The following is a 115,343-nucleotide window of genomic DNA, read 5'->3' as shown; positions in this document are numbered from 1 at the left end:
GCGCGCGCCCAATCTCGCCGCCGTCAAGCGTGACAGCGCAGTTGTTGGACATGTTCTGTGCTTTGAAGGGTGCGACCTTCACGCCGCGGCGCGCGAGCAGCCGACACATGCCGGCGACCAGAACCGACTTACCGGCATCTGAGGTGCAGCCGGCAATCAGAGCTGCAGGGGCCTGCACGGGTTAGGCCTCGGGCTTCCAACCAGTTTGGAACTGACCTGGCACGTTCTGCTCATCCGGCAGAGTGAGGATTTCATAGCCGTCGGAGGTCACCAGCACCGTGTGCTCGAACTGGGCGGTGAACTTGAAGTCATCATTCTGCACAGTCCAGCCATTATCCCAGATGTGGTACGGCAGCTCACCAAGGTTAATCATCGGCTCAACAGTCAAGGTCATGCCCGGCTCGAAAATGGTGTCCTGGCTCGGCTCATCGTAGTGGAGAACGATTAAACCATTGTGGAACGTGGTACCGACACCGTGACCGGTGAAGTCCCGAACGGTGTTGTATCCAAAACGCTTAGCGTAAGACTCGATTACGCGGCCGATGACATTAATCTCACGGCCCGGCTTGATGACCTTGATGCCGCGCATGGTGGCGTTGTAAGTGCGCTCCACTAGCTGGAGGTGCTCCTCCGAGACATTGCCCGCGAGGAAAGTCGCGTTGGTGTCACCGTGGACGCCGTTCTTGTATCCGGTGACGTCGACATTGACGATATCGCCGTCTTCAATAACCTGAGTGTCCGGAATACCGTGGCAGACAATCTCATTGAGAGACACACAGCACGACTTCTCGAAACCGCGGTACCCCAGCGTGGACGGGTAGGTGTCGTGATCCAACAGGTACTCGTGCACCACCCGGTCAATCTCATCCGTGGTCACGCCCGGAGTTACGGCCTTGCCGGCCTCCACCAACGCGTTGGCAGCAATGCGAGAGACCTCTCGCATATTTTCAATATCTTCCGGAGTCTGTACCAGCGGCTCGCCGACGCCTTCCTGAACCTCGTCCTTCCAGGCGTACTCCGGCCGTTCAATATGTGCCGGAACAGTGCGAATTGGCGTGGACTTTTGCTGAGTAAGTGGAGAACGCTGAGTCATGGAACATACTCTACCCCTACCCCCGGATTAGCCTTTCGGCCTGTGCCGGTTTCGAAGCCAGAAATGCTCTAGCCCTCGTCTCCTGAACCTTCATCCATATTGGCGAAGAAGGCATCGGTAATCGCCACCGCATGTTCGGATCCACCACCGCCGACGATGAGCGTGGCGAAGGCCAAGTCATCTCGATAGCCAGTGAACCAAGCGTGCGAGCCACCTCCATACTCGGCCTCACCGGTCTTGGCGTAGACCTCACCGCGTCCGGCAATGGCCGAACCGGTACCGGAGGTCACCACCGCCCGCATGAGTGAGCGAACCTCGTTCAAAACCTCAGGTGGAAGTGGCTTCGACGTCTGCGACTGCCACGTTCCCGCGCTTGGCACGAGTGACGGCGTCGGAGTGCGCCCGGCCGCCACCGTCGCGGAAACCAGCGCCATGCCAAACGGGCTGGCCAAGTCATTGCCCTGTCCATAGCCCGCATCGATACGCTCGACTTCATCACTACCGTCAGACACGCTGCCGGTAATAGTGTCGAGGCCCGCGATGTGATAGTTGATTCCGATGCCGAAGTTCTTGGACTCCTCCTTGAACTGCCCTGGTTCCAACTTGTGGGAGATGTTGCCGAACGTGGTGTTGCAAGACCGCGCGAAGGCATCGCTCAGCGAGGTATCCCCGACACCACTTCCGTTGTAGTTGGTGACAATTCGCGGACCGATTTCCATCGAACCTGGGCACGGCACAGTCGATCCCGCATTTAGTCCCTCGTGCTGCACACCTGCAGCGGCAGTGACAATCTTGTACGTCGATCCCGGCGGGAACTGTCCCATCAGCGCAAGGTCACCGTCCTTGTCTGCTTCCGCCGTCTGGGCTACCGCCAGAATCTTGCCCGTAGACGGCTGCACAGCCACCAGCATTGCCTTCGCATCTTGCCGCGTATCGACTGCCTTCTGCGCTGCGTCCTGCACCTTTTTACTAATCGATGCCTGCACCGCCGGGGCTACATCCGGAGACACCTCATAGAGCGTGCCGACGACTGCTCCGCCCTCGTTGGCCGCCACGATCTTCCAGCCATCGGCACCGTGATCACCAGTGTCCACTAGCCTTTCCACACGGCTCATCAAATCAGGCGCAAACCCCGGGTCGGGTCGCACCATCGCTGCTTCATCGTTAACAGAAATTCCGTCAATGTCCGCGAGCTCATCCTTGACTCGCTGCGGCGTGGATGCCGGCAGCACAATCAGTGAAAAGTTACCCTTCCCACCAGCTGCCTGCTCCCCTATAGCGCGCGCGTCAAGCTTCGGACCATCTTCCGGCATTTCATTATTGATGACCGTCGCCGCCCGATTAATCGACGACTGCACATTCTCCGCCCCATCACGATTGAGAATTACCCGGTGCACAGTCCCCGGCTCAAGCAAGGCCGCACCGTCCGAACCAACCACAGACGGACGTGGAGCTGCGATAGTGCGCAATTCTGGGTGCTGATTACGCCCCAGCTGTGGATGCAGGGATGCTGGCGACCAGCGCAACGCCCAATCCCGTTGCCCAGCCTCAGTCTTAGTCAGCGTAAAAGTCGTGTCATATCCCCAGCGTCGCTGGTGCGGTAACTGCCAATTCATGGCAACTTCGGCAGAGGACTGATTCGAACTGGAATCGATACCCGCAATTTCATACTCAAGCCCCTCCGGCTGGAGGCCGTCGGTGGCCGCTTTCAAATCTCCTTCAGCGGAATCCGGATGATCGGTCAGCGCCGCCGCCTTAGCGACATCCCCTCCCGCCAGCGCCCCCAGGAATTCCTCAAGCACCTCGCGCCCGGTGTCAGGCCGCGGCGTACACGCGGCGGATGACAACACCAGACCCGTGATTGCCACAGCCGAGATACTGCGAAGCAGGGGCTTGCGGCGCGAAGTTTGTTCCATGTGGGCTGACGTTAGCACCGCTTTGCTTTACGACGACGCTGGCGCGCCGCAACCTGCTATCAGCGGTTCAGTACAATTGGATTGACCACGTCAGCAGCCATAACCAGAACGCCGAAGACCAGCAAGACTGCGGTAAAGGCCATAGTAATTGGCATGAGTTTGGTGTAATCGGCAGGCCCAAGCGCAGGCTTACCGAACGCCTTGCGAATCAGGTCGCGGATGCGCTCATAAATAACCACGGCGATGTGGCCACCGTCGAGTGGCGGCAACGGCACGAGGTTGAACACGGCCAGGAAATAATTGAGGTTGGCCAGCAACAGGAAGAATGAAGGCCACTGGTTCATCTCCACCAATTCACCACCGGCACGCGACGCGCCGACCACACTCATTGGGCTGGCCGGGTCACGCTGAGCACCAAAGATAGAGGCGACCACGCCGGGAACCTTCTCCGGGATGGAGAGCAGCCCGTTCCAAACCGCCCCGAAAAGGCTGCCTGTGAAGCTGGCCGCACCGCCGATGGCAGTTACTGCGTTGTACTCGTGAAGGATGGTCTCTGGTCGCTGGAAGGCGATACCAATTGCTGGCTGGTCGATGTCCTGCCCGTCGTTAGTCTTGTGCTTGACGACTTCCGGGGTGACCGTGACCGTCTGGGTGCTGCCATTGCGGTCGATGGTCATTTTGATGTCGCCACCTGCAGAGCTACCGATGAGAGACACAGCCTCGGGGTAGGACGTGATCTTGGTGCCATTGATCTTCTCAATCACATCTCCGGCACGTAGCCCTGCGCGCTCTGCAGGACCGGAACCAGTGCAGGGCTCCAGCGTGCCGTCGGCACGCTGTGCCGGCGAGACGCACTGCACCGCCTGAATGCGTGGCGCCATTTCCTTACCCATGTTGGGCAAACCCCACGTCACGGCAATGAAGTAAAGAATGATGAATCCAACGATGAGGTTCATTGCCACCCCACCGAGCATCACGATAATGCGCTGCCACCACGGCTTCTTGTACATGGCGTAGGGTTCTTCGGCAGGAGCGATGGGATCCATTGCTGTCATGCCTGCGATGTCGCAGAATCCGCCAAAGGGAATTGCCTTTATTCCATACTCGGTGTCATGCCCACCTGCCGCAGCGTGATGCCGCTTGAAGGAAAACAGCGTTGGGCCGAAGCCAATGAAGTATCGACGCACTCGCATTCCACACAGGCGAGCTGCGGTGAGATGGCCCCATTCGTGAAGAGCGATTGTCACCGCGATGCCGATTGCGAAGAGTAAAACTCCAAGAAGAAATGTCACGAGTGCTCACCCTACCCCCACTTTGGGCAAACGAGCACACCGGCGAACAGTTTCCGGCCGGGCTGAGTCCCAATTTCAGCAAGTTCTAAGGTATCCTTACACCCGATACTCAAGATTGTCTGAAAATGCGCTCAGTCGCTTTCAGCAAAACCGCAGATAGACTGAAGTGCATATAGAGTGCAATTCGCCGAAAGTGTTAACAGGAGGACTTTCAAGTGAGCAACCACGAGCCAAAGGAAGAGATTTACCGCGGCGTCAGCACCCTCGACGAGCCGTCGGCGAAGTGGGGCTGGCACGGCATTAGCAAGAGCGCTATGCAGAAGGCCGGCTGGATTTCCGTGATCTTCCTGCTGGGCATGACCATTGGTAACCACAAGGGCAACGTCGAGAACTGGTGGCTGGTCGTCATCGCCGCCCTGATCGCTATTGGCCTGCTGCTGCAGTTGTTCGCCCCGCAGGCTTCTCAGGTCCGCACCGTTACCGGTCACAACAAGCCGGAAGGCCACATTGAGCCGGAGTGGGCACGCGACCAGGTTAACGGCACTGGCGTCTACGCTAACCTGACCGACTCTCAGCTGCGCTCCTGGAACCGTCTGCCGGAAGGCCAGAACCAGTAAAGTTAGCCACTTTTGCAGAAAGTCTGGCCTAACAGCTCTATAGCAACAGCTCTATAGCGCTACAGCGCACAAAAAGATCCGCACCGAATTCGGTGCGGATCTTTTGCTATTTGTCGGCTAAACCTCTTCGGCCGCCAGCTGACCACACGCTGCCGCAATCTCGTTGCCACGGGTATCGCGGACCGTGCACGGTACCCCCTGCGCCTGTACGCGGCGGACGAACTCCTCCTGCTGCTTCTTCGGGGAGGCGTCCCACTTCGACCCCGGAGTCGGGTTGAGCGGAATCAGGTTGACGTGGACACGTGAGCCCAGAGCATTGTGGAGCTTCTTACCCAACAAGTCTGCACGCCAATCCTGGTCGTTAATATCGCGAATCAAAGCGTACTCAATAGATACGCGACGGCCTGTCTTGTCTGCGTAGTAGCGAGCTGCATCAAGCACCTCAGCTACTGTAAAGCGATTGTTGATCGGTACCAGCTCATCGCGAAGCTCGTCATCTGGAGTGTGCAGAGACACCGCGAGGGTTACTGACAGGTCCTCGTCGGCAAGCCGTCGGATGTTCGGCGCGAAACCGACTGTAGAGACGGTGACATTGCGCATCGAGATGCCGAATCCCTCCGGCGACGGTCGCGTGATGCGATGGACGGCGGCGAGAACGCGGTTGTAGTTCGCGAGCGGCTCACCCATGCCCATGAATACGATGTTGGTCAGGCGACCGCCCTCGGCTGCCATCGTGGCAGCGGCCTCACGAACTTGGTCGACAATCTCCGCGGTGGAGAGATTACGCTGCAGACCGCCCTGACCCGTCGCACAGAATGGGCATGCCATACCGCAGCCGGCCTGTGAGGAAATACAGAGGGTCGCACGCCCCGGGTACTTCATCAGCACGGATTCCAGCAGCGTACCGTCACCTGCACGCCACAGCGTCTTACGGGTTTCGCCGTCGTCACAGGTGATGTGGCGAACGGGAGTCAACAAAGGTGGGAAGAGACTGTCTTTGACCTTTTGACGGTCTGCTTCCGGCAGATCAGTCATCGTCATAGGGTCAGCCTCAAGCCGACCGTAATAGTGCCGGGCAATCTGATCGGCGCGGAAGGCCGGCAGGCCCAGTTCCTTGACCGCAGCCTTCCGTTCCTCAACATCGAGGTCCGCAAAATGGGTCGCGGGCATGCCGCGACGTGGAGCTTTAAGAACGATTGGAAGTGAAGATGCCATGATGGCACCCATTTTCGCATGTAATGACGGTTTTGGCCTAATGAGCGACTAGGCAGCCGCAACTAAGTGGACCTTTACAAGTGGTACATACCTGCCAAAACGTGTTGAATGATAGGTATGACTAACGCTAATCAACCGAATAACGACAGTCCGCTTTTCGACGATACTCCGTCGTACTCTCCAAATGATTCAGTGGCTCCTGCACCAGAGCAGGACAACCTTCCAGAGCCAGTCGTTGACGCGCCCGCAGAGAAGGACTCCACACCGGAGCCAGCGCCCGCTCCTGGCCGGCGCAAGGTGAAAAAGACTACCGCGGGCTCGATGTGGGTTGGCCTGGTCATCAGTGCAGTTTTGCTGATCGTATTGCTTGTATTCATTCTGCAGAATCAGCAGGAGACCACACTAAACCTGTTCGGCTGGGCCTGGAACTTCCCGGTCGGTGTCGGAATGCTGTTCGCTGCTATCCTCGGCGCCCTCATCACTGCGCTAATCGGTGGCTGGCGAATGTTTGATCTGCGCCGCCAGATTCGTAAGGGCGACAACTAAAGCCCGACTGAACCAGCCAAATTAAACCAGGCTGAAAAGCTGCAATATCAGCCACGTCATCGCGGCTGATGGCAGCATGCCATCCAGGCGGTCCATCAGACCGCCGTGGCCCGGCAATATCGAGGACATATCCTTAATCCCCAGATCGCGTTTGAACTGGGACTCCATCAGGTCACCAAGCGTGGCGGAGATAACCAAGGCAATGCCCAGCACGATGCCCTGCCACCACGGCGCGTGCAACATAAAGATTGCACAGAGCGCTCCAGTAATAGTGGCGAGTACGAGAGAGCCGCCGAACCCTTCCCAGGATTTTTTAGGGCTTACCTTCGGAGCCATCGGATGCTTTCCGAACATGACACCGGCGGCATAGCCTCCGACGTCATTGGAAATCACCCCGATCATGAAGGTCACAATGACCAGACGGGGATCGACTTCCCAGGGATTGTCCATGTGCACCAGCTGCACAGCTAGCGCCGCAAAGAACGGAATCCACATCACCACGAAAACTCCGACTGCGACATCCCGCAGCCAGTTCCGTGGTGCTTCAGCCATCCCGTGCAAAAACAGACGGGTGACTAGTAAAAGCATCAGGGTAACAGTCAGGCCCATGACCAGACCGTCAATCCCCCAGTAGGCGGACAGCCACACCATCAGCTGTCCGCCGAAAATCAGAACCGGGCGAGGGACCTGCCAATCGGACTCGCGGAGCCGCTCGCAGACCTCCCAGGTTGCAAGGCCAACCGCCGCGGCGACCAGAACGGTCCAGGCGAGCGCCCCCAGCAGCAAGCCGATGATGACGACTGCACCAAGTGCTACGCCCACCGTAATTGCAACCGGCAGGTTCCGACCTGCCGAGTTACGCGGCTTAATAAGCCGTAGCTCGTCTAGAACACGTTCCTTATTGGACGCTGGCTTCGACGTTGGCATTGGCGCCTCAAATCCCCTCTCCCGGTTGAATATGAAGGCCTAAACCTCCATCAATTCCGCTTCCTTGCGTTCAACCAAGGAGTCCACCTGCTCGACGTAGTTCTTGGTGACCTGGTCCAGCTCCTTTTCGCCTGCCTGCACCTCGTCCTCGCCAGCATCGCCGTCCTTCTGAATCTTCTTCAGAGTTTCCATGCCCTTACGACGGACATTGCGAATCGCGATCTTGGCGTCTTCGCCCTTCGAACGTGCGACCTTAACCATCTCACGACGACGCTCCTCGGTCAGCTGCGGGATAGTTACGCGCAGGACCTGGCCATCATTAGTCGGGTTCACACCCAGGTCGGAGTTGCGAATCGCGTTTTCGATGTCGCCCATGACGCTCAGCTCATACGGCTTAATCAGCAGCATGCGCGGCTCTGGAACCGAAATGGTAGCCATCTGGGTAATCGGAGTCGGAACACCGTAGTACTCCGCAATAACGCCGTTGAACATCGCCGGGTTCGCACGGCCAGTGCGAATGTGGGTCAGCTCCTCGCGGCAGTGTTCTACGGAGCTACCGTACTTTTCTTCACAGTCAAGCAGGACTTCATCAATCATTGTGTTTTTAACCTCGGGTTTCTACGCGGGTTCTAGATAGTTCTAGAGCGCTCTGTGGAAAGAACGTATTACGAACAAATTTATCAGCTGTGGACGAGAGTACCGATTTGCTCACCGGCTACCGCGCGCGCAATGTTTCCGTCGGTAAGCAGATTAAACACGAGAATCGGCATGTTGTTGTCCATGCACAGGGAGAAGGCGGTGGCATCAGCAACGCGCAGGTCCCGTTCCAGAACCTCACGGTGGGTGATGTCATCGAACAGCTCTGCGTCCGGCACCTCACGTGGGTCGGCCGAGTAGACACCGTCAACGGCCTTTGCCATCAGCAGCACCTCGCAGCCGATCTCCAGGGCGCGCTGGGCGGCGGTGGTGTCGGTGGAGAAGTACGGCATCCCCATACCTGCACCAAAGATGACCACGCGGCCCTTCTCCAGGTGGCGCTTAGCACGCAACGGCAGGTACGGCTCCGAGACCTGTGCCATGTTGATTGCAGTTTGAACGCGGCAGTCCACGCCCTCCTGCTCGAGGAAGTCCTGCAGAGCCAGGCAGTTCATGACCGTGCCCAGCATGCCCATGTAGTCAGAGCGTGCGCGGTCCATGCCGCGCTGCTGAAGCTGTGCGCCACGGAAGAAGTTACCTCCGCCGATGACGACACAGACCTCGACGCCCTTTCGGGAAACTTCCGCAATCTGTCGGGCAACGTTTTGCACCACGTCCGGGTCAACGCCAACCTTGCCGCCACCGAACATCTCACCACCGAGCTTGAGCATCACACGTTTGAAGCCATTGCGCTCGACAGATTCTGCCATGACCATGCACCTTTCTCACACCGTTTAAAAAGTCGCAGACGAGTCTACCCGGTCACGACAGCAAGGCACACTTGACGCTCCGCATTATCGGCTACAGGACAGCAAAATACCCCGCCCGGGTTCCCGAGCGGGGCATTTAAACTAGCTCACAGCTAGAGGCTTATGCACAAATTACAGCGAATTAGTGCTGGCCAACCTCGAAGCGAACGAAACCGGTCAGGGTAACGCCAGCCTCTTCCATGAGCTGCTTAACGGTCTTCTTGCTGTCGGCGACAGACGGCTGCTCCAGCAGAACAACGTCCTTGTAGAAGCCGTTCAGACGACCCTCGACGATCTTGGCGATAGCCTGCTCCGGCTTGCCCTCTTCGCGGGTGATCTTCTCGTAGACAGCGCGCTCTGCCTCGACGCGGTCGGCCGGGACATCCTCGCGGGACAGGTACTGAGCCTTCAGAGCGGCAACCTGCATAGCTGCTGCGTGAGCAGTCTCTGCAGCACCCTCGCCCTCACCGGTGTAAGCAACCAGAACTCCGACAGCTGCCGGCAGGTCTGCTGCACGGCGGTGCAGGTAGACAGCGATGTTGTCGCCCTCGAGAGTAGCGGCGCGACGCAGCTCCAGCTTCTCACCGATCTTTGCGGAGAGCTCCTGGGTAGCGTCAGCTGCGGTCTGACCGTCGAGGTCAGCTGCTGCGAGCTCTTCCGGGGAGTTTGCCTTGACTGCTGCGGCAGCGTCGGCGACCTTGTTGGCGAAGTCGATGAACTCCTGGTTCTTGGCAACGAAGTCGGTCTCGGAGTTGACCTCGACCATGGTGTTACCAGAAACAGCGATCAGGCCCTCGGCGGCGGTGCGCTCTGCACGCTTGCCGACGTCCTTTGCGCCCTTAATACGCAGGATCTCGACAGCCTTGTCGAAATCGCCGTCGGTCTCGACGAGTGCGTCCTTACAAGCCTTCATGCCGGAGCCGGTCAGCTCACGGAGCTTCTTGACGTCAGCAGCAGTGAAATTCGCCATGCTGGGCGTTCCTCCTTGTGGTGGTTAGAACTTGTGGTGGTTAGAAAGTTCAGCTTTACTCAGCGGATGCCGTCTCAGTTGCAGTGGAGCCCTCGGCGTCCATCTCTGCAGCCTGGTCGGTGTTCTCAGCGGCGGACTCGATCGGAGCGTCGCCTGCTGCCTCGCGAGCAGCGTTGGCCTCGCGCTCAGCGCGAGCCTTGCGGCCCTCTTCAACAGCGGTGGAGATGATGCGGGTCAGCACGGAAGCAGCGCGGATTGCGTCGTCGTTGCCCGGGATCGGGAAGTCAACGTCATCCGGGTCGCAGTTGGTGTCCAGGATGGCAACAACCGGAATGCCCAGCTTCTTAGCCTCGGCGACAGCGATGTGCTCCTTGTTGGTGTCAACAATCCACAGTGCGGACGGAACCTTGGACATGTCGCGAATGCCGCCCAGGGTGCGCTCCAGCTTGGTGCGCTCACGGGTCAGCATCAGGATTTCCTTCTTGCCGCGACCCTCGTAGCCGTTCTCAGCAGCGTCCATTGCCTGAAGCTCCTTCAGGCGAGCCAGGCGCTTGGAAACGGTGGCGAAGTTGGTCAGCATACCGCCGAGCCAGCGGTGGTTGACGTATGGCATGTCAACGCGCTCTGCCTCGTTCTGAACGGCTTCCTGAGCCTGCTTCTTGGTACCGACGAACAGGATGTTGCCACCGTGAGCGACAGTCTCCTTGACGAACTCGAAAGCCTCGTCGATGTAGGTCAGGGTCTGCTGCAGGTCAATGATGTAGATGCCATTGCGCTCGGTGAAGATGAAACGCTTCATCTTCGGGTTCCAACGACGGGTCTGGTGACCGAAGTGGACACCTGCATCGAGCAGTTCTCGCATGGATACAACAGCCATGTCATATTCAGGGAAGATCCTCGCGTCCAGCCTGACTAGGGCTGCGGCTGCTTCCCTTCCTTTCTTATCCGATATAGGTGGTTACAGTTCACACACAGGCTTTCCCTGTGCCCTAGCGCTCCCCCGCTGCCTCACACCCGACAGATATCCTTGCCGAGCACCCGTGAACCAGCCGGAATGGGTCGCGCGCGTAGTCTTTGTGCTAATGACCGCCCATTAAGGCAGACACCGCGAGCGTCATCTTATCTGATACATCGCACAGGTCGCAATATCTGACACGCCCTGCTATCCACAGGACAAAAAGTCATCCACAGCTAGAACCGTTTGCAATGCACTGCCGCTTGTCGACGAGTGCAGCGTCCGCCACACTATCGCGCATGACGACCAAGCAGAGTTTCAAGCGCTCGCTAATGCGCACATTAGCGCTATTCGTGCTCGCTGTCGCGCTAACAACACCCCCAAGCCCACCTGCAGCTACCGGCGAGCCAATATCCGCTAGTGCGCATACCTTCCCTGTGCACGGCAAAATACTACGCGACTACGCCCCACCGGAAAAACGCTGGCAGCCTGGACATCGCGGAGTAGACCTGAACGCCTCCCCGGGTCAGCCAATCCGCGCCTCAGCTCCCGGTGTGGTGCATTTCGCCGGTTCAATCGCCGGAATGACGTCCGTGTCAATCATGCACGCCGATGGCATCCGCACAACCTATCAGCCCATAGATACCGCGTTAGAAAAGGGAGACCACGTGGCCGCTGGCCAGGTGATTGGTCATCTTGTGGTCAACGCCAAACATCCCGAACCGGGCCTGCATTGGGGCGCACTGCGCGGCAAAGACTATCTCAACCCACTGGATTTGATACAGCGGAGACCAATCGTGCTCAAGCCTGTACGCAATTAAACAACCCTGCGCGATTAAGCGCGCGGATGTGCCCGCTTGTGTACTTCACGGAGGCGGTCCGCTGAGACGTGGGTATAAATCTGCGTGGTCGCCAGACTCGAATGACCGAGCATCTCCTGCACCACACGCAAGTCAGCGCCACCTTCCACCATGGCTGTGGCCGCAGAGTGCCGGAGCGAATGCGGTGAAACATCAGCCCATTTATGAATCACTCGGCGCGCCTGACGAGGATTCAATCTACCTCCACGCACACCGAGAAAAAGCGCATGTTCGGCCTGTGCGGAAGCATGAAAGCTTCCACGCACCTGGAGCCAGCCTTTGAGTGCCGCCTCCGCTGGTACACCGAAGGGCACGATGCGCTGCTTGTTCCCCTTACCCACTACCGAGATGATGTGGCGGGAAAAGTCCACATCAGAGACGTCGGCCTTGCACAGCTCCTCTACACGCATCCCAGTGGCATACAACAGTTCCACAATGGCCAAGTCGCGAGCCGCAACTGCGCTGTCCTCGGAGGAGACTTTCTCGATTGCCTCCTCAACCCTCTCCGGCGAGAGCACTTCCGGAAGATGCTGATGTTTCTTCGGCGTTGACAGCCGCAGCGACGGATCAGCATCGAGAATTTGCCGAGCTACGAGCCAACTACAGAACTGGCGAATGGACGTCGTTAAGCGAGCCAGCGATGACCGCGCAGCACCCTCCGCATGCTTCGCGCCGAGGTGCGCACGGATGACAGGGGTGGAGAGTTCACTGATGTGGTCCAGGCCGGCGAGGAGGGGGATGAGATCGGCTCGATAGGCACGGACGGTTGCGTCAGAGAGTCTGCGGGAATAAGTCAGCTCATCGAGAAAATCCATGAGCACGGCCTCAATATTGGCGGATAACCCGAGATCCGGCTCAGTCCTGTCGTCGTTATTGGTTGCGCGCTTCACGGTTCTGACCTTAGTAGATGCACACCGCGAGACCTCACCAGACAGCGGAAAAAGGCAGTGACTCCGACTTTCGCCAGAGCCACTGCCCTATTGCCTCACCCATGTCACAAGCCCGTTTCCGTAACAGTTACTTAGGCTTGCCTTGCCTATATTACTGAGCGTACAGAGAATTGCAATACCTAATTCAAGATTTTTTCGAGATTCTCTGCAGAAGGCTTTATTAGCGCCTCACTAACGCTTCTGTTCCTGGCGCAACCACCCACCCTCCACCCGACTGGTCAGCCCCCGTCCCTGCAGCTCCAGCAACAAATGTGTCGTAAGCGCCACGGCCAATCCCGCCTGCGCTGCGACTTCTCCCACCGGCGTTGGCTCCGCAGAATTCAGAGAGTCGTAGACAGCGAGCTCGTTTCGAGAAAGCTTCTGCACCGCCGACTTTTCCCACAACAATTCAAGCTGAGCATCCTCATTCACTGTGCCAACTGACCGATACAGCGACCGCACATTATCGGCACTACACACCAGGACAGCCTCGCCACTGCGGATTAGGTCATGACAGCCAGAGGTAGTTTGCAGCGTCACCGGTCCCGGCACTGCTCCCAAGGGCTTGTTTAGCCTCACTGCCCAGTGCGCTGTGTTGCGCGCCCCTGAACGCCAGCCCGCCTCGACGATTGTGGTTGCTCGCGATAGGGCCGCTACCAGACGATTCCTAGTCAAAAACCGATGCCGCGCAGGTCGCACCCCCAGTGGATACTCCGTAATCAGCGCACCCCGCTCTGCAATCCCGTCGAAGAGTTCTGCATGCGCCCGCGGATAGTCAACCCCTACACCACCGGCTCCGACCACAACCGTAGTGCCGCCAGCGTCGAGCGCAGCTCGATGCGCCGCGGCATCAATACCCAACGCACCACCACTGATGACACTAACCCCCGCATTCGCGAACTGCCCCGCGAATTGGGCCGCCACCTGTGTCCCGTAGCTGCTGGCCATCCGCGTTCCGACAATCGCCACCGCTTCACTGACCACGTCCCGCAAGTCACGGCCACGCACCCACAGCGCAAGTGGTGGTGCATCGGCGCGGTCACGGACTTCGAGCGTCGTAAAGCAGGACAGCAGCTCCCCCGGCCACTCTGGGTGCCCCGGATAAATAAGACGCCACCCCATCGCTGCCGCCAGCTCCAAATCGTGGCCGCTCTGGTCAACGTCGGCTCGCGCCTGCGTCGTATTGAGCAGACCTTCCGGCAGCCCGGCGCGAGCCTTGATCCTCTCTGCTACCTCTACCGGCCCAAACTCCGTCACGAGCCGCACAATCTGCGGATGCGTCGCCTCTACCACACGATTCAGGTAAGCCCACGCGTGAATTTCGTCCATTTCTCCCCCTTGATAATGGTTCGGTTGTATTAGCCGCCCTCGCGGTCATGCAGCTGGCAGGCGCGTTGCACGTGCTCGAAGGTAAACGCGTCTACTCCCCCGAGATCTGCGAGCGTCCACGCCACTGCGATTACTTTGTCCACTCCCCGCTGGGTAATCTCTCCGTTCCTCAACTGGAAGTCCAATAACGCCATCGCTTCTTCGTCTAAGCCCGCGTGACGACGGAGAAGCGAGCGTGGCACACTCGCGTTGGTGACGGCTGCTTCGTCGGCAAGCCCCAGGGCCTGCCACCTATGGCGGGCACGGTCACGTGCGGCCTGTACCCGATCGCGAACGGCCGCGGAGGGCTCATTGTGTGCTTTGTTTTTAATTCCCAGCTTGGCCCCGGCAGGACTGAGCGTGACGTTGAGATCCATGCGATCGCGTAGCGGGCCCGATAATGCGCGACCATGCTTGGCTCGCTCGGTACTAGAACAGGTGCATTCGCTGGCATACGCCGCCCCACACCGACAGGGATTGGTCGCCATGACTAGTTGTGTTCTCGCCGGAAAAGTCACTCGATGGTGCGTACGCAGGTGGACGACCACCCCGTTTTCCATCGGCATCCGCAACGCATCCAATACCGCCGGGCGCATGAGGGTGATTTCGTCCAAGAAGAGCACCCCATGGTGGGCAAGGCTAATCGCGCCGGGCTTGGGCACAGCACCGCCGCCGACTAGCGCTGCCACAGTCGCGCTGTGATGTGGAGCCACAAACGGCGGATGTTGGACAAGAGTGTCCGCAGTATCGAGCGCTCCGGCCACCGAATGCAGCGCGGTGACCTCCAGCTGCTGCCACTTCTGCAATGGCGGCAGAATTGTGGGCAAGCGCTCAGCGAGCATGGACTTCCCAGTTCCCGGAGAACCCTGCATGAACAGATTGTGCCCACCTGCTGCGGCTACCTCGAGGGCGAAGCGCGCCTCAGGTTGGCCATCGACATCGGCCAGGTCTACCGAGAAGGCTTGTTCGCTGGGGTCGTCGTTAAGCGCGGTCGTCAAACCTGAGCCGGTGAGTACCCAGCCCCATAGCTGTGTGAGGTCGGCTGCGGTGCAGACTGCGATGCCGTCGACGAGCGCGGCCTCGGCGGCGTTGGCGGCGGGGACGACAACCCAACGGGCACCGGCCTCGCGGGCGGCAAGGACCTGCGGCAGCACTCCACGCACCGGTCGAATGGAACCGTCGAGCCCAAGTTCGCCAATGAGAACCGTGTGGCGGAGACGACCTCGGGCCTCCATGTCATCGCTGGTTGCGATAAGGATGGCGCAGACGATGGCGAGGTCAAAGCTAGTGCCGTGCTTGCGGATATGCGCCGGCGACAGACTCACCACGACTTTTGTCTTCGGCCAGGGCAACTGCGAGTTAGCAACCGCCGTGCGCACGCGATGTTTGGCTTCTCCGACGGCGGCATCGCCGAGCCCACCGATATACATTCCCGGCAAGCCACGCCCAACATCGGCTTCCACCTGCACAATAGTTCCTTCAATGCCGCTGAGGCTGACTGCAAGAGCTGTACCGACAGTCATCTAGCAGTCCCACATGATCGCGTCGCTGATTGCGGGAATGTACGTAACTGCAACGACTGGAGGACCGGACGAAGGGCTGGACACTGTGACTTCTGCGCAGTCGATAACTACGGACTCTAACCAGTAGGTAGAACTCTCTGACAGCCACTGTGCCGCCGCCTTGCGCAAATGACGAAGCTTGGCTGCTGTGATGGACTCTCTGCCGTCCCCAAACTGACTACTTCGCGAGCTGCGCCGCGTTTTTACCTCCACAAAATGCAGCCTGCCGTCAACATCTTCAGCAATAAGATCGAGCTCATAGCGCCCCACCCGCTCATTCCGAGCAATAACTTCCCACCCCTGGTCCTCCAACATCTCGGCGACGAAATCCTCCCCAAACGCGCCGAGCTGTCTCGTGGTTAGTTCTTCAAAGCTCTGTGTCATAGCCCCCGGTCCCCCTGGTTCCCCGTTGAATTGTGCCTAGGCTGTTTAGTGCCTAGACTTTTGCCGCCTTGGCGGTTCGGAAACACTCTTGCACAGCGGGCATGACAAAGGCCTTCCGATAGATGCTCGGAAGGCCCAAACTGTGGATAATTTTTCGACTGTGGATAACTGTTAGCAGCTAGCTATACCAAGAGATGAAAAGCTATAAAAGCTACGGCAGTCGTAGGTCAGGCTTATCCAGTTCCTCGATATTGACATCCTTGAAAGTGATAACGCGCACGTAGCGGACAAACCGAGCCGGGCGATGGACATCCCACACCCACGCATCCGACATCCGCAGCTCGAAATAGACCTCGTTTTCGCTGTTGTGCGGAATCAGCTCCACAGCATTAGCAAGGTAGAACCTGCGCTCCGTCTCAACAACGTACGAAAACTGACTAACGACATCGCGGAACTCCTTGTACAGGGATAGTTCAACGTCGGCCTCGTAGTTTTCTAGATCTTCTGCGCTCACGACCGCGACGGCTCCTTCGAGTGTTTACATGTTGCTCTTTTTGTACATGTTGGTCTATTCGGGGTGCTCAAGATACTCCGCGTGTGCCAAGCGCACATTGCGGTATGACCACCGATGCTCCGGGGTTGCGCCATGGCGTGAAATCGCTTCCATATGCGATGACGTGCCGTAGCCCTTATGCCCCGCCAGACCATAATCCGGATACTTCTCCGATAGGTCAACCATAATGCGGTCGCGGGTGACTTTGGCTAAGACACTCGCAGCAGCAATACATCGGCAAGCGGAATCACCACCAATCACGGGCAAATAGGGTGCCGTGAAGCCAGACACTTTGAGTGCGTCGGTAAGCACATAGCCAGGACGCTGTCCCAACCCGGCTACCGCGCGGCGCATTCCAGTGACATTCGCGTCCTGAATGCCGAATTGGTCGATGTAGGACGCGGGAATCGTCGTCACGCAAAAAGAGGTGGCGAAGCGTTGGATGAGCGGAAAGAGCCGTTCACGTGCGGCCGGCGTGAGCTTTTTAGAATCGGTGAGCTTATCCAGCTCTGCGATAGGGCGTTCTGGAAGGCAGCAGGCGGCGATAACTATCGGGCCTGCACAGGCGCCGCGACCAGCCTCGTCGACCCCGGCTACAGGTCCAAAGCCGCGCTTTGCCAGCGCGACCTCTATCGTGCGCGACTGCTTCAGCCTCCGCAGTTTCGGCGCCGGCGGCGTGAGCAGACTGTGCTGACTAGTTGTGCTGGATGTCCGGATCATCGACGCCACCGATGCGGTTAAACGGCAGGATGATTGCCTGCACCTTGCCGACGACGTTATCCAGTGGCACAGTACCCTGCAGCTCGTCGCCCATGTGATAGCGAGAGTCCGCGGAGTTGGTGCGGTTATCACCCATGACCCACAGATGCCCCTCCGGCACTGTTACCGGCCCGAAGTACGGGCCACCACACTGCTCTGAGCCAAGATTATCCACCACCGGCTTGTCTGCTGGAGTTTTAATGAAATCCTGGTCTGTCATCTTGCCGTCAACCATGATGCCGGGATCTCCTGGGCGACACTGCACAGTCTGCCCACCCGTGGCAATCACACGCTTGACCAACGCATTTTCATCAGGGGCGACAAGGCCAATCCAGGAACCAACCGTCTGCAGCGAGTTTGCCACCGGGTTAGTAGAACGCTGTGACACGTAGTTACTATTCCAGGACTCCGGGCCATTAAAGACGACAACATCGCCGGGCTTGGGATCTGAGAACTGGTAGGAAACCTTATCCACCCAAATGCGGTCACCGGTGCACCCGACACATCCGTTGAGCGTCGGCTGCATCGACTCGGATGGAATCACGTAGACACGGCCGATAAAGGACTGCACACCAGCACTGATGAGCAGGGCAATCACGATAATGATTGGAATCTCGATGTACCACGGAGTGTGCTTTTCAGGCTCCTCGTCAAGTTTCCGGAAGCCTTTCAAGCCTTCAGTACGGTCTTCTTTTTGGCCGTCAGTCTGTTCGCGAGAATCGTCGTCGGTCATGGGAAAAGACTATACGCGATAGAAAAATCCCCACCGAGCTCAACACTCGATGGGGATTATTTTGCGCCAAAAGACTAGCGGCGCTCCTTGATGCGTGCAGCTTTACCGCGCAGGTTGCGCAGGTAGTACAGCTTCGCACGGCGAACGTCGCCCTTGAAGACAACGCGAATCTCGTCGATGTTCGGGGAGTGCACCGGGAAGGTACGCTCAACAGCGATACCGAAGGATACCTTGCGGACGGTGAAGGTCTCGCGGACGCCGCCGCCCTGACGACGGATAACGACGCCCTTGAAGACCTGAATACGCTCGGTCTTACCCTCGACGATCTTTACGTCGACCTCGACGGTGTCACCAGCGCGGAACTCCGGAATGTCGTCGCGCAGGTATGCTGCATCAACCTTGTCAAGAATGTTCATGGAAACTTATTCCTTTACTTTTTGCATAGACAGAGGACCCTGGCGGCGCTTTCCCACAGAGGGACGCTCGGCCGGTTCATGCCCGAAACAGGTAAAGCTGCCTATAAAGACAACCTGGAAATTATTACACACCCCCTGGTCAGAAACCAAACTCATCCATGTTCGGCGGGTCTTGTGGATCTTGTGGGGCCTGGGGGTCTTGCGGTTTAAGAGTATCGGCGTCTTCTCCCCTGCGCGCATCCTCGACCAGCTTCCGCGATTGCTCTATCAGCTCCTGGCGATACTCGTTGTACTCTGCCAACGCCTGCGCCATTCGCAGTCCCCGTTTGTCAAAGGTGTAGCGTCCGTGCCCGGCGAGCGGCCCATCTTCCAGGCTCACCGCCTTTTTGCCCGTGCTTGACGACGTCCACAGTTCCACCCCACCCCGATCACGTGCAACATTCCACAGACCAGCTGTTTTCATGTTGTGGTGCCGGCGGCAGAGGCAGTGGAGGTTCGGCGTTTCCGTTGCCCCGCCCTCCTCTGGGTGCTCTTTGTCGTACGGCTCAATATGGTCAATGTCGCAGAGCTCCGCGGGTACATCACACCCCGGAAAGCGACACGTTCCGTCCCGACCTTTAACGAAGGCTCTCTGACTTTCGGTTGGGGCGTAGCCCTCCGCGGTTTCGTCGGCAAGCATACGAATATGCGTGACCTTATCAATCCACGCCTGCGTAGCTAACTGCGAGATCCAGCCAACGCCGCCAAGCCAGGCGGTGCGGGGGCGCTCCTCTGTGGCAGGACAGTATAGGTTGAGTACAATTTTTGCCTCGGCGGTGCCGCGGATGAGGTGTGTCAAAGCTTCGACTCGGGTGCAGCCAGCTGAGCTGGAGATGGACTCGAGGGTGGTTTTGAATTCGAGAGCGCGGGTCTTTTCCAGCTCCATAAAAACTTCCGCGAAGTTGTCGCTCTCTTCAAAACCAATACTCTCTCCCACTATTTCGCGTTCTCCTGCAGGAAGCAGCGGATCGACATCACCCGGAAGGTTTTTGGGGCGAAGCTGAGGTTCAATTTCTTCGATAACCCGTTGCAGGAATTTATGTAGGCTGCGAACTCCCCGGAGTGCCTCGCCATGCTTTCGGGGAATGACAAAGCGGGCAATTTCTTCTTCAACAGCTGCACGCACCTCTGGATCGTGGAGCGGCGCTGTCGCGCGAGCAATGGTGATCAGATGCGCAAAGGGCAAATGAGCTCGAGCTTTAATAAAGGCACCCAGCCGGGGCATACGCGCTAACTGAATGCCGACCTCCACATACTCGAGCGCCTTACCGCGGGAAATACCCAACTCGGGTGCGATTTCAGCAATGTATGCATCCACATCAATCTCAAGCGACTTCGGCGTGCAACCGCAAGCTATACCCAGTTCCAGGCGATTGCGTTGGATACCCGCCACCGCCAACTGGTTCGTGGATGACTCGTGGAAAAACTGCGGCGCTTCAGGCAGCAGAGCCGCTTGGTAAACATCGGACGGTTGTTTGGCCGGACTATCTTTTTCAGACATTGTTCCCCCAAAGCCCCAACCCCGCTCAGTGTCGAGGACGAGTGAATACCACTAGCTCAACGCCAAGAAGAGAAGCTCAAGCACTTTGTTCTTGATACCCCCATTCTAGCACGCCCGTTCGATTTTACAACCCCTTTAATAAAACTTTTTCGCTTGTATTTTCGAGTGCGATATTGAGTGTGTTATCAAATGTCACGAGGTGCATCTTCTGGCGAAACTCCGCGCACACTAAGACGGCACGCTACAACCGCTCGCTACAACGTCACGCTGATACAGCACACCAATAACGAACGCCGCCGACCGCCGCTGACCGTTGCTACAAAACACCCGCCCCCAACTGCTAGATTGTCTCCATGCAGCAAATTCCACGCTTTGACCCCTGGATTGTTCGGGGAACAATCATCGCCCCGTGCGTTCTGGCCATTGCACAGCTTCTGTGGGTAATTGCCATTTCCGACCGACTACCGGAGCAATTAGCAACGCATTGGAGCGGTACCGACACTCCCGACGGTTTCATGCCGCCGATTCAAAGCACATTGATTATGGCGATCATCGTCATAGCATGTGCGCAGATCGGTTGGCTCGGCGCCAAGACCAGTACGCCGCTTATCGTACGCAAGCCAATTGCAATAACCAACCTCGCTCTCTGCGGCTTCTTAATCGGCGTTGAATTCGCGATTATCATCCCGCAAATCGGCACGACGGACCCTACGACCGCCCGAATCGGCTGGATCTATGCAATAGCCGGCGTCATCATCGGCCTAGTAGCGGCCCTGCTCGTGACGCGCCGCCTCAAGGACTACTCCTCGCTTACCGACGCCACGGTCACCGAGCCGACATCGCCACAGTTACCCCATCGAGAAGGAGACCCGACTCCCATCGACGTCAGTGTGACCATCTCTAAGGGCGTCAAGATCGCCCTCGCAGTCTGGTGCGTGGTGTCTGTAGCGCTCGCAGTGTTCCTGCCAAGCCTCGGCATTGTTTTTCTGCTGTGCACGCCGCTATTCCTCATCGCATATGAAACCGGCATGACACTAGACACGGACCCGAAGACAGATTCCATTACCGTTTTTAACGGCTGTGGACCGCTGAAGATGAAACACCCCATTGAGCTTCGAACCATCAAATATGCGAAGCCCGCCACTTATAACTGGGCCGACGGTGGCGGTATTGGGCTTCGACTTGGCAATGATGGCCGCATCACCGTGGCGGCACGGTCAGGCGAGGCAGTCAAGATTGAGACCTCGGGGTCCGATTACACCATCGCCGTACCGGATGGAATGGCTGCGGCTGTCGCAGGTGAGATCAACAGCCGCATCGACGCTATGCGCTAATAGGCTATGCGCTAATAAATCAAGCGCTAACAGATCAAGCGCTAAAAGCCTGCCCTGCGCAGCGCGTCGGCCATGGAACCGCCGCCTCCACCGCGGTTGGCTCCACCGCGCTTCTTATTCTGGGAACCACGCTTTCGGCCGCCTCCACGACCATCACGGCGACCGCCGTCACGCTTTGGCTTGGCATCCGAGGCGTCGTCGTCAAGCCTGAGCGATAGACCGATGCGATTGCGTTCGACGTCAACGTCGAGAACCTTCACCTTGACCACCTCGCCCGAGCGGACGACCTCGTGCGGGTCGGAGACGAAACCACGAGCCATGTTGGAGACGTGGACGAGGCCGTCCTGGTGGACTCCGACATCGACGAAGGCGCCGAAGGCCGCGACGTTGGTGACGGTGCCCTCGAGAATCATGCCGGGCTGAAGATCGGAGACCTTCTCCACACCTTCCTTGAAGGTGGCGGTGACGAACTCGGGACGCGGATCGCGGCCGGGCTTGTCCAGCTCGGTCAAGATGTCTTGGACTGTGGGAAGTCCGATACCTGCGGACTCGTCGACGAAGTCTGCAGCACGCACCTTGGACAGGACACGGGAGTTGCCGATGAGCTCCTGGACACTAACGCCGGTCGAAGCGGCGATGGCATCGACGACGCGGTAGGACTCCGGGTGCACGGCGGAGGCATCCAGCGGGTTGTTAGCGCCGTGGATGCGAAGGAAGCCGGCGCACTGCTCGAAGGCCTTCGGGCCAAGACGCGGAACCTTCAGCAGCTCCTTGCGGGAGGTGAAAGCGCCGTTTTCGTCTCGGTAAGCGACGATGTTGTCCGCAACAGTCGAGGACACGCCAGCAACGCGACCGAGCAGCGGTGCGGAAGCGGTGTTGACCTCCACACCGACAGCGTTGACGGCATCCTCGACCACGGCATCGAGAGAGTGCTCGAGCTTGGTCTGGGAAACGTCGTGCTGGTACTGGCCGACACCGATGGACTTCGGATCGATTTTGACGAGTTCAGCAAGCGGGTCCTGCAGGCGGCGGGCAATCGATACGGCACCGCGGAGAGATACATCCATGTCCGGGAACTCAGCTGCTGCCAGGGACGATGCGGAGTAGACGGAAGCACCGGCCTCAGAAACCACCACAGGGGTCGGCTTCTTGCCACCGGCCTGAGCTATCAGGTCAGCGATTTCGCGGGCCAGGGTTTCGGTCTCGCGGGAAGCGGTGCCGTTGCCGATGGCCATGAGCTCCACGCGGTGCGTGGCGCAGAGAGTGGCCAGTTGCTCCTTGGCGCCGGACCAGTCATTGCGCGGCTGGTGCGGGTAGACGATGGCAGTGTCGAGCACCTTGCCAGTGGAGTCGACAACGGCGCACTTAACACCATTGCGGTATCCCGGGTCCAGGCCGAGAGTGGCGCGCTGGCCAGCCGGTGCGGCCAGCAGCAGGTCACGCAGGTTACGGGCGAAGACATCCACGGCTTCGGCCTCGGCGCGCTCCTTCAGTCGAGTGCGGGCATCGAGGGCAGCGGACACCTCCAACTTGGTGCGCCAACCGAAACGAACGGCCTGGTCAATCCACTTGGAGGCACCGCCGTCGGGAAGCTCAAAGGCCTCACGAATCATGTGTTCGTAGGTCTCATCCTCACCCGCATCGATGTTGAGAGTCAGGATGCCCTCGGCCTCACCGCGAAGCACGGCCAGTACACGGTGGCTAGGCATGGTGTCCAGAGGTTCGTTGTGCTCGAAGTAGTCACGGTACTTCGCACCCGCAGTCTCCTTGCCCTCCACCACGGCAGCGGCGGCGGAACCGGAGGACCACACCTGCTCACGGACAGAGCCAACCAAATCAGCATCGGTAGCGAAGCGATCGACCAAGATGGCACGGGCACCGGTCAGAGCGTCCTTCGCATCCTTACCAGCTGCCTCGCCGTACTTAGTGGCTAGAGTCTCGGGGTCCGCGGCGGGGTCGGCCAGTAGCTCCTCCACCAGCGGTTCGTACCCGGCCTCACGTGCAATATCGGCCTTGGTCTTGCGCTTCTTCTTGTACGGCAGGTAGAGATCCTCCAACCGCGCCTTAGTGTCGCAGGCGAGGATGGCGGCCTTCAGGTCGTCGTTAAGCTTTCCCTGCTCTTCGATAGCGGCGAGAATCGTTTGCTTGCGCTCTTCTAGTTCGCGCAGGTAGACGACGCGTTCCTCGATGAAACGCAGCTGTGTGTCATCGAGTCCGCCGGTTACTTCCTTGCGATAGCGGGCGATGAAAGGCACGGTGTTGCCTTCGTCGAGAAGCTTGATAGCGGCGGCGACGGCACTTTCGGCAACGTCCGCACCAGTGGCGGCGAGTTCTCGGGCAATTACTGATGAAATCACCCGGGCAACTTTACTATCGTGGAAGTACCAATTGGCGAACGCCCCGCAGAAGGCTCGCAGTAAACACCGGAAAAGGAGCCCCATGAAGCAGAAACTCTGTGCCGAATACCTGCGCATTTCCGATGAGGAGGCAGCGCGGTTAGTTGAGGTCGCAGCACCTGCGGCGACCAGCGACGGCGGCACGGCGGGGCTTGTTACCGACGGCGCGGAGAAGATTATCCTGCAGCACTTCGTCGACGTTCCGGACGAAGATGCCCTGGACATCGACACGGACTGGGAGTCCCTGCTGCGCACGTTGACCGGCAATCCCATCGACGGCCAGGCACTCGGCGACCCGCTGGCGGAGGCCATCCTCGGCGCCGACCGCGTCTGCCGCAAGCCGCTGTCTGCAGTCATCCGCGCCGATCGCGTCGGCGACGTGCACCAGACGCTGGCAAGCATCGATCTTGCCGCCCGCATCACGGACAATGGTTCGCTTATCGACGAAGCCACTGCGACACAGCGGTACCGCGAACTCGTGGCCTTCTACGAGGAGACTAAGGCAGCGCGTAGCGCCGTGCTCGTGGCCATCTCCTAAGAACTAGCAGCGCAACTGCTAAGCCGATAACTCCGGCAATGAGGCCGCCGATGACATCGGTGAGCCAATGCGCCCCGACCCACACGCGCGACAGAGCCACGGCGCCGATAAGCGCGATGATGGCCAGGTCGAGCAGCTTGCGGGCTGTGCGGCGCAATACGGGGATGGCAAGCTGCATCGCGGCCATACCGCTGGAAGTAACCGCTGCCACATGTGCAGAAGGAAACGCCGCGTCATGTAGGTTGACCAGCGAGAACTCCTCACCCGGTCGGTCGCGGTCCAAAAACCACTTCATGGCATAAGTCACCGCAATCGACGAACCGAATGACGCCGGCAGTAGCAACGCCCACGCACGGAAGCGGAACCACAGGAGTGCCGCAGCAACAAGCGTGACCGGCGCGATGTAAATCGGCCGGATAATCTCGCTCAAAGCCAGCATCAAACTATCGACGCGGCCATCCCGCGCCCCATGCAGGTCACTGACCCAGCCCGCAAACGACTGATCCACGCTCCCCGCCAGCTGCGTCTGAGTGAACCACGCCAGTGCACCTAGGACAGCTAACCAACCAATGACATGCCGGGGTCGCGCAATTCGAGCACGTGCCACTAGCGGTTCTCCTCCGTTACTTCTTCAATGACTTCTTTAATTGCTTCTCGGTCACGGGCGCTGAGGTCGACGTCGGCAAGCAAATCGGGGCGGCGCTCGGCCGTGCGGATTAGTGACTGCTCGCGCCGCCAACGGTCCACCAGCGCGTGATTGCCGCTGAGCAGGACATCCGGCACTTCCAGACCACGCCACTCGCGCGGCTTCGTGTACGACGGCCCTTCGAGCAGACCGTCAGAGAACGAGTCCTCCTCGTGGCTCTTGCGATTACCCAGCACACCAGGGATTAACCGCACGACGGACTCGGCGATCACCAGGACCGCCACTTCCCCGCCGATAAGCACATAGTCGCCAATAGAGACCTCACGTACGCGGTAGCGGTTGGCAGCATCGTCAATAACGCGCTGGTCAATGCCCTCGTAGCGCCCGCACGCGAACACAATGTGCTCCTCGTGTGAGAACTCCTGCGCCATCTGCTGCGTAAACGGCTCGCCCGCCGGGGTCGGGACGATCAGCAGGGGCTTCGCTGAATCTTCTTCGCTTAACGACGGCACTTCCGCTGCAGCATAGGAAGATTCCTCGGCCAAACCCAATTTCTGATCATGGCGGACATTGTCCAAATGTGGCACCGCGGACGTGAGCGACTGCTCCGCTTTCAGCGCCGCTACCTCGTCGAGGGCGGGACCCCAGACATCCGGCTTCATAACCATGCCGGGGCCACCGCCGTAGGGTGAGTCATCCACGGCCTGGTGTACACCTGGCGCCCAGTCGCGCAGGTTGTGTACGCCGACGCTCAAAATGCCCTGCTCAATTGCCTTGCCCAGCAACGCATGACGCAGTGGCTCGAGGTACTCCGGGAAGATTGTGACTACATCGAGACGTAAGCTCACAGCTCCAACAGTCCTTCCGGCGGGGTGATGGTGACAGTAGAATTCTCAAGGTCAACTTCCGGAACGATTTCCTCTACCAGAGGGATGAGTACCTCCCGGGCCCCGTCGTCAAGCGTGACTTCAAGGAGACGATGAGCGGGCGCGCGGACGATAGAAGTGACCTCGCCTATATCGGTGCCGTTATGGACTACGCGCAGGCCTTCAAGTTCAAAGTCATAAAAGTCCTCGTCTTCGAAGACGGGCTCGGCATAAAACTTCATACCCCGATGACGCTCGGCCTCATTGCGGCCCGGAATCTCCTCGAAGCGAATCAGCAAACGCCCCTGGTGCGGGCGTGCCGTTTTCACAGTCAGCTGTTCCTCACGGCCGGCCTGTACACCCAACAGCGTGGCCCCGACTGCGAAACGCCCTTCCGGGTCATCCGTTGTCGCATCGACGACGACTTCCCCGCGCACACCGTGGGGCTTGATCACTCGGCCAATAAGCACCATGTCAGCTACCGACACGCGCACACTCCCTCTCTTATAAAGGCTCTGTAAAACACCCCGCGTAAAGCAAAAAGGCGCCACCCAACACTTCGTCTTGAAGTATAAGGTAGCGCCCGGATTAGCTAAGCGGCGTACTCAGCGTCCTTATTACTCGGCGTCCTCGGAAGCCTCGGACTCAGCAGCCTCAGCCTCGGCAGCCTTTGCGGCCTCCTCAGCTTCCTTAGCTGCTTCCTTGGCCTCGCGGCGCTTAGCGGTGATGGCCTCAGCGGACGGGCCATTGTTGGCCTCTTCCAGAGCCTTGTTGAACAGCTCGAGCTTGGTCGGCTTCGGCTCAGCAACCTTCAGAGTGCCCTCTGCACCCTCGAGGCCCTTGAACTTCTGCCAGTCGCCGGTGACCTTCAGCAGAGCCAGAACCGGCTCGGTCGGCTGTGCACCGACGCCCAGCCAGTACTGAACGCGCTCGGAGTCAATCTTGATGATCGACGGCTCTTCCTTCGGCTGGTAGATGCCCAGGTTCTCAATGACCGCACCGTTGCGACGGGTACGAGCATCAGCAACGACGACGCGGTACTGAGCAGTACGAATCTTACCCAGGCGCTGCAGCTTAATCTTGACTGCCATGAGGAGTTCCTCTTTCTTCTATGTCACTGGACAATACTTATGCATCCGAGCTCACGAGTAATTACTAACGAAGTGCCTCGGACCGGTTTTGCCCTTGGGATATTTACACTGCGCGTGACCACCGGGCGGCCGTGGCCGGATCCGATGAATTCGCAGTCGTGCCTCAGCTGAGGATTCTCATTGAGACAACTCGAGGTATGTTACCAGCAGTTTTTGGAAATTAACAAAACTGCGCACTCGAAACGCTGCATACCCACTAATGCTGAACGTCGTTGACAGTGCGGTAACGTAACATTCTATGAAAACCACCGGCACCCAATATAGGTATGACTTGGACGGACTACGGGGCATTTCGATTGCCCTCGTAGTCCTTTTCCACGTTTACGTCGGCCGCGTTTCCGGTGGTGTGGACGTATTCCTCTTGCTCTCCGGGTTTTTCTTCTTCGGCGCGCAGTACCGCAATGCCATCAACCCCAGGCAGTCCATCAATCCGTGGTGGAGTATCTGGCGGACGCTGCGTCGCCTAATCCCGACACTGGTGCTGGTCCTCTTCGCGACAACCCTGTTTGTCATTTACTTCATTCCATCGCTTCGCACCATCGACATTGCCCAGCAACTCCGCGCCAGCCTGCTCTACTACCAAAATTATGAACTGGCACTCCAGGGCTCGGACTACGCTGCCGCAGAGAGCGAAACTTCCCCACTGCAGCACCTGTGGTCAATGTCGGTGCAGGGCCAGTTTTATCTCGGCTCCATTTTGCTCATCTCCCTACTCGCCTGGATGACGCGCTCACCCCAGATTGTCGGCGCGGTTACCTCACCGGTGGAGGCGAAGCGCACCGACGCTACCGGCGGTAAACTCCGCCGAATCCTCACCCCTTTGCTGGCAGTTATCACTCTCGGCTCGCTTGCCTATGCCTTCTATATGCACTCCGAAAACCAGGGCTGGAACTACTACTCCACTGTCAGCCGCCTCTGGGAGCTCTGCCTCGGCGCACTACTCGGACTGATTCTTGTCCGGGGCTCCATCCCCATGCCCAAGCCACTTCGAGTGCTGTTAGCCAGCATCGGCCTCGCACTGGTAGTCTCCACCGGTTTCATCTTCGACGGCGCCGCACAGTTCCCAGGCCCTTGGACCCTATGGCCCCTCGGTGGTGCTGCGCTGATTATTATCGCCGGCCCTGAGGCGGGCTGGATCTCCAAGTTCCTGGCCAGCCGCCCAATGCGCGAAGTAGGCCAGAGCGCCTACGCGCTCTACCTGTGGCACTGGCCTCTTCTCATCCTGGCCATAAACTACCTCAACCGCGATACTCCGGGGCTGAAACTTGGCACCACAGTGATCGTCGTTTCCTTTATTTTGGCCAAACTCACCAACAAGTATGTCGAGCTGCCGCTGGCTCAATCGACTCGCCGACCGACCCGGACTCAGCCCGTCGTTGGCGATGCAATCCACGCAATGAAGCATCGTCGCCCGGCTCGTCGTCTAGCGGCAGTCGGCACTGTTGTCGTCATTGCGTTGGTCGGCATGTCCAGCCTTGTCAACGTGCAACAGGTGCGCGTCGATCGCGCCTCCGCCACCAGCCTAGATCCAGAGGTCTATCCAGGTGCACTCGCGCTTACCGACGGGTACGAGGTCCCCAAGGCAGCCACAAAGCCGAATACCGATTTCATCACGGACCTTTGGCCGGAACCTGCCCTCGATGGCTGCCTTGCGACAGGCGGTGAGGACGTCGGATACTTCCCGCCGAATCGCCGTTGGCGCGATGAGACCCAGCCGTGTGTCTACGGTGATCCAGATGCTAGTGAATCGATTGTCATCGTCGGCGGCTCGCACATGGAACATTGGTTTGCCCCGATTGATGCCTACGGCAAAAACAACGGGTACCGAGTGGTGGTTCTTCTCCGACAAGGCTGTCCAGCGACCTTAGAACCGATCCACGGAGTCGGCGATATCTGCGTGGCCTGGACTTTCGAGGCTCTGCAGAAAATTGACGAGATTCAGCCAAAGATGGTTTTCACCACTTCAACCAGACCCTTGTTCCAGGCGGACCCACCGCAGCCGGGCGACTACACACCGGATGGTTACGTTTCGTTTTTCGCTGCTCTACAAGAACGCGGAATTGATTTCTTCGCCATCCGCGATAACCCATGGGCGCTACGGGAGGACTTGGACCAATTCTCCCCCAGCGTATGCGAAGAAGCGGAAGAAGACTGCACTATCCACCGCAAAACTGCCCTAAATGCAGAAAATCCCGCTGAGGAGATTCTTGCGAACTTCCCCAACGGGCACAGTCTAGATTTCTCCGACATCTTCTGCGGTCCGACCACCTGCCGTAAAGTTATTGGCAATATCTACGTCTACCGCGACAGCAATCACATCACCGATGAACTAGCGGCCACTTTCAGTCCTGAAATGGACCGCCAGATTCAGAAGGCTCTGCGGGACTAGCTACTTCTAGTCCCCGCTACTTCTTGCCCTGTCCGAAGTCGAGATTGTTGAGGTCAAAGTCCTCCATACCTTCTGGCAGCTGATTACCCATCTGCTTCTGCAGCTTCTGCAGTTCAGCCATGCTAGGCATACCCGGCATGCCCTGCATACCTGGCATTCCAGGCATACCGGGCATTCCGCCACCGCGCATTGCCTTCGGCGGCGTTGGACCACGGTTAGCGCCCTTGCGCTTATTCTTGCCCTTGCCCTTTCGACCACGCTTGGCCTTGCGGTTCGATGGGCGACCACCGCCCATACCAAATCGGCCGGCCATCTGCGCCATCATCTTCCGCGCCTCATTGAAACGCTCGATGAGCTGGTTAACCTCTGAAACGGACACACCGGAACCGTTGGCGATACGACGACGTCGTGAAGCATTCAAAATCTTCGGATTCTCGCGCTCTTCCGGAGTCATACCGCGGATAATCGCCTCGATGCGGTCAAGCTGCTTTTCGTCGACCATTTCCGCGGCCTTGGACATTTCCGCGCCGCCGGGGAGCATCTTGAGGATGTTGCCGATTGGGCCCATCTTGCGGACCATCATCATCTGCTCGAGGAAGTCCTCGAGAGTCAGCTCGCCGGAACCAATCTTCTGGGCGGACTTGGCAGCCTGCTCATGATCGATTTCCTTGGAAGCGACCTCAACCAACGTCTTCAGGTCACCCATGCCCAGGATGCGGCTGGCCATACGGTCTGGGTGGAAGACGTCAAAGTCCTCCAACTTCTCGCCCGTGGAGGCGAACAGAATCGGCTTACCGGTGACCTCACGGATAGACAGTGCAGCGCCACCGCGCGCGTCGCCATCGAGCTTGGTCAGTACAACGCCGGTGAAGTCAACGCCGTCTCGGAAGGCCTTGGCGGTCTCTACCGCATCCTGACCAATCATGGAGTCGATGACAAACAGAACTTCATGCGGGTTGATGGCATCGCGAATGTCGCGAGCCTGCTTCATCAGAACCTCATCGATACCCAGGCGACCTGCGGTATCGATAATCACCACATCGTGGCGATGCTGGCGAGCATAAGCGAGGCCACGGAACGCGGCGTCAACTGGGTTGTCCTCGCTGGTGCCCATTTCATGGGTGGAATCGAGGCTGGTGCCCGGGAACGGTGCGAAGCACGGCACGCCTGCACGCTCAGCGACAATTTCCAGCTGCTGCACCGCACCTGGACGCTGCAGGTCACAGGCGACGAGGACCGGGGTGTGCCCCTGATCCGTGAGGTACCTGGCCAATTTACCGGCCAAGGTGGTCTTACCAGCGCCCTGCAGACCGGCCAGCATGATAACTGTTGGTGGCTGCTTCGACATACTCAGCCGTCGAGTCTCGCCACCGAGGATGTTAATCAGTTCCTCATTGACGACCTCAATAATCTGGTTTGCCGGGTTGACAGTCTGGCTGCCAATAATTTCGTTAGCGCGTTCCTTGATGCGCTTGATGAAGGTACGGACAACCTCGAGGGAGACATCGGCTTCCAGAAGAGCCAGCCGAATCTCGCGGGCGGTGGCGTTAATATCCGCCTCAGTCAGGCGGCCCTTCCCGCCCAGCCCCCGCAGGGCACCCGTCAAACGATCGGAAAGAGACTCAAACAAGTTTCCAGCTCCCCTTTTGCCTTGTTTTTTCTTAACTGTTCTACCGTACCCGCTGGATACTCCATTTGGCACATATCTACAGCTTCGCCTATCGACAACGATTGCAGCCCACCCACCCTAAATGCCCCGATTCGGGTGTAACCAATAGGAAGTAAAAAATAGCAATAGGATGAAGCTCTTTTATTCTCAAGGACGTTAGATTACTGTTCGTTATTTTAACGTGACAATTAAACGAGCCTCCAGATATGAATGCCCTACTGCATAAAGAACGTTTATCCAACCCAGTTACCACCAGCTAGGTAACAGAAAGATAACGCCAGTGGCTAGCTTTTGCTAAGGCCACCCTTAGTAAGAACCTCCCCCGGAATGGTGTAAGCCAAATAGCAAACCGGCGGCATTGCAGCAGGTCAAAGCACGCCACTGCGCACCTGATGTTATTCCTATAACTACCTCCAATACCGTTCATATATCAACCAGTTTATGGTTAATCATGAACCTAGTTAACCGCAGTTGGCCTGGTTTTGTTTTCCGCCGTGCACGATGAGGGATGAACGGCGAAATCATATTCATTGGTCTCTGACCGTTTGACTCCTTGAGAGGTTTTCATGAAGAAGTTCACCACGGCTATCGCCGCCGCTGCCTTCTCCGCGAGCATGATTGCAAGCGCAGGCACCGCTACTGCACAGATTCCGGACTCAATGCCGACCGAGTGCCCCGCCGGCCAGCACTTTGAGAACGTCGGAGGCACTTTCCAGTGCGTCGCAGACCAGCCTGAGCAGGATTCCACTGACGGAATTCCGGCCCCAATGCCGGACAAGTGCCCAGACGGCCAGCACTTTGAGAACGTCGGCGGAACCTTCCAGTGCGTCGCGGACCAGGAGGCCCCTAAGCCCGAAACACCGGGCGACAATGAGTCCCAGCCGGGCGACCTGGGAAACCCAGGCATTTCTGATAAGCAGTGCCCGGAGGGCGAGCACTTCGACATGAGCAAGCCAGTCCCAGGCAACCCGAACGTCTTCGGTGTCTGCGTCAAGGACGAGGCGAAGCCGGACACTGACAAACCAGGCGCGGACAAGCCGGACGCTGACAAGCCAGGCAAGGACGACGAGAAGCCGGGTAAGCCGGGTAAGGACGGCAAAGACGGCAAGGACGGTAAGCCAGGCAAGGACGGCAAGGACGGTAAGGACGGTAAGCCAGGCAAGGACGGTAAGCCGGGCAAGGATAGCAAGGACGGTAAGCCAGGCAAGGACGGTAAGCCGGGCAAGGACGGCAAGGATGTCAAGGTAAACGTTGACATCAAGATCTCTGCTGAGTGCAAGAACGAAAACAAGTGCACGAAGGAAGAGAAGAAGGCCAAGGAAAAGGCCGAGAAGAAGGCTTCCGAGTCCAAGAAGACGACCTCTTCCGAGAATGTAAAGAAGGTTTCGGACTCCAAGAAGTCTGAGCAGAATACCTCGGAGTCCAAGAAGGCTTCTTCGACTCAGAGCACTGGCCTGGCAGCCACCGGCGTTGACGCCACCACCCTGGGCGGAGCCGCTCTGGTTCTCCTTGTCGGCGGTGTCGCCGCTACCCGCATCGCCCGCAAGAACCGCTAAGAAGCTTGGGGTTCTACCCCGGTAACGAAACATAAAATGCTCCTGATGCCTATTTAGCATCGGGAGCATTTTTGTGCGCCATACCTCCGAAAAGTCATAGCTCCTATAGCCCGAAGCATAAAACCTCACAGGCACCGATTTTTTACCGAACCTCTACGCCCCATCCACCTTTCACCACCCGACACAATCAGGTACCACGCTTCGCTAGCGAAGACAGAAAAGCCCCCTACCGAGTCGACAGTGACTGGTTCTATAAACGCCCTACCCACAACGGGTGTACACACTCAGCGTTGTAAATATAAGTTCCCACTTCCCCTTACTGGGGTTTGGACAAGTCAACAATTTCTCTTTACCCCCCCCCTTCCCAAACCCATACCACCAAAGACTGTAATTAGTTATTCGAATCAAAAGTGTGAACAGTGTTCCCCCTTAAGTCCTTTGATTGCAGGGCTTTCCTATAGACATTGTGAGGTTTCCAAATGAAGAAGCTCTCTTCGACCATGGTGGCCGCTGCCGCTTCAGCCGGCATGCTCATCGGCGTTGGCGCCGCCACCGCACAGATTCCTGACCCCGCCCCGTCGGAATGCCCCGCCGGTCAACATTTTGAAAATGTTGGCGGTACTTTCCAGTGTGTAGATGACGCTGCAAATCCGGATCCAGGAGGTTCATCGAACGATGGCATTCCACCGGGCGTTGAGGACACCCAGACCTGTCCCGACGGTTCCCCGCGTGACATGAGTAAGATTGACCCGGCAACCGGGGCTTACGGTGCTTGTGGCACTTCAGATGATTCCGGCCCAACTCCGGAGCCTGATGAAGATGCCCCAGAAAATGACGGAATTCCGCCGGGAGTTGATGACACCGCAACGTGCCCCGACGGTTCCCCGCGTGATATGAGCAAGATCGACCCGGCAACCGGAGTCTACGGCTACTGTCCGACCTCCGATGACGAAACTCCGGGCGACGATGAGAACCCAGGCGATGACGCTCCGGGCGACGATGAAAACCCAGGTGACGAACAGCCCGGGGAGGACGAGAATCCTGGGGAGGAAAAACCAGGCGACAAGCCCGACAACCCTAAGAATGACGGTAAGAAAACCGGGACCAAGAACACTGGGCTAGCAGTCACTGGTGTTCAGGCGACTGCCCTCGGCGGTGCCGCTCTTGCACTCTTGGTCGGTGGCGTGGCAGCTACCCGCCTCGCACGCAAGAATTCTAAGGATTCCTAGCACAACTCTCCGCTAGATTCCTAGCACCTCAACATTAAAGGCCCCGGAGCCCCGCGTATCCTCTACAGAAATCTACGCGGTGGCTCCGAGGCCTTTATTTTTGCCGGGGGCAACGGGCGACGCTGTACTCACCAATCGATGGAAAATTCACTCATCGATGTTAGTTACTATTTGCGGCCGCCGAGCAGTGCGTCTACGAAGCTCTCCGGCTCAAACGGCGCCAGGTGGTCAGCACCTTCACCAAGGCCAACCAACTTCACCGGCACACCGAGCTCGTTTTGCACCTGGAATACAATGCCGCCCTTCGCGGTACCGTCCAGCTTGGTCAGGGCAACGCCGGTGATGTCTACTACATCCCGGAACGTACGAGCTTGCAGTAGACCATTTTGGCCAACCGTCGCGTCCAAAACCAGGATGACTTCGTCAACCTGAGCCTTCTTCTCCACCACGCGCTTAATCTTGTCCAGTTGGTCCATCAGACCGACCTTGGTGTGCAGGCGGCCGGCGGTGTCGATGAGCACCACATCAGCGCCGGACTCGATACCGTGAGCAACTGCCTCAAATGCAATAGAAGCAGGATCGGCGCCTTCAGCGCCGCGAACGGTCTCCGCGCCAACGCGTCGCCCCCAGGTCTCCAGCTGGTCGGCTGCAGCAGCACGGAAGGTATCCGCTGCGCCGAGAACAACACGGTGGCCACCGGCGACCAGTACACGAGCCAGCTTGCCCGTCGTCGTGGTCTTACCTGTGCCGTTGACACCGACTACCAGAATCACTGCGGGCTTGCCCTCGTGCGGAAGTGCGCGGATGGAGCGGTCCATCTCAGGCTTGCACTCCTCAATCAACACCTCACGCAGCAGGGCGCGCACTTGCTCTTCCGTGCTCACCTTCTGGCTGGCAATACGCTCGCGCAGCTTATCGACGACACGCTGCGTCGCAGCCGCACCGAGGTCAGCCATAACCAGGATGTCTTCAACCTCTTCCCACGCGTCCTCATCAAGGTCACCCGCGCCCAAGATGCCGAGCACAGACTGGCCAATTGCATTCTGCGACCGTGACAGACGACCGCGCAGGCGGCCCAGACGTCCCTCAGCCGGGTCGATGGAGTCAATCTGCTGTTCTGCTTCTGGCTCTGGCGTCGGCTCCGGCGCAGCTTCCGGCTCCGGCTCTGGCGTCGGTTCTGGTTCGGGAGTCGGCTCCGGCTCCAGCTCCGGTTCAGGAGCAGGAACTACCTCTACCTCAGGCTCTGCTTCGGGCTCTGGTTGTGGTTCCGGCTCGGGCTCTGATTCCTCTTCCCCGGCCGTTGGCAAATCGATTGGGATTTCCCGCATTACGCGGTCATAATCCCCCTCCATTTCGGTGGGGTTATCCGGAATAACCAGTCGACCTTCTGGTTTCAGCAGTGAACCGTCCGGCTGATCGGCAGGTATATCAGCCTGCTTTTCCTCTGGCTCCGGGGCCTGCTTTTCAATCGGCTTTTCCGCCGGTTTCGGCATCGGTTTTTCAACCGGCTGCTTCTCGCGGGTATCAGTCCCACCACCGGCCGGAGCGAAGTTAAAACCACTAGTGGCCTGGTAATTTCCAGACTTCTCCTGCTGGGTGAGTTCCTTAGTATCTTCCTTCGCAAAGGAAATGCGCTGGTTCTTCCTGCGGACATAGCCCACAACAAAGAGCAGCGCGATAATAACGACAATCGCGACGACAAGGAGTATCCACTGAGTTGGAGTCATAACTCTCATTATGCAGTATCAACGACTCTTCCTCACTTACTCCGCGCTTACTCCGCTCCTGTCGACGGAGTTGCGGATGCCGGTGACATTCGCTGCGAGATTACTCGAGTCACACCATCGCCCCGCATGGTCACGCCGTAGAGCACATTCGCAACGTCCATTGTTGGCTTCTGGTGCGTAATGACAATCAGCTGACTGGTCGCGCGGAGTTCCTCGAGCAGCGCAATAAGGCGACGCAGGTTAACGTCGTCAAGCGCGGCTTCCACCTCGTCGAGTACGTAAAAGGGACTCGGGCGCGCGCGGAAAATAGCGACGAGCATTGCCAGCGCCGTCAGCGACTTCTCGCCGCCGGAGAGCAACGACAGCCGCTTAACCTTTTTGCCCGGCGGGCGGGCTTCAACCTCGATACCTGTCGTGAGCAGGTTGTCCGGCTCGGTGAGAACCAGTCGTCCGTCGCCGCCCGGGAAAAGCGTTTGAAAGACTGCGGGGAATTCTGCCTCGACATCGTTCCACGCGTCTGTGAAGAGCTGCAGGATCGTGGCATCGACTTCCTCGACAACATCGGTGAGGTCCTGGCGGGCCTTGAGGACATCATCGAGCTGCGTGGATAGGAAAGAGTAGCGCTCCTCCATCGCCTTATACTCCTCCAGCGCCAACGGGTTGACGCGGCCGAGCACACGCAGATCCTTCTCCGCCTGTTTGAGCTGCTTCGTCACGGCTGCGCGGTCGAAGTTCTCATCAGGAGCAAAGTCCGCGAGCAGGTCATCGACAGACAGCCCCAACTGGTCGACGATGCGCTCTGCAGCCTCGGTCACGCGGACCTGCGCCTGCGCACGGGCGATGTCGCCCTGGTGCGCGGAATCCGTTAGCTGTGCCAGCTCACGTTGCGCCGTATTTGCCTCCGTCCGGGCCGCTGATAGTGCCTGCGACACCGTCTTCTTCTGCGCCTCGGCATCGTCGCGATCGGCCTCTGCCCGCGCCAACGACACGTTGACCTTCGCATGCAAATCCTCAGCCAGCTCCGCGACGACTTCTGCCAATTCGCGCTGGGCAACCTTCGCCATCTGCGCCTGCTCATGGCGGGCCTTCGCTACGCGCTCCGATGCAGCCTGGCGACGGAGCCGCTCGGCCTTGCCTCGTACACTCGACAGTCGCTCCTCTGCCGTACGCAGCGACAGACGCGCCTCTGTTTCCATGGCGCGCACAGCCGTCAGCGCCTCCGAGGCACGGTCACGTTCGCTTGTCGACGGTTCCCCCTCCTCGGGGTCACGGTCAACGCGAGCTAAGCGGTCTGCGACCTCCGCCAACTCCTTCTGGAGCTTCGTTACTCGGTCCGCGGCTTCGGCTCCGCGCTGCTCAGCGCGTTCGGCATCATGCACCACGCCGGACAGCTGCGCTGTGGCCCGAGTTCGGGCATCCGTGAGGACCTTCATACGACTCTGATGTTCACGCAGCGCAGCACGGGCGGCCGCCGCGTCCGTGCGGCGGTCCTCTTCTTCGGCCTGTGCACCGGAGAGCACACCACCGAGGTCACTCAAACGCACCTGTGCTTCTGCTAGTTCTTCGCGAGTCTTAGCAATGTCGGCGGCGATTTCCACACCTGATGCAGTGCCACCAGCACCGCCAGCTACCCAACCGGAGCCACGCAGCACACCATCGCGGTCAACAACGCGCAGTCGAGTATCCTGGGTCACCAGCTCACGGGCGACGTGCTCGTCGTCGCAGGCCACGATGTCAACGAGCAGAGAGGTCAACGAACCTGAAAGCTCCGCGGGCACTGTCACATGATCGAGCAGCCAGGATGCCTGTGCGGGTAGAGTGATGTCCAAGCGCCAGGAGTCGGATGCATCCGCAGAATTGATAACGACGGCACTACCCTTGCCCGCGGCCACAAGCTCGTCGATAAGCGAATCTCCACTGCCCTCGCTGACCAGTGCTTCGGCGGCCGCGCCGAGGGCGGCAGTGAGCGCTTTTTCCCAGCCAGCGTCGACATCGATGACTTCAGAGAGAACGCCGAGCTCGTGCTTTTCACGTAGCCACGCGGTGCCGTCGTTGGCAGCGGCGGTGCGGGCGGTCTCCAGAGCTTCGATGCGGGCGGAAAGACCTGAGACGCTGCGCTCGAGGTCGCGCTCGTCAGCGCGGAGTTCTTTCAACCGTGTAGAGGCCAGCTCTGCTTCCCGGTTGGCCTGTTCATAAGCACTCTGCAGCTCGGGACCTTCGAATTCTGCCTCGGCTAGCTCCTGCGCGGCGTTTTCCACAGCTTCAGTGGCATCGGCACGGCGTTCGTCGGCCTCATTGGTTTGCTCGGCAAGGCGTGCAGCTTCGGCCTCGGCGGCTTCCAAGCGGGTGCGCAGAGATTCTTCTGCGGAAATGAGACGAACCACGCCTTCGCGACGGTCGGCGATTGCGCGAACGGCCGCGAGGTGCTCCGCTTCGGCTTCGCGGAAAGTCTCCTCGGCGTCGAAGAGCGTTCCGCGGATTTCCTCCAGTTTTTCACGGGCCTCTGCCTCAGCCTCAGCGAGCGTGGCCTCTTCGGTGGCGGCATCGTCGGCACGCTGCTCCAGGAAGTCCGGGTCTGGGCCTACCCACGGAGCGACGGAGTGGTCGGCCGCACGATCGGCGGCGATGCGGGCCGTCGCTTGAATACGCTCACCGAGTGCGGAGAGACGGAACCAAAGGTCACGGGCAGCATCGGCAGCTGGAGTGATGTCCTCCAGTTCGGCTTCGAGTTCTGCAGTGCGCTCAGCGGCAATCTCGGCTCGCTCCGTGGCGGCCTCCACCTTTTCCTCAATGAGCTTGGCTTGACCAGCAATGTCATTGAGGCTGTCCTGCAAATCCACGAAGTCCGCGGCAGCCAAACGCAACTTGGCGTCGCGCAGGTCTGCCTGCACAGTCTGGGCGCGAGAGGCGGCCTCAGCCTGACGCTTCAGCGGTTTGAGCTGACGGGAAAGCTCACCTGTCAGATCCTGCAGACGGTCGAGGTTAGCCTGCATCGACTGGAGTTTGCGCTGCGCTTTCTCCTTGCGGCGGCGGTGCTTGAGCACACCCGCTGCTTCTTCGATAAACGCACGACGCTCCTCTGGCCGCGACTCCAGAATCTGCGAAAGCCGGCCCTGGCCGACGATGATGTGCATCTCGCGGCCAATGCCGGTGTCGCTGAGGAGTTCCTGTACGTCCATGAGGCGGACGCGAGAACCGTTGATTTCGTACTCACTTGCGCCGTCGCGGTACATGCGACGCGTGACAGAGACTTCCTTATATTGAATGGGAAGTGCCCCATCGGAATTGTCGATGGTAAGAGTGACCTCCGCGCGCCCCAAGGGCTTTCGCCCGGAGGTTCCCGCGAAGATGACATCTTCCATTTTGCCGCCGCGAAGGGTCTTGGCGGAGTGCTCGCCCATGACCCACGCGAGTGCATCGACGACATTCGACTTTCCGGATCCGTTCGGGCCGACAACTGCGCAGATGCCGGGCTCAAATTTCATCGTCGTCGCCGAAGCGAAGGATTTAAAGCCCTTCAGAGTCAGCGATTTCAAATACATGGAGCAATATCTTACCCGTAGTTACGGTTTGGAGCTGAATTACCCCAAGCACGCCCCCTGTTACACAAAATTGTTTACACGGCGTTGTTTACACAGCCGCCTGCTTGGCTGACGTGTAGGCCGACTCACCATGCTGAGCGACGTCGATACCAGAATGTTCCTGCTCGCCGTGAATACGCCAACCGACGGTTACCTTCAGGACTCGGGCAATGATGTACGTCAGCACGCCCGAGAACACAGCTGCGATGACAGCAATAATGACCTGGATGGCAAACAACTTCAGGCCGTCGATGCCACCGCCGGTAAGCAGCCCTCGGTCGTTGGCCAGCAGACCGACACCAATCGTTCCCCACATAGCTGCGACCAAATGCAGACCAACCACATCCAGGGTGTCATCGAAGTTGAATTTGTACTTTAAGCCCACTCCCCAGCAACCCAGCGCACCGCCGATATAGCCCAGAATGATCGAGGTCACTGGGTTCATATCTCCTGCGGCCGGAGTAATAGTCACAAGCCCTGCGATGACACCCGAAGCGGCGCCCAGCGAGGTGGGATGTCCATCACGAATACGCTCGAGTGAAATCCAGCCGAGCATACCCACGCACGCTGCCACCGTCGTATTCAGCCATGCCAGACCAGCGACACCGTCGGCCGCAAATGCCGAACCGCCGTTGAAGCCGAACCAGCCGAACCACAGCAGTGCAGCACCCAGCATGACGAGTGGCAGATTGTGCGGGCGATGCTGGCTGCCATCGATGGACTTGCGCTTACCGACGATAATCGCCAGCACCAAAGCGGCAGTACCAGCAGCAATGTGCACAACCGTACCGCCAGCGAAGTCAATTGGAGCGATCAATGCTTCACCGTCAGCGGTACCGAACAGCTTTGCCGACAGCCCCTCTGCCGAGTGGCTCAGCAGGCCACCGCCCCAGACCATGAAGGCCATTGGGAAGTACACCAGCGTCGTCCAGAAGCCGACGAAGATCAACCAGGTGGAGAACTTCACACGTTCAGCCAGCGCACCGGAAATCAGCGCCACCGAGATAGAGCAGAACGTGAGCTGGAACCCGATGTCGATGATGTTCGGGTACCCGTTCGCACCTGCGATGTAGTTGCCGTCACCATCCGTAATCGAGTTACGCAGACCGAAGAACTCGAATGGGTTGGCAAAAACACCACCGATCGACTGCGATCCGTAGGACATCGACCAGCCCCACAGCACGTAAATGGCACCGACAACGCCGACCGCACCAAAACTCATCATCATCATGTTGAGCACCGACTTCTGTCGCGACATGCCGCCATAGAACAGCGCGAGCGCCGGTGTCATCAGCAAAACCAACGAAGCCGAAATCAGCATCCACGCTGAGTTTCCCGACTGTGCAATTACTTCTTCAGGCGTCATATGTGCCTCCCCTGTCTGTCAGTAGGTAGTTATTAACTTAAACCACCCGACTTCCGTATTTACGTATTCTTTTTCCCGGTTGCGTAGGTTTTTAGCGCTCTGAGACCTCTACAACGCACCAATCGACTACCTCAAGACACGAAAAATCCCCCGCTAACTGCGTAAAAACAATGGCGCAGAGCGAGGGATAGAACGTTTTCGAATTTTTCGGATTCCTACACCGACATGGGGGGGAGGAAGGCAGTTGGCACCCCTTAACGACGGTCAAACGTGCTCAATGCACCCTTCGGTTCCTGCCATAACGGCACCACTGCCGTCACATCGCCCGGAGTATTCGGCCCCTCAAGCCAAGCGAGCAAACTCTCACAGTCTGCCCGTGGCCCTTCAGCAACAACTAACACCCGACCATCCGGGTAGTTCTGGGCATAACCAACCAACCCCAACTCCAGAGCCGTCGCGCGGGTGTACCAGCGAAAACCGACACCTTGAACACGACCGTGTACCCACGCGGTGAGGCGGACGTCGTTAAGCGACATCGGACTCACGCACTGTCATCGGGTCGGAACCGTCCCAGCACTCGATCTTGTCGTGGCCGCGGAGGTTTGGCAGATCATCGCGGTGGAATACCGGATTGAGCCCCTTGGACTTCTGCTCGGAGTAGTTCTTCAGCAGGGCGACAGCGACGCCACCCAGCGGGAGAATGGCAATGATGTTTATGGTGGCCATGAGGGCGGAGAAAGTATCTGCAAGCGACCAGACGAGCGGCACGGAACCGACAGCTCCGCCAATAACGCACAGGATGACCAGGACGCGCACGGTATTCAGGACAGCCTTGCTCTTAGACAGGAACGGGATATTTGCTTCGGCGTAGTAGTAGTTGCCCACCAGCGAGGAGAACGCAAGGAAGAAAATGATAACCGTAACCGCGTGGATAGCCCACGTACCCACCTGCGCTGACAGCGCGGTCTGAGTCAGCGCGGTGCCCTCTACATCGCCGCCGAAAGTCGGGTCGGACAGCAGGATGATAACCGCGGTGATGGTACAGACGACCCAGGTATCGAAGTAGACGCCCATGGTCTGAATGAGGCCCTGCTTGACCGGGTGCGACACCGATGCCGTCGCCGCCGCATTCGGAGTGGAACCCATACCGGCTTCATTGGAGAACAGACCGCGGCGAATACCCTGCATCATGGCGGTACCGACGGCAGCACCAGCAATCTCACGGATACCGAAGGCGTGCTCAAAAATCAGCTTGATCATGCCCGGCACCTCGGTGATGTTGAGAGCCAAGACAATCAGGCCGAGGATAATGTAGGCCACGGCCATAATCGGCACGACAATCTGCGTCACCGCCGAAATACGCTGCACACCACCGAAGATGATGACACCAGCCAAGATTGCCAGCACGATACCGACACAGAACTTAAAGATCGGTGTCTCCTGCCCGGTCGACTGAGCCACAGCCGCCGTAATCGAGTTGGACTGCACCGCGTTGAACACGAAACCGTAGGTCACCGTGATAGCGATGACGAACAGCGAGGCCATCCAGCGCCAGTTCTCCCCTAGCCCCTTGGTGATGTAGTAGGCCGGGCCGCCTCGGTAAGAGTCCTTATCCCGCACCTTGTACAGCTGTGCCAGCGTAGACTCCACGAAGCTGGTTGCGCCACCAATCGCGGCGAGCAGCCACATCCAAAACACCGCGCCAGGGCCACCGGTGGTGATCGCCACCGCCACACCTGCGACGTTTCCGGTACCCACGCGTGAGGCTGCCGAAATTGTAAAGGCCTTAAAGGCCGAGATGCCCTTGACGCCCTCAGAAATATCAGAGGGCTTTTCAGTGATGGCCCTGAACATCTCCGGGATGTACCGGATCTGCACCATGATGGTCCGCCAACAGAAGTACAAACCTGTACCAATCAGCAGAACAATCATGAGCAGCCAGTACTTGTCATTCCAAGCATTTACCCAGTCGGTTGCTTGCTCCATGAAACTCATAAGGAAATTCTAGCGCTGACAGGTGGGACACAGATAACTCGATCTATTCCCAAATGGCAGACGGACAATTGCGCGCCCACACCTCGAGCACGGCTCCCCCGCTTGGCCATAGGCGTTCAAGCTCCGCTCGAAATAGCCACTTTCGCCGTTGACATGCACATATAACGCATCGAAGCTCGTGCCACCCGCCGCTAGCGCCCGCTGAAGTACCGCTTGCCCCTCGCGCAAAAGTTTCGCTAAACGACGGACCGAAAGGTCACACGCCGGCACGCGCCCATCGACCTTCGCTGCCCAAAGCATTTCGTCGGCATAGATGTTACCGATACCCGACACAATGTTCTGGTTGAGCAATACGGCCTTAATCGGCGAACGCGACTTCATCATGCGGTGTGCAAGTGCAACCACATCGACAGTTGGCTCCAATAGATCGGGCGCGATCTTGGCTGCGGGTTCCGGAACAAAGCGACCGTGGGATTCGACCATTTCACAGGCCCAGACCCAACCAAAGGTGCGCTGATCGTTGAAGTTGATAAGGTGCCGAGCGCCGTCCGGCAGGGCTATGTCAAATGCGGCCCTGGTGTGGCGTCCGGGCAGCGTATCGGGCGTGTACGGAGCTTCCACACGCAATTGGCCGCTCATACCCAGGTGGATGGCAATTGCGGAGTCGTCGTCAAGCGTGAGCCACATGAACTTGCCGCGGCGATCCGTAGCGATAACCGTGCGCCCGCGCGTGCGACCGATAAACTCTGCGGCACCACCGGGTTGGCGCCGCACGGCACGAGCGTTGTAGACGAAAGTGTCCTCGATGCGGCCACCGACGACGTAAGCGTCGAGACCGCGGCGTACGGACTCGACTTCAGGAAGCTCGGGCATTATGCCAGTGCAGTATGCGCCTGATGCGCGGCGTGCATCTCGGCTTCCTTCTTCGTGGCGCCGGTACCGCTGCCCTTAACCACGCCGTCAACCAGCACGTCAACGTAGAAAGTTAGGTCATGGTCGGGGCCGGTGGTGCGCACGGTGTACTCAGCAGCCGGTAGTTGCTTGGCTGCCAGGCGCTCCTGCAACAGCGTCTTCCAGTCACGACCGCGAGACTCCGTCGGGGCATCGTCAATCATCTGGTTAAACAGGCGAAGAACGGTCTCGCGGGCAACCTCAAAGCCATGCTGCAGGTAAATGGCACCCAGCAGCGCCTCGGTGGTGTCAGCGAGAATTGAGTGCTTATCCGCACCACCGGTGGCCTTCTCACCGCGACCGAGGAGAATGTGCTCCCCCAATCCGATACTGCGGGCCAGGTCAGCCAGCGCGTACATGTTCACGACACCTGCGCGCATCTTGGAAATATCCTGCTCAGCGCGGTCCGGGAAGCGACGGTAGAGTTCTTCAGCAACGCACATGCCCAGCACGGCGTCGCCCAGGAACTCTAGCCGCTCGTTATTGGTCAGCATGCCATTTTCATTCGCGAAACTGCGGTGGGTCAAAGCGAGCTTCAGGGACTCCTCTGATAGCTCAACACCGAGTTTTTCCAGCAGCGGGGCGTGATCGACGGCCTCGAAAGCCGCCTTTCTAGCCGCCTCACCGGTTAGCCGACGCTTGCGGCTCATCCGTTATATCTCCTTTAAAGTCTTCGTCTAAGTCGTCGTCGATTACTTCTCGTCGCCGAGCGAGCCAAACTTTTCCGCCAGGCCAGCCCAACGCGGATCAATGCGCTCCTCTTCACCCGAGATGCCGTCTGGCTCCGGCACTTCTGAGTCCGACTCAGCACAGCTGGAATCGAAATCCAGACAGGTCGGATTGAAGGGCAGATTCAAGCCCGCCTCATCGATGACGGCTTGAGTGATATCCACCGTATTGTCGACGATCTGGCCAACTTCGTCCTCAAGGTCTTCTTCCTCGGCATCGTCGCCTGTGATGAAGTCCTCGTTGTTGGAAAAGACAGCCGAAATGTGGAAGCTGAGCTCCGGATTCAGCGGGGCTAGGCAGCGGACACACTCGCCGGTGGCCTTGGCAGTCACAGTCGCGTCAACCATGACACCACTGCCGAGGTTCGTGACAATGCCGTCAACGACAACCTCCTCGCCAGCGGCGATGCCAATCATCTCGACACCAACGCGGACGGGGCTATCGCCTACCTTGCGGAACTGCTCGGGCATGCCGCCCTGCAGACATGTCGAAACGTCCAGAACAAATGGGGATGAGTCAGTCATGATAGACCTCAGTCTACCCCGAAGATGCGCTAACGCTCGTACCGGCGGCGTTCCTGCCCCTCGGAGAAGGAAGACGGCGCGCTCTGTGCCCCTGCACCACCGCCGACGGCACCGGCCCCCGAACGCAGTACCGAGCGATTGCGACCGACATTACGCAGGGTCTCCTGGAGAGTCTGTTCAAACTCGGCGAGCTTGGAATCAACGTAGCGGTCACACTCTTCACGGAGGCGAGAGGAATCCGCGTGTGCGTCGGAAAGCAGACGATTCGCCTCGTCGTTGGCTTCGCGGACGACCGTTGACTCAGCGACCAGGCGAGCCTGCTCCTCGCGGCCTTCCGCAACGGAACGCTCGTAGGATTCGTTACCAGCGTGAATCAGGCGATCGGACTCGGCAGAAGCACGATCCACAATGCTGTCGTACTCGTGCTGAGCATCCTCGCGGAGGCGACGGGCGTCGTCCTCAGCGGCCGCGACGGTGCCAGCTGCGTGGGCATTGGCATCCTCGACGGTGTGGTTAGCGCGGGCCTCGGCCTCGTCGACAATGCGATGGGCTTCTTCATCCGCAGTCGAAATGGTGTTGTTCGCCCGGGCTTCAGCATCGTTGATAATCTCATCCCGCTGGTCCAAGACATCCTGCGCGTCATCGAGCTCAGCCGGGAAAGCATCCCTCAGCTCATCGAGCAACTCGAGAACACGCTGACGCGGAACCATACAATTGGCCGACAGTGGCACGCCGTGTGCCTCTTCTAGGATCTGGACCAGTTCATCAAGAGATTCGAAGACGCGAAACATGACTTACATGCTACTTCAGTCGGCGCTGCAGGGCGTGCAAGACAGGCTCAGGAACTAGCCCTTCCACCGAACCGCCGTAGCGAACAACTTCCTTCATCAGTGTCGACGACACATGACCGTACTTCGGATCAGCTTCCACAAAGAGAGTCTCAATGCCCGTCATGCGCCGATTCATCTGCGCCATGGGAGCCTCGTACTCGTAGTCCGCCGCCGAGCGCAGCCCCTTGACCAGGCAGGAGATGCCCTGCGCGGAGGTGTAGTCAACCAACAGCTTCGACCAGGAGTCCACCTGCACATTGTCCAAGTGCTGCGTGCACTGCCGAATGAGGTCCATGCGCTCTTCGACATTGAACATGCCCTGCTTATTCGGGTTGTGGGTAACCAGCACGGTCACCTGATCGAATTGGCGCGCGGCACGCTCAATCACATCGAGGTGACCAGAGGTCATGGGATCGTAGGAACCGGGGCAGCATGCGTGAGTCATAGAGGTCAAACCACCTTTGGCCGTCGTAAAGCGTAAAGAAGAACGTTAAGCGTTGTAGATAGCGGTGTCGAAGCGCGCCAAACCGTGAATGCGACGCTTCAGCTTCTGCTGGAGCTGTTCGTAGCCCTCGGGCCACTGCGTCTCCTCGTCATCGCGGTGACGCTCCACAGTCACGACCGCGCCCGGCGCGAGGAAGCTACGCAGCGCCTCGAGCATCTCTGTAACGGCCTCCCCCACCAACTCATAGGGCGGATCCGCGATGACGCGGTCAAAAGGCTCGCCCGGCGCGCCCGCAAGGTACGACGACACTTTCATCGGAGACAGGGCCACATCGGGATGCCCCACGGTGCGAATGTTCTTTTCAATAGCGGCAATGGCGTTCGGATCGTTTTCCACCAACACGACGGAACGCGCGCCGCGAGAAGCCGCTTCCAAACCGAGCGCACCCGAGCCAGCAAACAGGTCGAGAACGCGAGTTCCCTCTAGCCCAAAGCGTGTGGACCAGGAGGAAAAGATGGCTTCCTTCGCGCGGTCACTAGTTGGCCGAGTGGTCTCTCCCTTAGGCGCGACTAGCCTACGACCGCGTGCCTCACCTGCAATAATGCGGGTCATCTACTTCCCTTCGTGCGATGTGTTCTCGTTGCCGTTGTGCTGTGCCGTGGCGCTGTGAGTTGCTAGCGTGATTCTTGCCAGCAGCTGACCGCCTTCGACATCCACAAATTGATCTGCCGCCACCTCCGCGACCGTGCCCGGGCAGGGCGCTAAAACCGGCGCTTCTAGCTTGACGGCCTCCACGACCGCAATAACCTGACCGGTCGTCACCGAGTCTTTCTCGGCGACCTCCCAGCGGACTACTCCTGCAAAAGGTGCACAGACATCTACCATGCCCAACAGTCTACTTTGGTCTTACTAGGAGCGGTCCAAGTAGTTCGACTGCTCTTCATCGATATCGGAGATAAGCTCTCCCACAAGCCTCTCATCAACATCGAGAAGAGCCATGGCATCATGTCGGGTGCGCTCGATGATTTCGCCGTCGGTGGTGAGGTCCACCAGGCCGAGGCCGGTTGCCAGTCCCGATTGGTCATCGCCGAGCAGATCGCCGAAACTACGCGTGGCCAGGTCCAGCTCCGCCAGTTGAATGCCGTCGGTGGTGGCGGCAATGCGGTCCAGCCGGGTGCGCTCCGGTGTCTGCGAATGCGTGTGTGTACATAGGAAGCACAGGCCACCACGGTCACCACGGCCGACACGACCGCGCAGCTGGTGAATCTGCGAGATACCGTAGCTCTCGGCGCGGCGAATCATCATGATCGTGGCCTCTGGTACATCCACGCCGACTTCGATAACTGTGGTGGACACCAGCACATCCAGCTGTCCTGTGGCAAAGGCCTGCATCACGCGGTCTTTGTCCTCCGGTGCCATATTGCCGTGCAACTGACTGATACGTACACCGGGCAGTTTTTTCCTCGCTCGGTCGAACACCGCCTCCACGGACTCGTCGAGGAACTGTTCCTCATCGCGGGTAATGCGGGGACAGACAATGAAGGCGCGGTTGCCCTTGGCCACTTCTTCCCCAATGCGCTCCCAGGTTCGTGCCTCCCAGCGGGGTTTCTCCAGCGTCGGTACGACAAAGGATTGGATTTCCTGACGTCCCCGTGGCAATTCCGTCAACTGCGAAACTGCGAGGTCGCCAAAAATGGTCATCGCTACCGTGCGCGGAATCGGGGTTGCCGACATCACCAACAGATGCGGTGTCATTCCACCCCGTCCCCTGCTTCGCAGCTGATCGCGCTGGCGCACACCAAAGCGGTGCTGCTCATCGACGACCACCAGCCCGAGATCGAAGAACTCCACGCCCTCACTGAGCAGGGCATGCGTGCCGACAACAATGTCAGCCTCCCCGTTGACTGCCTCCAACAGGGTTGCCCGGCGCTCCTTCGTCGACATCGATCCCGTCAACAGTCGTACAGTCACTGCTACTCCGGCTTGCTCCAGCATCGCTGTCAGCGATCGGTAGTGCTGTTGGGCCAGGACTTCCGTCGGCGCCAGCATCGCGCACTGCCTGCTGGAATCGACTGCTTGCAGCATTCCCAGTAGGGCCACCACGGTCTTACCCGAGCCGACTTCACCTGCTAGCAGGCGGTTCATTGGGTTAGGCCTCGCCATATCGTGCGCAATATCGGCTGCGACCGCGACCTGACCGTCGGTAAGCGAAAACGGCAACCCTCGGCGTAGCTCGTCGCGAAGTCCCCCGGCGACTTCCATGCAGGCCGGAGCGGTGAGGCTCGCTTGAGTACGTTTGCGTGCACCAACCGCGAGCTGGAGCTCAAGCGCTTCGTCGTACTTCAGTCGGGCAAGCGCAATATCGGGGCCCGCGATGGAGGGAAAGTGTGCGCCACGCAGTGCGGAGTCGAAATCGGTAAGTCCCTCCGGCGTGGCGGGCAATGGGTCTGGCTGGAGCGGTAACCATTCGAGGATGCGCTGCATGTACAGAGCCAGGTGAATACCCGCTACTCCTTTACGGCCACGGTAAATGGGCAGATAGGGGCGCGTGAGCAGCCGCTGCATCTCCGCAATCCCCTTGGCTGTCTTCGTCAGTGTGGCCAGCTTGCCAGTGGCTGCGCCTACCGAACCATCGGCTTTAAGCACCATGCAATCAACATTTTTCAGCTGTAGCTCATTGCGGAACTCGCTGAGCGTGCCAACAATGAGCAGACGCACACCGGGGTGCAGCATATTGCGCAGCCATTCGGCACCGAAAATCGCGGCCGGAAGAATGCGCACGCCGTCGCTGACATAGATTTTCAGTGGCTTGCGTCGGTCGGCGAAGGCGGGCGCTGGCGAAATGCTGTGCACCTCCACGACTGTGGTGATGGTGTCGCCAATGTCGGAAAATGACACATCTAAGCTCTTACCCTGCGCCACGTAGCGCTTCGGGAAATTCGTCAGTGCATCCGAGACGGTCTCCATACCAAAAGCCGTATGCAGCTTCTTTGCAATCTTTGGCCCCACCACGATATTCAGGGGCGTGCGCGCATATTCCGAGCCGAGCCATCCGAGCATCGTGCTACTCGATTCCTACCTGCACCAGCTCATCGATGCCGGTTGCATCGTAGGCTACGACCTCCACAGGCTTGTCCAGCCGCGCCCGCACTTGCGCTATGTCCACGCCCTCAGCTCCGCGCCCGAGCAGCAGAGTCACTAGTTCCCCGCCGCCAGCCAACAGGTCTGAGATGGTCTCTGTGAGCGCGTCAGTCAGGGGCTTATCGACGTCCGCAGCGACTACAGCCGTTCGCGTGCCATTGGCAGCCTCTCCCATCGCATACGCAGCAACCGCCAGCGGCAGCTCAGCCGAATGCACGGCCAAGGCAGCAAGGCCAGCCGGAATGGAGTCTGTGGACACTACCGCGAGCGTCGGATTAGCCGCGGCAGCAGCGAATTCGATATCCGCCAATTCCTGGTCGCTAACCAGCCCATTTGGCAGCAGGATTACCTCATCCGCACCCCGCATGGCAGTCAGCGCCTTGGTGACCACATTGTCAGCGAACTCCTGGTCGGCGATAGCTGCTCGATCTGTGGGAATGGATGTGGGAGTCGGAGCGGGGGTCGGGCTGATAGCAATCGCCCCAGAGGAGGTGATGAGATCATTCAGCGGACCGTCCGGCACTACCGCAATGAGGATGCGAGTGGACTCAGGTGTTGTCTCCGGCTCATCGAGCACCTCGATACGGATGCGTTCCGGACGACCGAAGTCGAGTGCCGCCTCAATAACTGCGCCCGGCTCCACTGTGTGGATATGCACCATGTACTGCGCAGTCTCCGCATTACCAGCATCACCTGCGATGATGAGCGAATTGCCCAGCGAGTTCAACCGCTCTCGCAGCGCTTCCACCGCCTGGGTATCCGCCAAGGAAATCAGGTACATGACCTCCATCTCAACGGTGGCTACGTGTGGCGCGTCGACATGCAAATCGACCGGTGCGGCTGCGCGGCCGCTGACTTCGTCGGCAAGCGCGTCGAGCAGAATGACCAACCCCGCGCCGCCGGCGTCGACCACGCCCGCCTGCTGCAGTGCCGGGAGCTGGCTAGGGGTTTTCGCCAGCGCATCGCGAGCGGCATCCGCGATCGTGTCGGCGAGCTCCTCAATCGAGTCGCCCTCAAATTCCTCCGCGGCAATCGCGGCGTGCCGCAGGACTGTCAGAATCGTGCCCTCCACTGGATTGGCAATCGCCTGGGAAACATGTTGCACAGCTAGCTTTAGCGAGTGTTGTACCGACTCAACGCCAATGCCACTACCGGAGGCAGCCTCAGCCACCGCGCGAAAAACCTGCGAGAGCACAGTGCCCGAATTACCGCGGGCACCGCGCACTGCACCGGCAGCTAGGGCCGCGGTGACTGCGCGAACATCGGAAGCGTCAGCCTTTTGCGCTTCCTCATAGGCCGAACTCAACGTCGCGAGCATATTCGACCCGGTATCGGAATCCGGTACTGGGAAGACATTGAGACTGTTGATCTCATCGCGGCGGGATTGAAGCGCGTCAATCCCCCGGGCAACCCAGCCGACGATGGCGGCAGAACCAATCTGCAAAGACATGAATTCCTATTCTAGCGTCCAGTCGATAGGGGTAGCTCCCTGACGAATCAGCGACTCATTGGCCCGGCTGAACGGACGCGACCCGAAGAACCCACGGGATGCCGACAGCGGTGACGGGTGCGGCGAACAGATGCAGTCCACGCCCGGGAGCCAACGCTGCAAACTCTGCGCGTCGCGTCCCCACAGAATGGCCACGAGAGGCTGATCACGGGCGACCAATGCTTTGATGGCATGCTCCGTGATTGCCTCCCAGCCCTTACCGCGGTGCGAGGCAGCAGCACCCGGACGTACGGTCAACACACGGTTGAACAGAGCTACGCCCTGCCTACTCCACGGAGTGAGGTCACCGTTGGAGGGAGTCGGGAGCCCCAGGTCGGAGGAATACTCCTTAAAAATATTCGCCAACGACCGCGGTACCGGCTTCACATCCGGCTGGACCGAGAAGCTAAGCCCCATCGCATGCCCCGGGGTCGGGTACGGGTCCTGACCGATAATGAGCACCTTGACCTCATCGAATGGATAAGTAAAGGCGCGCAGCACATCGGTGCCCGCGGGCAGGTAACCGTAGCCGGCCGCGTTCTCCTCGCGCAGGAACTGCCCCATCCGGTGGATGTCATCGGCCACTGGCTCCAGCGCCTTCTGCCACCCTTCTTCGACCGGCAACGGATCCATGTCATGCAGCCTTTCTTCTCAAAACCTCTTCGAACTCTTAAAAGGAAACCCAACCGGCATCGCGGGCAGGAGGTTTGCCGTCGATAAGCACCGAATCGAACTTTTCCTTCGACACCGTGCCGATAGCGCGGAACCCCGTCGGAGGCTCCCCCGGCGTCGAACCGATCAGTGTGTGGTCCTCCCCGCCGGTGAGCACCCACTCCCACGGGTCGATGCCCAGGTATTCACCAGCGGCAATCTGCAACTCATCGGGCGCAATGGCACTGCTGTCAACTTCCAAAGTAACCCTGGAGGCCTGCGCAATAGCGCGGAGATCCACCACCAGTCCATCGGAATTGTCCGTCAGTGAACGCACACCTGTAGCTCGCGCCGTGGCACCCCTGCGGTATTCGAATTCGGGCGTACAGTGTGCTGCCACCAGCTGCGCAAACTCGCTTGGAACCTTTGCCGGGCTTCCGCAGTGCTGAAGCAGCGCAAGGCCCGCAGCAGAGTAGCCGATGCGTCCCGACGCAATCACCGTATCCCCCGCGCGTGCTGCTGAGCGCAGCAGCGGCCGCCCAAGTCCACCGAGTTCGCCCATCGCACTGATGGAAATCACCAGAGAATCTCCGCTGACCATGTCACCACCGACGAGCTCCGCCGGACATTGCTTGCCTTCCTGCCACAACCCCTCGGCGATACCGGTGACCACACTCACCGGAGTATGCAACGGTGCTGAGATGGCGAAAAGCATGGCCGTTGGACGCGCACCCATCGATTCGATATCGGCGAAATTCTGTACTGCGGCCTTAGCTCCAACTTGCTGAGGTGTCGACCAGTCCAGGCGGAAATGGCGCCCTTCCACCAACATGTCAGTGGAAGTGACAAAACGGGCGTTGGGGGTTGTCTGCGTCAAGACGGCGGCATCGTCGCCATTGCGTGCCGACGGGGCGATAGCCCGGATGGCCTCAATGACCCCAAACTCGCCAATATCGCCAATGGTCAATTCAGTCACAGTGTCGAGTCACATTCCTAATAGTCGATGGTTAACCGTTAATAGCGGAACCCGTCTCGGTATTGCCCCCAACCAATTGGAGTTGGTACCGGACAACGTAGAATCAGGCCCATGGTAGACGCACCCCCATCGGGAGAAACAGTTCAGTCCAAGGGTAGCCGGACACGCGCGGGCATCGCACTCGCTATCGCCATTATCTCTATCCTCGGCATCATTTTTGCCGCAAAGATTTACCAGGATAATCAGGCGACAAAGCCAGTCGCGATTTCCAACCCGGAGCTCCCCGCCAATGACTCGCCCGAGTGTGCGGAACTGCTCGACCGACTGCCAGATCGCGCCGCAGGTCTGGTTCGCGCCGACATTGCAGAGCCAGCTCCAGAAGGTGCCGCTGTGTACCGAAACTTGGAACAAGACCGCATCACGCTGCGCTGTGGCGCGAACGTACCTAGCCAGTACAACGAACTGGCTAAGACCGAAGAGGTCAAGGGCATTTCGTGGCTGCGTGTTGTCGACAGTACCGACGAGTCTTTGGCGACTTGGTTCACCGTCGGGCGCGAACCGGTTGTTGCGATTACCGCCGAAGGAAATGCAGAGGCGGAGGATGCCCTGAGTGACCTCGCCGAGGCGCTGCGCCCGGACTCCGAGTACAAGAACAAGCCGGAGCGCGGCGGCGTCCCGCTGGCAGAATTGGCAGCTCCGGAAGCTGATAAGCGCTGCAGCGGCTTGGAGGCTGCCCTCCCCCGCGAGCTTGGCAACCGTCACCGTCTGAGCGCTGAGGAAATGCCGGCTGACATGCCGGAGGACATGGTCATTTGGGGCGGCACCCCAGCCGATCCAGTGGTGCTGCGCTGTGGTGTCGACGAGCCGGCTGGCTATAGCACCACCACGCAGCAGCTGACGCAGGTTGGCGACATTGTCTGGTTCAACGAACCAACGCTCTCCTCCGGTACCTCCGCCACCTGGTACGCCATGGGCCGGGAGCGCTTCGTCGCCGTTGAAATGCCGATGTCGGAGGCCAGCTCACTGATGCCGGTGCTCTCCTCGGTCATCGCTGACAACCTGGAGAACATCTCGCCGAGCGAAGAAAAGTAAGAACCAACTTCTATCGACGAGCTACCAGCGCCCGCTCAATCAGGGCGCTGAGCAGCTCCTCGTAGGCAACACCGGAAGCCGCAAACATCTGCGGGTACATCGAAATCGGGGTAAAGCCCGGCATGGTGTTGACCTCATTGATAATCGGGCCATTATCCGTGACAAAGAAGTCCACGCGAGTCAGCCCATCAGAGCCCAGTGCCCTGAACGCCCGACGAGCATCCGTGTCCAGTGCCTTCAAAACATCCTCCGGCAGCTCAGCCGGGATCTGCGCCGAGACGACATCATCCAAGTACTTGGTCTCAAAACCGTAGAAGCCCTCGTCAGAGTCCTCCGTGCCACGCAGCAACGACGGAACTGATACCTGCAGGCTGCCGTCAGCGCGCTGCAGCACACCAATCTCCACTTCGGCGCCGTCTACACCGGCCTCTACAATGACCTTCCAGTCGTGCTCTCGGGCCAGCTCTACCGCCGCATCCAGATTCGCCCAATCATCGACGCGGGAGATACCAATCGACGATCCACCACGGGCAGGTTTAACGAACACCGGCAGGCCAAGGGTCTCCTTGTCCTCGTCGGAAAGCGACTCGCCGACATGCAAAACAACCTGCTTGCCAATAGGAAGCCCCGCTGCCTGCAAGAGATTCTTCGTGCGTTCCTTATCCATTCCCGCAGCGGAAGCGAGCACGCCCGGGCCGACATAAGCAATGCCGGAAAGCTCAAAGAGCCCCTGAATCGTGCCGTCCTCGCCGTGCGGACCGTGGAGGACCGGGAAGATAACGTCGACGGTGTCGAAAACCTCGCCGGCGCGATCACCGGTGACGAAGCGGAATTCACCGCGGCGTGACGGCGAGGTGCTCAGCGCAACCTCCTCGCCCGGGATGACCTCAGGCATCGTACGCCCCTGCGTGCGCAGCGTATCCGTCTCACGCGTGCCGACGGTCCAGACACCATCCTTGGTAATACCAATGGGAACCACTCGGAAGCGGTCTTCATCCAGGTGATCCATAATTGCGCCGGCCGAGACACAGGAAACACTGTGTTCAGGGCTTGCGCCGCCGTAGATGACGGCGACGGAAATGCGATCTGCAGACGAGCTATTCGACGAAGTCATGGTGACTAAGTTTAGCCCCGACCTCGTTTAAGTGGTTACTCCGACTTGCGGCTGCGCCCCATCAGCTTGCGAATTGTCTCATCGACCTTCGCGCCTTCGTGGCAGACGGCGTAAACGGCCTCAGTAATTGGCATTTCCACGCCATTGCGACGAGCGAGGTCACGGACCGAGATTGAAGAAATCACACCCTCAGCCACCTGACCGCGCGTAGCGTGCTGCGCCTGCTCCATCGTGTCACCGCGACCGAGACGATCGCCGAAGGTACGGTTACGCGACAGCGGCGAGGAACAAGTGGCCACCAAGTCACCGAGGCCCGCCAATCCCGCGAAAGTCTTATCTTCTGCACCAACCGCGTCGCCCAGACGCGTGATTTCCGCCAAGCCACGGGTGATAATGGTTGCCAGCGTGTTCTCACCCAATCCTTGACCAGCGGCCATACCGCAGGCCAACGCAATGACGTTCTTGCAGGCACCGCCGATTTCGCAGCCGATCACATCGGTGTTGGTGTACGGGCGGAAGTAATTAGTGGCAACTGCCGCCTGAATCATCTTGGCGTTGTTCTCATCGGCGCAAGCAATCACCGTTGCCGCTGGCTGCTCCATCGCAACTTCGCGGGCGAGGTTCGGGCCGGACAGCACCGCAATACGCTCTGCTGGCAGGTCTGTGACCTCCGCAATGACCTCACTCATGCGCAGATGTGTCTCGCGCTCCACACCCTTGGCCAGGCTGAGCAGAATCGTCTCCGGCCCGATGAAGTCCTTCCAGACCTTGAGGTTGTCACGCAGAGTCTGCGAGGGCACGCCCAGCACCACCACATCCGCGCCCTTCAGCGCGGCCTCTGCATCCGAGGTGGCTTCGATGTTGCGCGGCAGCCCCAGACCAGGCAGGTAGTCGTGGTTTTCGCGGCTGATCTGAATACGCTGTGCCTGCTCCGCACGTCGCGACCACAGCCGTACAGGATTGCCCGCATCAGCAAAAACCTTGGCGAGCGTCGTGCCCCACGAGCCCGCACCCATCACTGAAACCTGCACCATCGCCGCGACCTTCCTCCGTTAGTCTCTAATCTCCAACAAGTCTAGCGAGACGTTCTCACACTGCGATACTAAACTAGGTCGGCGACAAAGGATTGAAAGGGAATTCACGATGATGCACGAAGAGGACAAGGACCTCAAGGGCGATACCTCCGTGACCGGTCGCCTGCGCCAGATTCCAACGAAGCCAGGTCAGGATGTCACCAAGCCGACCTTCGCGGCCGGCGCGGTTCTATGGCGCGGCGATGTCCACAACCCTGAAATCTGCGTGATTCACCGTCCTTCCTACGACGACTGGTCGCTGCCGAAAGGCAAGCTCGACGCCGGCGAGAACCTCATTGCCACCGCTGTCCGCGAAATCTGGGAAGAGACCGGTTACCGCGTCCGTCTGGGCAAGCTCGTCGGCAACGTCTCTTACCCTGTCGCCGGACGCACGAAGCTGGTCTGGTACTGGACCGCTGAGGTTCTAGACGGCGAATTCGAACAGAACTCCGAGGTCAACGAGCTTCGTTGGGTCTCCTGGGACGAAGCCGAGGAGCTGCTGTCCTACGACCTCGACCGCGACGTGCTGGTCAAGGCCCGCAAGCGCATGAACAAGGAACCGGACACCCGTCTCATTCTGGTTCGCCATGGGCGTGCGCACCGTCGCACCAACTGGAACGGCAATGATGCACTGCGGCCACTGGATAAGAAGGGACGTCGTCAAGCGGAACTGCTCGTCTCTGCCCTGGAAGGCTTCCGCCCCGAGCGGGTCTACTCCGCCGAGCCCGTGCGTTGCCAGGACACCGTCGCGCCACTCGCCGCAGAGCTGGGCATGCAGGTCACAGTCGACGAACGGCTTGGCGACGAGCACTGGATTGCCAACCAGGTTGAGTCCAAGAAGGCATTCGAAGACATTGTCGCGCTAGGCGGAGTCAGCGTCATCTGCTCTCAGGGCATCACCATCCCAGACCTGCTTGCCGCCTGGTCCGCTGAGGGCACCCTTCCCTTCGACGAGGAGATCCTGTGCAAGAAGGGCTCTGCCTGGGTGCTGGGATTCAACGACGGTGTAATGACCACGGCTGATTACTACGCCTCGGCGCTGCCGGTGAAGTAGTTTGTGGCGGGAATTAACCCCGCGCACCACCGTTATCGAACATATGTTTCCCCCCGTTAACTAAATAAATCTGACCAATCCGCTCCCCATGATAATTTCAATTGACCAGCGTTCAGGTTAATTCAGATTAATGTGGTGGCGGGTTTTCATTACACCTCTGTTCACTCTGTGGCCATGGCGCTGAGCGTAACCCGTATCGAGTACGAGTTTTATGAGGTGTCCTTTACAAATGCCCCCTGGCAAGAATTCGGCGCATGCAGAAAAATCCACTGGCGGCCGTCACGCTAAAGCACATTTGAGCATCGCTGAAGTTGCTCAACGGGAAATCACAGGACCGGCGCGCTTGATGAAAGCAGAGGAGCTAATCACAGAGCGTATTAGCTCAGTCTGCGACTGCCAGCATCCCATCATGTTCTTTGAAACAAACCTCACTCCCGAAGAGCAGGAATGGGTTTGCCTCGAACTTGGCAATGGGCTGCGCAGAAGCGACAACGCCCAGGACATTAGGAACTTTCTCTCACGGTATCCAAATGTAGTAGTTACGGCCCTTGCGACAGCAGGGGCGCACATTACCGGAGAAGGCTCCTTTTGGCCTGTTTTCTTTCAACTGATTAACGTTGACGAACGATCCGACATCGTAGAAAACCATATTCGGAAGCATCTGAATAATTGGCTAAACTCCTGCCACCTTGAATCATTCGAGAATACAGATTTAGGTTCTCGAAGATTCGTCGAACGAGCGTTACTACATGCTGGCATCCCAACAGCAGAGCTCCACCGCGTCATCGACGATGCCAACAAGCTCCTCGAAGTTGACGACGACCCCGAGGACGGAGACCGAGAAGGAAAGCATCTCGTCGGCACCTATGCAGCTTCAAGAGATACCTCTACACTGCACCGACTGTCTGTGCTCAAGCCGGTTCTTGCTGAATTCATGTTCGCGCGCATTGTCGAGTACGTCCATTGGACGAATGTCACCGACGATTGGTACAACGCAGAGTTTGAAGGCACTAATGGGCTCCCCCAGAAGCTGTTTTCAGAACTCCGCGAATATCTCAATTCTCCAGAGACTGTCGATCCAGAACCCATTGCAGCCAAAAAGGCGCAAGCAGCTCCTTACATCAAGATTGACATTGATCTAGGAACCATCGATTTGGTACTGCCCGCTGCTCCTGACAACGGCAAAGCGTGTAAGTGGAACGTTGATTTGGGCTATGACAATATCTCAGTGTCTCCACAATACGATTACGCCCTTAATGGTTGGATTGAGACACCTATCCCCATTAGCCAACCGACGGCTGCAATTCGGACCCATAACGCGGAAAATGGAAGCATCCATTCGCTTCGGCTCTATGACGGTGAGTTTCCAGCTATTTTCCTTCGCAGCAATTCGGAAATTCTGCAAAACCAAACTGTCATATCGACTAACACGTTCCTGGTATTAGCACCGGACGATGTGGAGTTTACGGGTGACTCGAGCAGTTCTCCTGTAGGTCCTACAGAAACCTGGAGTTTCGATAACTGGATTGGTTGGAAGGTCTTTCTCTTTGAGGAACTCACAGGGGTAAGAACTCTCACGCTTAGTCGTCCCTCCACGTCCACGTTTACTACTCGTCATATTCGGAGTAACAACAGTCATAAGGTTGAATGGCTCGACGAAGATTTAACTTTGAAGAATGTTTTCGGACAGAATGGACAACCTGTCTATTATTCATCGCCACGGGTCAAACTACCCTTCGACGAGAATGCATATTGGACTAAGTCGCTAATCTACTGCTCTCCACTCGGGGACCGCACCGTAATCGAACAGAACGAAGAGCTGTCCTCGACAACAGGCGAACCTATCGCCGTATTTCCCGATTACTACAGAGATGCCTGGGTCGGTGAGTACGAAGTCAATCTCTTCGACCATGGCACGCTGAAAGAACGGCGCACTTTCAACATGGCGGAGGGGGCTCGCGTTCGATTGAAGTACGGAAGTAGCGCCAGTTGCTCTTACCGATACCCGCAGACCAACATTCACGACAATGGCAATACCGAGGTCTTTATCACCTATGAAAGTTCTGGCGATAAGAGGACCGTTTCCGACTTCAATGGCTTTAGTTCTATCAAGCCAGATGCAGGCCAAATGGCCTTTACGCTCACCAACCCTGAGGGTTTTGAGCTTAAAGCAATTGTGGTCCCCGATACTCTTGAATACGCAATTGAGAACTCCGGCGAGCCATTGAAGTGGGTTTCTCGGCCGAGCCTTATTCGCAAAAGTCAGCTTCGCCCAGGGGGAAAGCTAAAGATTCGTTTTCCGTACGCAATGTCAGGCAAGGCTGAGGTCTACGTGGCAGAATCCCTCCACTCTAGAGGAGGTCAACGTGCAGGCAAGGCTATGCGTTTTACTCCTGATATCCGCAGGAACAGAACCATCTTTGAAGTACCTGTTAGCTCCATTTTGGAAGCAATCGATACTGCCAGAGATATTGTTGTAGGAATCCAGTGGTATCCGGAGAGCCCGAACACTACTTACAAAAAATACAAGGCCGCGCAGAAGGATCGCTGGGTCGAAAGCTGGTCTGCCTTTAAAAAGAAGTATGACAATTGGACTTGGACCTATCCCTCTCCATTGGCATCGACGCTGTTTACAGCTTCGTCATCGAACTATTCTGGAAGCGTTTTTGTCCAGGAAAAAGATCTCGTTCTAAGTTCGCCAATTCGTAGTAGCGATAACGTCCAAGCAATCGTCTGGCAGATGAGTACTCCTGATGAGGAACCAGCGATACTCGATATTAAGCAGCAGAAAACACTTCTTCCTGCCCTGTTGCGGAAAGCAGGACCGCTCGTCGTAGATTTTTCAATCAGTAGAACTGGTTACCGTGCTGAGATTCCAAAAACTCCGACACCAAATGCGCGTGTTGCTTCTTCTCCTCAGGTTGACCACCGCTTCATGCAGAAGAACCTGACATGGGATCAGCTAGCCATTATCAGGAACCTTTCATACCGTGAACTCCAAAAAGCATCCGGTCCTCTGATCACACGCACCTACCACGCCATCAGTGATGATCCGAGGAGCAGTTTGGAGCGACTAGGCCACAGTACTGTCGCCCCTGCTGTTCAGCCGTCTCTTGCGATTCAGTTTGGCCTCATCAATCACCACTTTCACGCAACTGGATCGACACAGGGAGAATTCAATCCAAGTAAATGGGCAGGAATCCTTGGTGAGATAAACGACATTGCCAAGCTCTGCTCACGAGAAGAACTAGACTCTATCTCCGAAAAGGAGCTTAAAGAGTCCGTTAGCTATGTCGAAGCTGCGGCAGGCTCTGACCTCGCACACCGCGCTGTCAACGATGGATTTTTTGCGGAAAACCATCAATGTGCCGAGTTGAAAGAAATCTTTGATGACATCCAACTTGATCTGTTAATCAATGACTTTGACGGCATTGTCGCCAAGCTGCTGGACTCCGAAGGTAAGCGAAAGGCTGCTGACAGCGTCGCGCTTCGCCATAGTTTTTCTGAGCTAGTAGAAAATAGAAAACAGTTTGAAGAGGTTCCACAGTTCGAATTCCTTCTTCGCACTGCTCTACAACACAGATATACGCTAACGAATTCTGAATCCTCATTGCGAGCGGATCTGCTGCACAACTTTGCGATCGAGATTACGGGGACCCCTGATTCGATTGCCCCTGCTCAGCAATGGGCTTGGGCACCATTCGTGTCATTTATCTTCAGTGATTTCTGCCGATTTGGCGCACACTTGTCTAACGATTCGGACGAAATGTTTTCTCAATCACAACTATTCGCTTGGGGAAAAATGGCTCGACTCATTCCAACTCTCACTGTCTACGACCTTCTCTGGGCCGAGGCACGATTCGTAACCGCACGCTAAGGAGTACGCAAAGTGACAACATCAGATTTCGAGAGTCTGCTTGACGAACTCTCTGGCTCAGCATCCTCTACTCCCATCATTGAAGAATCAGTTACAGATTCGGCCAACCTAAAAGCAGTTGCCAAACGCAACATCGACCCGATCGCTGCGGCAAAGCTAATCGACCACGACTACCGTCGATTTTTGAAGACCCTCCTGCGCCCAAAAAGTGCACCAATCCGCGACGCCTTGCATCTGGCAGTTGACGAGAGCCCGTCGCTTTCAAAGGGGCCTCTAATCGAGCTGACCCCGCCCTACGCTTCCGGTCGTACAATTGCGGATTTGGTTAGCTCAGGGGTGCTATCTCCTGGAATGGCCAACTTGGGTAAAGCCCTACCTGCGTCCCGTCCGCTGTATCAGCACCAGGAAACAGCAATTGAAAAGATTCGCGACGGAAGAAATCTGATTGTCTCCACCGGTACTGGCTCCGGTAAGACCGAGAGCTTTCTCATTCCAATCCTCGATTCCCTGCTGCGCGAACGTGATACAGGCACACTTCGACCTGGCGTCCGAGCATTACTTCTCTACCCGATGAACGCGCTAGCAAATGACCAAGTCAAACGACTGCGCGAGCTTCTGGCAGAGACCCCGGAGATTACTTTTGGACGCTATACCGGTGAAACTCCTCAAACTGAGAAGGCTGCGCGGAATCTATTCAAGGACACCAACCGCGATCAGCCGTTGCTGTCGAATGAACTCATCAGCCGCGACCAGATGCAGAAGACCCCTCCGCATATCTTGCTCACGAATTACGCGATGCTTGAATACCTTCTGCTGCGCCCGACGGATAGTGCATTCTTCGACGGAGTGCACGCAGATTCCTGGTCGTTCATAGTCCTGGATGAAGCTCACGTTTATGCCGGTGCTCAGGGAACTGAAATCGGCATGCTTCTGCGCCGATTGAAAGATCGAGTTTCGACCCCGACACGATCAATCCAGTGCATTGCCACATCCGCTTCGTTGCAGGGCGAAAAGTCCGAAGTAATGAAGTTCGGATCTTCTCTTTTCGACGCACCGTTTGAGTTCGTCGAAAACGACCCGAACCGGCAGGATTTGGTAACTGCAACTCGCAGAGAACTGCCCGCTAACGAGAGTTGGGCACTCGAAGATTCTCTCTTCCACTCAGAGAACCCGAACTCTGACCTTGCAGAGACGCTACGAGTTCAGGCTAGCAACCTTGGCATCACAGAGTTCGAGGCACTCAATACAGAGGCTCACATTGTCGGCATGCGTAAGTTCTGTGCTGACGGGTCAAAAGATGTAGCTGCACTGGCACATCACCTTTGGCCAGATGCAAAGACCGAGATAGCACAGGAACGAGTGCACAAACTGGTGACGCTTGGTGCTACGACCATCGATGAGAGCGGCGTACCTGCCGTCAGCGCTCGCTACCACATGTTCGTGCGTGCTTCTGAAGGCGCATTTCTCAGTCTCCGGGAGGACGACTCTCCAATAATTTCGCTGAGCCGAAAGAAATCAATGGGATTCCGACCTGTGTATGAGATGGCCACTTGTAAGACATGTGGTGGAGTCCATCTTTTGGGCACAGTTATCGGCGATACTTTTCTCTCCGAGAGCTTCGAAAAGACAGACCGGGGATTCCACTGGGCTCTGCTTAACCCACAGAGTGAGACAGTCTCGTATAACGAAGATGATTCTGTCGAAGAAGGCACGGATATTACTGAAACGCAGGTTCAGGCCACGAATTATCTTTGCTTTGGATGCGGGAAAATCTACCATGATGAGCTTTCCAGCTGTGCCAATGTGGATTGCAGTTCTCACACCATCCGCCCAGTAAAGTTCTACTCAACCACCCAGTCGACAAAAGACCTAGACTGCTGTCTTGACTGTGGTTCTAGCCGGAACAATCAAGTATCTAGGTTGTTGACGGACGCAGACCTCGCCCCGGCCACACTTGCTAGCTCACTTTTTCAGCTTCAGCCAGCAGCACCCGGAAAAGAATCCGCTGTCGGACAGGGACGAAAGCTTTTAACCTTTTCCGATTCCCGCCAGGCTGCCGCCTTCGCAGCACCTTATCTGGAGCGATTGTTCAATAAAAATGTTGAACGTCGCATTCTGCTCAATGCTTTGGCTGAACAGACTAGCGAAGGTCCCATCACTCTTTTGCAATGGGTTAAAGCGACCAGCATGCTCTCACGAGACAAGAAGCTCCACCACAATGGCCAAAACACGGATGCCAGCTACTGGGTCTTCGGAGAGGCTACTAGTATCGAGCGAAACTTGTCGCTTGAGGGACTTGCACTAACCGCCTACAGCATCGACAAGGAAAAAATAGATGCGGTTATAGAACGCTATAGTGCGCTGCGCCAAATCTTCCGCGCTAGCAATGATTGTCATGCATTCATCAATCTGCTTTTAGGCGAACTGCGCCTACGGGGTGCTCTTGAACTTGTCGGGTGCTCAGAGTTCAGTGATGAACATTTCTTGCCGAGGAAGGGCGGTTGGGCATGCCGCTACGATTCGGGAGGCGACAATAAGAAGCAGATTTATTCATGGTTCCCTGCGGACGGCAAGGATAACTATCGGCTGGCTTTCACCAAGAAAGCTCTCAAGAACAGTAATCTCGCAACTCGTCTCACCGATGAATCACAGTTGACGAAAGTCGCGACCGTGGTGCTTTCAAATCTGTGGGACAGTCTGATTGCAGAAAATATTCTTGTTCCACTGCCATACTCAGAGGAGAACCAGGCACGAGGAATCTCTGCCTCCTCCGTCGTAGTTCAGGATGGCAACTATACCGACTGGTATCAGTGTTCAAAATGCGGCTCTGTTACCTGCCACAATTGTGCAGATCTTTGCCCGAGCCGTTCTTGCGACGGAAATTTGAGTCCGTTAGACACCAATTCCAGTGAATTCCAAAATCATTACTTCCGTTGGCTTGCACGGAATATGTCAATTCAATTGCTGAGAGCTAGTGAACATACGGCTCAGTGGCAGCCCAAGAAGGCTGCTGAGATTCAAAATGATTTTATCGAAGGAAAGATTAATGTTCTTTCCTGTTCTACAACCTTTGAACTAGGTGTAGACGTCGGTGAGCTGCAGTCGGTCATGATGCGCAATATGCCGCCCCGGACCTCCAACTACGTTCAGCGTGCGGGGCGTGCAGGCCGACGTGCTGGCTCAGCAGCTTTTGTGTTGACCTATGCTCGGCGAGCTGCCCATGATATGTCGATTTATCAGCAACCTGAGCAAATGATTGATGGCATCATGCGAACCCCATACATCAGCATTGACAACGTTCGCATTGCCACTCGTCACTGTTACTCCGTACTTTTCGCTGCTTTTCTACGCATGTATGCTAGCCAATGGCCACAATGGCGCACGGTCAAGGGGCTCTTCCTCTCAGAGAACCCTGCCGCTGAAACTTTTTACAAACTCATGACCGATTTCCTCGCCGACGGAGTACCGGCAAAGGTTCAGGCTGCACTCGAAAGAATCGTTCCTCCCTCGCTGAAGGATGAGATTGGAATTTCGGACGGTGGCTGGACCACCGAATACCTCGAATTAATTGAGGCCGTCGCGGAAGCACTTCGGCAGGAATGGGACGATCTAAAGGCGATTCGTCTCGACGCTTTTAAACAGCGTAAAAGCCCGAACAGGTATGACTTCACAATAAATACCCTGGAAAATCAAGAGACACTCGCTTTCATGGCGTCTCGGAACTTGCTGCCAAAATATGGGTTCCCGGTCGACAGCGTAGAACTCGATACGTTTCATTCTGGTATCGATGGCCACACAATTAATTTGAGCAGGGATTTGTCGCTCGCAATTGGTGATTATGCGCCTGGCGCTCAAGTGGTTGCGGGTGGTCGACTGTGGACCTCAGCTGGAGTCAGGATACTTCCGGGACGTGGACTACCTCGAGGCTACCTACATGTATGCCTGGACTGCAACGAAGTCAACTATCAGGCGCACCGACCTTTTGAAGCAGGTGCAACATGCCCCGGTTGCGATTCCGCGTATTCAAGGAAGCAGGTGGAGATCCTGCAACCGATTTTTGGTTTCCTTGCTTCACGAGAAACCAATTCGGTAAGTACGAGTGCACCAAAGAACTATTGGTCTCGGGAATCGTATGTGCTTGACACCAACATGGATGTTGTGGACTCGTTCGAATACGAGACCTCATGCTCGGCCCCTCTGATGGTGTCTGCTCGCAAGCGAGCTCAGATTCTTGTGATTAACAAGAACAATGAGCAGCGGTTCTTTATTTGTGAATCTTGTGGCGCCGAAATAAAGAGCCGTCGCGGAAAACATAAGAACCCTCGGACTAACCGGGAATGCTTTGGAACCGCTGATCCTGTTGCTTTAGGGCATCTGTATCAAACGGACATCGCCACCATCGAATGCAGTCAGCTTCAGGACTATGAAATGGCGCACCTGAACTCGGCAATGTACGCACTACTGGAATCCGCTTCAGTAACGCTTGAGCTGAATCGCGATGACATCGATGCCACGGTCTCGTGGTCGAGGGGCGAGCCACATTTCGTTCTCTTCGATGCCGTGCCAGGAGGTGCAGGCATCACGAAGGAAATTGTGGCTTACTTCCCGGATGTCCTCGACAACGCAATCGAGCGTGTCACCGATTGTGAATGTGATGCTGATACTTCTTGCTACGCATGTCTGCGTTCCTACAGTAATCAGCGCTTCCATGATCAGTTGCGCCGCGACTATGCCCTAGAGGTGCTACGGGATCTGGCAATGACCTCGTAGCACTCAGCGGTGACCGACTGCTACAACCTTGGACTGACCTACAGCGTCTTCGGCTTGTGGGCCGGACGACTCTTCTCGTAGGCCACAATGTCCGCTTCGTTGCGCAGGGTCAGGGAGACGTCGTCAAGCCCTTCCATCAGACGCCAGCGGGTGTAGTCGTCGACCTCGAACGGGAAGACCTGCTCACCTGCCTCGACGGTGCGGGTCTCCAGGTTGACGGTGAGCTCCATGCCAGGGTTAGCCTCCAGCAGCTTCCACAGCAGCTCGACATCGGACTGCTGCATCTGTGCGGCGAGCAGCCCCGCCTTGCCGGCATTGCCACGGAAGATATCGGCGAAGCGGGAGGAGATGACGACGCGGAAACCGTAGTCCATCAGGGCCCACACGGCGTGCTCGCGGGAAGAACCGGTACCGAAGTCCGGCCCTGCTACGAGGACGGAGCCCTTTGCGTATTCCGGACGGTTGAGCACGAAGTCGGATTCGTTATTGCGCCAGTTGCTGAACAGGCCATCCTCGAATCCGGTGCGGGTGACGCGCTTTAGGTAGACGGCCGGGATGATCTGGTCAGTGTCGACGTTGGATCGCTGCAGGGGAACGCCGACGCCGGTGTGAGTATCAAACTTTTCCATGGTGAAAGATCCTTAGAAGTTCTGCTTGGGTCTGTCGTACAAAGATCGGCAGTGAGAGTCAGTTAGAGATCAGCCGGTGCTGCGAAGTGACCGGCGACGGCGGTAGCTGCGGCGACGGCAGGGCTAACCAGGTGGGTACGACCACCCTTGCCCTGACGGCCCTCGAAGTTGCGGTTGGAGGTCGAAGCGCAACGCTGGCCCGGGGTCAGCTGATCCGGGTTCATGCCCAGGCACATGGAGCAGCCCGGCATGCGCCATTCAGCGCCTGCCTCTTCGAAGATCTTGCCCAGCCCCTCTTCTTCAGCCTGTGCGCGGACCTTTGCGGAGCCCGGCACGATGAGCATCTGGACGCCGTCGGCAACCTTGCGGTCCTTCAGCACGTCGGCGACGGCGCGCATGTCCTCGATGCGGCCGTTGGTGCAGGAACCGACGAAGACCACGTCGACCTTAACGTCGCGCATCGGGGTGCCCGGCTTCAGGTCCATGTACTCCAGCGCGCGCTCGGCGGCGATGCGGTCGGAGTCCTCAGCGATGAACTCCGGGTCCGGCACGGTCTCACCCAGCGGCACGCCCTGGCCAGGGTTGGTACCCCAGGTAACGAATGGAGTGAGCGCGGAACCGTCAATTTCGACGACCTTGTCAAAATGCGCGTCCTCGTCAGTAACCAGGGACTTCCAGTATTCGACTGCCTCGTCCCACTGCTCGCCCTGCGGCGCGTGCGGGCGGCCCTTCAGGTATTCGAAGGTGGTCTCGTCCGGAGCAATCATGCCGGCGCGGGCACCGGCTTCGATGGACATGTTGCAGATGGTCATGCGGGCTTCCATCGACAGCTTCTCGATGGCCTCGCCGCGGTACTCAATAACGTGGCCCTGGCCGCCACCGGTGCCAATCTTGGCGATAATCGCCAGAATCAGGTCCTTGGCGGTAACACCATCCTGCAGTTCGCCGGTGACATTGACCGCCATGGTCTTGAAAGGCTTCAGCGGCAGAGTCTGGGTAGCCAGAACGTGCTCAACCTCCGAGGTACCGATACCGAAGGCCATGGCGCCGAAAGCACCATGGGTTGCGGTATGTGAGTCACCACAGACGACGGTGGTGCCCGGCTGAGTCAGGCCCAGCTGTGGGCCGACGACGTGCACGATACCCTGCTCGCGGTCGCCCATCGGATGCAGGCGGATACCGAACTCCTCGGCGTTCTTGCGCAGTGTGGCAATCTGGGTACGTGAGGTCGGTTCCTCAATCAGATTGATTTTGCCGCCGGCGACAGTGGTCGGAACGTTGTGGTCCTCGGTTGCGATGGTCAAATCCGGGCGGCGTACCTTGCGCCCTGCCAGACGGAGGCCATCAAAAGCCTGCGGCGAGGTAACCTCGTGGACGAGGTGCAGATCGATATAAATCAGATCTGGTTCGCCGTTGTCGCCTTGCTTGACTACGTGGTCATGCCAGACTTTCTCGGCCAGAGTCTTCGGGCTGGTGTCCGTGGTGCGCATAGTGGGTGAGCCGCCTTCCGGATATATCTCTTTTATCTCAAGGAATGAGATGTTAATATCATGGCATGGGACAGATTAGCACATCCGAGACGCCAGCTCTAAGTGGTATTAAAGTTCTCGACCGTTCGGTACTCATTCTCAAGTCTGTTGCAGAAACTCCACGCACCCTCGCCGAGCTCTGCGACGACACCGGCCTGCCCCGCGCCACCGCCCATCGGCTGGCCACGGCGTTGGAAGTGCACCGCCTTGTCACCCGCACTCCAGACGGCCGCTGGACGACGGGTCCCGGACTCACCGAGATCACGCCCGTCACAACTGACCTGCTTGCCGACGCCGCAGCGCACATCCTGCCGAAGCTGGTAGAGGTCACCGGAGAGTCCGTGCAGCTCTACCGTCTCACCGGCGACACCCGCACCTGCATTGCCTCCATGGAGCCCGCCACCGGACTGCGCAACACCGTGCCAGTTGGCTCTCACATGCCGCTAACCGCCGGCTCCGCCGCACGTGTTCTCCTGGCCTTTGGCCCGGCCAACCTCGCTGAGCGAATGCTTCCCGACGCCGACTTCAACCAACAGGACCTCGACGACTGCCGACGTCTCGGCTGGTCCGAGTCCATGGGTGAGCGCGACCCCGCGCTTGCCTCCGTCTCCGCCCCGGTTTTCGACAGCAACCAGCGCATGATTGCAGTCCTATCCGTCTCCGGCCCCGTGGAGCGCATGACTCCGTCGCCCTACGAATGCTGGGGCGCAAAGGTTCTCGGCGCCGCTGAAGAGATGAGCTCCCGACTGTAATGCCCGCTTACCGTCACCTTGTCCTTCTTCTGTCCATGTTCGCGGCGGTCGGTTCGTCCGTCGTTCACATGGGTGTGCCTTTTCTCATCCCATCCCTACAGGAAAACGGCTTAAGCCTCTCCGCCGCCGGCCTCGTCGCAGCAATGCCGGCGGCCGGTATTGTCTTCACGCTCATCGCCTGGGGCTGGTTTGTCGACCGCTATGGCGAACGCGCAGCTCTGTTCGCCGGCCTGACCTCTACTGCCTTAACGACGGGGCTTGCGGCGCTAGCTTCGTCGTCAAGCCCGGCTCTGCTCGGGGCCACGCTCTTTCTCGCCGGGTGTGCGGCGGCGAGCGTGAATTCGGCATCCGGCCGCGTGGTGTCGGGCTGGTACCCACCGCATCAGCGCGGCACTGCGATGGGCATTCGCCAAATGGCTCAGCCCCTCGGCGCTGCACTATCAGCGGTAACCCTGCACCCTCTCGCGCAGAATTACAGCATCGGAGTCGCACTCGCGATGCCCGCAATCCTGTGCGCCGTGCTGGCGTTGCTTGTACTGATAGGCGTGAAGAATCCCCCTCGCCCTGATGCCTCGAACCCCACCGTCACGGCCAGCCCCTACCGGGACGGCAAGTACCTCGTGCGCATCCACATCGCCTCGGCGCTGCTGTCCTGGCCGCAGTCGATGATGGGTGCCTACATTCTGGTGTGGTTGCTGTCTGTGGGGTACTCCGATGGCACGGCGGGCACAATTGTGATGGTCTCGCAGCTGCTCGGTGCCGGATCGCGAGCACTGATGGGTGTGGTCTCTGACCGAGTGCGATCTCGCATCCGCCCCTACCGCTGGGTCTCGGGTGCGACCTTTGTTTTGGCTGTCGCAATGATGATTGCCAGCTGGGCTGATTGGCGCACGCTTGGAACTTTGCTGGTCTGCGCACTGGCCGTTGCTGTGGTCAGCCCGAATGGACTCGCCTTCACCGCAGTTGCTGAATACGCAGGCCCCTTCTGGTCCGGACGCGCTATGGGTACGCAGAACACGTTCCAGAACATTATCTACGCTGCAACGCCTCCGGTTTCGGGTGCGATTGTGGCCGCTGCGGGCTTCCCCGCGCTGTTTGCCGTCACGGCTCTGTTCCCCGCCGCCGCGCTGGGTATTGCGCCACGAGAAGACCAGAACCGCAACGGGCGGGTGCGGGTCGAGCTTGACTAGCTAGCTCCGCGCCCACCAAACAAATCGAGCCACGCACGCGCACCAGTGCACAGCCAGCAAACACAGCAGCCCAGCGCTGGCCACGTATAGCCACTGCACGCCGGTAATGTCACCCAGGCTGTGCGTACCAAGACTCAGAGTGCCCACGGGGAAGGTTGCACCCCACCAACCAGGGCTGTATCCGGCCCAACTGATTACGGCGCGGGTGAATCGTCGTAAAGCGATGGCGGCGAGGAAGACACCGACAATGAGCACAGCGGTGCCGTAAGCGACAGCGGAGGTTCGGTTGAAAAGCAGCTGCGCAGCGGCCGTGGACTGACCGACCAGCCCGAGCGGAATCCAGGCAGTACCGGCGATGGAATCGGGGATGCGCATGGCGCCAGAGAACAGCGCGACGTAGCAGCGTACGAAAACCGGCAGAACCGTAATCAGCGCCATCCAAAAGAGTATTTGTGCGCAGACGTGATAGAACGTGCCGTAGTCAACGCTCAGCTGTGCGCCACTTGTCGCCGCCACCATCGGGGCGACTAGCGCGAGGCCCCACTGAAAAGTTGGTTCGCCTTCGAATCCTCGCAGTTGGCGAAGGCTGACGTAGATTGCCAGCGGCGCACCGATCCACCAGGACATCAGCTGCCACGATGAGTTACTAGCTAGCGCAGTCGCAGCACTACCGAGAGCCATGATGCCCATCGAGAGCATGCCCCACGGCGCCATCAGCTTCGAGTGGAAAGGCGGGTTTCGAAGGCGCAGCCAGCCGACCACCATAAAGCCGAGAATGCCCACCGCCATGACTAGAAGAAGCTCCGGAATCACCGGCACCTCATGGATGTGCGCAAGTGTGGCGAAGATGGACGTACCCATCAGAGATCCTGCCCACGCGGGCCCGGCGGGTGCCAGCACATCACGGCGAGAAGAGTTGGTCATGCTCATACCGTATTTGTTCTTGCCACAGCTACAGCTATCACCAAACTCTGTGAGGGGTACCATAAATGCATGTACCCCTCCGCTGTGGCCGAACTCGAAGCACTTCTCACCGCCGCCCGTGCAGGCTCGATCTCCAAGGCCGCGCGTGAGCTAGGCATCAATCAGCAGACCATGTCCGCACGCATCGCGCGGGCGGAAAAAGCGCTGGGAATCACCGTCTTCGAACGCTCCCCCTACGGCGTATCTCCCACGGAAAACGGGCAAGTGCTTATCGACGCACTCCCAGACCTCCTCGCCGCCTGCCACAGGTTTTCGGGCATTGCCGCCAGCTTGCGTTCCGACGATGTTCCCCGCCACCTCACCCTTGCGGTGTCCAATACTGTCGCTGAGCTCTACTACCCCGGCTGGGCCGCCGAGTTCCACCGGCAACATCCCGCAGTCAAACTGTCAATGGTGCAGGCAAACTCCCGTGAGGTGCGGCAACTAGTGGCCAACAGTGCGGTGGACTTCGGCCTGGTAGAGGGCGAGGCTGGTCGACACGACCTCGAAGAGCGGATCATCGGCACCGATGAGCTGGTCCTCGCTGTGCCGACGGGGCATCCGTGGACTGAGCGGGCCGAGATATTCATCGAGGAACTGCGCACTACCCCGCTGGTTATTCGCGAACCCGGTTCCGGCAGTAGAAAGGTCGTGGAAGATACACTGGGGAATCTCGCCGAACCCGCGGGAGAATTTGGTTCCCTTTCGGCACAGCGTGCTGGCATGATTGCGCTGGCAGCGCCAACAATCATCGCCCGCGGCGCAATTCGCGATCAGGTAACGCTCGGGCGCATCGTCATCGTCCCCACCCGCACCCGTTTTACTCGCAATCTCAGCGTAGTTATGCGTCGCGGCAGTGAAGCTAGTGGGGACATTTCGGAATTTATCCGCATTGCAAGTCCTATACTTAGCAAGCATGAGCAATCCCAATGATGAACTCTTTTCCTCTGACCGCTATGATGCCGGCATCCAAATTCGCCGCGAGGTGATGGGCGACGAATTCGTCGATGCCGCCCTCTCTCGCAACGCCGGCTCCGACGGAGAGACCCTGCAGAAGCACATCACCGCCACCGTCTGGGGCTCCGTCTGGAGCCGTGAAGGACTGGCCAAGCGTGATCGCTCCCTGCTCAACATTGGAATGCTCGTCGCTCTGCGCGCCACCGAAGAATTGCGCGGCCACATCAAGGGTGCCCTCGCCAACGGCCTGACCCGCACCGAGATCACCGAAGCCATCGTCCACGCTTCCGGCTACTGCGGCGCACCGGCCGCACTGTCCGCGATGAAGGTCGCGCAGGAAGTGCTCGTTGCTGAGCTCGGACCGCTTGACGACGACGATCGGTAGGTAGCCCACGGGCTCGCAGGCCCCGGTCGCCGCGTAAGCACATCAGTGATGCGGCGCAGCAGCCACGACAGCGGCAGGGCAAAGGCAGCGGTGACGATTGCCACTGCCAACATCGAGCCTTGGAAGGTCTGATAGCCCATCAACGTCATCACCCAGTCCATGACCAGCACGTGGACGAGGAAGAACTCGTATGAGACCTCTCCCAACCAAATCATGGCTGGATGACGAAGCCACCTGACCTCCGTACCCAGCGCAATCGGGGCCACGAATGCACCAGCGGACAGGCCATACAGCGTGGTCTTCCACAACGCCTGGTCGACATCATCCGGCACCAAGGTTGCTGGCCCCACGTGGGTGGTTGTGGATAGGAAAAACAGGACTAGCGCTATCAGCCAGCTGGCCGCCAAATTGACGCGCCAGCCAACTTTTCGCCCGTAGGCCAGCAGCATACCGATGGCGAACCAGTCGAAATACGCCATCGGCCACAGCCGTGCCACTACCGGCAGCAGCTCTTCTTGATGCGACAGCACAGTCCAGACCGGGCCAATGAGACCAAAACCAATAATGATGGCCAACGTTGGGCCAGGTCGCAGGCGCCCCTTAGTAATCGTCCAGATGCCAAGTCCCACCAGTGGCAACACCAGGTAGAAGCCGACTTCCACCACCATCGACCACATCTGCGGCAAGCCCGGGTGGATCCAGCCGAATTGGAGCGTCTGAGTAAAAGACATCGACCGCAGCCAGCCCTGCAAACCCCCACCCGATGGTGGCGGGTCATCTGCGGCATGAATGAGGAATGCCGCAGTAACCACAATCCAGTAGGCCGGCAGAACTCTCTTCGCGCGACTGGTGAAGTACTTCCGCAAGTCCGGTCGATTCGCAGGGACGTCGTCAGGCGAACCGAGCCAACGCCCTGTGAGCAGAAACGCACTGAGCACGAAGAAGATGGTGACGCCAATTTCGAATCGACCGTTGAGACGCCCCCCACCAATCGTCCGTGTAATGTCCAGTCCAGAACGCGGCATGCGTAAGCAGGACACCGAACGCACCGATGGCTCGAATGCTGGTCAGCTCCGGAACGTAGGAGGACTTGGCCGAATTCATGCCAATATTTTATGACTGCAAACTACTTGGCGTGCTCGTTTTGGCACAAGCCCGGTCTACAAAATCTTGCTACCTCAGTACACACCCCGGAAACTGTTCTGTGACCAGCGAGGTTCAAATATTGATGCGGAAGGTCTGGTTCCCCTACCGTGCTCAGCAATCCTATCCAGCTAGCGGGGGCATTGTCCCAATCGCGAGTTGGAAATAAAAGTCGAAGTGCTTCTGCTTCTCGTAGAAGCGGAGGAAACACTCATGCTGAAAGCGGGTTACTTTTTGGGTATCCGTATGTCTATATACGGTAACGGGAATTGGGTTCTTGCCGTTTTTAAGACAGATCTAGACGATCATCATGTGAAGAAAGATTATGGTTTTTCCCATATTTTCTCTCGATAAGAACCATCGCTTCGAGAATTTTTACGATAACTCTATTAGTCGAGATGGAAGCGCATTTTTCTTCAGCTCGTCTTAGCTCTGGAAGGGTAGACTTTATCCATACTTTTGCTGCTGGAGCATTGTCTATCTCTTCTTCACGGAGAACTGACTCCAGGATGTCAATGACATCGTGGAGCGACAAGTCCGTTTCAGGAGGAAATTTTGCCATTGCATCTCTCCAGAGTTCGTGTTTCTTTAATGGTGAACCTAGTTGAGGGAAAAGCATGAAGAGAATAGCAGTTGCATCTATCGCTTCCTTTTTTCGCTGTGTTTTGGCCTAAGCGGAGTTGCTGCGGCATCGCCTTCTGCCGAAACAGCAAATGGCATGGCTGCCACTACTCTAGCCGGGAATGACCTATACGGAAGAGTAATCAGTGTGCACTTATCAGCGAACGACTGTGAGACGGCTAAGTTTCGGTACTGGCTTGTAACCGATGCATTTGGCTCAGTTACGTGCATCCCAGACCCTAATAACGATGGAGATTGGTTACTCATCACTACGTAAGCACGTTATACGCGTTATACGCGAGATTCTTCACTCGCGTATCTATGAACTGTGCCAACGAAGTACCCAGTTTCCTGTGCTATCGCTCGGATGGTTAGGCTCCTGGCACGTAGCTCGCGTACGCGTTGGCGTTTTTCAACTGCTCGAGCGAGATAGCTCGCTCTTGGCTCGCTTGTACAATTAGAAATTGCACGGGTAAATACTCCGGTTTTTCAGCAAGTTCCCGAACTGACCACCCCTTTCGTGGATAACCCGGATATCTATTTCTTGGATCCCTACTCATGGCCAGCCTCAATCCATTTGTCGGTTTCAGCTCTTCTTCCTTGACGTTTGCTACGAGATTCTCTCCCTCGTGCGCTTTGGATGGTGCTAAAGGTTTCTTCGTAGATTGCTGAGCCGTCTGCTCACATGCGTGAGCGGTTGACGATCCATCAGTGGATAGATCGGGCAATCTGGTCGACTTCGCGTGTGGAAAGTGGTCCGCTGAAGAGTTCTGGTTCATGGATTGCGCTGCGGTTTGGATAGCGAGACCAAGCCCATCGGGGTCGCCGAGGTGGTGGCGGATTTCGAGATAGGCTCAGGTGCGTGCTGATTCGAATAGTGCGCAGTTGCGGCCTAGCCCGACCAGATTTTGCAGCGGGTTTTCTTCCAGGACTTCGGTGGCATGAAGCCGGTTTCGGTCAGCCAGAAGGCTAGTTCATCAAGTGTGTAGAGTTCGACAGCGCTCAGAATATACTGCGCAAATGCGTGCACCGGCTGCAATCTCAGAGTCGAAGGTCGGACAAGAAGTACTCCTCGCTGAGCTCAGCTCATTTGAAGACAGCAATGAGTAGTGAGTCCACGGACTCGTAAGTTGACCTTCACATGCACGGTGCTACAGAAAAATCATCCGTGAAATTCACCGTCGGGGAACGCGTCAGCCCACGTGCTTTCATCCCTGCCAAGCGCATCAATAATCTTTTCAATGAGCCCGGCATGAGCCTTGATGTCGAGCGCAGGTGGATCCGGCATCGTAATACAGTCTCTCGGATTGAACGTATCGAGATACTTCTCAGCCCACGAGATCCACGGGCTGTCAGGCTCAATTCGCTTCACATATTCGAGATAGGAACACACCGCTTCAAACTTTTTTAACTCCTGAGAGCGCTGATACAACGCGTTGAAATAGAAATCCTTCGCGACAGTCTTCGCAGCGATTGGCTTAGCGAACTCATATTGCTTCGCTCGGAGCGCCCTCTCTCTGCCCGCAATCTCATAATCTGTCTTCTTCCAGAATTCTCGAATTTGATGCCACTTGAAATAGGCCTCAATGCCGTCGGCAAACGCTTCTGAGTTCTTCTTCGAATCACGAGCGGACATCCCTCGAAATTCAAGGACAAGTTGACCATTCGGGATTGTTTCCCAGAAGCGCCTCATCTTTTCGCCCTCGTGCCAACGGTTGTGATAATCGATTTCATCTTGTGTTGGCTCACGCTGCACACGGTTATATCTCTCGCGGAACTTGAGATCTTGAAGATCGAAATCAAAGCCGAGCTTAACTGCACGAAGCACTTTCTCTTTAGACCATGAGTCGTACCAAGTCTCTAGTTCTATCCGGCCACCGTTCAGTTCAATCTCTGTGAAGAGCACATGCAAAACTCGCTTAATCCGCAATTGCACATCGGAACTAAACTGCCTCTTGTAGTATCCAAACGCTTCGACAGCTTTCTTATTGTATTTCGCCACGCGTTTATCGCCACGTAAAATCTCCCTCCACCCAACCAGTTTCATTGGCTCAATAGAGATAACAGCGGCCTTGAATCGGGGCTTCTCCTGGCCATATACGTAGGTACTTCCTGCGTAGTCAAAAACGTGGCCATCTTCCAACCAAGACCTATCACGGGATAGTTTCGCCGCCGCCGGTAACCAGAAGTCGCGAATCTCACCGGCCGAGGCCACGATTGTGAAAACGTCGAGGTCTGACTCTCCAATACCATGGCGTATTCGAGCCATGTAAGGAGTTAAATCAACTTCAGGCTCGTCGGGTTTTGGCGTTGGTTTTGGTTTTCTCAATGTGGAGGGTACCGGTGGCTCCTTCGCCGCCGTGTTCTTCCGCCGCTTCTTATTGACTACAAGCGCTTCGGTACCGGCGTAAACCCTCTCACCACGTTTTGTAGCTACAGCCTTCCACTTATCACCGTGACCTGAAATCTTGACTAACTTGTGCCCCTCTAGCATGCGCGCTGTATTCTTATAAAATTCATGCGGAGGGTCACCGGCGCAACCATCCACGATCCATCCAAGAATCTTCTTCTGTCTGCTGGTTAGCTCTTTCGCAGCCATACCTCTATTGTCACCCACCCCAATAGCAGCGAAAAAGAGTTTCTTGCTGCTAACCCTGTAATTGTCATGGAATAGGGTTGAAGGACATTTGAAAAGGCAAAATCCCGATTCGCATTCAGCCGAATCGGGATCCCGTGTCGCAAATTCCGTTTTCATGAACTGTCTAGGTCAGAAAAGCGAAACTGCCACTTTGTACCCCGTACGGGATTTGAACCCGTGTTACCGCCGTGAGAGGGCGGCGTCCTAGGCCGCTAGACGAACGGGGCTTAGAACTTTTCATCCGCGCGCTGCGGACTTGTTAAACAATACACTAGACGTGGATAGTAACTGCAAATCCGCAGGTTAAGGCATTAAATCCCTAGCGTTTTCGCATTGTTGGCCAGCTCGTTTGCAAGCTCCGCTTCATCCATTTTTCGCAAGGCCGCAACCTCGGCGACAGTTTCCCGCAACGCAGCGACTACCTCTGCAGCGACCGCTTCCACCGCGTCACCGCTTCCAGGCTCGCGCGGAAGGTCTGTCTCCAGCAAGAGCCTATCGACGGGCACCTGCGACACATAGGCCCGTCCGCGCTTTGTCCGCAACATGAGCGGGTTGACGGAGATATAACCACCGGCGCGGATCAGCCGCGTCAGTTCATCGCTAGTGCCACCGAAGCGGTGAAAGATGGGCACGAAGGTCTCGCCTGGTGCGACGCTGGAGCTGGTGTCCAAACGTGGTTCGATTAGGCCAAGCACCACACCAGCACTCCGAACCGTGTGAATGGACAGGATATGTGACAGGCTCGAGGCTTGGACAGCATCCAGGATGCTGGTAAAGACATGGATTTGAGTCTCGGCAGAAACGTCGTCAAGCCTGCGGGGCGCGAAGTCCAAGCCAATCTCGCCGATGAAGCGAGTGCGAGGGAGGGCCGCGCGAAAAATCTCGAGCTCTCGCTCATAGTTGCCATCGATGTACCACGGGTGATAGCCCACGGCGGCCATGGGCAAGCTTTCACTCTCTAGCTCGACAAAGCCGGAGGGCCGGACCGTCTGCGCGATAATCTCTACACCCTCCCGTGCAAGATCAGCCTTAAAACGCTCGCGCGAATCCTGTGGCAGGAAGTCGTAGTGAAAGTGGGTATCGATGAACCGCATTACTTTTCCGTCGGTGGCTGGCTATCGTCGGCTGGACCGCCGATTCGCGGGGCCAGCGGGGTTTCCTCGAACCCGAGCAGACGGCGAATGACCTTTCCGGCCAGCATCTGCCCCATGATTGGCGGTATGTAGCTCATGGTACCGAGGGTTTCCGCTTTGGTGCCGCTGCCCTTGTCCGCAATGCGCACAGGCTCTTCGGATGAGTACAGCACTTCAAGACCGCGAATGCGTCGGCGGATACACACCTGACGGACGACCTTCGCCAGCGGACAGACCTTTGTCTTATTGATTTTTGAGAAGGTCAGCCGAGATGGGTCGAGCTTATTTCCGCCGCCCATAGCGGAAATGAGGTGGATGCGATTTTCCGCGCACCACTGCGCGATCTCAATTTTCCCGGTGACATCGTCGATAGCGTCGATGATGTAATCCGGACGCGGGAACTTCTCGAAGGTCTCTGACAGGTTTTCGCGTGTGAGAAAAATCTGGCGGGCATAGGTCGTACAATCCGGGTTGATATCGGCAACCATCGCCTCCATAACCTCGGCTTTGACCCGACCAATCGTGGAGACAAATGCCAGCGCCTGACGGTTGAGATTGCTCGGCTCCACGACATCGCCGTCAATCAAGATGAGGTTGCCCACGCCACCTCTCGCGAGAGCTTCGGCACAACTCGACCCCACGCCTCCGAGTCCGACAACCATGACGGTAGATTCAGCCAACGTTTCCAGCCCCTCCTCCCCTAGGAGAAGCTTCAGTCGTGCGAAACGTTCACTGGTCATAGTCACCTCTGGTCATAGCGGCCTCGATTCTTAAAAAACAAAAACTCCCCAGCCAACTGACTGGGGAGTAACTTTGTACCCCGTACGGGATTTGAACCCGTGTTACCGCCGTGAGAGGGCGGCGTCCTAGGCCGCTAGACGAACGGGGCTTAGAACTGAATTCAACTCAACTAATCAAGTTAGTTAAGCAAGCGAATTCCGCTGGCCTACCAGGACTCGAACCTAGAATGACGGTACCAGAAACCGTTGTGTTGCCAATTACACCATAGGCCAATAAAGACTGGCGCTTTCGCGCTGTCTTTGTACCCCGTACGGGATTTGAACCCGTGTTACCGCCGTGAGAGGGCGGCGTCCTAGGCCGCTAGACGAACGGGGCTTAGAACCTTGCAGTTAGTGAATACATTCAACAATGAACTTCTTCACTGCTGGCCTACCAGGACTCGAACCTAGAATGACGGTACCAGAAACCGTTGTGTTGCCAATTACACCATAGGCCATCGCTGCTGAACGCAACGAGGAATAATATAGCCAATTGGCGTGAACAAGAGCAAATCACCTGGTCAAAGGTTCGTTGTCAAAGGTTCGTTTAAATTCGCGAGTTCCCCACAGCCCACCTCAGCAGAGCGCATAACTAATGCATAACCAATGCAGTGCATCTAACTAACGCAATCCCAGATCGAAAGCCCATTCGATCGCAGCTCAAAGTCGATCCGCCCTTCAGGAGACACTTCGTGGTGAAGCGGCTGGCAAACAGCCGCCACACACCACAAACCATCCCTGAAAGGCAAGCATCATGACTTCCCCCACAACAACGGCAACAGCAACCGCCCCCATCACACTCGAGCTGGAGTTCTCCGACATCACGGAGCAAATGAACGGCACCATCGGCCGCGTCATCGGCACTGTCACTATCCGTCAGTTCGCGAAAATCATCTCGGGCCTCAACCTCGATGCCAACCCACGCGTGTCCCGCACCGGCCGCATCACCGATGCCATCATGGAAACCATCGACACCACGCCGGAGCTCTTCGCCTACAAGTCCAAGGGTGTGCTCCTGGCCTCCACTCAGTTCACCAGTGAAGACAATCTCTACCGCTTCACCTTCAGCAACCGTCGCATCGAAGGCATCCTCGACGGCGGCCACAACTCGCTGGCTATTGCGCTGTTCGTCCTGGGCAAGCTCACTCCACCGCCTAGCCGCAAAATCAAGACGTGGTCCGAAATGAAGGAGGTCTGGATGGAGCGCTCCGAGGAAATCGAGGAATTGCTTGCCGACGAAAGCCTCACCGAGCTCGATGCCAAGGTTCCGGTAGAGGTACTCGTTCCCGGTGCTCGGGACGAGGACACTGTGCAGGACTTCTCCGATGCTCTGCTCGATATCTGTGCCGCCCGCAACAACAATGCGGAGCTCAAGGCGGAAGCAAAGCTCAATCGCGCCGGCTACTTTGACGATCTGAAGCATGCTCTGCCGCAGGGAATTAGCGACAACGTGCAGTGGCGCACCAACGATACTGGTCGACTAAAGGTGGGCGATGTCATCGCTATGGCGTGGATTCCACTGTCCTGTATTGACCTGCCGAAGGATGCCGACGGCAAGCAGATTGAAGCACCGACCCCTACCAGCCTCTACTCCGGAAAGGCCAAGCTGCTTGACCGCTTCGAGGATGTCATGAGTTCCCCAGAGGTCACTAAGCCCAGCACTGAAAGTATCAATGAGCGCACCGAAGAGGTCGTTCTCTACAACGAGAAGGTCCGCAGTGCCTTGAACCTCACGCGTGACTTCATCGATATTTTCGAGCGCATCAACGCGGAGCTACCCGATCTCTACAACAAGAGTGGCGGCAAATTCGGCGGCATTGATGCTGTTGACAAGGCCAACAAGAAGAATCCGCGGACTGGCAAAACTCCACAGAAGTACTCGAAGTTCTACCGCCAGCCCATCGGCTACGCGATTCCGGACGGGTTCATCTACCCACTCGTGTACGCCTTTGCCGCACTGCTCAAGCAAAACGAAGACGGCACGGTCTACTGGGGAACCGACTGGCACGAGTTCTTCAATAACCACATGGGGTCGCTGGTCAAGGACTACCGCGAAACCTCCATGAACATGCTGAACCGCGACCCGCAGAAGGTGGGCAAGGAAGCGGGCTCTTACACGAACCTGCTTCGCTCAGCCCAGCTCGCACTCTTTACTGAGCAGCAGTAAAAGGAGTGACCTCGAGAGCCTTGCGCAGTCGGCTCAGGCTGCGGCTGCGGCCAAGCAGCTCCATGGACTCGAACAGCGGCGGCGATACCTGAGCACCAGTTACAGCCACGCGCACCGGGCCGAAGGCCTTGCGTGGCTTCAGCTCCAGGTCCTCGATGAGGGCCTTCTGAAGTGCAGCTTCGAGCTTCTCGGTGATGAAGTCCTCTTCGCTGAGCGGCTCCACAGCTGCAATGGTGGCCTCCAGGACAGCAACAGCGTCTTCCTTGAAGTTACGGCGTGCCGAGCGCTCATCGAAGGTGAACTCGTCCTCTTCCACAACCAGGAACTTCGAGAGGTCCCAGGCGTCGGAAAGCGTCTTCACACGAGTCTGCAGCAGCGTTGCCAGGAAAGCGAACTTATCCGCCGGGTAGTCGGACGGGAAGTCAAAGTGGCTTTCCAAATACGTGCGCAGACGCTGTTCGAAGTCCTTCGGATCGAGCATGCGGATGTGGTCGGCGTTGATAGCGTCGGCCTTCTTCTGGTCGAAGCGGGCCGGGTTGGACAGCACATCGTGGATATCGAAGGCCTTAACCATCTCGTCCATGGTGAAGATGTCCTGATCGCCGTCCATAGACCAACCCAGCAGAGCCAGGTAGTTCAGCAGACCCTCGCGGATGAAACCGTTATCGCGGTGGATGAAGAGGTTGGACTGTGGGTCGCGCTTGGACAGCTTCTTATTGCCCTCGCCCATAACGAACGGCAGGTGACCGAACTCCGGGGTGAACTTGGCGACACCGATACGCTTCAGCGACTCGTAGAGAGCAATCTGGCGCGGGGTCGATGGCAGCAAATCCTCACCACGCAGGACGTGAGTAATCTCCATCAGAGCGTCATCGACCGGGTTAACCAGGGTGTAGAGCGGTTCACCGTTGGAGCGGGCAATAACGAAGTCCGGAACCAGGCCGGCCTTGAACTCGATACGACCGCGAACGAGGTCATCGAAGACAATGTCCTCGTCCGGCATACGCAGGCGAATCACCGGCTTACGGCCCTCTGCGCGGAAGGCTTCCTTCTGCTCCTCGGTGAGGTTGCGGTCATAGTTGTCGTAGCCCAGCTTCGGGTCACGACCGGCAGCCTTGTGGCGCTCCTCAACCTCTTCAGCGGTGGAAAAGGCCTCGTAGGCTTCACCGGCGTCAATGAGACGCTGCAATACATCGGCGTAGATGTCCTTGCGCTGCGACTGGCGGTACGGGCCGTGCGGACCGCCGACATCGATGCCCTCGTCCCAGTCAATACCGAGCCAATTCAGGGCCTCGATGATTGCCTGATAAGACTCTTCGGAGTCGCGAGCGGCATCGGTATCTTCGATGCGGAAGACCAGCTTGCCACCAGTGTGACGGGCATATGCCCAGTTGAACAGGGCGGTGCGGATGAGGCCAACGTGCGGGGTACCGGTTGGCGACGGGCAAAAGCGTACGCGAACATCTGACATGCTTTCCCACGATACCCGCCCTCCCACCTGCAGGCATGCATAGGGTTTGCATAGGGTTACAGAGCCCACTCCCCGGCCACTTCGCCGGCGTATCCGGCGGCTCGCAGCCGCTCAACCCAGCTGCGCAGTGGTGCCTCACCGGTGCCCGGCGCACCGCGGCCTGGGAAATCGGCAATCTGGACGTGCGCCGGCAGGCTCACTCTTCCAGTCTCCACATCAGTGAGCCAAGCATCCACGTCGACGCCATTAGCTGCAAAATGGTAAAAGTCCGCGAGCACACCAGCACCAGTCTGTTGAGCTAACTCCTCGGCTTGCCACGGATCTGTAATGGGATAATCACTCATCCCGGACAGTGGCTCAATCAACGCGCGAACCCCACTGAGCTCCAGCTGGGCAGTAATCTCAGTCAGTCTTTGCACCTGCAAATCGGTCAGCTCCCCCGAGCGCCCCAGCAGCACGTTCGAGCATTTCAGCCCAGTGGCCCGCGCAATCTGGCTCACTGCCTCCAGATGCCCCGCGGGCAGCCCATCCGTATCGAGCACTCCTCGCTGCCCCGCTGCCATGTCCCCTCCCCACAGATTCATGGCATAAAGACCGAGGCTGTCGTCAAAGAGGTCGCAAAAACCGGAAACCTCATCGGGTGCGGGCACTGCGAGGTCAAATGGCCACCAGAATTCCACGGCCGGGTAGCCGTCGTCACGCGCGGCGTTGACGGCGTCGTGCGGGGACATGTGTGCGTAGACCGTAGAACAGTTAATAATAGTGCTCATGACCAAAACGGTAGTAGTAACTGGTGGCGGCGCGGGCATTGGTCGCGAAATTGCTCTGGCTTTCGCCGCCGATGGCTGGCACGTGCATATCTGCGGCAGGCGTATCGACGCGCTCGAGGCCGTTGCCGCCGAAGCGGACAACATCACCTACTCCAGGTGTGACATCACCGACCCCGAACAGGTCCGTGCGATGTTTGAGAACGCGCAGGTGGCTACGGGAACCATCGATGTTGCAGTGCTCAATGCGGGGCTGCCCGGCACGCCCGCAGAGTTCGGAGAGACCGGCATTGAAGACTTCCGGGCGGTCATCGATACGAATGTGGTCGGCTCGTACCTGTGTGCACGCGAGGCTTTTTCGCGGATGAAGGCGGGGTGCGAGGGGAAGACAGAGCAAGCGGGCGGCCGAATCCTGGTCAATTGTTCTATCGCAGCGCAGGTGCCGAGAGCACACACGGCGGCGTACGCGACGTCGAAAAGCGCGCTTGCCGGAATGACCCACGTGCTTGCCCTCGACGGACGCGAGTATGGCATCACGGCAACGCGCATTGATATTGGCAATGCGCAGACTGACCTGTTGGGGACGTTCACAGGCAGCGAGCCGATGTTCGATGCCAAGCAGGCTGCGGAAACTTTCCTCTACGCCGCGAATCTGCCGGCAGGTGCCGTCATCGATCAGCTTACGATTACCGCTGCGGGTATGCCCTTTTTGGGCAGGGGTTAGCCTGCCCCTTAAACTGGAGCACAACTGGGTTTAGATTGAGGAGGCGGGTTAGGGCTATGTCCATGGAAAACCACCCCTCTCTGGGCGGCGGAAACGAAGAAGAGCAGCAGGAAAAGTCTCACCCGTCGAACGAGCCTGCAGCGACTCCGAAACGTTCGACGCGCTGGGACACGTCCCGCCCAACCACCGCTCCTGATTTTTTGCTCTCCCGTGCGCACGGCTCCATCCGCACGCAAGGTATTGAAGAGCAGATTTCCGACCCCTGGCTCGCAGCCGAGGGACTGCACTCGGGCATTCACAAAATGGTGGTCGGCGCCCTGCCCTTCGACTTGGACAAGCCCGCCGCCCTGACCGTTCCCCGGGAAGTCATCCGCTCCTCGCAGCCGCTGGAGCCACCCGCGCACTACCGCTGGAACGCACCCAAGCCTCACGCCAACATCGTCGCTTACGATCCCCCGCTCGACGAGCACGCTGAGCGCATCGCCGCAGCCATCCGCACAATCGAGTACTCGGCGCTGGAAAAGGTCGTGCTCGCGCGCGCCGTGGAACTCGAAATCGATCCCCCGATTGACCCGCTCCTACTCGCATCGCGGCTGATCGACGGATCCCCCAACCGCGATGGCTTTGTCGTGGATCTCTCCCCCGCCGGTTCCGATTATGAGGGCAAGTTGCTCATCGGTTCCTCCCCGGAGATGCTGGTCCGCCGTACGGGCGACATCGTTGAGGCGTTTCCCTTGGCCGGGTCGCTGCCGAGGTCCCGGAATGAAGAGGTGGACCGGGCGTCGGCCCGTCGTTTAGCGGACTCGCGCAAGAACCTAGACGAGCATGCCTTCGTCGTCGACGACATCGCCGACAACTTGGCGCCACTGTGCAGTTCGCTGGATGTTCCGGACAGCCCCGAGCTGATGAGCACCGCCGAGATGTGGCACTTGGCCACGCATATCCGCGGTCGGTTGAAGGATCCGTCGCTGTCCGCGCTGGATTTGGCGCTGGTGGTGCACCCGACACCAGCCATTTGTGGCACGCCGACGGAATCCGCCTTCGGCGTTATTCAGGCCGTAGAGACCAACCGCGGCTTCTACTCGGGCGCTGTCGGCTGGTGCGATGAGAATGGCGACGGTGAGTTCGTGGTCTCCATTCGCTGTGCCGAAATCGACACTGAGGGGTCCGTGGCACGACTATGGGCCGGAGGCGGCATTGTGTCGCACTCCGACCCAGAAGAAGAAGTCACGGAGACCAGCGCCAAGATGGGCACTGTACTCCGCGCTTTTGGAGTTAAGGGCGCTTAAGCCAGGGCGCATAGGCCCTAGCAGCTTAAGCCCTGGCAGCTTAAGCCCGCTCCACAGGGTTGGCCAGCTTGCCGATACCCGGGATCTCAATCTCGATGCGGTCACCCGGGAACATCGCAGCGGTACCGGCCGGGGAGCCGGTGCAGATGACATCACCCGGCAGCAGCGTAATCGAGGCAGTGATGAACTCGATAATCTCCGGGATGGACATAATCATCTGGTTGGAGTTGGAATCCTGCTTGGTCTCGGTAACACCCTCGTGAGTCAGGTGCGCCTTGATCGGCAGCTCGTTGTAGTCCAGCTCCGTCTGGATCCACGGACCAAGCGGGCAGAAGGTATCGATGCCCTTTGCGCGCGCCCACTGACCATCGGCAAACTGCAGGTCACGGGAAGAAACATCATTGACGATGGTGTATCCGAAGATCACATCGTGAGCGTTTTCCTTCTTGACGTTCTTGCACGGCTTACCAATAACCAGTGCCAGCTCGCCCTCAAACTCGACGTTGGTGGCGAAATCCGGAATGCGAATCGGCGCTTCCGGGCCAATGACGGCCGTCGGCGGCTTAATGAACATCGTCGGCGGCAGCGATTCTGCCGACTTCTTGAACACCTCGGCGACGTGGTCAGCGTAGTTACGACCAATAGCGATGACCTTCGACGGCAGCATTGGGGCGAGCAGACGTACGTCGGCAAGCGGCCAGGAACGGCCAGTCTTATTCAGCTGACCGAAAGGGTGCCCTTCGATTTCGTGCAAAGTAACTTCACTGCCTTCGCCCTCAACGAGCGCGAAGCACATGCCCTCTGGGTGGGCGATTCGAGCAATACGCATAAAAATAGGGTACACGTCACATTGCGATAATTATGCAACGACCCCCACTCTCTATACTCTGCGCTCTAAACTCCGCGGGATTCCTGCGCAAGCCACACCAGCGCACAGGCCAGCGCATCGTTGAACGCGTGATGGGCCTTAAAACGGGGAATGCCGTACTTGTCGCACAGTGACCACAACCGCAGCTCATCACGGACCGGCTCACGGTTGGCCCGCAGAATCGCGTCGTACTCACGTGTCATAGTGTCCGCCACCGGCACATCAAAACGCGCATCGAAGTACTTCCGGCACAACGGATCTAGGAAACCAACTTCCATCCGCGCGTAGTGCGCCAGCAGCTTCCGTCCCCGTAGAGCTTCTAACAGCTTGCCGACGGCCACCTCTGCCTCTACCCCGGTTGCGACCATGTCGTCGGTAAGCCCATGCACCGTCGCCGACTCGCCGACGCTCACCTCCTCGCGCTCTGGGCGAATGAGAAGGTGACCCGACTCTTCCAGCACGATGTCGCGGCCTTCGACGGCAACCCAACCGATGGAAAGCAACTGATCTTTGGAGGGATCCAGACCGGTGGTTTCCACATCGACCGCGAGCCAAGCATTGTCGCGGATAGGTGCGTCCAAGAGTTTCTTGCGGGGTTTGAAAAACTTCAACATTGCGCGCTCACGACATCGCCCGGATGGGATACTTCGCCCCGAGGCTCTGCTGCAACTTGCGGATAACACCAAACGCATCGCGCAGGTGCTCGCGTTCCAGGCTGGAGAGACGCTTCGGGTAGATGTGGTTATTCGGCTGCTCGCCAGCGTTGAACTGGGCCTGCTGGTGATGAAGCTGCACCGTGCACAGGAACTCGAACGCATCCGCCAGATCCTGCGCACCCTGACGGCTCACGCTTCCGGCACCCGCACTCGCCGCCAAGCGTTCACGCGTGGACAGCTGCGGCAGCCCGGCCGCCACAGTAAATAGGCGCGCCATCTGCACCACAGCAGCAGTTCCCCCCTTCTTGATGTCCAGGGTCTCTGCGTGCTCGCCGCCCTTCTCCAGCACCAGGCCACGGAAGAAGCCGAGCGGCGGCTCCCGCCAGGCCGAGAGCTTGGCCAAGTGCGCGTGCAGGCGCTGCGACCCCTGGGCCAGCGGTAGGTAGGCCGCGCGCAATTCCTCTACCAGTTGCACATCGCCCGCTACCCCACGCATGTCGAAGAAGGTCTGTGCATGTAACAGCGCCTCCGCCTCCGGTGCGGTAATCCACCCGTGGAACGTGCGCAGCCACTGCGACTTGGTCATCCTCCACGCAGGATTGCTGGCCATCATGTCCCCTGGACAGAGCGGATAACCGACTCGGTCGAGGTTGGTGCAAATCTCGTCGCTAAGCGCGGCGAAATAGTCAGCATGAGCGTCGGCGTCGTAGTCGTCGGCGAGAACAAGCGCATTGTCCTGATCGGACGCGAGCCCCATCTCCCCGCGCCCATGCGAACCCAGTACCGCAAAGGCGTAGCTGACTGGTGGCGGCCCAAGCTTTTCCTCCGCCAGCGCAACCAGGCGTCGGGTGACAGCATCGGCCACGGCAGTCAGCAGCTTGGCGACCTCCTCCCCCGAATCACCTCGGTCAATAAACCGGCCGACAATCCGCCGCGCGTTCTGAGCAATCTCCGCAATCTCCGAGATATCGCTCTTCCGCGCCAGCGTCGCCGTCGCGTACACGGGATCGGTGTGCAGACTGCGCAGCAGGTCACCAATGACAATCATGCCGACCACTCTCGTCCCGTCGTGCACCGGCAGATGATGGTAACCGCGCTCAGCCATCAGCAGCATGGCCTCAAAAACCAGCAGGTCGGGACTGATGGTTTCCGGGTTCCCGGTCATCACTTCGCTTACAAGCGTCGCCGCGGGCTTCGCCTCTGCCAGCACTCGACGACGGAGGTCACGGTCAGTGATGATGCCGACGAGCGGGCTCTGGTTGGCGCCTGCAGACTCCATTACGAGCAAACTGGAGACATTCCGCTCCGTCATAATCTGCGCCGCCTCTTGTACTGTCGCATCAGCACTGCAGGTCACCAGCGATGTTTCCATCAGATCCGCAACCCGTGTGCGCAATGACTCCGATGCCGCAGTACTCCGCAGCTTCGATGCCACTGCGCGAATGCGCGCGTTCTCACCGCCGTAATAGCGCCGGACCTCTACGAACTGCTCATTGAGCTGGTCAAAAACCTCCTTGGAGATCACTAGGAATACGCAGTCCTCCACTGCCGTCATCGTGTATAGCGAAGGGTCACTGCTCAGCAGCGTCGAATAGCCGAAATGATCTCCCACATCTCGCCTGTCCAACAGCGTGCCAGCTGGGTCAAAGAGATCCACCATGCCGGAGCGAATAATGAAACAGCTGTTGTTATCCGCACCCGCCCGGATAATCTCCGTTCCACGACGGGCATAGCGCATGGTCAAAAGCGGTGGGATAGTCGCGCGCTCTTCATCGTTGAGGTCCGAAAAGGGGCGAGTATGGCTGAGGAAGTCTGCGATTTCCGCAAGCTCGACGGTCATGGGGTCAATTATCCCCTATTTTTGCTCCCAATAGGACTGATTTGCGGGAATACTCGACCTTATGACCAATTCCACACACAGCGCTTCAATAAATCCCGAATGGCCGCTCGACGCCCACATCCTCGGCAGGATGGACAAGCTCGCGGCACTCGTCGCGACGCTTGACGACGACACCTTCAACGCAACCCTCCCCATCCCAGCCATTAACCCCCTGGCCGTGCTGTTACGACATGTGACCGGATCCGCGAGGTACTGGCTCGAGCGCGTCTGCCTTGGGCGTGATTATGTCCGTGATCGCGATGGGGAGTTTTCTGCTCATTGCAGTGTTTCGGAAGGGCTGGAGATTTACCACCGTGACCGCGCGGCCATTGAATCCGCGCTGGTGGAGTTGCAAGGCGTGGACCGCGCTGGTGCTCCTGCTGTTATTCCTACCGATAAGGACCGTTGGTGGTGCGGCAGCATCGAAGGCGTGATTGTGCATGTCTTCCACGAGGCGGCTCAGCACCTGGGACATGCGGAGATTACGAGGGATGCGCTAGTGGCAGGACTGGGAGGGGATGATTCCGATAACGGCGCAGGAAGCTCATCCCCATACCCCCTTGACACCATCATCGATGTACTTCGCCAGGTCGGACATGCGTCGGACTTCATCGAGCACACCGCCGACGGTAAGACTCACATCACTACCGTCGATGGCAAAACTGTGATTGCCTAGCCCTCTCCCCCCCCTATTTTTTACTGCGCTACTTCAAAGCAGCAGCAATGCGGTCGCCAACCTCAGCGGTCTTGATCGGGCCACTACCGCGAGTAGCCATGTCAGCTTCCACAGCAGCCTCGATGCGCTGAGCGTCTTCCTCACGACCCAGGTGGCGCAGCATCATGGCACCCGACAGAATGGCTGCGGTCGGGTCAGCGATCCCCTTGCCAGCAATGTCGGGAGCGGAGCCGTGAACGGGCTCAAACATGGACGGGTTGGTATTAGAGGCGTCAATGTTGCCGGACGCCGCCAGGCCGATACCGCCCGACACTGCACCAGCCTCATCAGTAATGATGTCGCCGAAGAGGTTGTCGGTGACGATGACGTCGAAACGCGAAGGATTAGTGACGAGGTAGATTGTCGCAGCGTCGATGTGCGAGTAATCGACATCTACCTCTGGGTATTCCTTAGCGACCTCATCGACCGTGCGCTGCCACATACCGCCACCGTGCACCAACACATTGGTCTTGTGGACAAGGGTCAGCTTCTTACGACGGGTCATAGCCAGCTCGAAGGCGTAGCGAACAACGCGCTCAGCACCGAAGCGGGTATTGACGGAGGTCTCGTTGGCAACCTCGTGTGGCGTGCCGACGCGAATCGCACCGCCGTTACCGGTGTAAGCACCTTCGGTTCCCTCGCGGACGACCACGAAATCAATTTCGCCCGGGTTCTTCAGCGGTGACTCGACACCCGGGAAGAGCTTGGAAGGACGCAGGTTGACGTGGTGATCCAGCGCGAAGCGCATCTTCAGCAACAGGCCGCGCTCGAGAACACCCGGAGGAACGTTCGCCGGGTCACCGATAGCACCGAGCAGAATAGCGTCGTGCTCACGCAGGGAGTCGAGATCGGCGTCGGTAAGCAGTTCGCCATTGCGCAAGTAGCGACGCGAGCCGAGGTCGTACTCGGTGGTGTCGAACTCGCCGATAGCAGCCTTGAGCACCTTCAGTGCCTCTGCCGTAACTTCCGTGCCGATGCCATCACCCGGGATGACGGCGATCTTCAGCTTTCCTGCCTCAGTCATTTTTTGAGATACCCTTCTCACTATATGGACACAAATGAGTGTAGCAGAACCTAGCGCTCACCCCCGTCACTGTCTGCGCGATTTTTACCATCTCCATCGTTTTCACAATCCACCCCGCCTACTGCTCTCTCCTTTTCCATATCCCGCCGCACCTTATCCACTAGGCCGCGGAGATTGTCATGCAATTTGCGACGTTTCTCATTGTGCTCAGCCAGCGCAGCGGTCTTCTTTTCAGTCTGCGAGGCAAAGGTGTAACGACCATGCCCAGTGTGCTCTTTTTCCGACTGCGCAAACGGCCCTTCATCACAAGAGAGGAACGTCCAAGCTTCGATCCCATCATCACCTCGAACAACTCGCCACATACCGGCAGTTTTGAGGTTGTGGTGCCTTCGACAGAGACAATGGAGATTATCTGTGTGCGTGACCCCTTCCTTTTGCCGCTCACCACCGGAAAGGCTGTGATCAAATTCCACAATATGGTCGATATCGCACTTTTCCGCGGGGACATCGCATCCAGGAAAACTACACACACCGTCACGGGCACGCACGAATGCACGCTGAGACTCGGAGGGCCGATACCCCTCAACCGCACTATCCCCCAGCACCCGCAATGTCGATACCCGCTTCAGCCAAGACTCGGCCACCAGCGAAGAAAGCCAACCTGCGCCAGCGAGCCACACTGGAGTGTTTTCCGGTTCGCCATCCTCCCCGGGAGAGAGCACTCGGAAGAGTTCCAGATTCACCTCCACCTCACAAGTACCGCGTAACGCATGCATGAAAGCTGCCGCGCGACTCACTTTCATCTTCTTAGCCACTGCGTCGATAATTGCAAGGGCTTCCACTGCATGATGCCGCTCGAGGACAGTAGTCAGTGTCGTAACTCCAGCGTCACCATGTTCATCAACTGCGATAAACTCCTTAGCCGTCATACGATCGCCGAAGTAGTCGAGAGCCGCAGCTTGAACCTCCCGTACCTCCTCCGACTCCACGGGATTATCCGCCGACCCTCCATCCGCCTCGACCTGGTATGCCGCCGCATCAATTGCAGCATCTACGGTCGCCTCCACATTCCGGGCCAGGACCCTATCAGCCTGCAACCCAGCGACATCCACATCACGTGGCCGCACTTCCGGAGCACACTCACCAATCACTCGCTGCACCCGCGTTGCCATCGCACGCACGCCACGGAGTGCCTCCCCGTCGCGCCTAGGCTTAACGACGTCCACGAGACCCGACTCCACTGCGTCAACCTTGTCATCGGCTACAGGTCGGGTATGTTTACCAAGCATTGCTAAATGCCTCATCGACAAATGCCCGCGCTCCTGACACATTTCCGCTAGTTGCGGCATACGTCCAAGCATGTAGCCAATTTCCATATATTTGTTCACTTCGGCGCGTGAGATTCCAAGCACCACCGACCAATAAGCCAAATGAGCTTCGACATCGCCATCATCTGGTGGTGCGACCCGCTGAGCGATAACCATCTCCAGACGATTAATCTCGCGCATCACTTCAGCGAGCGAATGAGCCCTCACCTCATGGCTGAACCGAAATTCCCCACACGATTCCAACTCTGACATTGCACTGTCCCCTCCCTAACGAGGTCCCCTAACGAACAGTTCTTTATCAATTCGCCCACACCATATCCCCCACCCCGGATTCAAACCGCTGCGCACCCCAAAAATCTCCACATTACTCGAACACTATTTCGAACTAAAGCCGAAAGAAAATCCCGCCCTACGACGCAAACTTCGTCGTAAAGCGGGAACCGCACTAGAAACCTAGTCGACCGGCTTCATGGAACCGTTTTCGAGGAAACGACGGTGGAAGTCGTAAGAAGTACCCAGGTCATGTGGAGTGTGCAGGTACGGGGTCGCCTTCTCAGCACGCTCAACGTATTCGAGCAGCGCCTCCTTGTACATCGGGTGCGCACACTTCTCAATGACAACGCGGGAACGCTGACGCGGCGCCAGCCCACGGAGGTCAGCCAGACCCTGCTCAGTGATGATGACCATCACGTCATGCTCAGTGTGGTCAACGTGAGAGACCATCGGCACGATTGCGGAAATATCGCCATTCTTCGCCAGCGACGGCGACACGAAGGTGGAGATATAGGCGTTACGGGTGAAGTCACCGGAACCACCAATGCCGTTCATCATGCGCGAACCAGCTACGTGGGTGGAGTTGACGTTGCCGTAGATGTCAGCCTCAATCATACCGTTGGTGGTAATCAGCCCCATGCGGCGGACCAGACCCGGGTTATTGGAGATGTCCTGCGGACGTAGAACGATTTTCTCGCGGTAGTCAGCGGCATTCTCGTTCATACGAGCTGCATATTCAGGAGACAGCGAGAATGCGGTACCGGAAGCCACGGTCAGCTTGCCAGCATCCATCAGGTCGACCATGCCGTCCTGGATAACCTCAGTGAAGGAGGTCAGGTTCTCATACTTGGAGTCGAGCAGGCCTGCGAGCACAGCGTTCGGAATGTTACCGACACCCGACTGCATCGGCAGCAGGTTCTCCGGCAGACGACCGGCCTTGACCTCCCCATCGAGGAAGTCGAGCAGGTAGCCGGCAATGGCCTTAGAGTCATCGTCCAGCGGCTTGAACGGCGAGTTACGGTCCTCGGCGTTCGTCTCGACGACAGCGACAACCTTATCGACATCGATCTGAACATCCGGAGTGCCGATGCGGTCCCCCGGGTTCACAATCGGAATCTCCTTACGGTTCGGAGGCAGCCCAACACTGTAGATGTCGTGCATACCCTCGAGATCCTCGGACTGCCAGGAGTTGACCTCAATAATGATCTTCTCTGCAGCATTCAAGTAAGAAATGCTGTTACCAACCGAAGAGGAAAGAATCAGGGATCCATCGGCCTTAATGCGAACAGCTTCGACCACAGCAACATTGACCGGGCCAAAGAAGCCCTGCTCAGTCATCGGGCCAGAGTGCGACAGGTGAATATCACTATAAAAGGCATCGCCTGCATTGATACGGTTACGCATTCCCGGGTCGGACTGGTACGGCATACGCCACTCAACACCATTGGCCTTCGCCAGCGCACCATCAAGTTCCGGAGCGGTAGACGCTCCGGTCAAGACCTTAATCTTGAACTCGTCGCCACGCTCGTGAGCGGCCTCCATACGCTCAGCGAGAGCCGGCGGGACAACCTTCGGGTAGCCAGCACCGGTAAATCCGGCAAAGCCCACCATGTCTCCGTGGTTGATGAACTGCGCCGCCTCCTGCGCGGTCATCACCTTGGATTTGAGACCAGCATGGGCAATACGATCTGACATGAATTCACCTTTCTATATCCCCCAACGCGACTATCGGGGGTAGCACTTCGAACACCAAAGCACACCCCCAACCCTATCAACGAAGCGGTTAGCGCCTTTCATTCAGATGCCCGAAAGCGCCCCCATTTTAGGCACATTCCATACGTCACTAAAGCCGACTACAACACCGTTTTATGCCCTACGTCACAACTGTCTGACAATAAGCCGTACGACACATTTACGACCCCTCGCCTAGCCCAATTCACGCACTAGTTATTGATAATCATTTTCAGTACGCTAATCTTGTCGGGTGACTTCTACCGAATTTTCTGATAGCACCACACAGACCACTCCCGTCACCGTACTGTCCGGATTCCTGGGCGCCGGCAAGACCACCCTCCTGAACAACCTCCTGGCAAACTCACAGGGGCGAAAAATCGCGGTCATCGTCAATGACTTCTCGGAAGTCAACGTCGACGCCGCCCTCATCGAGCAGGGCACATATCTCGAGCGCGGCGAGGACCGTTTCATCGAAATGTCTAACGGCTGCATCTGCTGCACGCTGCGAGATGACCTCGTGGAAAACGTCGGCAAGCTCGCGCGCAGCGGCAAATTCGAACACATCGTCATCGAATCCACCGGTATCTCCGAACCCATGCCAGTCGCCGCTACCTTCGAGTGGGAATTCGACGACGGCCGCCGTCTCGCCGACATCGCCCCCATCGACACGATGGTCACGCTCGTCGACGCCTCTACATTCCTCGACAGTCTCCGCCAGGGGCGCGCGCTGCCTGACGACGAACGCACGGTCGCCGACCTCCTTGTCGACCAGGTGGAATTCGCCGATCTCATCCTCATCACCAAATCCGACCTCGCAGGCGAAAAGCTCACCGGCGGTACCGAGGAAACGATCCGCGCAATGAACCCCCGCGCACGCATCGTCCGCGTGACTAACGGCGAAATCGCAACCTCTGCCATTCTCGACGCATCGCTTTACGACGAAGGTACCGCGGCCACTTTCCACGGATATGCAGAAGAACTTGCGAATCCCCACACGCCGGAGACTGAAGAATACGGCATTTCTTCGGTTGTTTTCCGAGGCAACCGACCCTTCGACCGCGAACGACTAATCAAGGCTCTCCGCGGCACAAAGGGGCTCGTACGATCCAAGGGGCACTGCTGGATTTCCGACCGCCTCGAAGTCGCCCACGTGTGGAGTCAGGCGGGGCCGAACCTGAAAATCACCCCTGCCGTCATGTGGGCGCAGACCGATGTCCCACCATCCAATGAGGTCGTACTCATCGGTGTGAAATTTAACCCAGAGGCCACACTGCAGGCATTCGAGGATGCCATGCTGACTGACGAAGAAGTGCGGGAATTGCTGTAACAAAGCCCCTGGAAGAGCGCCGATAAACGACCCGCTGAAGCGATCAGAGTGTCATAAATCACTTCTCAACCTGCGGGTGTGGCAACACACTGTTAGCGCATGCTAGGTTAGGCGACAAAACTAAAGTCGAACAGTCTATCTAGGAGATGACATGTCTGATCGCATCGCACATGCCGGTTTGCGCGGCAAGGTAATGACCGCCGACGAGGCTGCACAGTTTATCAATCATGGTGATGCCCTCGGCATCTCTGGCTTCACCGGTGCTGGCTACCCGAAGGCCCTGCCGACTGCGCTGGCAAACCGTGGCAAGGAACTTCACGCCAAGGGTGAAGAGTTCGCTGTCGACATCTACACAGGCGCTTCCACTGCCCCAGACTGTGACGGCGTGATGGCAGAAGCTGACATCATCCGCTACCGCATGCCGTACCAGGGCGATCCGGCACTGCGTAAGTCCATCAACTCCGGCAAGGCGAAGTACCAGGACATCCACCTCTCCCACTCCGCGCTGTACATCGAGCAGGGCTTCCTGCCGATTGACGCCGCAATTGTTGAGGTCACTCGTATTACGGAAGATGGACACCTCGTTCCGTCGTCAAGCGTTGGCAACAACGTCGAGTGGATGGACAACGCTGACAAGATCATCATTGAGGTCAACTCGTGGCAGTCCGAGGAACTCGAGGGCATGCACGACATCTACCGCATTCAGCACCTGCCTAACCGCACGCCGGTGCCGATCAACGCCCCGGGTGACCGCATTGGTACCCCTTACATCGACATCAACCTGGACAAGGTTGTCGCAGTTGTCGAGACCAACGCGCCGGACCGCAACTCCCCGTTCAAGCCGTTGGATGAGACCTCGAAGGCTATTGCCGGCCATTTCCTCGACTTCCTCGAGGGCGAAGTTCGCGCGGGTCGCCTAGCTTACGACCAGTACATCATGCAGTCGGGCGTCGGTAACGTTCCGAACGCCGTGATGGCGGGTCTGTTGGACTCCAAGTTTGAGAACATCAAGGCCTACACCGAGGTTATTCAGGACGGCATGATCGACCTGATTGACGCAGGTAAGATGACCGTCGCTTCGGCTACCTCCTTCTCCCTGTCTCCGGAAGCTGCCGAGCGCATGAACAACGAGGCTGCTCGCTACCGCGAGAACATCATTCTGCGCCCACAGCAGATTTCTAACCACCCGGAGGTTGTCCGTCGCGTCGGCCTGATCGCCACCAACGGCATGATTGAGGCCGACATCTACGGCAACGTCAACTCCACCCACATCAACGGCAGCCGCATGATGAACGGCATCGGTGGTTCCGGTGACTTCACCCGTAACGCCTTCGTTTCCTCGTTCATCTCGCCGTCGCTGGCGAAGGACGGTGCGATTTCGACTATCGTTCCGTTCGCTTCGCACATTGACCACACCGAGCACGACGCCATGGTCATCATCACCGAGCGTGGATTCGCTGACCTGCGTGGCCTGGCACCGCGTGACCGTGTGGCGAAGATGATTTCCGTTGCACACCCGGAGTACCAGCCACTGTTGGAGGAGTACTACGAGCGCGCGCTGAAGACCGCTCCTGGTATGTCTACCCCGCACGACCTGCGTACTGCCTTCGACTTCCACGTCAACATGATTGAGAAGGGCTCGATGAAGGGCTAGGCAGTAGGGCTACGGCTGCATAGATCAGCTGGGAAACAAAAATCCCCTCCATGCGGAGGGGATTTTTTCATGCAGTAGAAGCTGCGCTAGAGACTAGCTCTAAAACGCCTAGGCGCTCAGAACTAGTCCAGCTCGAGCTGCAGAGCGTGGGTAGCGGAGATCTCCTCGGTAATCTTTCCGACGAGCTCCTCCGGAACCTCCTTGGAAACGCGCAGCACCAGGATGGCAGTCTGATCTGCTTCCTGCGGAGACAGAGCAGCAGCCTCGATGTTGATGCCGGACTCCCCCAGGGTGGTAGCAACGCGACCCAGAGCGCCCGGAACGTCCTTGTACAGCAGGAAGAGGTTACGGCCCTGAGCGCGCATGTCGATGCCGCGGCCATTGATACGGACAATCTTCTCGACGCGGTTCAGGCCAGTGAGAGCACCAACGACGGTAGCGGTGGAGCCATCAGCACCGATGACCTTGACTTCGAGAACGGAGCGGTGGGAGACGGACTCCGGCTCGGTCTCGACAGTGAAGGTCACACCACGCTCTTCTGCGATACGCGGAGCGTTGACGAAAGTGACCGGCTCTTCCACCATGAGAGAGAACAGTCCACGGATTGCTGCCATACCCAGAACGTTAACGTCCTCAGTGTGCAGCTCACCGCGAGCGGTAACCTCAACAGCGGCCGGAGCACCCTCGAGCAAACCACCAGCAACCAGCCCCAGCTCACGAGCCAGCTCGAGCCACAGGGCCACCTCTTCACCGACAGCGCCACCGGAAACGTTGACAGCATCCGGGACGAACTCGCCAGCCAGTGCCAGCAGCACGGACTTAGCGACATCGGTACCCGCACGGTCCTGAGCCTCAACGGTGGAGGCACCCAGGTGCGGAGCACAAACAGTTTCCGGCAGACCAAACAGCGGGGAATCCGTGCACGGCTCGGTCGCGTATACGTCGAAGCCAGCACCGCGGATGTTGCCTGCCTTGATCGCGTCGGCAAGCGCCTGCTCGTCGACGAGACCGCCGCGGGCAGCGTTGATGATGATCTGGCCCTTCTTGGCCTTGCCCAGGAGCTCAGCATCGAACATGCCAGCGGTTTCCTTGGTCTTCGGCAGGTGGATGGTCACGAAATCAGCGCGAGCCATCAGGTCTTCCAGCTCAACCAGCTCAACACCGAGCTGAGCAGCACGAGCCGGGTTCGCGTACGGATCGTACGCAATGATGTTGGTCTCGAAAGCAGCGAGACGCTGCGCAAACAGCTGGCCGATGTGACCGAAACCGACGATACCGACGGTCTTGCCGAAGATTTCGACACCCTTGAAGGAAGAGCGCTTCCACTCTCCCTCACGCAGGGACGCGTCCGCAGCCGGCAACTGGCGAGCGGTGGCCAGCAGCAGTGCGATTGCGTGCTCACATGCAGAGTGAATATTAGAGGTCGGAGCGTTGACAACCATGACGCCGCGCTTGGTAGCGGTATCGATGTCGACGTTATCCAGGCCAACGCCGGCGCGACCGACGATCTTCAGATTCGGAGCAGCCTCGAGGACTTCCTGATCCACGGTGGTAGCGGAGCGGACGAGAAGTGCGTCAGCATCACCAACCGCAGCCAGGAGCTCAGCGCGGTTCGGGCCATCTACCCAACGGACCTCAACGGAATCCCCCAATGCGTCCACAGTGGACTGTGCCAGCTTGTCGGCGATGAGGACAACGGGGCGAGCGTTCTGGCTCACAAGCATCTCCTGGTTTGTCTCGAAAAGTTTATGCAGTATGTGCGGTGTCACTTAAGAAAACTACTAAAGCGTGCACGCGCATTACGTCTCATCATAAACTCTGGGGGTGAGACACGGGGGGACTTACCTAAGCAAAACGGCGCTTACTACCCTTTGTTTAGGGAGTAAGCGCCGTTGCCCCCGACATTCAAGTCGGCAAATATTTCGCGTTATATTTTTATTTCTGCTGGTCTATAACCTACTGGTACGTAACCAACCACGGACGCGGCTCGATGTTCATGGTCTCCTCAGGAGTAAACATCGGCTGATCCTCGTCGATGAAGTTCTTCCACGCCTCGAAAATCTCCGGCTGCAAATCCTGCAGCATGACGTTCCAGGTCTCAAACTTCTCCTGCGCGGTGCCATGGCCGTCGGCATGCAGAACGAATGCGAGCTCCGGGTGCGACAGATCCAGCGTCTCACGGTCGCGAATCATCTGTAGCTGGAACTGGTGCAGCATCAGCATCTTCTGCGGAAGGTTGTTCTTACGAGTCAGCTCAGCCAGCCAATCAGCAACGCGGTTGACTTCTTCAGCCTTAACGTGACCAACCTGGGTCGCCGGAACCTGCCCCGGTTCCATCTTCCACTCCGGGTCCAGCGCCAGACCGACGTTTGGCATCTTCAGCAGTTCTTCGTAGAACTTGGCCTGGTCCAGGAAGTCTGCACTACCCGGCTGCAGGTCGATGATGACGTAGCCGCCGGCCTTGGTCATGGCCTCGACGTACGGCTTCAGAGTCTCAACCGGAGCTGGCTCGGAGTAGTCACCGCGTGGACCCGGGTCAGCCTGCGCGACCGAAGCGATAATCTCGAAGGCCGGCAGTACCGGGTCATCAGCGAACTTCTCGTACTGCTTGACGTAGTCCTTCGCACGTGCGACGGCATCCTCCGGATCATCCTCGCCCATCACGCCCAATGGAGCGACACCTGGGTGACCATACGTTGCAATCAGATGACGACCGGGGAACAGCAGTGTGCCTCCACCTGGCAGCTCCTTAACCTTGTCATCTTTGGCAAGCTCGATGGACTGATCAAACTTGTCCTTATCGCCGAAAACCTTACCCAGAGCAATCAGGGACTCGCCGTCGCGAGCAGCGGAAATCGACTCAGAGGTAGCACGCGCGTCGCCCACCGGCAACCAACTGACCTTCAGGCCAGCGGCACGGGCCGTAGCAATGGAGGCCAAACCGGTACCCGGTGCGGCCAGTGCCAATGTGTCCTTGACCTCCTTCGGAGATCCCTTCGGCAGGGTGACGCTCTCCTGTCCCTTGTCGTCCTGCCCATCGCTGGCGCGATCCTGAGCCTCCTGGTTGGCTGCCCCATCCTTCGTTGCATCGCCCTCGACGACAGTTGGCTTCTCCGGATCCATCTCAACGACAGCGCGAGTCGGCTTCGACTCCGTCTCCTTGAGAACCTTAAACTCGGTACCGACGAGCTCCTTAAGGCCATCGGTCGTACCCGGATCCGCAATGATCTGACGGCCCTCTTCCCCAGTCAGGTCAACTGCCCCCACAGTAAGGACTGTCTTTGCGCCCAGGCGGTCAATCTCTTTTTCCACATCGGCGATATCGGCGCCGGTATCACGGCCACGAGCATCCTTCTTCGGGCTCTTGGCGGTACTGTCATCTTCCGCATCTTCGGCAGAACCAGCCACTAGCATCGGCAGACCAGCAGCAACCGCGATGCCTGCCGCCCTACGCTGCTCAGCAGAGCCTGCCGAGGAAACGACAACCGCTTCCGAACTGTCGATCAGGCTTTCCGACGCTGCGATGTCGTCGCTAAGCACCGTCGATTCAGCGTCCACCTTCTTCGTGGAAACAGCGCTGTCGGAATTTCCACACGCGACCAAGGCGCTTGACCCCAACGCCAGGCTGACCGTCAGGGCAACGGTTGCCGTCACGCGCCGCGTCATTGCGGATACTCGCACATTTACCTCCGTGAAATGATTTGATTTCAACGATTAGACTATCGAACGTCTTTGTTGAGGGAGACCTTTCACCCCAGATTAGAACCCCGGATAGGACTGGGGCTACACCCGTTTGGCAGTAGTTGCTTTTAGCTCAGACGTTTATTCCACACGTCTACCCCACACGGTTCAGTGAAAGAAAACTAGTAAGAGAGATACGAAAAGGGCCTCATCACGGCGGTGAAGCTCAGTGATGAAGCCCTACTTCGCGAACAAGCGAGGGATTCGCTTAAGCAACAAACTTAGGCAGTCTCAGCGCGAGCGTCGACCTTAACCCAGCTCATCAGGTCGCGCAGCTTGGAGCCGACCTCTTCAATCTGGTGGTTGTTGTAGGAAGCGCGCAGGTCCTCGAGCTCCTTGTTGCCGCCCTCGACGTTGGCAATCAGGCGCTTGGTGAAGGTGCCGTCCTGAATGTCAGACAAAATCTCGCGCATGTGCTGCTTGGTATCAGCGGTAATAACGCGCGGGCCAGACAGGTAGCCACCGAACTCAGCGGTGTCGGAGACCGAGTAGTTCATGTTGGCAATACCGCCCTCGAACATCAGGTCAACAATCAGCTTCAGCTCGTGCAGGCACTCGAAGTATGCCATCTCCGGCTCGTAGCCAGCTTCAACCAGAACCTCGAAACCGACCTTGACCAGTTCCTCGGTGCCACCACAGAGAACAGCCTGCTCACCGAAGAGGTCGGTCACAGTCTCTGCCTCGAAGGTGGTCGGGATAACGCCAGCGCGGGCGCCACCGATAGCTGCAGCGTAGGACAGAGCCAGGTCGCGGCCCTCGCCCTTCGGGTCCTGGTCAACGGCAATCAGGCACGGAACGCCCTTGCCATCGACGAACTGACGACGAACCAGGTGACCCGGGCCCTTCGGAGCAACCATACCGACGGTGATGTTGTCAGCCGGCTTGATGAGGTCGAAGTGGATGTTCAGACCGTGGCCGAAGAACAGCGCGTCGCCGTCCTTCAGGTTCGGCTCGATGTCCTCGCTGTAAACCTTTGCCTGGGTGGTGTCCGGAACCAGCACCATAATGACGTCTGCCCATGCAGCGGCATCTGCGTTGGACTTAACCTCGAAGCCAGCTTCCTGAGCCTTCACAGCGGACTTGGAGCCTTCACGCAGACCGATAACAACCTCGACACCGGACTCGCGCAGGTTCTGAGCGTGAGCGTGGCCCTGGGAACCGTAGCCCAGGATGGCAACCTTACGTCCCTGGATGATGGACAGATCAGCATCGTCGTCGTACAGCAGTTCAATAGCCATTAAAGTTAGCCTCTTTTCGAATCGGATTCGTTAAAAATCTTAGCGTTTAGTTGTTAGCGGGCCTGGAGCATCGGCTTCGGCCCACGTGCCATTGCGACGGTACCGGACTGAATGAGCTCACGGATACCAAACGGCTCGAGGACCTCCAGCAGGGCTACAAGCTTCGAGCGCTCACCCGTCGCCTCAATGATGACAGACTCTTGAGAAACGTCCACCACACGGGCACGGAAGAGATTGGCGGCATCGACTACCTGCGGACGATTGGTGTTGTCGCAGGAAACCTTCACCATCAGCAGTCCGCGCGACACCATGGTCTCTGGGGGCTGGCGGACCACTTTCAGCACGGGCACCAGCTTGTTCAGCTGCTTAGTAATCTGTTCGATCGGCAGCGTCTCCGTCTCAACCACGACGGTGATGCGGTTGACTCCCTCGGTCTCAGTTTCACCCGAGGTAATCGACTGGATGCTGAAACCTCGGCGGGTGAACATGCCCGCAATGCGGACCAGAATACCCGGCTCATCGAGGGTCAACACGGATAGAGTGTGCAGTTCAGCCATTTTGGGACTCACTTCCTGTTGCTTCGGATCCCGATTAGCGGGTCTTCATGGACGGGTGGTTAGCGTCGGGCTGCTTCGCGGCGTCCTCGGAGTTGTCCACAACAGTGCCGTGGATGTCAGCCGGGGCCTCAGCTGCTGAATTCTCATCGTTGAACAGCGGGCGCAGACCGCGGGCGTATTCGACCTCATCATTGGACTTGCCAGCTGCCACCATCGGCCACACCTGAGCATCCTCACCGACAATGAAGTCAATAACCACCGGTCGGTCATTAATCTCGCGTGCCTTCTTAATCGCCGCCGCGACATCTTCCTTCTTGGTCACGCGGATCGCCACGCAGCCAAGCCCCTCGGAGAGCTGGACGAAGTCCGGCAGGTAGGAGTTGTCCTCCGGGCGCAGCTTGGTGTTGGAGTAGCGCTGATCGTAGAACAGCGTCTGCCACTGACGAACCATGCCCAGATTACCGTTGTTAATCAAGGCAACCTTGATGGGAAAACCTTCCATTGCACAGGTGGTCAGCTCTTGATTGGTCATCTGGAAGCAACCATCACCGTCGATGGCCCAGACTTCCTTTTCTGGAGCAGCCGCCTTGGCACCCATCGCAGCCGGGATTGAGTAGCCCATCGTGCCGGCACCACCGGAGTTAAGCCAGGTGCGCGGGTTCTCGTACTGGACGAACTGCGCTGCCCACATCTGGTGCTGGCCGACGCCAGCGGCATAGATGGCCTCTGGACCAACGATGTCGGACAGAGTCTGAATTACAAACTGCGGAGCGATTGCACCATCAGCGGGCTCTTCCCACCCGAGGGGGAACTCGTCGCGGAGACCGTCGAGAAGCTTCAGCCAGTCGGCAATCTGCGGGCGACTAAGACCGAGCTTGGTGTAGGACTCGCTAAGTGCGGCAAGGACCTCGCGGGCATCGCCGACGATGGGAACATCAACTTCGCGGAGCTTGCCAATCTCTGCCGGGTCAATGTCGGCGTGGATTACCTTCGCGTTCGGCGCGAAGGAATTCAGATCACCGGTAACACGGTCGTCGAAACGCGCGCCAATAGTGATGAGCAGGTCGGACTTCTGCAGAGCAGCGACGGCTGACACCTTGCCGTGCATGCCCGGCATACCCATGTGCAGCGGGTGCGAGTCCGGGAATGCGCCGCGAGCCATCAGCGTGGTCACGACCGGAACCCCAGTCTGCTCGGCGAACTCGACCAGCTCCTTGGAAGCATCGGCTTTGATGACGCCACCACCGATGTAGAGCACCGGACGCTTTGCCGCAGCAATCATCTCAGCGGCTTCGTCAATCTGACGCTGGTGCGGAGTTGTCACCGGGCGGTAACCCGGCAGGTTAATCTCCGGCGGCCAGGTGAAGTCAATCATCATGTTCTGGAGGTCCTTCGGGACGTCCACCAGAACCGGCCCCGGACGACCAGAGGATGCCAAATGGAAGGCCTCGGCAAGCGCGCGCGGGATGTCCTCCGCCTCGGTGACCATGAAGTTGTGCTTCGTAATCGGCATGGTCACGCCGCGAATGTCAGCCTCCTGGAACGCATCGGTTCCCAGCAGCGGGCGACCGACCTGGCCGGTGATGGCAACGACCGGTACCGAGTCCATCTGAGCATCCGCAAGTGGAGTGACCAGGTTAGTAGCACCCGGACCGGAGGTGGCAATACACACGCCGACCTTGCCGGAAACCTGCGCATAGCCGGTGGCTGCGTGACCAGCACCCTGCTCGTGGCGCACCAGGACGTGGCGAAGCTTCTCCGAGTCATAAATCGGATCGTAGAGCGGAAGCACTGCACCACCGGGAATACCGAAGGCTACCTCGACGCCGAGCTCTTCAAGGGACCGGACAATGGCTTGTGCACCAGAAATTCGCTCGGGGGCGCTGGTGCGCGCCTTAGCCGCGAATTGGGCGGGCGATGGGGTGTGCTGCTCGTGCGCGTTCACGATTTCGCTCCTGGATCATGGTGGGCAACTACTCAACACACATTCACGCAAAGAAGCTACGAATGTGGCGTTGGCTACAACCCTAACGTCCACATAGTGAGAAGTCAATCCCGTCAATTGGACACGCCATCCGTATCACACCCCGAGCACCCACCCGATTCCAACGAGAACCCCGCCCCAACTTTGGGAATCACTCTACCCAGAAACTCCCCGACCACGACCCCGGGGACACCCAAGCCTGCACACCCGAGCCCTACACGCCCGAGCCCCGCAAGCCCCAAGTCCAAAGCTCGTCTTTATGCATAATTCTTTACCTTTAAACTCAGCGCATATTAAGGCGAACGACCTACGGTGGATGGCATGGAATTCTTGCAATACATGTTGTTACGGACATGGCAATGGGTGGCCAATAACGGCCTTGCCATCGCATGTCTGGCCATTCTGCTAATTCTTGTTCCCCGTATCCGACGTTTCGTTCTGGCAATTGCGGACGGAAACATCTCCTCTTCAGAGGAGCAGTCCAAGGGACGGCGCGCACTGATTGGCGCTGTGGTTTACATCGTCGAAGTCATTGCATACTTCGTCTTAATCATCGCGATTCTGTCGAAATTCGGAATCTCACTGACCGCCGCCGCTATCCCCGCGACGGTTGTTTCCGCCGCTGTTGGTTTTGGCGCACAGGGAGTCATCGCCGACTTCCTTGGCGGACTGTTCATCATCGCCGAGAAGCAGTACGGCATCGGAGACTGGGTAGAGTTTCACTCCCCTTCGGGCACTGTCCAAGGTGACGTAGTCAATATGACATTGCGCGCCACCACGATCCGAACCCTCAACGGCGAGGAAATCATCGTGCCGAACTCCGAGGCACGCATGTGTATCAACTACTCCTCACAGTGGTCCCGTGCTGTTGTTGAAGTTCCCGTACCGATGACCGCCGGTGGCTCCATTAAGGACCTGGAAGAGCGCACTGTCGCCGCCGCCAAGAGTGCCATCGCACTGGACTCCGTCAAGGATGCAGTTCTCTCCGAGATCAAGCTGCAGTCCTCCACGGAGCTCAATCCGCCGACGGTTATGGGCCTGCCGTGGACCGTCACTATGCGCTTGATTGTCGACTGCAAACCGGGCGACCAATGGCTCATCGAGCGCGCCATCCGCGCCGCAGTCATCGACACTTGGTGGGATGACTACGGCGAGCGCGCCCAACAGACCCCGTTTGCTCCCGCCGAAGAAATCACCGGTCATGTCCGCGATGACACGATGATCGAACAGCTCAGGCAGGCCGATGCTAAGCAAGAGAAAAAACAACAGCTTGACGACGGCGACAGCGCTCCAACCGAAGTTGTCGAAGCGGTAGCGGACACTACTGCCCAGCCGGATACCGCAGAAACCAAACTGATGGAAACTCAGACCGTCGATAAGCAAGACGGGAACGAGCGATCCGACCTGCCGCATGCGGGTGCTGACCTCGATGATGCTCGACGCGAGCAAGAGGACAGCGGAAGCAACAACGCCATCCGCAAGCTGGTTAGCCACCCTGACTGGAAGACGCTCACGACGCGCCAGAAAATCCGGCGAATCCTCTCTGCAGGTGGACGTGCTCGCGTTTCGACAATCATGCTCTTGGCAACCCTAATTGTCCTCGGCGTTTTGAATCTCATGACGGTCGAGACCGAGGGCGGCCCATCCGGATGGCTAGCACCGAGCAGGTGGAGCGATCGGGTAACGACACAGGAAGAGGACTCGGAAGAGTCGTCAGCTCCGCAATCATCGAACCAGCCGACTAGTACCACACAGAGTGTGCAGCCCACCGAGACTTCACAGCAGACTCAGACATCACAGAATCAGCCGTCCGAGACTTCACAGCAGCCTCAGAGCACGCAGAACCGCGCACCTTCGACCGCCACCTCCACCGAGCCAGACTCTACTCAGAGCAACACCGACAACGAGAACACTGGCGGATCACAGTCGACAGACTCCACTAACAACGCAGAACCAAACTCGGTCGGGGCGCAATAACGCGCAACTGCCTACCGCGCATTAACCAATCCGAACTACCCGCTACAATCAAAGGCCATGACTGACTCGACTCCACAGCTAAAATTTGCGACGCAGCGATTTCGCCCACAGAAGACGCATCTGTTCATCGTTGCGTTCATGCTCGTGCTGTGTGTAATTGCCACCGGTTTTGCCCCGTGGCTGGCCATTACCTTCCTGGCACCGTTGATTTATACGCTTTGGATTTTCCGAGTACGCACCACCGTAGGGCCACGCGGCATCACTGCGGTGTACCTATTGTCCAAGCGCCGTTCGGTGCCCTGGAGCGATTTTGCGGGCATCTTCTTCAACAAGGGCGGCCGCGCCTTTGCGGTAACCAAGTCAGATGAGCGCATCGCCCTGCCGGCCATCTCTTTTAATTCGCTGCCGGAGTTGAAGGAAGCCACTGGCGGTCTGATTCCAGATCCGATCGCTTCGGCTCGTATGGCGGAAAATGACAAGGTCGAGGTTTTCGACCGCGATGGCCACTCCGTAATGAAGAAGGTCAGTGAGGTTGAGGCTGATGCCAAGGCTAAAGGTGACGCCTCTGCCGAGTAACATATAAGCAGTCCACAAAGCCCCTAAATCTCATTATGCGGACACCAGTGACCACGAAATGAGACATTAGGGGCTTTTTGTGATTAATATGGATAATTAATTACCTTGCACCCTATCTAGGAAGGGCAGCCCCCATGATTCCCCTTCGCTCTAAAGTCACCACTGCCGGCCGTAATGCTGCAGGTGCGCGTTCGCTATGGCGCGCAACTGGCATGACCGATAACGACTTCGGCAAGCCGATTATCGCAATTGCCAACTCTTACACTCAGTTCGTTCCCGGTCACGTGCACCTGAAGGACGTTGGCGACATCGTCGCAGAAGCTGTAACCGCAGCCGGTGGCGTCCCCCGTGAGTTCAACACCATTGCTGTCGACGACGGAATTGCGATGGGCCACGACGGCATGCTCTACTCGCTGCCGTCCCGTGAGATTATTGCTGACTCTGTCGAGTACATGGTCAACGCTCACACCGCTGACGCATTGGTCTGTATTTCCAACTGTGACAAGATCACGCCGGGCATGCTCAATGCGGCTCTGCGTCTGAATATCCCGGTGGTCTTCGTTTCCGGCGGGCCGATGGAATCGGGATCGTCGATTGTTATCGATGGCGTCGTCAAGCCCGGCTCTGACCTCGTCTCGGCTATTTCTGCATCCGCGAACGACAAGGTCGATGACAAGAACCTGCTCGACATCGAGCGCTCGGCATGCCCGACCTGCGGATCGTGCTCGGGCATGTTCACTGCAAACTCGATGAACTGCCTGACCGAGGCCCTCGGCCTGTCCCTGCCGGGTAACGGTTCTACCCTGGCAACTCAGCAGGCGCGTCGCGATTTGTTCACGCGCGCCGGTGAACTGATTGTGGACCTGGCGAAGAGCTACTACCACGATGGTGACGAGTCCGTGCTGCCGCGCAACATCGCCAACCGCGACGCGTTTGTCAACGCAATGACGCTCGACGTTGCCATGGGCGGTTCCACCAACACGGTGCTGCATATTCTCGCTGCCGCCCAGGAGGGCGAGATCGACTTCGACCTCTCCGACATCGACGCGATTTCCCGCCGCGTGCCTTGTCTGTCCAAGGTGGCACCGAACTCGGACTACTACATGGAGGACGTCCACCGCGCCGGTGGTATTCCAGCCATCCTCGGCGAACTGCGCCGCGCGGGCCTGCTGCAAATGAATGTCCGCTCCGTTCACTCCCCATCTCTGGAGGAGCACCTGGACAACTGGGATATCCGCGGCGGCAAGGCCACTGACGAAGCGATTGAACTGTTCCACGCAGCCCCTGGCGGCGTGCGCACCACCGAGCCGTTCTCCACATCCAACCGCTGGGAGAGCCTGGATACGGACTCCGAAAATGGCTGCATCCGCGACTTCGACCACGCCTACACGAAGGAAGGCGGTCTGTGTGTCCTGCGCGGCAACATCGCCGAGGACGGCGCTATCCTGAAGACCGCCGGTATCGGCGAGGATCAGTTCCACTTCGAGGGCACCGCTCGCGTCGTAGAAAGCCAGGAAGAGGCTGTCTCGGTCATCTTGAACCGCACCTTGCAGCCGGGCGAAGTTCTCTTTGTCATCTACGAGGGTCCTTCCGGCGGCCCGGGCATGCAGGAGATGCTGCACCCGACCGCATTCATCAAGGGCGCTGGCCTGGGTAAGGTCTGTGCACTGGTCACCGATGGTCGCTTCTCCGGGGGTTCCTCCGGACTGTCTATCGGCCACGTTTCCCCGGAGGCCGCTGCCGGCGGCGCAATCGGTCTCGTCCGCAACGGCGACCCGGTGTACATCGATGTCGCTGAACGACGCCTTGAGATTCAGGTGTCCGACGAGGAGCTGGCCGCTCGTCGCGATGAGGAGCTCAAGCGCGATAAGCCATTTACTCCGCACAAGCCGCGTCCGCGCAAGGTCTCCAAGGCGCTGCGCGCATACGCCAAGATGGCGTCCAGTGCGGATAAGGGCGCGATCCGCATTGTCGACTAGCTAGATCAAACCCGTTTAAAGGCCTGTGCTTACCGCACGGGCCTTTGGCGTTTCTAGAGTGGCTTTGCGCCCAGTCTTCTGCGTGGGCTTCACCAAATCCCGGTACTCGACGTCGGCAATCCCCTCAGCGACGTCCTCGGTGTGTGCATATTTGCCGCCCTCGGTAATGGCCGCCATTACATATCCGGGGCCAAAAACAACGGAAGAGTGCCACGAACGCCGGTTGGACCAGCCCATTTTCGCGCCTTCAGAGCCGGGCAGCCCGGCAAGACCAAAATTCTGTCGATAGCCATCGGCAGCAATCGGCGACCAGTGTCGCATCGCCTCGAGCACCTCAGAATTAGGATGCTTCAGACGAAGCTGGGAAATAAAAGACACCACATCTTCCGCGGTGGTCCTCGATACTCCCCACTTTTCTCCGCCGGAAGTGTTGAACAGGCCGTACTCGGTCGCAATGGAATCGACCGATTCCGGGTACTTCCGGTAAAAGTCGGCGGCCAAATCGTCGTCGGAACGCGAAATCATCTTTTCGACGCGCTCGGCATCGTCGGCAGTGCCGTGTTCGAGCACATACTGACCGATATACAACTTAATCAGGGATAGCGCCGGCAGCGGGCGTTGCGATGCCTGGCTGCTGTACCCCACGCCCACCGGCTCGTAGCTCACCGCCATTTGCGTGCGCGGGTCAGTCTCAATCAACCCTTCGGCGTTGAGGTTCATGCGCGGCAGACTCACCTCATGAGTCGGCCAGGCGCTTGCCGACGAGACGGAGGCTGCAACCTCATTGTGCTCGCCGGCAGCGGCTGTCGAAGGTGAGTGAATCGACGTTGTAGCGCCTATCGAAGACATGAAAAAGACCACCGCGAGGGTGGTCTTTAGTACGTGTCTCGACTTTGGCATAGGGGGCATTGTACCCCGGCCCTAACGGAGAACCTAGTTTAGGTCGCTCGACTGTTTGTGCAGCTGCGAGCCGCCTTAGCCAACAAACGGCAGCGTGCCGGTCGTCAGCCACCACAGGCCAATTGCTGCGGCGATGGACAGAATTCCGAAGATCCACGACGATGCCAGTGGTCGACGAGCCCAGCCGCGTCCGAAATCGATGCCGATACGGCCCGGGCCGGTGAACTGCAAGCCAAGCGCCATGGCGGTCATCAACAGCTGTAGTTGGAGGTTACTGGAGTCCTGGCCAACGATATTCACACCATTGGCAGAGGTAGCCACATCAAACATGCTGAGGTAGGCGGACAATGCCAGCGCCAACGCCGCGGCCAGCGGTGTCGCGAGACCCAAGATAAGCAGGGCACCCGCGATAAGCTGAACCGTTGGGATGGCAGTGGCCATTACAGGGCCGAGGGCAAAGTTGTTCTGGCTAAACTGTGTCTCCAGCGCAGTGGTGCCACCGGAGTTGCCCCAGCCGAGCAGCGTTGTCAGACCATGGACCAGCAGTAGCGCACCCAATCCAAGACGCAGCAGCAGGAGGCCGAAGTCAGTGGTACCGCGACGGAACTCCGGTTCGTTGTCGTCGTAGAAGTCCGTGTCTTCATCGTCGTCAGCAGCGGCGGTAGTCGTAGCAGCAGTTGCCCCGGCGGCTCCTACGCCTGCTCCTGCAACACCAGCGGCGCCAGCTGCACCAGCGGTATCGCGGGACGCAGCCGGTTCAGCGAAATCCGATTCATCGAAATACTGAGTCTCAGCTGCGGAATTGCGTGAAGAGTCATAGGTCGGCTCCGCCTCATCGTCGAATGCTGGCTGTGCTTCCGACTTATTTGCAGTAGCTCCCGCTGCGGACGCTCCTGCCGCTTCAGAAGCCGAGAAGGCTTGCGTCGGCTGGCTGAAATCCTCGTCTGAATCAACGCGCTCACTACGAGCCGGCTGCTCAAAGATTTCGGTTGCCTCCGACTCCGGGGCCACCTCCGACTCTTTATCAGCCGCGGGCGCTGACTCAGTTTCAGCCTGTTCATCCCGCGGCGAAGGCTTACCGGCAGGGCTAATCACCTGAGGTGCCGTGCGGCCTGCAGCGGCGTAGGCGTCGTAGCGCTTCTTCGGGGCTTCCTGAACTTCAGGCTCCGGCTCGGGGCTCGGCTCAGTCACTGTTTCTGTTTCAGACTCGGTTTCCACCTCGGCTTCAGCACCGCTATCGGTCTCGGCTTCCGGCGGCAGGTTTTCTTGGTCTACCTCCGCCTCCGACTCCTCCTCTACGCGCTTTTCCGGCACACCCGGAAAAATCTGCGTTGCGGTGTTGTCGCTGTCGTCACGGTTTGTTTCTTCGTTCATTGGCTCAGCGAGCTTGCGGTAGGTCGGGACGTCGAGATCGTCATCGAATCCGTCCTCCACATTCTCGAGGGCGCGGTCGTTCGGGTACTTCTCTGAGTCGCTCACATCGTCCACATTAAAACTACTGCCTCACTTTTGGTCGCAGGCGTGGCCGGGAAACGAGGCTGTATTGTGTATGCCTATGGGATTCCACCTCGTCCACACCAGCAGTGCACAGGCTCGCGCTCGCGGGCGGCGTCGTCGTGCTGCGCTCGCCGCTGGTGTCGTCGGGATGGTCTCTCTTTCCGGCTGCATGAGTGCCTCGAGCGCGCTTGAGTCACCGTTTACTGAAGACAAGTCGGAACCGACAGGCATTGCCATGCCGAAGTTTTCCTCCCCTGATTTGCCCTCTACCCCGGTCCCAACCACGGAAAGCAAAGCCAAAGACAAAGGTCCCTGCGACCTCGACGATGTCACTCTCGCGGCCTGCCTACCGCTTACCACCGCGCTAGCCTCAACCGGCCCTGGGGAGGCTCTCGTCGCCACCGACGACGGTGCACTCACCGTTGTCGCACCGGGTAAGACACCGCGTGAGGTCGCACGGCTCGGCGCCCCTGCAAAACAACTGCTGCCCAGTCCCTCGGTTGAAGAGGACCGTCAGGTCTTTGTTTTGCGTAACGACGACACCATTGCGCGCGTCACCCTCGTGGAGGGCAGCACCGCTGATGTGCGCGAACTTCCGGACCTCAGCGAGCCCGGCATTCTCGGAATCTATTTTGACCGAACTTCGGACACCCTGTCCCCGCGCAAATTGCTCGTGGGAGATCCAGGCATTGAGTTTCAGCAGTTCTGCCATGGTCCGGACGGAATGCCGCCGTTGGCAACCGCCATTCTCGACGGCACCCCACAGCTGGTTCAGCTCACCGGCCCTGTGATTAATCCCCTCGGCGGTGTGGACCTGAACGATTCCATCGGTGGATGCGCAGTGATGGGTGACCGCGTGGTCATTGCCATCCCAGACGCGCAGAAGGTCATCTCCATGCCGGTGGGTCCGAAGTCAAGTGGGCCCGACGCGGCGTGGGAGGTCAAGGGTTCCCCTGAAGTGCTTGTCGACGGCGACTTCGGCCACATCTCGTATGTAGCGGCTGTCGCAGCAAATCAGGGTATTGAAGTTTGGGGTGCCACGACCAACAAAACCGCCGGGGCACAACCGTCGGAGTCCGACGAGCGCGTCGTCAGACTGCCGAGCGATGGTGCCGCCGGCGGTTCCCCGGATTAGCTTTCAGGGAGGCTAGCTCAGCTTCTTCGCAATCAGCTGGTTGACCTGAGCCGGGTCTGCCTTGCCGCGGGTGGCCTTCATGACCTGCCCCACGATGGCACCGACGACCTTCTTGTTGCCAGCTCGGTACTTCTCGACGATGTCCGGGTTAGCAGCCAGTGCATCGTCGACGGCCTTCTCAATAGCACCGTCGTCGCGAACGACCTCCAGGCCACGGGCAGCAACGACCTCATCAACATCGCCCTCGCCTGCGAGCACGCCGTCAACGGCCTTACGGGCCAGCTTGTTGGTCAGCTTGCCCTCTTCAATCAGTGCAATCACACGTGCAACCTGTGCCGGGGTAATCGCGAGCTCAGCCAGCTCCACGCCTGCCTCGTTGGCCTTCTGCGCCAGGTAAGCGACCCACCAGGAACGAGCCTCAGCCGGGCCGGCACCAGCCTCAACGGTGTCGACAATCAGGTCGAGAGCGCCGGCGTTAACCAGGTCGCGCATTTCCTCGTCCTTCAGACCCCACTCTTCCTGAATACGGGCACGACGCACCCACGGCAGCTCCGGCAGAGTTGCGCGGATTTCCTCCACCCACTCACGCGGCGCAATCACAGGTGGCAGATCCGGGTCGTTGAAGTAGCGGTAATCCGACTGCGATTCCTTCGGGCGGCCCTTGGAGGTCGTGCCGTCGGTCTCCTGGTAGTGGCGGGTTTCCTGAACGATCTCCTCGCCATTAGTAATCGCAGCAGCCTGGCGCTGCATCTCGTAGCGAACAGCCTGTTCAACCGACTTCAGGGAGTTGATGTTCTTAGTCTCGGTACGAGTGCCGAACTCCTCCTGGCCGATTGGGCGCAGGGAAACGTTGGAGTCCACACGCATCGAGCCCTGGTCCATGCGGGCATCGGAGACACCGAGGGACTTCACCAGGTCACGCAGCGCAGAAACGTACGCACGAGCAACCTCTGGGGCACGCTCCCCTGCACCGAGAATTGGCTTAGTAACGATCTCAATCAGCGGAATACCTGCGCGGTTGCAGTCCACCAGCGAACGCGTGGCGCCGTGAATACGACCATCGGCACCGCCCAAGTGCGTCAGCTTGCCGGTGTCTTCTTCCATGTGAGCGCGCTCGATTTCGACACGGAACTCCGTGCCGTCGTCAAGCTGAACGTCAAGATATCCGTCGTAGGCGATTGGTTCGTCGTACTGCGAAATCTGGTAGTTCTTCGGCTGGTCCGGGTAGAAGTAGTTCTTGCGCGCGAAGCGGGAGGACTCAGCAATCTCGCAGTTCAGCGCCAGGCCAATCTTGATGGCCCACTCAACGCCCTGACGGTTAACCACGGGCAGCGCGCCCGGCAGGCCGAGGCTGCAGGGATCGACGTTGCTATTCGGCTCGGCACCAAAGTGCGCCGAGGAGGAGGAGAACATCTTGGTATTCGTCGAGAGCTCGACGTGAACCTCCATGCCCATTACCGGGTCAAAACGTTCGAGGACCTCATCAAAGTCCATCAAGTCATCAGCGTATGCAGCGGTCATGTTTGTAGAGTCTACTAGCGATGGCCCCGCGTGCGTGCCCTAGGGTATAAGTCGTGCCCGGAGTTAACGAACACCCACCGATTCCACCGACGTCAGCACGCGATACGCCAACGTTCCGCGATGCCGCTGACCGCCACCGCGCAGGCGCTACTTTCGACGACGAACTGCAGGAAAGCGCCGACGGAGCCACGGGCTACCACCGCGTGCGCCCCGGATATCCTCCAACCGTCATCGAAGCGCTTACCCGTCTCGCACCGCACCCACAGGTAGTCGCCGATATCGGCGCCGGCACTGGGAAGCTCACCGCCTCGCTTGCCGACGTCTACCGCGATGCCACCCTGCTGGCACTCGATCCCTCCACCGCGATGCGGCAAGCACTGATGCACAATGTGCCAGCGGCGGAATGCCTGGAAGGTACTGCGGAGCGCACGAGACTGGAGTCCGACAGCGTCGATGTAGCAACATGTGCGCAGACCTGGCACTGGGTGGACCCGACAGCTGCAAGTAAAGAACTCGCTCGGGTGTTACGCATCGATGGCGTGGCTATGTTGGTGTGGAACACCTTGGATGTCTCCGTACCGTGGGTGCATCGGCTCAGCCGCATCATGCACGCCGGTGACGTGTTGCGCCCCGGCTTCTACCCTGAAGTTGGTCCGGAGTTGGAGTTAGTCGATGAGGTACGCCTGGCCTGGGAGCAGACACTGACCATCGAGGACATCGTGTTGCTGGCACGGACCCGTTCCTATTGGCTTCGTTCCAAGCCCGCCACACGCGTCAAGGTGGAGGCGAACTTGCACTGGTATCTCAACGAGCACTTGGAGCACACATACGAAGAAGGCATCGCCCTTCCCTACCGGTGCGATGCCTTCTATTTTCGAGCTGCCTAGATTTTCGAGCTGCCCAGTCGCGCTAGTTAGTTTTCTTTCTTCGGCTTAGGGTGAGCCACGCGCTTGAATGCGTTCTTAGTCTGACCGGCCAGCTTCTTCGGCGCAGTAGCTGTGGTCTCGCCTGGGAAGGAGTCCTTCGCGGTCTCGCGAGGGTTTTCTTCATCGGAAGCTTCTTCAATTTCGGACAGCTTCTCCAGGCGCTCATTATCCTTTTCTACGATGCGCTCGGCGTCATCCTCAGTGAAGTTCACGTTATCGTCGCTGACCAGTTCCTCGACGATGTCATCGCGAACGCTTTCCTGAAGGTCGACGTTGGAAATGTTGGAGTTAGCCAAAGCGCGATCGAGCTTCTTCTGATCGGCGGTGGTGAACTTCTTGTTCGGGTGCATCTTTCGGCGTGCGAGCTTACGGATACGACCGCGACGCTTCGACTCCTCCATCAGCTTGTTGCGTCCTGCCAGGTACGCACCGCACAGAATCACGATTAGGGCGATACCGACATAGCCTAGTGCCGGGTAAATGGAGCCAACCAGAGCCTTGAACCCAAAGAAACTTAGGCCAAAGCCAATCAGCACGGTCACGATGAATACCAGGCGGAAACGGTGCGGGGTATTGCGTGTTAGGCGGCGGCCCAGCGCGTAGAACATGCCAATGGCCGTGTTAAAAATCATGGCGTAGATGATGATTGCCATCACGGTACCCAGGACCGGGTGGATGTCATTGACGATTGCCAGGGTCGGCATATCTTCGTGGCCAACATCCTTGACCTTGAAGAAGAGGGCAAAGGTCACCAGCGTCAGCAGACCTGCATAGATGCTCCCGCCCATGAGACCACCGATGCCAGCTTCACGCGGGTTCAGGTAGCTACCGCCGATGACAATCGACATCGATACGGCCACCATCACACAGAAACCGACATAGTTCAGGGCAGAAATAGACCAGTGTGGCAGCGATGTCGACAGTTCATTGGTGTACTGCGCGGCCTCCGACATCGACGTGTCGGTGGTGAACAAAGTGTAGATACCGGCTCCAAGCAGGAACACGATAATGAATGGAGTGATCATGCCAATCACGCGGCTGACCTTGTCGGCATCCAGCATGCCTACACCCAAAGTCAGGGCAACCATGATGACGGCGCCGATCCACACCTCAAGTCCGAACTGCTGGTTCAAGTTCGCACCGGCACCGGCGAACATGACGAAGCCGGTACAGAACAGCGTGATCATCACGGCGATATCCAAAATCTTCGAAACCCAACTGCGGGTGATTACGTCGAAGACCTCGGAGTGCTCATCAGCCTGCAAGTAGCTGGCAATTGACAGCACTGCCAGGCCACTGGCAATCATCACGACGGAGGCAAGTACCACGCCCCACAAGCCGTTAGTGCCAAATGCCACGAAGTACTGCATCATTTCCTGGCCGGATGCGAATCCGGCACCGACAGTTAGGCCGACAAAGGCCATCGCGATTGTTGTGGCTCTTTTCCACATAACGAGAAAATCCTAAATATAAGTCTA

General features: G+C 58.2%; 95 protein-coding genes and 5 tRNA genes (1 of these 100 cut by a window edge). 27 read left to right on the top strand and 73 right to left on the bottom strand.

Going from position 1 to position 115,343, the window contains the following annotated elements:
* The 4 genes from CRD18_RS03300 to CRD18_RS03285 all read right to left on the bottom strand — a co-directional run.
* A protein-coding gene (locus tag CRD18_RS03300) for a cobyric acid synthase (RefSeq protein ID WP_070652944.1) crosses the window boundary here: on the bottom strand, positions 1-178 show its start. The gene continues 1,286 nt to the left of window position 1, outside the view; 178 of the gene's 1,464 nt are visible here — the first part of the coding sequence; the start codon lies at positions 176-178; the stop codon falls past the left edge of the window.
* 3 nt (positions 179-181) lie between these two features.
* Complete coding sequence (gene map, locus CRD18_RS03295) at positions 182-1,093, bottom strand: type I methionyl aminopeptidase (protein ID WP_049189666.1); 912 nt, start codon at positions 1,091-1,093, stop codon at positions 182-184.
* 68 nt (positions 1,094-1,161) lie between these two features.
* On the bottom strand, positions 1,162-3,009 hold the full coding sequence (locus CRD18_RS03290; RefSeq protein ID WP_070652943.1) for a penicillin-binding transpeptidase domain-containing protein: 1,848 nt from the start codon (positions 3,007-3,009) through the stop codon (positions 1,162-1,164).
* Between the two features lie 59 nt (positions 3,010-3,068).
* Positions 3,069-4,301, bottom strand: coding sequence for an RIP metalloprotease (locus tag CRD18_RS03285; RefSeq protein ID WP_070652942.1), 1,233 nt, complete (start codon positions 4,299-4,301; stop codon positions 3,069-3,071).
* A 215-nt stretch (positions 4,302-4,516) separates the two neighbouring features.
* On the opposite strand from CRD18_RS03285, the gene CRD18_RS03280 reads away from it, so the two are divergent.
* Complete coding sequence (locus tag CRD18_RS03280; RefSeq protein ID WP_070652941.1) at positions 4,517-4,918, top strand: DUF2631 domain-containing protein; 402 nt, start codon at positions 4,517-4,519, stop codon at positions 4,916-4,918.
* Between the two features lie 117 nt (positions 4,919-5,035).
* Here CRD18_RS03280 and rlmN read toward each other — a convergent pair whose 3' ends face one another.
* Complete coding sequence (gene rlmN, locus CRD18_RS03275; protein ID WP_049189669.1) at positions 5,036-6,133, bottom strand: 23S rRNA (adenine(2503)-C(2))-methyltransferase RlmN; 1,098 nt, start codon at positions 6,131-6,133, stop codon at positions 5,036-5,038.
* A gap of 117 nt (positions 6,134-6,250) precedes the next feature.
* On the opposite strand from rlmN, the gene CRD18_RS03270 reads away from it, so the two are divergent.
* Entirely contained in the window at positions 6,251-6,679 is a 429-nt protein-coding gene (locus CRD18_RS03270; RefSeq protein WP_065421645.1) for a lipopolysaccharide assembly protein LapA domain-containing protein, read from the top strand.
* A 21-nt stretch (positions 6,680-6,700) separates the two neighbouring features.
* On the opposite strand, the gene CRD18_RS03265 is transcribed toward CRD18_RS03270, so the two are convergent.
* The 5 genes from CRD18_RS03265 to rpsB form a co-directional block, all read right to left on the bottom strand.
* Entirely contained in the window at positions 6,701-7,606 is a 906-nt protein-coding gene (locus tag CRD18_RS03265; RefSeq protein WP_049170784.1) for a phosphatidate cytidylyltransferase, read from the bottom strand.
* 39 nt (positions 7,607-7,645) lie between these two features.
* Positions 7,646-8,203: a ribosome recycling factor gene (gene frr / locus CRD18_RS03260; RefSeq protein WP_038628675.1), complete on the bottom strand. Its 558-nt coding sequence runs from the start codon at positions 8,201-8,203 to the stop codon at positions 7,646-7,648.
* An 83-nt stretch (positions 8,204-8,286) separates the two neighbouring features.
* Positions 8,287-9,012, bottom strand: coding sequence for a UMP kinase (gene pyrH / locus CRD18_RS03255; protein ID WP_005509726.1), 726 nt, complete (start codon positions 9,010-9,012; stop codon positions 8,287-8,289).
* Positions 9,013-9,193: 181 nt separating this feature from the next.
* Complete coding sequence (gene tsf / locus CRD18_RS03250; RefSeq protein WP_049170780.1) at positions 9,194-10,021, bottom strand: translation elongation factor Ts; 828 nt, start codon at positions 10,019-10,021, stop codon at positions 9,194-9,196.
* A gap of 55 nt (positions 10,022-10,076) precedes the next feature.
* Complete coding sequence (gene rpsB, locus CRD18_RS03245; RefSeq protein WP_040360682.1) at positions 10,077-10,898, bottom strand: 30S ribosomal protein S2; 822 nt, start codon at positions 10,896-10,898, stop codon at positions 10,077-10,079.
* Positions 10,899-11,275: 377 nt separating this feature from the next.
* Here rpsB and CRD18_RS03240 point away from each other — a divergent pair, with 377 nt between their 5' ends.
* Positions 11,276-11,797: a murein hydrolase activator EnvC gene (locus CRD18_RS03240; protein WP_065421708.1), complete on the top strand. Its 522-nt coding sequence runs from the start codon at positions 11,276-11,278 to the stop codon at positions 11,795-11,797.
* A gap of 14 nt (positions 11,798-11,811) precedes the next feature.
* Here the strand turns inward: CRD18_RS03240 and CRD18_RS03235 are convergent, their stop codons facing one another.
* The 9 genes from CRD18_RS03235 to CRD18_RS03195 form a co-directional block, all read right to left on the bottom strand.
* Entirely contained in the window at positions 11,812-12,666 is an 855-nt protein-coding gene (locus CRD18_RS03235) for a tyrosine recombinase XerC (RefSeq protein WP_070652971.1), read from the bottom strand.
* Positions 12,667-12,957: 291 nt separating this feature from the next.
* Positions 12,958-14,094 carry a DNA-processing protein DprA gene (gene dprA, locus CRD18_RS03230; protein ID WP_070652940.1) on the bottom strand — a complete coding sequence of 379 codons (1,137 nt, stop codon included), beginning with the start codon at positions 14,092-14,094 and terminating at the stop codon, positions 12,958-12,960.
* 29 nt (positions 14,095-14,123) lie between these two features.
* Positions 14,124-15,656, bottom strand: coding sequence for a YifB family Mg chelatase-like AAA ATPase (locus CRD18_RS03225; protein ID WP_049170772.1), 1,533 nt, complete (start codon positions 15,654-15,656; stop codon positions 14,124-14,126).
* Positions 15,657-16,079: a YraN family protein gene (locus CRD18_RS03220; protein ID WP_065421646.1), complete on the bottom strand. Its 423-nt coding sequence runs from the start codon at positions 16,077-16,079 to the stop codon at positions 15,657-15,659.
* 211 nt (positions 16,080-16,290) lie between these two features.
* Positions 16,291-16,593 carry a DUF2469 domain-containing protein gene (locus CRD18_RS03215; RefSeq protein WP_005509529.1) on the bottom strand — a complete coding sequence of 101 codons (303 nt, stop codon included), beginning with the start codon at positions 16,591-16,593 and terminating at the stop codon, positions 16,291-16,293.
* Positions 16,594-16,647: 54 nt separating this feature from the next.
* Positions 16,648-17,352 (bottom strand): ribonuclease HII, encoded by a 705-nt coding sequence (locus CRD18_RS03210; protein ID WP_224783775.1) that lies wholly within the window; start codon positions 17,350-17,352, stop codon positions 16,648-16,650.
* Complete coding sequence (gene lepB, locus CRD18_RS03205) at positions 17,327-18,124, bottom strand: signal peptidase I (protein WP_048735525.1); 798 nt, start codon at positions 18,122-18,124, stop codon at positions 17,327-17,329. Before lepB ends, CRD18_RS03210 begins: the two co-directional genes overlap by 26 nt.
* 74 nt (positions 18,125-18,198) lie before the next feature.
* Positions 18,199-18,540 carry a 50S ribosomal protein L19 gene (gene rplS / locus CRD18_RS03200; RefSeq protein ID WP_048761860.1) on the bottom strand — a complete coding sequence of 114 codons (342 nt, stop codon included), beginning with the start codon at positions 18,538-18,540 and terminating at the stop codon, positions 18,199-18,201.
* Between the two features lie 139 nt (positions 18,541-18,679).
* A complete protein-coding gene (locus CRD18_RS03195; RefSeq protein WP_070862863.1) occupies positions 18,680-20,080 on the bottom strand; it encodes an HNH endonuclease signature motif containing protein in 1,401 nt (466 codons plus the stop codon).
* 353 nt (positions 20,081-20,433) lie between these two features.
* Between CRD18_RS03195 and CRD18_RS03190 the strand changes: the two genes are divergently transcribed.
* Positions 20,434-21,414, top strand: a complete 981-nt coding sequence (locus tag CRD18_RS03190; protein WP_187406509.1) for a DUF1648 domain-containing protein — start codon at positions 20,434-20,436, stop codon at positions 21,412-21,414.
* 41 nt (positions 21,415-21,455) lie between these two features.
* On the opposite strand, the gene CRD18_RS03185 is transcribed toward CRD18_RS03190, so the two are convergent.
* Positions 21,456-23,771 carry a Tex family protein gene (locus CRD18_RS03185; protein WP_187406508.1) on the bottom strand — a complete coding sequence of 772 codons (2,316 nt, stop codon included), beginning with the start codon at positions 23,769-23,771 and terminating at the stop codon, positions 21,456-21,458.
* Positions 23,772-23,853: 82 nt separating this feature from the next.
* On the opposite strand from CRD18_RS03185, the gene CRD18_RS03180 reads away from it, so the two are divergent.
* Positions 23,854-24,348, top strand: coding sequence for a DUF1877 family protein (locus CRD18_RS03180; protein ID WP_049171521.1), 495 nt, complete (start codon positions 23,854-23,856; stop codon positions 24,346-24,348).
* Here the strand turns inward: CRD18_RS03180 and CRD18_RS03175 are convergent.
* The 4 genes from CRD18_RS03175 to rpsP all read right to left on the bottom strand — a co-directional run bounded on the left by CRD18_RS03175 (position 24,308) and on the right by rpsP (position 26,951).
* The gene (locus CRD18_RS03175; protein WP_150963187.1) at positions 24,308-24,955 is read right to left on the bottom strand and encodes a phosphatase PAP2 family protein; all 648 of its coding nucleotides are present in this window, start codon (positions 24,953-24,955) and stop codon (positions 24,308-24,310) included. The two genes, CRD18_RS03180 and CRD18_RS03175, sit on opposite strands and share 41 nt — an antisense overlap.
* Positions 24,955-25,842, bottom strand: coding sequence for a tRNA (guanosine(37)-N1)-methyltransferase TrmD (gene trmD, locus CRD18_RS03170; protein WP_070605002.1), 888 nt, complete (start codon positions 25,840-25,842; stop codon positions 24,955-24,957). The genes CRD18_RS03175 and trmD overlap by 1 nt, the downstream gene beginning before the upstream one ends.
* Entirely contained in the window at positions 25,839-26,333 is a 495-nt protein-coding gene (gene rimM / locus CRD18_RS03165) for a ribosome maturation factor RimM (RefSeq protein ID WP_070652970.1), read from the bottom strand. The genes trmD and rimM overlap by 4 nt, the downstream gene beginning before the upstream one ends.
* A gap of 144 nt (positions 26,334-26,477) precedes the next feature.
* Positions 26,478-26,951: a 30S ribosomal protein S16 gene (rpsP, locus tag CRD18_RS03160; protein ID WP_070652935.1), complete on the bottom strand. Its 474-nt coding sequence runs from the start codon at positions 26,949-26,951 to the stop codon at positions 26,478-26,480.
* Positions 26,952-27,249: 298 nt separating this feature from the next.
* Here rpsP and CRD18_RS03155 point away from each other — a divergent pair, with 298 nt between their 5' ends.
* The gene (locus CRD18_RS03155) at positions 27,250-29,400 is read left to right on the top strand and encodes an acyltransferase family protein (protein WP_070652934.1); all 2,151 of its coding nucleotides are present in this window, start codon (positions 27,250-27,252) and stop codon (positions 29,398-29,400) included.
* A gap of 16 nt (positions 29,401-29,416) precedes the next feature.
* Here CRD18_RS03155 and ffh read toward each other — a convergent pair whose 3' ends face one another.
* Complete coding sequence (gene ffh / locus CRD18_RS03150) at positions 29,417-31,030, bottom strand: signal recognition particle protein (RefSeq protein WP_070652933.1); 1,614 nt, start codon at positions 31,028-31,030, stop codon at positions 29,417-29,419.
* A 605-nt stretch (positions 31,031-31,635) separates the two neighbouring features.
* Here ffh and CRD18_RS03145 point away from each other — a divergent pair.
* Positions 31,636-32,625, top strand: coding sequence for a hypothetical protein (locus tag CRD18_RS03145; RefSeq protein WP_187406507.1), 990 nt, complete (start codon positions 31,636-31,638; stop codon positions 32,623-32,625).
* A gap of 479 nt (positions 32,626-33,104) precedes the next feature.
* Positions 33,105-33,854, top strand: a complete 750-nt coding sequence (locus tag CRD18_RS03140; protein WP_070652931.1) for an intestinal mucin — start codon at positions 33,105-33,107, stop codon at positions 33,852-33,854.
* A 167-nt stretch (positions 33,855-34,021) separates the two neighbouring features.
* Here the strand turns inward: CRD18_RS03140 and ftsY are convergent, their stop codons facing one another.
* The 16 genes from ftsY to CRD18_RS03060 all read right to left on the bottom strand — a co-directional run bounded on the left by ftsY (position 34,022) and on the right by CRD18_RS03060 (position 52,259).
* Positions 34,022-35,581 carry a signal recognition particle-docking protein FtsY gene (gene ftsY, locus CRD18_RS03135; RefSeq protein ID WP_049171536.1) on the bottom strand — a complete coding sequence of 520 codons (1,560 nt, stop codon included), beginning with the start codon at positions 35,579-35,581 and terminating at the stop codon, positions 34,022-34,024.
* Between the two features lie 47 nt (positions 35,582-35,628).
* The gene (gene smc, locus CRD18_RS03130) at positions 35,629-39,123 is read right to left on the bottom strand and encodes a chromosome segregation protein SMC (protein WP_070652930.1); all 3,495 of its coding nucleotides are present in this window, start codon (positions 39,121-39,123) and stop codon (positions 35,629-35,631) included.
* Positions 39,124-39,211: 88 nt separating this feature from the next.
* Entirely contained in the window at positions 39,212-40,528 is a 1,317-nt protein-coding gene (locus CRD18_RS03125; protein WP_070652929.1) for an ammonium transporter, read from the bottom strand.
* Positions 40,529-40,782: 254 nt separating this feature from the next.
* Positions 40,783-41,064 (bottom strand): acylphosphatase, encoded by a 282-nt coding sequence (locus CRD18_RS03120; protein ID WP_069358780.1) that lies wholly within the window; start codon positions 41,062-41,064, stop codon positions 40,783-40,785.
* A complete protein-coding gene (locus tag CRD18_RS03115; protein WP_070827420.1) occupies positions 41,054-42,514 on the bottom strand; it encodes a sodium:alanine symporter family protein in 1,461 nt (486 codons plus the stop codon). Before CRD18_RS03115 ends, CRD18_RS03120 begins: the two co-directional genes overlap by 11 nt.
* A gap of 18 nt (positions 42,515-42,532) precedes the next feature.
* Positions 42,533-43,396, bottom strand: a complete 864-nt coding sequence (gene mutM / locus CRD18_RS03110) for a bifunctional DNA-formamidopyrimidine glycosylase/DNA-(apurinic or apyrimidinic site) lyase (RefSeq protein ID WP_049189533.1) — start codon at positions 43,394-43,396, stop codon at positions 42,533-42,535.
* Positions 43,396-44,124, bottom strand: a complete 729-nt coding sequence (gene rnc / locus CRD18_RS03105) for a ribonuclease III (protein WP_049189534.1) — start codon at positions 44,122-44,124, stop codon at positions 43,396-43,398. The genes mutM and rnc overlap by 1 nt, the downstream gene beginning before the upstream one ends.
* A 42-nt stretch (positions 44,125-44,166) precedes the next feature.
* The gene (locus CRD18_RS03100) at positions 44,167-44,727 is read right to left on the bottom strand and encodes a DUF177 domain-containing protein (RefSeq protein WP_048735478.1); all 561 of its coding nucleotides are present in this window, start codon (positions 44,725-44,727) and stop codon (positions 44,167-44,169) included.
* Between the two features lie 29 nt (positions 44,728-44,756).
* Positions 44,757-45,518, bottom strand: a complete 762-nt coding sequence (locus CRD18_RS03095) for a DivIVA domain-containing protein (protein ID WP_049171555.1) — start codon at positions 45,516-45,518, stop codon at positions 44,757-44,759.
* A 10-nt stretch (positions 45,519-45,528) separates the two neighbouring features.
* Positions 45,529-46,002 carry a pantetheine-phosphate adenylyltransferase gene (gene coaD / locus CRD18_RS03090; RefSeq protein WP_049189535.1) on the bottom strand — a complete coding sequence of 158 codons (474 nt, stop codon included), beginning with the start codon at positions 46,000-46,002 and terminating at the stop codon, positions 45,529-45,531.
* 45 nt (positions 46,003-46,047) lie between these two features.
* Positions 46,048-46,614 carry a 16S rRNA (guanine(966)-N(2))-methyltransferase RsmD gene (gene rsmD, locus CRD18_RS03085; RefSeq protein ID WP_049189536.1) on the bottom strand — a complete coding sequence of 189 codons (567 nt, stop codon included), beginning with the start codon at positions 46,612-46,614 and terminating at the stop codon, positions 46,048-46,050.
* Positions 46,615-46,887 (bottom strand): acetyl-CoA carboxylase biotin carboxyl carrier protein subunit, encoded by a 273-nt coding sequence (locus CRD18_RS03080; protein WP_147765714.1) that lies wholly within the window; start codon positions 46,885-46,887, stop codon positions 46,615-46,617. It lies immediately after the preceding gene.
* A 24-nt stretch (positions 46,888-46,911) separates the two neighbouring features.
* Positions 46,912-49,062 carry an ATP-dependent DNA helicase RecG gene (locus tag CRD18_RS03075; RefSeq protein WP_187405516.1) on the bottom strand — a complete coding sequence of 717 codons (2,151 nt, stop codon included), beginning with the start codon at positions 49,060-49,062 and terminating at the stop codon, positions 46,912-46,914.
* A 4-nt stretch (positions 49,063-49,066) separates the two neighbouring features.
* Positions 49,067-50,593 carry a DAK2 domain-containing protein gene (locus tag CRD18_RS03070; protein ID WP_070566944.1) on the bottom strand — a complete coding sequence of 509 codons (1,527 nt, stop codon included), beginning with the start codon at positions 50,591-50,593 and terminating at the stop codon, positions 49,067-49,069.
* 6 nt (positions 50,594-50,599) lie between these two features.
* Positions 50,600-51,265 carry a uracil-DNA glycosylase gene (locus tag CRD18_RS03065; protein ID WP_048735462.1) on the bottom strand — a complete coding sequence of 222 codons (666 nt, stop codon included), beginning with the start codon at positions 51,263-51,265 and terminating at the stop codon, positions 50,600-50,602.
* 37 nt (positions 51,266-51,302) lie between these two features.
* The gene (locus CRD18_RS03060) at positions 51,303-52,259 is read right to left on the bottom strand and encodes a thiamine-phosphate kinase (protein WP_049171566.1); all 957 of its coding nucleotides are present in this window, start codon (positions 52,257-52,259) and stop codon (positions 51,303-51,305) included.
* 111 nt (positions 52,260-52,370) lie between these two features.
* On the opposite strand from CRD18_RS03060, the gene CRD18_RS03055 reads away from it, so the two are divergent.
* Complete coding sequence (locus CRD18_RS03055; RefSeq protein WP_070566942.1) at positions 52,371-53,351, top strand: DUF3515 domain-containing protein; 981 nt, start codon at positions 52,371-52,373, stop codon at positions 53,349-53,351.
* Positions 53,352-53,361: 10 nt separating this feature from the next.
* Here the strand turns inward: CRD18_RS03055 and CRD18_RS03050 are convergent, their stop codons facing one another.
* Together CRD18_RS03050 and CRD18_RS03045 are read right to left on the bottom strand one after the other, a co-directional pair.
* Positions 53,362-54,465: a D-alanine--D-alanine ligase family protein gene (locus CRD18_RS03050; RefSeq protein ID WP_049171570.1), complete on the bottom strand. Its 1,104-nt coding sequence runs from the start codon at positions 54,463-54,465 to the stop codon at positions 53,362-53,364.
* A 35-nt stretch (positions 54,466-54,500) separates the two neighbouring features.
* Positions 54,501-55,499 carry an NAD(P)H-dependent glycerol-3-phosphate dehydrogenase gene (locus tag CRD18_RS03045; protein WP_016422532.1) on the bottom strand — a complete coding sequence of 333 codons (999 nt, stop codon included), beginning with the start codon at positions 55,497-55,499 and terminating at the stop codon, positions 54,501-54,503.
* Positions 55,500-55,611: 112 nt separating this feature from the next.
* On the opposite strand from CRD18_RS03045, the gene CRD18_RS03040 reads away from it, so the two are divergent.
* The 3 genes from CRD18_RS03040 (at position 55,612) to CRD18_RS03030 (ending at position 65,239) form a co-directional block, all read left to right on the top strand.
* Positions 55,612-56,592, top strand: a complete 981-nt coding sequence (locus CRD18_RS03040; protein ID WP_187269737.1) for an NUDIX hydrolase — start codon at positions 55,612-55,614, stop codon at positions 56,590-56,592.
* A 229-nt stretch (positions 56,593-56,821) separates the two neighbouring features.
* Complete coding sequence (locus CRD18_RS03035) at positions 56,822-60,469, top strand: hypothetical protein (protein ID WP_187406506.1); 3,648 nt, start codon at positions 56,822-56,824, stop codon at positions 60,467-60,469.
* Between the two features lie 12 nt (positions 60,470-60,481).
* Entirely contained in the window at positions 60,482-65,239 is a 4,758-nt protein-coding gene (locus CRD18_RS03030) for a DEAD/DEAH box helicase (RefSeq protein WP_187406505.1), read from the top strand.
* Between the two features lie 38 nt (positions 65,240-65,277).
* Here CRD18_RS03030 and leuD read toward each other — a convergent pair whose 3' ends face one another.
* Complete coding sequence (leuD, locus tag CRD18_RS03025) at positions 65,278-65,868, bottom strand: 3-isopropylmalate dehydratase small subunit (RefSeq protein WP_069358792.1); 591 nt, start codon at positions 65,866-65,868, stop codon at positions 65,278-65,280.
* 62 nt (positions 65,869-65,930) lie between these two features.
* Positions 65,931-67,358 (bottom strand): 3-isopropylmalate dehydratase large subunit, encoded by a 1,428-nt coding sequence (gene leuC, locus CRD18_RS03020; RefSeq protein ID WP_048735438.1) that lies wholly within the window; start codon positions 67,356-67,358, stop codon positions 65,931-65,933.
* Positions 67,359-67,423: 65 nt separating this feature from the next.
* Between leuC and CRD18_RS03015 the strand changes: the two genes are divergently transcribed.
* Positions 67,424-68,149, top strand: a complete 726-nt coding sequence (locus CRD18_RS03015; protein WP_187406504.1) for an IclR family transcriptional regulator — start codon at positions 67,424-67,426, stop codon at positions 68,147-68,149.
* The gene (locus tag CRD18_RS03010) at positions 68,149-69,339 is read left to right on the top strand and encodes an MFS transporter (protein WP_049189543.1); all 1,191 of its coding nucleotides are present in this window, start codon (positions 68,149-68,151) and stop codon (positions 69,337-69,339) included. Before CRD18_RS03015 ends, CRD18_RS03010 begins: the two co-directional genes overlap by 1 nt.
* On the opposite strand, the gene CRD18_RS03005 is transcribed toward CRD18_RS03010, so the two are convergent.
* Positions 69,340-70,263 carry a TDT family transporter gene (locus tag CRD18_RS03005; protein ID WP_224433164.1) on the bottom strand — a complete coding sequence of 308 codons (924 nt, stop codon included), beginning with the start codon at positions 70,261-70,263 and terminating at the stop codon, positions 69,340-69,342.
* A gap of 69 nt (positions 70,264-70,332) precedes the next feature.
* Between CRD18_RS03005 and CRD18_RS03000 the strand changes: the two genes are divergently transcribed.
* Both CRD18_RS03000 and CRD18_RS02995 read left to right on the top strand, forming a co-directional pair.
* A complete protein-coding gene (locus CRD18_RS03000; RefSeq protein ID WP_070546711.1) occupies positions 70,333-71,235 on the top strand; it encodes a LysR family transcriptional regulator in 903 nt (300 codons plus the stop codon).
* The gene (locus CRD18_RS02995; protein ID WP_070546713.1) at positions 71,219-71,644 is read left to right on the top strand and encodes a carboxymuconolactone decarboxylase family protein; all 426 of its coding nucleotides are present in this window, start codon (positions 71,219-71,221) and stop codon (positions 71,642-71,644) included. The genes CRD18_RS03000 and CRD18_RS02995 overlap by 17 nt, the downstream gene beginning before the upstream one ends.
* Here CRD18_RS02995 and CRD18_RS02990 read toward each other — a convergent pair.
* The 10 genes from CRD18_RS02990 to CRD18_RS02945 all read right to left on the bottom strand — a co-directional run bounded on the left by CRD18_RS02990 (position 71,551) and on the right by CRD18_RS02945 (position 78,416).
* Positions 71,551-72,669, bottom strand: a complete 1,119-nt coding sequence (locus CRD18_RS02990) for an acyltransferase (protein ID WP_224784311.1) — start codon at positions 72,667-72,669, stop codon at positions 71,551-71,553. The two genes, CRD18_RS02995 and CRD18_RS02990, sit on opposite strands and share 94 nt — an antisense overlap.
* Before the next feature lie 404 nt (positions 72,670-73,073).
* Positions 73,074-73,406, bottom strand: coding sequence for a hypothetical protein (locus CRD18_RS02985; protein WP_126107984.1), 333 nt, complete (start codon positions 73,404-73,406; stop codon positions 73,074-73,076).
* Between the two features lie 1,164 nt (positions 73,407-74,570).
* Positions 74,571-76,007, bottom strand: a complete 1,437-nt coding sequence (locus CRD18_RS02980; protein ID WP_187406503.1) for a hypothetical protein — start codon at positions 76,005-76,007, stop codon at positions 74,571-74,573.
* Positions 76,008-76,200: 193 nt separating this feature from the next.
* Positions 76,201-76,273 (bottom strand) — tRNA-Glu (locus CRD18_RS02975).
* Between the two features lie 84 nt (positions 76,274-76,357).
* Complete coding sequence (locus tag CRD18_RS02970) at positions 76,358-77,140, bottom strand: TatD family hydrolase (protein WP_049171604.1); 783 nt, start codon at positions 77,138-77,140, stop codon at positions 76,358-76,360.
* Complete coding sequence (locus CRD18_RS02965; protein ID WP_049171606.1) at positions 77,140-77,919, bottom strand: ThiF family adenylyltransferase; 780 nt, start codon at positions 77,917-77,919, stop codon at positions 77,140-77,142. Before CRD18_RS02965 ends, CRD18_RS02970 begins: the two co-directional genes overlap by 1 nt.
* Positions 77,920-77,995: 76 nt before the next feature.
* Positions 77,996-78,068: transfer RNA gene (locus tag CRD18_RS02960), tRNA-Glu, on the bottom strand.
* 52 nt (positions 78,069-78,120) lie between these two features.
* A tRNA-Gln gene (locus tag CRD18_RS02955) sits at positions 78,121-78,192 on the bottom strand.
* 30 nt (positions 78,193-78,222) lie between these two features.
* Positions 78,223-78,295: transfer RNA gene (locus CRD18_RS02950), tRNA-Glu, on the bottom strand.
* Positions 78,296-78,344: 49 nt separating this feature from the next.
* Positions 78,345-78,416 (bottom strand) — tRNA-Gln (locus CRD18_RS02945).
* 296 nt (positions 78,417-78,712) lie between these two features.
* Here CRD18_RS02945 and CRD18_RS02940 point away from each other — a divergent pair.
* The gene (locus CRD18_RS02940) at positions 78,713-80,125 is read left to right on the top strand and encodes a hypothetical protein (RefSeq protein WP_224433166.1); all 1,413 of its coding nucleotides are present in this window, start codon (positions 78,713-78,715) and stop codon (positions 80,123-80,125) included.
* On the opposite strand, the gene gltX is transcribed toward CRD18_RS02940, so the two are convergent.
* Both gltX and CRD18_RS02930 read right to left on the bottom strand, forming a co-directional pair.
* Positions 80,109-81,596, bottom strand: coding sequence for a glutamate--tRNA ligase (gene gltX / locus CRD18_RS02935; protein WP_187406502.1), 1,488 nt, complete (start codon positions 81,594-81,596; stop codon positions 80,109-80,111). The two genes, CRD18_RS02940 and gltX, sit on opposite strands and share 17 nt — an antisense overlap.
* Positions 81,597-81,652: 56 nt before the next feature.
* Positions 81,653-82,366 carry a TIM barrel protein gene (locus CRD18_RS02930; RefSeq protein WP_239271942.1) on the bottom strand — a complete coding sequence of 238 codons (714 nt, stop codon included), beginning with the start codon at positions 82,364-82,366 and terminating at the stop codon, positions 81,653-81,655.
* On the opposite strand from CRD18_RS02930, the gene CRD18_RS02925 reads away from it, so the two are divergent.
* Entirely contained in the window at positions 82,365-83,087 is a 723-nt protein-coding gene (locus CRD18_RS02925; RefSeq protein WP_049172115.1) for an SDR family oxidoreductase, read from the top strand. The genes CRD18_RS02930 and CRD18_RS02925 overlap by 2 nt on opposite strands.
* 56 nt (positions 83,088-83,143) lie before the next feature.
* A complete protein-coding gene (locus CRD18_RS02920; protein ID WP_049172114.1) occupies positions 83,144-84,376 on the top strand; it encodes an isochorismate synthase MenF in 1,233 nt (410 codons plus the stop codon).
* Positions 84,377-84,416: 40 nt separating this feature from the next.
* Here CRD18_RS02920 and CRD18_RS02915 read toward each other — a convergent pair whose 3' ends face one another.
* The 3 genes from CRD18_RS02915 to CRD18_RS02905 all read right to left on the bottom strand — a co-directional run bounded on the left by CRD18_RS02915 (position 84,417) and on the right by CRD18_RS02905 (position 87,740).
* Positions 84,417-85,205 carry a fumarylacetoacetate hydrolase family protein gene (locus CRD18_RS02915; protein ID WP_049172137.1) on the bottom strand — a complete coding sequence of 263 codons (789 nt, stop codon included), beginning with the start codon at positions 85,203-85,205 and terminating at the stop codon, positions 84,417-84,419.
* Positions 85,206-85,270: 65 nt separating this feature from the next.
* Positions 85,271-85,858, bottom strand: coding sequence for a 3'-5' exonuclease (locus CRD18_RS02910; RefSeq protein ID WP_048735364.1), 588 nt, complete (start codon positions 85,856-85,858; stop codon positions 85,271-85,273).
* A gap of 7 nt (positions 85,859-85,865) precedes the next feature.
* The gene (locus CRD18_RS02905; RefSeq protein WP_187406501.1) at positions 85,866-87,740 is read right to left on the bottom strand and encodes a DUF294 nucleotidyltransferase-like domain-containing protein; all 1,875 of its coding nucleotides are present in this window, start codon (positions 87,738-87,740) and stop codon (positions 85,866-85,868) included.
* Between the two features lie 61 nt (positions 87,741-87,801).
* Here CRD18_RS02905 and CRD18_RS02900 point away from each other — a divergent pair, with 61 nt between their 5' ends.
* Positions 87,802-88,455: a DUF664 domain-containing protein gene (locus tag CRD18_RS02900; protein WP_101738717.1), complete on the top strand. Its 654-nt coding sequence runs from the start codon at positions 87,802-87,804 to the stop codon at positions 88,453-88,455.
* 28 nt (positions 88,456-88,483) lie between these two features.
* On the opposite strand, the gene CRD18_RS02895 is transcribed toward CRD18_RS02900, so the two are convergent.
* The 3 genes from CRD18_RS02895 to CRD18_RS02885 form a co-directional block, all read right to left on the bottom strand.
* Positions 88,484-89,500, bottom strand: a complete 1,017-nt coding sequence (locus tag CRD18_RS02895) for a 3-isopropylmalate dehydrogenase (protein WP_101687711.1) — start codon at positions 89,498-89,500, stop codon at positions 88,484-88,486.
* A 68-nt stretch (positions 89,501-89,568) separates the two neighbouring features.
* Positions 89,569-91,098: an HNH endonuclease signature motif containing protein gene (locus CRD18_RS02890; RefSeq protein ID WP_049194072.1), complete on the bottom strand. Its 1,530-nt coding sequence runs from the start codon at positions 91,096-91,098 to the stop codon at positions 89,569-89,571.
* A gap of 201 nt (positions 91,099-91,299) precedes the next feature.
* Complete coding sequence (locus CRD18_RS02885; RefSeq protein ID WP_069358808.1) at positions 91,300-92,814, bottom strand: acetyl-CoA hydrolase/transferase family protein; 1,515 nt, start codon at positions 92,812-92,814, stop codon at positions 91,300-91,302.
* A 289-nt stretch (positions 92,815-93,103) separates the two neighbouring features.
* Here CRD18_RS02885 and CRD18_RS02880 point away from each other — a divergent pair, with 289 nt between their 5' ends.
* Together CRD18_RS02880 and CRD18_RS02875 are read left to right on the top strand one after the other, a co-directional pair.
* Positions 93,104-94,180, top strand: coding sequence for a GTP-binding protein (locus CRD18_RS02880; protein WP_049190124.1), 1,077 nt, complete (start codon positions 93,104-93,106; stop codon positions 94,178-94,180).
* A gap of 151 nt (positions 94,181-94,331) precedes the next feature.
* The gene (locus CRD18_RS02875; protein ID WP_048735346.1) at positions 94,332-95,834 is read left to right on the top strand and encodes an acetyl-CoA hydrolase/transferase family protein; all 1,503 of its coding nucleotides are present in this window, start codon (positions 94,332-94,334) and stop codon (positions 95,832-95,834) included.
* A 122-nt stretch (positions 95,835-95,956) separates the two neighbouring features.
* On the opposite strand, the gene serA is transcribed toward CRD18_RS02875, so the two are convergent.
* The 5 genes from serA to CRD18_RS02850 all read right to left on the bottom strand — a co-directional run bounded on the left by serA (position 95,957) and on the right by CRD18_RS02850 (position 103,315).
* Positions 95,957-97,552, bottom strand: coding sequence for a phosphoglycerate dehydrogenase (gene serA / locus CRD18_RS02870; RefSeq protein ID WP_016422498.1), 1,596 nt, complete (start codon positions 97,550-97,552; stop codon positions 95,957-95,959).
* Positions 97,553-97,790: 238 nt separating this feature from the next.
* Positions 97,791-99,515 carry a hypothetical protein gene (locus CRD18_RS02865; RefSeq protein WP_049194074.1) on the bottom strand — a complete coding sequence of 575 codons (1,725 nt, stop codon included), beginning with the start codon at positions 99,513-99,515 and terminating at the stop codon, positions 97,791-97,793.
* A 281-nt stretch (positions 99,516-99,796) separates the two neighbouring features.
* Positions 99,797-100,813: a ketol-acid reductoisomerase gene (gene ilvC / locus CRD18_RS02860; protein WP_038628558.1), complete on the bottom strand. Its 1,017-nt coding sequence runs from the start codon at positions 100,811-100,813 to the stop codon at positions 99,797-99,799.
* A 53-nt stretch (positions 100,814-100,866) separates the two neighbouring features.
* Positions 100,867-101,370 carry an acetolactate synthase small subunit gene (gene ilvN / locus CRD18_RS02855; RefSeq protein WP_048735338.1) on the bottom strand — a complete coding sequence of 168 codons (504 nt, stop codon included), beginning with the start codon at positions 101,368-101,370 and terminating at the stop codon, positions 100,867-100,869.
* Between the two features lie 34 nt (positions 101,371-101,404).
* Positions 101,405-103,315 carry an acetolactate synthase large subunit gene (locus CRD18_RS02850; protein WP_088611497.1) on the bottom strand — a complete coding sequence of 637 codons (1,911 nt, stop codon included), beginning with the start codon at positions 103,313-103,315 and terminating at the stop codon, positions 101,405-101,407.
* Positions 103,316-103,675: 360 nt separating this feature from the next.
* Between CRD18_RS02850 and CRD18_RS02845 the strand changes: the two genes are divergently transcribed.
* The 3 genes from CRD18_RS02845 to ilvD all read left to right on the top strand — a co-directional run bounded on the left by CRD18_RS02845 (position 103,676) and on the right by ilvD (position 107,886).
* Positions 103,676-105,331 carry a mechanosensitive ion channel family protein gene (locus tag CRD18_RS02845; RefSeq protein ID WP_069358880.1) on the top strand — a complete coding sequence of 552 codons (1,656 nt, stop codon included), beginning with the start codon at positions 103,676-103,678 and terminating at the stop codon, positions 105,329-105,331.
* Between the two features lie 57 nt (positions 105,332-105,388).
* Positions 105,389-105,907, top strand: a complete 519-nt coding sequence (locus tag CRD18_RS02840) for a PH domain-containing protein (protein ID WP_049172102.1) — start codon at positions 105,389-105,391, stop codon at positions 105,905-105,907.
* Positions 105,908-106,041: 134 nt separating this feature from the next.
* On the top strand, positions 106,042-107,886 hold the full coding sequence (ilvD, locus tag CRD18_RS02835; protein ID WP_070429318.1) for a dihydroxy-acid dehydratase: 1,845 nt from the start codon (positions 106,042-106,044) through the stop codon (positions 107,884-107,886).
* A 15-nt stretch (positions 107,887-107,901) separates the two neighbouring features.
* Here ilvD and CRD18_RS02830 read toward each other — a convergent pair whose 3' ends face one another.
* On the bottom strand, positions 107,902-108,786 hold the full coding sequence (locus CRD18_RS02830; protein WP_241482424.1) for a hypothetical protein: 885 nt from the start codon (positions 108,784-108,786) through the stop codon (positions 107,902-107,904).
* Positions 108,787-108,861: 75 nt separating this feature from the next.
* On the bottom strand, positions 108,862-110,265 hold the full coding sequence (locus CRD18_RS02825) for a DoxX family membrane protein (protein WP_242458667.1): 1,404 nt from the start codon (positions 110,263-110,265) through the stop codon (positions 108,862-108,864).
* Positions 110,266-110,341: 76 nt separating this feature from the next.
* Here CRD18_RS02825 and CRD18_RS02820 point away from each other — a divergent pair, with 76 nt between their 5' ends.
* Positions 110,342-111,418 (top strand): glucose dehydrogenase, encoded by a 1,077-nt coding sequence (locus CRD18_RS02820; protein ID WP_224783716.1) that lies wholly within the window; start codon positions 110,342-110,344, stop codon positions 111,416-111,418.
* A gap of 12 nt (positions 111,419-111,430) precedes the next feature.
* Here the strand turns inward: CRD18_RS02820 and gatB are convergent, their stop codons facing one another.
* Positions 111,431-112,939, bottom strand: coding sequence for an Asp-tRNA(Asn)/Glu-tRNA(Gln) amidotransferase subunit GatB (gatB, locus tag CRD18_RS02815; RefSeq protein ID WP_016422487.1), 1,509 nt, complete (start codon positions 112,937-112,939; stop codon positions 111,431-111,433).
* Between the two features lie 53 nt (positions 112,940-112,992).
* Here gatB and CRD18_RS02810 point away from each other — a divergent pair, with 53 nt between their 5' ends.
* Entirely contained in the window at positions 112,993-113,826 is an 834-nt protein-coding gene (locus tag CRD18_RS02810; RefSeq protein ID WP_147722644.1) for a class I SAM-dependent methyltransferase, read from the top strand.
* 26 nt (positions 113,827-113,852) lie between these two features.
* Here the strand turns inward: CRD18_RS02810 and CRD18_RS02805 are convergent, their stop codons facing one another.
* Positions 113,853-115,316, bottom strand: a complete 1,464-nt coding sequence (locus tag CRD18_RS02805; RefSeq protein ID WP_147722646.1) for a hypothetical protein — start codon at positions 115,314-115,316, stop codon at positions 113,853-113,855.
* Positions 115,317-115,343 lie beyond the last annotated feature (27 nt).

The sequence above is a fragment of the Corynebacterium sp. LK31 genome (assembly GCF_014335015.1).
GTDB lineage: Bacteria > Actinomycetota > Actinomycetes > Mycobacteriales > Mycobacteriaceae > Corynebacterium > Corynebacterium jeikeium_D.
The sequence above is the reverse complement of the archived record's forward strand: the minus strand, read 5'-3'. Positions and strand labels throughout refer to the sequence as shown.

Coding starts and splice junctions, on each gene's coding strand:
- map (WP_049189666.1), bottom strand. CDS start 1,093: ATGACTCAGCGTTCTCCACTTACTCAGCAAAAGTCCACGCCAATTCGC.
- CRD18_RS03290 (WP_070652943.1), bottom strand. CDS start 3,009: ATGGAACAAACTTCGCGCCGCAAGCCCCTGCTTCGCAGTATCTCGGCT.
- rlmN (WP_049189669.1), bottom strand. CDS start 6,133: ATGGCATCTTCACTTCCAATCGTTCTTAAAGCTCCACGTCGCGGCATG.
- CRD18_RS03270 (WP_065421645.1), top strand. CDS start 6,251: ATGACTAACGCTAATCAACCGAATAACGACAGTCCGCTTTTCGACGAT.
- CRD18_RS03265 (WP_049170784.1), bottom strand. CDS start 7,606: ATGCCAACGTCGAAGCCAGCGTCCAATAAGGAACGTGTTCTAGACGAG.
- frr (WP_038628675.1), bottom strand. CDS start 8,203: ATGATTGATGAAGTCCTGCTTGACTGTGAAGAAAAGTACGGTAGCTCC.
- pyrH (WP_005509726.1), bottom strand. CDS start 9,012: ATGGCAGAATCTGTCGAGCGCAATGGCTTCAAACGTGTGATGCTCAAG.
- tsf (WP_049170780.1), bottom strand. CDS start 10,021: ATGGCGAATTTCACTGCTGCTGACGTCAAGAAGCTCCGTGAGCTGACC.
- rpsB (WP_040360682.1), bottom strand. CDS start 10,898: ATGGCTGTTGTATCCATGCGAGAACTGCTCGATGCAGGTGTCCACTTC.
- CRD18_RS03240 (WP_065421708.1), top strand. CDS start 11,276: ATGACGACCAAGCAGAGTTTCAAGCGCTCGCTAATGCGCACATTAGCG.
- dprA (WP_070652940.1), bottom strand. CDS start 14,094: ATGGACGAAATTCACGCGTGGGCTTACCTGAATCGTGTGGTAGAGGCG.
- CRD18_RS03225 (WP_049170772.1), bottom strand. CDS start 15,656: ATGACTGTCGGTACAGCTCTTGCAGTCAGCCTCAGCGGCATTGAAGGA.
- CRD18_RS03220 (WP_065421646.1), bottom strand. CDS start 16,079: ATGACACAGAGCTTTGAAGAACTAACCACGAGACAGCTCGGCGCGTTT.
- CRD18_RS03210 (WP_224783775.1), bottom strand. CDS start 17,352: ATGATCCGGACATCCAGCACAACTAGTCAGCACAGTCTGCTCACGCCG.
- lepB (WP_048735525.1), bottom strand. CDS start 18,124: ATGACCGACGACGATTCTCGCGAACAGACTGACGGCCAAAAAGAAGAC.
- rplS (WP_048761860.1), bottom strand. CDS start 18,540: ATGAACATTCTTGACAAGGTTGATGCAGCATACCTGCGCGACGACATT.
- CRD18_RS03195 (WP_070862863.1), bottom strand. CDS start 20,080: ATGTCTGAAAAAGATAGTCCGGCCAAACAACCGTCCGATGTTTACCAA.
- CRD18_RS03190 (WP_187406509.1), top strand. CDS start 20,434: ATGCAGCAAATTCCACGCTTTGACCCCTGGATTGTTCGGGGAACAATC.
- CRD18_RS03180 (WP_049171521.1), top strand. CDS start 23,854: ATGAAGCAGAAACTCTGTGCCGAATACCTGCGCATTTCCGATGAGGAG.
- rimM (WP_070652970.1), bottom strand. CDS start 26,333: ATGGTGCTTATTGGCCGAGTGATCAAGCCCCACGGTGTGCGCGGGGAA.
- rpsP (WP_070652935.1), bottom strand. CDS start 26,951: ATGGCAGTCAAGATTAAGCTGCAGCGCCTGGGTAAGATTCGTACTGCT.
- CRD18_RS03155 (WP_070652934.1), top strand. CDS start 27,250: ATGAAAACCACCGGCACCCAATATAGGTATGACTTGGACGGACTACGG.
- CRD18_RS03145 (WP_187406507.1), top strand. CDS start 31,636: ATGAAGAAGTTCACCACGGCTATCGCCGCCGCTGCCTTCTCCGCGAGC.
- CRD18_RS03140 (WP_070652931.1), top strand. CDS start 33,105: ATGAAGAAGCTCTCTTCGACCATGGTGGCCGCTGCCGCTTCAGCCGGC.
- ftsY (WP_049171536.1), bottom strand. CDS start 35,581: ATGACTCCAACTCAGTGGATACTCCTTGTCGTCGCGATTGTCGTTATT.
- smc (WP_070652930.1), bottom strand. CDS start 39,123: ATGTATTTGAAATCGCTGACTCTGAAGGGCTTTAAATCCTTCGCTTCG.
- CRD18_RS03125 (WP_070652929.1), bottom strand. CDS start 40,528: ATGACGCCTGAAGAAGTAATTGCACAGTCGGGAAACTCAGCGTGGATG.
- CRD18_RS03120 (WP_069358780.1), bottom strand. CDS start 41,064: ATGTCGCTTAACGACGTCCGCCTCACCGCGTGGGTACACGGTCGTGTT.
- CRD18_RS03115 (WP_070827420.1), bottom strand. CDS start 42,514: ATGGAGCAAGCAACCGACTGGGTAAATGCTTGGAATGACAAGTACTGG.
- mutM (WP_049189533.1), bottom strand. CDS start 43,396: ATGCCCGAGCTTCCTGAAGTCGAGTCCGTACGCCGCGGTCTCGACGCT.
- rnc (WP_049189534.1), bottom strand. CDS start 44,124: ATGAGCCGCAAGCGTCGGCTAACCGGTGAGGCGGCTAGAAAGGCGGCT.
- CRD18_RS03100 (WP_048735478.1), bottom strand. CDS start 44,727: ATGACTGACTCATCCCCATTTGTTCTGGACGTTTCGACATGTCTGCAG.
- CRD18_RS03095 (WP_049171555.1), bottom strand. CDS start 45,518: ATGTTTCGCGTCTTCGAATCTCTTGATGAACTGGTCCAGATCCTAGAA.
- coaD (WP_049189535.1), bottom strand. CDS start 46,002: ATGACTCACGCATGCTGCCCCGGTTCCTACGATCCCATGACCTCTGGT.
- rsmD (WP_049189536.1), bottom strand. CDS start 46,614: ATGACCCGCATTATTGCAGGTGAGGCACGCGGTCGTAGGCTAGTCGCG.
- CRD18_RS03080 (WP_147765714.1), bottom strand. CDS start 46,887: ATGGTAGATGTCTGTGCACCTTTTGCAGGAGTAGTCCGCTGGGAGGTC.
- CRD18_RS03075 (WP_187405516.1), bottom strand. CDS start 49,062: ATGCTCGGATGGCTCGGCTCGGAATATGCGCGCACGCCCCTGAATATC.
- CRD18_RS03070 (WP_070566944.1), bottom strand. CDS start 50,593: ATGTCTTTGCAGATTGGTTCTGCCGCCATCGTCGGCTGGGTTGCCCGG.
- CRD18_RS03065 (WP_048735462.1), bottom strand. CDS start 51,265: ATGGATCCGTTGCCGGTCGAAGAAGGGTGGCAGAAGGCGCTGGAGCCA.
- CRD18_RS03055 (WP_070566942.1), top strand. CDS start 52,371: ATGGTAGACGCACCCCCATCGGGAGAAACAGTTCAGTCCAAGGGTAGC.
- CRD18_RS03050 (WP_049171570.1), bottom strand. CDS start 54,465: ATGACTTCGTCGAATAGCTCGTCTGCAGATCGCATTTCCGTCGCCGTC.
- CRD18_RS03045 (WP_016422532.1), bottom strand. CDS start 55,499: ATGGTGCAGGTTTCAGTGATGGGTGCGGGCTCGTGGGGCACGACGCTC.
- CRD18_RS03040 (WP_187269737.1), top strand. CDS start 55,612: ATGCACGAAGAGGACAAGGACCTCAAGGGCGATACCTCCGTGACCGGT.
- CRD18_RS03035 (WP_187406506.1), top strand. CDS start 56,822: ATGCCCCCTGGCAAGAATTCGGCGCATGCAGAAAAATCCACTGGCGGC.
- leuD (WP_069358792.1), bottom strand. CDS start 65,868: ATGGAAAAGTTTGATACTCACACCGGCGTCGGCGTTCCCCTGCAGCGA.
- leuC (WP_048735438.1), bottom strand. CDS start 67,358: ATGCGCACCACGGACACCAGCCCGAAGACTCTGGCCGAGAAAGTCTGG.
- CRD18_RS03015 (WP_187406504.1), top strand. CDS start 67,424: ATGGGACAGATTAGCACATCCGAGACGCCAGCTCTAAGTGGTATTAAA.
- CRD18_RS03010 (WP_049189543.1), top strand. CDS start 68,149: ATGCCCGCTTACCGTCACCTTGTCCTTCTTCTGTCCATGTTCGCGGCG.
- CRD18_RS03005 (WP_224433164.1), bottom strand. CDS start 70,263: ATGACCAACTCTTCTCGCCGTGATGTGCTGGCACCCGCCGGGCCCGCG.
- CRD18_RS03000 (WP_070546711.1), top strand. CDS start 70,333: ATGTACCCCTCCGCTGTGGCCGAACTCGAAGCACTTCTCACCGCCGCC.
- CRD18_RS02995 (WP_070546713.1), top strand. CDS start 71,219: ATGAGCAATCCCAATGATGAACTCTTTTCCTCTGACCGCTATGATGCC.
- CRD18_RS02990 (WP_224784311.1), bottom strand. CDS start 72,669: ATGCCGCGTTCTGGACTGGACATTACACGGACGATTGGTGGGGGGCGT.
- CRD18_RS02985 (WP_126107984.1), bottom strand. CDS start 73,406: ATGCTTTTCCCTCAACTAGGTTCACCATTAAAGAAACACGAACTCTGG.
- CRD18_RS02980 (WP_187406503.1), bottom strand. CDS start 76,007: ATGGCTGCGAAAGAGCTAACCAGCAGACAGAAGAAGATTCTTGGATGG.
- CRD18_RS02970 (WP_049171604.1), bottom strand. CDS start 77,140: ATGCGGTTCATCGATACCCACTTTCACTACGACTTCCTGCCACAGGAT.
- CRD18_RS02965 (WP_049171606.1), bottom strand. CDS start 77,919: ATGACCAGTGAACGTTTCGCACGACTGAAGCTTCTCCTAGGGGAGGAG.
- CRD18_RS02940 (WP_224433166.1), top strand. CDS start 78,713: ATGACTTCCCCCACAACAACGGCAACAGCAACCGCCCCCATCACACTC.
- gltX (WP_187406502.1), bottom strand. CDS start 81,596: ATGTCAGATGTTCGCGTACGCTTTTGCCCGTCGCCAACCGGTACCCCG.
- CRD18_RS02925 (WP_049172115.1), top strand. CDS start 82,365: ATGACCAAAACGGTAGTAGTAACTGGTGGCGGCGCGGGCATTGGTCGC.
- CRD18_RS02930 (WP_239271942.1), bottom strand. CDS start 82,366: ATGAGCACTATTATTAACTGTTCTACGGTCTACGCACACATGTCCCCG.
- CRD18_RS02920 (WP_049172114.1), top strand. CDS start 83,144: ATGTCCATGGAAAACCACCCCTCTCTGGGCGGCGGAAACGAAGAAGAG.
- CRD18_RS02915 (WP_049172137.1), bottom strand. CDS start 85,205: ATGCGTATTGCTCGAATCGCCCACCCAGAGGGCATGTGCTTCGCGCTC.
- CRD18_RS02910 (WP_048735364.1), bottom strand. CDS start 85,858: ATGTTGAAGTTTTTCAAACCCCGCAAGAAACTCTTGGACGCACCTATC.
- CRD18_RS02905 (WP_187406501.1), bottom strand. CDS start 87,740: ATGACCGTCGAGCTTGCGGAAATCGCAGACTTCCTCAGCCATACTCGC.
- CRD18_RS02900 (WP_101738717.1), top strand. CDS start 87,802: ATGACCAATTCCACACACAGCGCTTCAATAAATCCCGAATGGCCGCTC.
- CRD18_RS02890 (WP_049194072.1), bottom strand. CDS start 91,098: ATGTCAGAGTTGGAATCGTGTGGGGAATTTCGGTTCAGCCATGAGGTG.
- CRD18_RS02885 (WP_069358808.1), bottom strand. CDS start 92,814: ATGTCAGATCGTATTGCCCATGCTGGTCTCAAATCCAAGGTGATGACC.
- CRD18_RS02875 (WP_048735346.1), top strand. CDS start 94,332: ATGTCTGATCGCATCGCACATGCCGGTTTGCGCGGCAAGGTAATGACC.
- ilvC (WP_038628558.1), bottom strand. CDS start 100,813: ATGGCTATTGAACTGCTGTACGACGACGATGCTGATCTGTCCATCATC.
- ilvN (WP_048735338.1), bottom strand. CDS start 101,370: ATGGCTGAACTGCACACTCTATCCGTGTTGACCCTCGATGAGCCGGGT.
- CRD18_RS02845 (WP_069358880.1), top strand. CDS start 103,676: ATGGAATTCTTGCAATACATGTTGTTACGGACATGGCAATGGGTGGCC.
- CRD18_RS02840 (WP_049172102.1), top strand. CDS start 105,389: ATGACTGACTCGACTCCACAGCTAAAATTTGCGACGCAGCGATTTCGC.
- ilvD (WP_070429318.1), top strand. CDS start 106,042: ATGATTCCCCTTCGCTCTAAAGTCACCACTGCCGGCCGTAATGCTGCA.
- CRD18_RS02830 (WP_241482424.1), bottom strand. CDS start 108,786: ATGCCAAAGTCGAGACACGTACTAAAGACCACCCTCGCGGTGGTCTTT.
- CRD18_RS02820 (WP_224783716.1), top strand. CDS start 110,342: ATGGGATTCCACCTCGTCCACACCAGCAGTGCACAGGCTCGCGCTCGC.
- gatB (WP_016422487.1), bottom strand. CDS start 112,939: ATGACCGCTGCATACGCTGATGACTTGATGGACTTTGATGAGGTCCTC.
- CRD18_RS02805 (WP_147722646.1), bottom strand. CDS start 115,316: ATGTGGAAAAGAGCCACAACAATCGCGATGGCCTTTGTCGGCCTAACT.